Annotated in this window: 97 protein-coding genes (1 of these 97 running past the window's edge); 67 read left to right on the top strand and 30 right to left on the bottom strand. The window is 41.5% G+C overall.

The annotated features are described in order from the left end of the window. Positions 1-196, bottom strand: partial view of a hypothetical protein gene (locus M23134_RS16560; protein WP_002694174.1) — the start only. The gene continues 302 nt to the left of window position 1, outside the view; the window shows 196 of its 498 coding nt (coding positions 1-196); its start codon is at positions 194-196; its stop codon lies beyond the left edge, outside the window. A 421-nt stretch (positions 197-617) separates the two neighbouring features. On the opposite strand from M23134_RS16560, the gene M23134_RS16550 reads away from it, so the two are divergent. Then, positions 618-860 (top strand): hypothetical protein, encoded by a 243-nt coding sequence (locus M23134_RS16550; RefSeq protein WP_045113730.1) that lies wholly within the window; start codon positions 618-620, stop codon positions 858-860. A 42-nt stretch (positions 861-902) separates the two neighbouring features. Beyond that, positions 903-1,286 (top strand): hypothetical protein, encoded by a 384-nt coding sequence (locus M23134_RS16545; protein ID WP_002698139.1) that lies wholly within the window; start codon positions 903-905, stop codon positions 1,284-1,286. Between the two features lie 205 nt (positions 1,287-1,491). On the opposite strand, the gene M23134_RS16540 is transcribed toward M23134_RS16545, so the two are convergent. After that, the gene (locus tag M23134_RS16540; RefSeq protein WP_002698138.1) at positions 1,492-1,710 is read right to left on the bottom strand and encodes a hypothetical protein; all 219 of its coding nucleotides are present in this window, start codon (positions 1,708-1,710) and stop codon (positions 1,492-1,494) included. Between the two features lie 422 nt (positions 1,711-2,132). On the opposite strand from M23134_RS16540, the gene M23134_RS16535 reads away from it, so the two are divergent. Continuing rightward, positions 2,133-2,576 (top strand): hypothetical protein, encoded by a 444-nt coding sequence (locus tag M23134_RS16535; protein WP_002694169.1) that lies wholly within the window; start codon positions 2,133-2,135, stop codon positions 2,574-2,576. A 67-nt stretch (positions 2,577-2,643) separates the two neighbouring features. On the opposite strand, the gene M23134_RS16530 is transcribed toward M23134_RS16535, so the two are convergent. Next, a complete protein-coding gene (locus tag M23134_RS16530) occupies positions 2,644-2,892 on the bottom strand; it encodes a hypothetical protein (RefSeq protein ID WP_002694168.1) in 249 nt (82 codons plus the stop codon). Between the two features lie 174 nt (positions 2,893-3,066). Beyond that, complete coding sequence (locus M23134_RS16525) at positions 3,067-3,282, bottom strand: hypothetical protein (RefSeq protein ID WP_002698136.1); 216 nt, start codon at positions 3,280-3,282, stop codon at positions 3,067-3,069. Between the two features lie 437 nt (positions 3,283-3,719). Between M23134_RS16525 and M23134_RS16520 the strand changes: the two genes are divergently transcribed. Continuing rightward, the gene (locus M23134_RS16520; RefSeq protein WP_002698132.1) at positions 3,720-4,007 is read left to right on the top strand and encodes a hypothetical protein; all 288 of its coding nucleotides are present in this window, start codon (positions 3,720-3,722) and stop codon (positions 4,005-4,007) included. A 224-nt stretch (positions 4,008-4,231) separates the two neighbouring features. Here the strand turns inward: M23134_RS16520 and M23134_RS16515 are convergent, their stop codons facing one another. Next, the gene (locus M23134_RS16515; protein WP_002698131.1) at positions 4,232-4,486 is read right to left on the bottom strand and encodes a hypothetical protein; all 255 of its coding nucleotides are present in this window, start codon (positions 4,484-4,486) and stop codon (positions 4,232-4,234) included. Between the two features lie 438 nt (positions 4,487-4,924). Here M23134_RS16515 and M23134_RS16510 point away from each other — a divergent pair, with 438 nt between their 5' ends. The 3 genes from M23134_RS16510 to M23134_RS16500 are packed head-to-tail and all read left to right on the top strand — an operon-like array spanning position 4,925 to position 5,928. Continuing rightward, a complete protein-coding gene (locus M23134_RS16510; protein ID WP_002698129.1) occupies positions 4,925-5,233 on the top strand; it encodes a hypothetical protein in 309 nt (102 codons plus the stop codon). Positions 5,234-5,275: 42 nt separating this feature from the next. Next, positions 5,276-5,551: an NUDIX hydrolase gene (locus M23134_RS16505; protein ID WP_002698127.1), complete on the top strand. Its 276-nt coding sequence runs from the start codon at positions 5,276-5,278 to the stop codon at positions 5,549-5,551. Continuing rightward, positions 5,548-5,928, top strand: a complete 381-nt coding sequence (locus M23134_RS16500) for a hypothetical protein (protein WP_002698126.1) — start codon at positions 5,548-5,550, stop codon at positions 5,926-5,928. The genes M23134_RS16505 and M23134_RS16500 overlap by 4 nt, the downstream gene beginning before the upstream one ends. 53 nt (positions 5,929-5,981) lie before the next feature. On the opposite strand, the gene M23134_RS41800 is transcribed toward M23134_RS16500, so the two are convergent. Further along, positions 5,982-6,125, bottom strand: coding sequence for a hypothetical protein (locus M23134_RS41800; RefSeq protein ID WP_198144980.1), 144 nt, complete (start codon positions 6,123-6,125; stop codon positions 5,982-5,984). A gap of 466 nt (positions 6,126-6,591) precedes the next feature. Here M23134_RS41800 and M23134_RS16495 point away from each other — a divergent pair, with 466 nt between their 5' ends. From M23134_RS16495 to M23134_RS16480, 3 genes are all read left to right on the top strand, one after another. After that, positions 6,592-7,029, top strand: coding sequence for a hypothetical protein (locus M23134_RS16495; protein ID WP_002698119.1), 438 nt, complete (start codon positions 6,592-6,594; stop codon positions 7,027-7,029). 66 nt (positions 7,030-7,095) lie between these two features. Next, complete coding sequence (locus M23134_RS16490; RefSeq protein ID WP_002698118.1) at positions 7,096-7,509, top strand: hypothetical protein; 414 nt, start codon at positions 7,096-7,098, stop codon at positions 7,507-7,509. A gap of 408 nt (positions 7,510-7,917) precedes the next feature. Beyond that, positions 7,918-8,208, top strand: coding sequence for a hypothetical protein (locus M23134_RS16480; RefSeq protein WP_002698113.1), 291 nt, complete (start codon positions 7,918-7,920; stop codon positions 8,206-8,208). Between the two features lie 25 nt (positions 8,209-8,233). Here M23134_RS16480 and M23134_RS16475 read toward each other — a convergent pair whose 3' ends face one another. The 3 genes from M23134_RS16475 to M23134_RS16465 all read right to left on the bottom strand — a co-directional run bounded on the left by M23134_RS16475 (position 8,234) and on the right by M23134_RS16465 (position 14,691). Further along, entirely contained in the window at positions 8,234-8,938 is a 705-nt protein-coding gene (locus M23134_RS16475; protein WP_002698111.1) for a histidine kinase, read from the bottom strand. A gap of 193 nt (positions 8,939-9,131) precedes the next feature. After that, the gene (locus tag M23134_RS16470; protein ID WP_002698109.1) at positions 9,132-13,841 is read right to left on the bottom strand and encodes a PKD domain-containing protein; all 4,710 of its coding nucleotides are present in this window, start codon (positions 13,839-13,841) and stop codon (positions 9,132-9,134) included. Positions 13,842-14,139: 298 nt separating this feature from the next. After that, positions 14,140-14,691: a Pvc16 family protein gene (locus tag M23134_RS16465; protein WP_002698108.1), complete on the bottom strand. Its 552-nt coding sequence runs from the start codon at positions 14,689-14,691 to the stop codon at positions 14,140-14,142. Between the two features lie 435 nt (positions 14,692-15,126). Between M23134_RS16465 and M23134_RS16460 the strand changes: the two genes are divergently transcribed. The 13 genes from M23134_RS16460 (at position 15,127) to M23134_RS16405 (ending at position 33,135) form a co-directional block, all read left to right on the top strand. Further along, the gene (locus M23134_RS16460) at positions 15,127-16,476 is read left to right on the top strand and encodes a hypothetical protein (protein ID WP_045113728.1); all 1,350 of its coding nucleotides are present in this window, start codon (positions 15,127-15,129) and stop codon (positions 16,474-16,476) included. A gap of 12 nt (positions 16,477-16,488) precedes the next feature. Beyond that, positions 16,489-17,121 carry a hypothetical protein gene (locus tag M23134_RS16455; RefSeq protein WP_045113727.1) on the top strand — a complete coding sequence of 211 codons (633 nt, stop codon included), beginning with the start codon at positions 16,489-16,491 and terminating at the stop codon, positions 17,119-17,121. A 6-nt stretch (positions 17,122-17,127) separates the two neighbouring features. Beyond that, positions 17,128-18,381, top strand: coding sequence for a tetratricopeptide repeat protein (locus M23134_RS16450; RefSeq protein ID WP_002698105.1), 1,254 nt, complete (start codon positions 17,128-17,130; stop codon positions 18,379-18,381). Positions 18,382-18,403: 22 nt separating this feature from the next. Continuing rightward, on the top strand, positions 18,404-19,768 hold the full coding sequence (locus tag M23134_RS38320) for an ATP-binding protein (RefSeq protein WP_075164035.1): 1,365 nt from the start codon (positions 18,404-18,406) through the stop codon (positions 19,766-19,768). A 272-nt stretch (positions 19,769-20,040) separates the two neighbouring features. After that, a complete protein-coding gene (locus M23134_RS16440; protein ID WP_002698103.1) occupies positions 20,041-20,334 on the top strand; it encodes a GIY-YIG nuclease family protein in 294 nt (97 codons plus the stop codon). A gap of 151 nt (positions 20,335-20,485) precedes the next feature. Beyond that, a complete protein-coding gene (locus tag M23134_RS16435) occupies positions 20,486-22,339 on the top strand; it encodes a serine hydrolase domain-containing protein (RefSeq protein ID WP_002698101.1) in 1,854 nt (617 codons plus the stop codon). A 76-nt stretch (positions 22,340-22,415) separates the two neighbouring features. Continuing rightward, positions 22,416-22,907, top strand: a complete 492-nt coding sequence (locus M23134_RS16430; RefSeq protein WP_045113725.1) for a hypothetical protein — start codon at positions 22,416-22,418, stop codon at positions 22,905-22,907. Positions 22,908-23,402: 495 nt separating this feature from the next. Continuing rightward, a complete protein-coding gene (locus M23134_RS41190; protein WP_002698096.1) occupies positions 23,403-23,579 on the top strand; it encodes a hypothetical protein in 177 nt (58 codons plus the stop codon). A 65-nt stretch (positions 23,580-23,644) separates the two neighbouring features. Continuing rightward, positions 23,645-24,934 carry a lanthionine synthetase LanC family protein gene (locus M23134_RS16425; RefSeq protein ID WP_002698094.1) on the top strand — a complete coding sequence of 430 codons (1,290 nt, stop codon included), beginning with the start codon at positions 23,645-23,647 and terminating at the stop codon, positions 24,932-24,934. Between the two features lie 54 nt (positions 24,935-24,988). After that, the gene (locus M23134_RS16420) at positions 24,989-26,311 is read left to right on the top strand and encodes a serine hydrolase domain-containing protein (RefSeq protein ID WP_002698093.1); all 1,323 of its coding nucleotides are present in this window, start codon (positions 24,989-24,991) and stop codon (positions 26,309-26,311) included. A 13-nt stretch (positions 26,312-26,324) separates the two neighbouring features. Continuing rightward, positions 26,325-29,228, top strand: a complete 2,904-nt coding sequence (locus M23134_RS16415) for a triple tyrosine motif-containing protein (protein WP_082226587.1) — start codon at positions 26,325-26,327, stop codon at positions 29,226-29,228. A gap of 184 nt (positions 29,229-29,412) precedes the next feature. Beyond that, the gene (locus M23134_RS16410; RefSeq protein WP_002698089.1) at positions 29,413-29,790 is read left to right on the top strand and encodes a hypothetical protein; all 378 of its coding nucleotides are present in this window, start codon (positions 29,413-29,415) and stop codon (positions 29,788-29,790) included. An 81-nt stretch (positions 29,791-29,871) separates the two neighbouring features. Beyond that, complete coding sequence (locus M23134_RS16405) at positions 29,872-33,135, top strand: lantibiotic dehydratase (RefSeq protein ID WP_002698086.1); 3,264 nt, start codon at positions 29,872-29,874, stop codon at positions 33,133-33,135. 441 nt (positions 33,136-33,576) lie between these two features. Here the strand turns inward: M23134_RS16405 and dnaB are convergent, their stop codons facing one another. From dnaB to M23134_RS16390, 3 genes are all read right to left on the bottom strand, one after another. Then, positions 33,577-34,962, bottom strand: coding sequence for a replicative DNA helicase (dnaB, locus tag M23134_RS16400; RefSeq protein ID WP_053337317.1), 1,386 nt, complete (start codon positions 34,960-34,962; stop codon positions 33,577-33,579). Continuing rightward, entirely contained in the window at positions 34,949-36,238 is a 1,290-nt protein-coding gene (locus M23134_RS38315) for a hypothetical protein (RefSeq protein ID WP_002698081.1), read from the bottom strand. Before M23134_RS38315 ends, dnaB begins: the two co-directional genes overlap by 14 nt. A 267-nt stretch (positions 36,239-36,505) precedes the next feature. Then, the gene (locus M23134_RS16390) at positions 36,506-38,218 is read right to left on the bottom strand and encodes an IS1634 family transposase (protein WP_002698079.1); all 1,713 of its coding nucleotides are present in this window, start codon (positions 38,216-38,218) and stop codon (positions 36,506-36,508) included. Between the two features lie 2,740 nt (positions 38,219-40,958). Between M23134_RS16390 and M23134_RS41185 the strand changes: the two genes are divergently transcribed. The 17 genes from M23134_RS41185 to M23134_RS16285 all read left to right on the top strand — a co-directional run bounded on the left by M23134_RS41185 (position 40,959) and on the right by M23134_RS16285 (position 60,752). After that, positions 40,959-41,114 (top strand): hypothetical protein, encoded by a 156-nt coding sequence (locus tag M23134_RS41185; protein ID WP_002698072.1) that lies wholly within the window; start codon positions 40,959-40,961, stop codon positions 41,112-41,114. Between the two features lie 2,235 nt (positions 41,115-43,349). Next, a complete protein-coding gene (locus tag M23134_RS16365; protein WP_002698070.1) occupies positions 43,350-48,242 on the top strand; it encodes an NACHT domain-containing protein in 4,893 nt (1,630 codons plus the stop codon). Positions 48,243-48,272: 30 nt separating this feature from the next. Continuing rightward, entirely contained in the window at positions 48,273-49,592 is a 1,320-nt protein-coding gene (locus M23134_RS16360) for a leucine-rich repeat domain-containing protein (RefSeq protein ID WP_002698068.1), read from the top strand. Positions 49,593-49,945: 353 nt separating this feature from the next. Beyond that, entirely contained in the window at positions 49,946-50,503 is a 558-nt protein-coding gene (locus tag M23134_RS16355; RefSeq protein WP_002698066.1) for a hypothetical protein, read from the top strand. A 77-nt stretch (positions 50,504-50,580) separates the two neighbouring features. Further along, positions 50,581-51,252 (top strand): hypothetical protein, encoded by a 672-nt coding sequence (locus tag M23134_RS42115; protein ID WP_002698064.1) that lies wholly within the window; start codon positions 50,581-50,583, stop codon positions 51,250-51,252. 44 nt (positions 51,253-51,296) lie between these two features. Continuing rightward, on the top strand, positions 51,297-51,719 hold the full coding sequence (locus tag M23134_RS42110) for a hypothetical protein (RefSeq protein WP_232296810.1): 423 nt from the start codon (positions 51,297-51,299) through the stop codon (positions 51,717-51,719). Between the two features lie 6 nt (positions 51,720-51,725). Then, on the top strand, positions 51,726-52,433 hold the full coding sequence (locus tag M23134_RS39865; protein ID WP_002698059.1) for an antA/AntB antirepressor family protein: 708 nt from the start codon (positions 51,726-51,728) through the stop codon (positions 52,431-52,433). A gap of 157 nt (positions 52,434-52,590) precedes the next feature. Further along, complete coding sequence (locus tag M23134_RS39860) at positions 52,591-52,869, top strand: hypothetical protein (protein ID WP_075164037.1); 279 nt, start codon at positions 52,591-52,593, stop codon at positions 52,867-52,869. A gap of 10 nt (positions 52,870-52,879) precedes the next feature. Then, a complete protein-coding gene (locus M23134_RS16325) occupies positions 52,880-54,079 on the top strand; it encodes an ATP-dependent Clp protease proteolytic subunit (RefSeq protein WP_002698055.1) in 1,200 nt (399 codons plus the stop codon). Between the two features lie 309 nt (positions 54,080-54,388). Next, positions 54,389-55,276, top strand: a complete 888-nt coding sequence (locus tag M23134_RS16320; RefSeq protein WP_002698053.1) for a hypothetical protein — start codon at positions 54,389-54,391, stop codon at positions 55,274-55,276. 160 nt (positions 55,277-55,436) lie between these two features. Then, positions 55,437-55,889 (top strand): hypothetical protein, encoded by a 453-nt coding sequence (locus M23134_RS16315; protein ID WP_002698051.1) that lies wholly within the window; start codon positions 55,437-55,439, stop codon positions 55,887-55,889. A 220-nt stretch (positions 55,890-56,109) separates the two neighbouring features. Then, positions 56,110-57,324 (top strand): DUF2586 family protein, encoded by a 1,215-nt coding sequence (locus M23134_RS16310; protein ID WP_002698047.1) that lies wholly within the window; start codon positions 56,110-56,112, stop codon positions 57,322-57,324. A 75-nt stretch (positions 57,325-57,399) separates the two neighbouring features. Next, complete coding sequence (locus M23134_RS16305; RefSeq protein ID WP_002698045.1) at positions 57,400-57,828, top strand: hypothetical protein; 429 nt, start codon at positions 57,400-57,402, stop codon at positions 57,826-57,828. 122 nt (positions 57,829-57,950) lie between these two features. Beyond that, the gene (locus tag M23134_RS16300; RefSeq protein ID WP_002698043.1) at positions 57,951-58,571 is read left to right on the top strand and encodes a hypothetical protein; all 621 of its coding nucleotides are present in this window, start codon (positions 57,951-57,953) and stop codon (positions 58,569-58,571) included. Positions 58,572-58,603: 32 nt separating this feature from the next. Beyond that, entirely contained in the window at positions 58,604-58,789 is a 186-nt protein-coding gene (locus M23134_RS16295; RefSeq protein WP_002698042.1) for a hypothetical protein, read from the top strand. A 285-nt stretch (positions 58,790-59,074) separates the two neighbouring features. Continuing rightward, positions 59,075-59,671 carry a DUF6046 domain-containing protein gene (locus M23134_RS16290; RefSeq protein WP_002698040.1) on the top strand — a complete coding sequence of 199 codons (597 nt, stop codon included), beginning with the start codon at positions 59,075-59,077 and terminating at the stop codon, positions 59,669-59,671. A gap of 22 nt (positions 59,672-59,693) precedes the next feature. Further along, a complete protein-coding gene (locus tag M23134_RS16285) occupies positions 59,694-60,752 on the top strand; it encodes a DNA cytosine methyltransferase (protein ID WP_002698038.1) in 1,059 nt (352 codons plus the stop codon). 210 nt (positions 60,753-60,962) lie between these two features. Here M23134_RS16285 and M23134_RS16280 read toward each other — a convergent pair whose 3' ends face one another. From M23134_RS16280 to M23134_RS38310, 6 genes are all read right to left on the bottom strand, one after another. Next, on the bottom strand, positions 60,963-61,634 hold the full coding sequence (locus tag M23134_RS16280; RefSeq protein WP_002698036.1) for a hypothetical protein: 672 nt from the start codon (positions 61,632-61,634) through the stop codon (positions 60,963-60,965). An 82-nt stretch (positions 61,635-61,716) separates the two neighbouring features. Continuing rightward, on the bottom strand, positions 61,717-63,366 hold the full coding sequence (locus M23134_RS16275) for an IS1634 family transposase (RefSeq protein WP_002698035.1): 1,650 nt from the start codon (positions 63,364-63,366) through the stop codon (positions 61,717-61,719). Positions 63,367-64,402: 1,036 nt separating this feature from the next. After that, the gene (locus M23134_RS16270) at positions 64,403-64,879 is read right to left on the bottom strand and encodes a hypothetical protein (protein ID WP_002698031.1); all 477 of its coding nucleotides are present in this window, start codon (positions 64,877-64,879) and stop codon (positions 64,403-64,405) included. Positions 64,880-64,890: 11 nt separating this feature from the next. After that, positions 64,891-67,647, bottom strand: coding sequence for an SH3 domain-containing protein (locus M23134_RS16265; protein ID WP_002698029.1), 2,757 nt, complete (start codon positions 67,645-67,647; stop codon positions 64,891-64,893). Further along, positions 67,647-68,744, bottom strand: coding sequence for a hypothetical protein (locus tag M23134_RS16260; protein ID WP_002698027.1), 1,098 nt, complete (start codon positions 68,742-68,744; stop codon positions 67,647-67,649). The genes M23134_RS16265 and M23134_RS16260 overlap by 1 nt, the downstream gene beginning before the upstream one ends. A gap of 79 nt (positions 68,745-68,823) precedes the next feature. Next, positions 68,824-71,469, bottom strand: coding sequence for a phage tail tape measure protein (locus M23134_RS38310; protein ID WP_002698025.1), 2,646 nt, complete (start codon positions 71,467-71,469; stop codon positions 68,824-68,826). Between the two features lie 192 nt (positions 71,470-71,661). Between M23134_RS38310 and M23134_RS16250 the strand changes: the two genes are divergently transcribed. From M23134_RS16250 to M23134_RS16200, 11 genes are all read left to right on the top strand, one after another. Then, positions 71,662-72,429, top strand: a complete 768-nt coding sequence (locus M23134_RS16250) for an XRE family transcriptional regulator (protein ID WP_002698023.1) — start codon at positions 71,662-71,664, stop codon at positions 72,427-72,429. Next, positions 72,426-75,470: an HsdM family class I SAM-dependent methyltransferase gene (locus tag M23134_RS16245; protein ID WP_002698021.1), complete on the top strand. Its 3,045-nt coding sequence runs from the start codon at positions 72,426-72,428 to the stop codon at positions 75,468-75,470. The genes M23134_RS16250 and M23134_RS16245 overlap by 4 nt, the downstream gene beginning before the upstream one ends. A gap of 2 nt (positions 75,471-75,472) precedes the next feature. After that, entirely contained in the window at positions 75,473-76,222 is a 750-nt protein-coding gene (locus M23134_RS16240; RefSeq protein ID WP_002698020.1) for a hypothetical protein, read from the top strand. Positions 76,223-76,393: 171 nt separating this feature from the next. After that, a complete protein-coding gene (locus M23134_RS16235) occupies positions 76,394-77,383 on the top strand; it encodes a hypothetical protein (protein ID WP_002698019.1) in 990 nt (329 codons plus the stop codon). A 3-nt stretch (positions 77,384-77,386) separates the two neighbouring features. Continuing rightward, complete coding sequence (locus tag M23134_RS38305) at positions 77,387-78,085, top strand: hypothetical protein (RefSeq protein ID WP_002698018.1); 699 nt, start codon at positions 77,387-77,389, stop codon at positions 78,083-78,085. Next, complete coding sequence (locus M23134_RS16225) at positions 78,072-78,419, top strand: hypothetical protein (protein WP_002698017.1); 348 nt, start codon at positions 78,072-78,074, stop codon at positions 78,417-78,419. The genes M23134_RS38305 and M23134_RS16225 overlap by 14 nt, the downstream gene beginning before the upstream one ends. Positions 78,420-78,500: 81 nt before the next feature. Then, positions 78,501-78,746, top strand: coding sequence for a hypothetical protein (locus M23134_RS16220; RefSeq protein ID WP_002698016.1), 246 nt, complete (start codon positions 78,501-78,503; stop codon positions 78,744-78,746). Positions 78,747-78,758: 12 nt separating this feature from the next. Then, positions 78,759-79,574 carry a baseplate J/gp47 family protein gene (locus M23134_RS16215; protein ID WP_002698015.1) on the top strand — a complete coding sequence of 272 codons (816 nt, stop codon included), beginning with the start codon at positions 78,759-78,761 and terminating at the stop codon, positions 79,572-79,574. Positions 79,575-79,587: 13 nt separating this feature from the next. Then, positions 79,588-80,088 carry a hypothetical protein gene (locus tag M23134_RS16210; protein ID WP_002698014.1) on the top strand — a complete coding sequence of 167 codons (501 nt, stop codon included), beginning with the start codon at positions 79,588-79,590 and terminating at the stop codon, positions 80,086-80,088. Between the two features lie 12 nt (positions 80,089-80,100). Continuing rightward, positions 80,101-81,363 carry a hypothetical protein gene (locus M23134_RS16205; RefSeq protein WP_002698012.1) on the top strand — a complete coding sequence of 421 codons (1,263 nt, stop codon included), beginning with the start codon at positions 80,101-80,103 and terminating at the stop codon, positions 81,361-81,363. Between the two features lie 18 nt (positions 81,364-81,381). Then, positions 81,382-81,816, top strand: coding sequence for a hypothetical protein (locus M23134_RS16200; protein WP_002698010.1), 435 nt, complete (start codon positions 81,382-81,384; stop codon positions 81,814-81,816). A 50-nt stretch (positions 81,817-81,866) separates the two neighbouring features. On the opposite strand, the gene M23134_RS16195 is transcribed toward M23134_RS16200, so the two are convergent. Next, complete coding sequence (locus M23134_RS16195; protein WP_002698008.1) at positions 81,867-84,197, bottom strand: hypothetical protein; 2,331 nt, start codon at positions 84,195-84,197, stop codon at positions 81,867-81,869. A 175-nt stretch (positions 84,198-84,372) separates the two neighbouring features. Here M23134_RS16195 and M23134_RS16190 point away from each other — a divergent pair, with 175 nt between their 5' ends. From M23134_RS16190 to M23134_RS16140, 11 genes are all read left to right on the top strand, one after another. Then, positions 84,373-84,696: a helix-turn-helix domain-containing protein gene (locus M23134_RS16190; protein WP_002698006.1), complete on the top strand. Its 324-nt coding sequence runs from the start codon at positions 84,373-84,375 to the stop codon at positions 84,694-84,696. Between the two features lie 1,335 nt (positions 84,697-86,031). Next, entirely contained in the window at positions 86,032-86,325 is a 294-nt protein-coding gene (locus M23134_RS16180) for a hypothetical protein (protein ID WP_075164033.1), read from the top strand. A gap of 178 nt (positions 86,326-86,503) precedes the next feature. Beyond that, positions 86,504-86,794, top strand: coding sequence for a hypothetical protein (locus M23134_RS16175; RefSeq protein WP_002698002.1), 291 nt, complete (start codon positions 86,504-86,506; stop codon positions 86,792-86,794). Positions 86,795-86,983: 189 nt separating this feature from the next. Next, a complete protein-coding gene (locus tag M23134_RS16170) occupies positions 86,984-87,721 on the top strand; it encodes a DnaB-like helicase C-terminal domain-containing protein (protein WP_002698000.1) in 738 nt (245 codons plus the stop codon). Between the two features lie 160 nt (positions 87,722-87,881). Further along, complete coding sequence (locus M23134_RS38300; RefSeq protein ID WP_002697998.1) at positions 87,882-88,751, top strand: Rha family transcriptional regulator; 870 nt, start codon at positions 87,882-87,884, stop codon at positions 88,749-88,751. 342 nt (positions 88,752-89,093) lie between these two features. Then, a complete protein-coding gene (locus M23134_RS42750; protein ID WP_002697996.1) occupies positions 89,094-89,246 on the top strand; it encodes a hypothetical protein in 153 nt (50 codons plus the stop codon). 216 nt (positions 89,247-89,462) lie between these two features. Next, positions 89,463-89,612, top strand: a complete 150-nt coding sequence (locus tag M23134_RS42745; protein ID WP_002697995.1) for a hypothetical protein — start codon at positions 89,463-89,465, stop codon at positions 89,610-89,612. A 102-nt stretch (positions 89,613-89,714) separates the two neighbouring features. Continuing rightward, the gene (locus M23134_RS42740; RefSeq protein WP_002697993.1) at positions 89,715-89,852 is read left to right on the top strand and encodes a hypothetical protein; all 138 of its coding nucleotides are present in this window, start codon (positions 89,715-89,717) and stop codon (positions 89,850-89,852) included. 130 nt (positions 89,853-89,982) lie between these two features. Next, the gene (locus tag M23134_RS42100) at positions 89,983-90,501 is read left to right on the top strand and encodes a hypothetical protein (protein WP_045113716.1); all 519 of its coding nucleotides are present in this window, start codon (positions 89,983-89,985) and stop codon (positions 90,499-90,501) included. Positions 90,502-90,547: 46 nt separating this feature from the next. Further along, positions 90,548-90,865, top strand: a complete 318-nt coding sequence (locus tag M23134_RS16155; RefSeq protein ID WP_002697990.1) for a hypothetical protein — start codon at positions 90,548-90,550, stop codon at positions 90,863-90,865. A gap of 829 nt (positions 90,866-91,694) precedes the next feature. Next, on the top strand, positions 91,695-91,973 hold the full coding sequence (locus M23134_RS16140) for a helix-turn-helix domain-containing protein (RefSeq protein ID WP_002697989.1): 279 nt from the start codon (positions 91,695-91,697) through the stop codon (positions 91,971-91,973). Between the two features lie 58 nt (positions 91,974-92,031). On the opposite strand, the gene M23134_RS16135 is transcribed toward M23134_RS16140, so the two are convergent. From M23134_RS16135 to M23134_RS16115, 5 genes are all read right to left on the bottom strand, one after another. After that, a complete protein-coding gene (locus tag M23134_RS16135) occupies positions 92,032-93,294 on the bottom strand; it encodes a site-specific integrase (RefSeq protein WP_002697987.1) in 1,263 nt (420 codons plus the stop codon). Between the two features lie 625 nt (positions 93,295-93,919). Further along, positions 93,920-95,710: a tetratricopeptide repeat protein gene (locus M23134_RS16130; protein WP_157558512.1), complete on the bottom strand. Its 1,791-nt coding sequence runs from the start codon at positions 95,708-95,710 to the stop codon at positions 93,920-93,922. Further along, positions 95,631-96,212, bottom strand: coding sequence for a tetratricopeptide repeat protein (locus M23134_RS16125; RefSeq protein WP_045113713.1), 582 nt, complete (start codon positions 96,210-96,212; stop codon positions 95,631-95,633). The genes M23134_RS16130 and M23134_RS16125 overlap by 80 nt, the downstream gene beginning before the upstream one ends. 406 nt (positions 96,213-96,618) lie before the next feature. Further along, positions 96,619-99,306: a tetratricopeptide repeat protein gene (locus tag M23134_RS40535; protein WP_045113712.1), complete on the bottom strand. Its 2,688-nt coding sequence runs from the start codon at positions 99,304-99,306 to the stop codon at positions 96,619-96,621. 113 nt (positions 99,307-99,419) lie between these two features. Next, positions 99,420-100,136 carry a helix-turn-helix domain-containing protein gene (locus M23134_RS16115; protein ID WP_002697977.1) on the bottom strand — a complete coding sequence of 239 codons (717 nt, stop codon included), beginning with the start codon at positions 100,134-100,136 and terminating at the stop codon, positions 99,420-99,422. Between the two features lie 746 nt (positions 100,137-100,882). Between M23134_RS16115 and M23134_RS16110 the strand changes: the two genes are divergently transcribed. The 5 genes from M23134_RS16110 (at position 100,883) to M23134_RS16090 (ending at position 109,997) form a co-directional block, all read left to right on the top strand. After that, positions 100,883-101,125, top strand: coding sequence for a hypothetical protein (locus M23134_RS16110; protein ID WP_045113711.1), 243 nt, complete (start codon positions 100,883-100,885; stop codon positions 101,123-101,125). Positions 101,126-101,880: 755 nt separating this feature from the next. Beyond that, a complete protein-coding gene (locus M23134_RS16105) occupies positions 101,881-103,566 on the top strand; it encodes a hypothetical protein (protein WP_002697974.1) in 1,686 nt (561 codons plus the stop codon). A 132-nt stretch (positions 103,567-103,698) separates the two neighbouring features. Then, on the top strand, positions 103,699-107,619 hold the full coding sequence (locus M23134_RS16100; protein WP_002697971.1) for a hypothetical protein: 3,921 nt from the start codon (positions 103,699-103,701) through the stop codon (positions 107,617-107,619). A 218-nt stretch (positions 107,620-107,837) separates the two neighbouring features. Next, positions 107,838-108,386, top strand: a complete 549-nt coding sequence (locus M23134_RS16095; RefSeq protein WP_002697969.1) for a hypothetical protein — start codon at positions 107,838-107,840, stop codon at positions 108,384-108,386. A 174-nt stretch (positions 108,387-108,560) separates the two neighbouring features. Next, entirely contained in the window at positions 108,561-109,997 is a 1,437-nt protein-coding gene (locus M23134_RS16090; protein WP_002697967.1) for a phosphatidylinositol-specific phospholipase C domain-containing protein, read from the top strand. 127 nt (positions 109,998-110,124) lie between these two features. On the opposite strand, the gene M23134_RS16085 is transcribed toward M23134_RS16090, so the two are convergent. From M23134_RS16085 to M23134_RS16060, 6 genes are all read right to left on the bottom strand, one after another. Beyond that, entirely contained in the window at positions 110,125-110,793 is a 669-nt protein-coding gene (locus M23134_RS16085; protein WP_002697965.1) for a response regulator transcription factor, read from the bottom strand. Between the two features lie 30 nt (positions 110,794-110,823). Next, positions 110,824-111,723, bottom strand: a complete 900-nt coding sequence (locus M23134_RS16080; RefSeq protein WP_198145035.1) for a sensor histidine kinase — start codon at positions 111,721-111,723, stop codon at positions 110,824-110,826. Positions 111,724-112,803: 1,080 nt separating this feature from the next. After that, complete coding sequence (locus tag M23134_RS16075) at positions 112,804-113,019, bottom strand: hypothetical protein (RefSeq protein ID WP_002697962.1); 216 nt, start codon at positions 113,017-113,019, stop codon at positions 112,804-112,806. A gap of 296 nt (positions 113,020-113,315) precedes the next feature. Beyond that, entirely contained in the window at positions 113,316-113,741 is a 426-nt protein-coding gene (locus tag M23134_RS16070) for a GNAT family N-acetyltransferase (protein WP_002697959.1), read from the bottom strand. Between the two features lie 4 nt (positions 113,742-113,745). Continuing rightward, entirely contained in the window at positions 113,746-114,699 is a 954-nt protein-coding gene (locus tag M23134_RS16065) for a magnesium transporter CorA family protein (RefSeq protein WP_002697956.1), read from the bottom strand. A 163-nt stretch (positions 114,700-114,862) separates the two neighbouring features. Beyond that, positions 114,863-115,343 (bottom strand): hemerythrin domain-containing protein (locus M23134_RS16060; RefSeq protein ID WP_002697955.1); only part of this gene is annotated, 481 nt, incomplete at its 5' end.

Raw genomic sequence — 115,343 nt, 5'->3', positions numbered from 1 at the left:
CAATGGGCATTGATAACTGATCATTTAATTGAGCGAACAAATCCTCCTGAGCTTGTAGAATGTTTTCTCTGTTTTGATCCTGAATTTGTTCCCAACCAATGATTGGCAGGAAAATCCGTGAGATTTTCTGTCGTCCAATTATTTTATTGAACAAATCAAGTGAGATGCTTCGGTTTTGAATAGCTATCTGATCCATGTATTCTCGTTTTATTTAGTAGTTTGTTTAACTTTAATTATAAACCAAAGTACGACAAAGAAAGGGTCACTATCCAGTACTTAACCCCTTGATAAATAGGTGAATAAGATTATTTGCAAAAGCGTACTTTTTGCCCTGAAACCAAGCAAATCACCTCCAATATGTCCTCGTTTGCCCCAAAACACCTCTACTTTTTTTCTGATTTGATCAAATACAGCTATCTGGTAGCAGTTTTATTGCACTATCCCTATCATACTTGCCCCAAACCCGCCCACAAATGGCACTTTTCGAAGTACACAAAACACCTCAAAATATCGCTTTTCGCAGACAATATTACGCCATAATCACTTGTGCCACAGCGAGTTGCTAAGGGCACGCAATTAGTCGTACTTCGTGATATAAATTATTAGAAAACAAGAAAATGAAAACAAGAAAAAGATTTCGAATACCCGGAAGAACCGTTTTTGACCGGAACCTGGAACAGCACCAGGTAATACTTGACATGGGCAAAATTCATGAAGGGTTGCTGAAGGTGACCCACGAACAACTTGGCTCCACCTGGTTACCCATCAGTGTGGTTCGAAACATAGAACCACTCAGCACCAAAAACTACATCATCGAAGTAAACCGAGATTACTGGAAGGATATTTTTTGGATGGGTTAAACTACCGAAATATGATTTTAAAACAACAAACCAAGCCTAAAGATGAACTACGATAAAATACTAACCGAAGCTGATAAACTTAGCAGCAACGAACTACTCTGGCTAATTGCCGACCTTAACCACATGCAAAAAGTGAAGGAATACGATGAAGTACGTCCTCAGCTTCAGGGGCATACTAAAGGTGTGGTGTTATCTGAAAAAAACGAACTTGGTTTTATTCTGACTGACGAGCCGGAATACGATGAAGGAAAACTTCAGCTGATGGCAGAACCTTATGGAGATAAAATGATTTATGCCTTGTATACCCTGCACGATATCGAAATTAAACACCTGTTTACCTTAACGGATGGCAGCTTCGATTGGGAGAAAAAACTGGCTCCGAAAATCAGACTGTTTTTTGAAAAAGGGGCAGCAGCATTTGAATAATAAGGAAGGAACCAGGAGCCTCCCTCGATGAGTCGGCTTCCAGGTTCTGATTTTTCGGGGGAGCCTTGCTTTGGGCAGGAGCAAAAACGAAACCCTATATCAGGTTTCGTTGGCCGGTGTGATCGGTAAAGCAGGGGTAACACTTTTTGATTGCTTTCTGAATATATAAACGAGGCTGTATGACCAACCTCGTTTTACTGCCAGCCTACCCCTCTTTTTTAGCTGCTTCTTCTGCTTTTGCGATGCGATAGTTGAGCTGCCTCAACTCCTCAATCATCAGGGTTAAAAATTCCACTTGTTTTTCCTGTACCGCTACTTGCTCCATGGCTTTGGTGGCTTCAAGTGTTTTTTTTACCTGGGCTAGTTCAATGGCTAACTCATTTCTTCTTTCTATTATTACCCAGTATGCTTCGTTTGTAATCATGGCGGTTTTATTTAGTAATGCGTGGTTTAACTGTTTAATTATGAACCAAAGTACGACAAACAATCTCTTACTATCCAGTACTTAATACCTTGATAGCGAGCAAGATAAGATTAGTTGTAGAAGTGCACTTTTTGCCCCAAAACCAGCCAAATCACCCCCAATATGTCCTCGTTCACCCCAAAACACCCCTACTTTTTTTCTGATTTGATCAAATACAGCTACTGCGTAGGCTCACCATTGCACTACTCCAATCCAAATCGCCCCAAACCCGCCCAAAAACGGCACTTTTCCTGGCGTACAAAACGCCTCAAAATATCGCTTTTCGCAAAGAGTATTACCTCGCCATTAGTTGGGCAAAAGCGAGTTGATAAGAGCACTTAATTGATCGTGCTTAGCATTATAAATCAAATAAATAATTTTTTATGCAATTAAAACTAATCAATATACCCACAGAAAAACCCAGATTTCTACTTCTTAATTCTGGTGATTTTTTTACCGCGCCTAAAGGTGTACCTTATTCAGTAGCTCAAGTGCAAGGACTGTGTATACAAGCAGATGGCACGTTGTCTGTTAATTTTGATTGTTATTTCAAAAATGGATACAATCTGTTTCACGAAGGCAAACTATACATTCAGCAGCATCCTGTCAGCTTCACAACCAGCGTGTGTATTCTCTTTACTATAAAACGGGCGGATATTTCTTTCCTGAAGGTCATTTATCATGATACCGGGGATGAATCCTGGCAGCAGCCAATTGCTAAAAAAATACAAGAAGTACAAAGCACACTCAGTACCTATGACGACAATTGGTCAGGTGATTATCAGGCTTGTCTGGAGGCATTTTTTGAAGAAGAGTTGGGAGGATAAAAAGCGTTGATTTGTGATAGAGGCTGGAATGGATCACCAACCAGCCTCTTGATTTTGTCTGGGTTAGTTAATGCTGTGCAAAATATGGGTGAGGCATCAATTCCCGAATATCGTCGTCCTTTATAAACTCATAATACTCAAGAATTCTTCTTCGATCATGAGGTGAGCGAAGAATATGCGCAGTAAGTTCGCCTGGCAACTCTTTTTCCCGGTTGAGCCTGAGCGCATCTACATATAATAAAATCCCTGAATCGTTTAATTCATTATTATCATCAAAAAATACTGACGGTTTGAACATTACTTGATCTTCTTTCATTTGTCACATGATTTATCATTTACTGCCCGTTTTTGCGGGCACACCATAAATATACAGCATAATCAGGTATTTTTTATGCGCTACGTCAGGGTTTTATTTGTAATGCCAGACAAGCACCAAAACCCAGAGGCTATGTTGAATTACCTCTGGGTTTTACCTGGTGACGTCGTTTAACTACAAGCTACCTTTGATGCTTTCAGTAACGATTTTGGTGGCTAACTTTTCCATTTCATAAATCACCCGGTCAAGCATTGCCATTTCAGTTTCGTGGTAATCAGCCTCTAAAATTTTATGCTGGCTTACCGCTGATTTAAACTTTTGGTAATTGCTGGCTTTGTCAGCCTTGAGCGATTCAATCTTGTTTTGGATAATTTTACTTACGCTGTCCATATAAGGGTTGTTTTATTTAGTAGTTTGTTTAACTTTAATTATGAACCAAAGTACGACAAACAAACGCCCACTATCCAGTACTTAATCCCTTGATAATGAATTGAATAAGATTAGTTCGTAAAACGCACTTTTTGCCCCAAAACCAGCCAAAACACCCTTAATATGTCCTGATCTGCCCCAAAACACCCCTACTTTTTTTATGATTTGATCAAATACGGCCAATACGTAGCTTCTCTATTGCACTAATCCTATGAAAATCGCCCCAAACCCGCCCACAAACGGCACTTTACCAAGGGTACAAAACACCTCAAAATATCGCTTTCTGTAACTTGTATTACATCATAATTACCTGTGCCACAGTGAGTTGCTAAGAGCACACAATTAGTCGTTCTTTGTATCATAATAATTAAAACAACCCCCAAAAAAAATAACAACAGATGAAACCAACGAATTTAAACCCAACGATATTAAAAAGTTTTAAGGCAACCGAAAGTTTTTATAAACACCAATATCCCAACCATAAAATAAGCCAGGAAACATTTACAACGGCCTTCATAGAAGGGATGAAAGAGGCAGCTAAAATGACCCTTGAAAAACTCAATATAATTAAAGAAGAATATATCACGGGCGGCAAAAAACTGGAAAACCTGGCCTCAAAAGCCAACAAAAACAAGCTGGATAAAAGAAGCTTTACCAGAGGGTTTGTTTCTGGATTTACCGCATAACACCTGCCTCTTAAAGCATACAAACTGGATTCACTCAAAGCATCCCCTCCAAGGTTAAAACCCCACCCGTATCAACATAAAAAATTCCTCACTTTTAATTTTTCCGTTCCCGCATTGGTAACACTTAACCGATCACATTAGTGGTCAGTTATCATCTGTTCTTTCTTTGGCTGTTTAAAGCAATGCCCCACTGATTTCGGTTAATCGGTGGGGCGTTTTTTTACTTACTCTGCTTCACGCTTTGCTTCGGCAAGTTGCTCGGCTTGTTCCATTAAGAGATTGAGTTCTCCGTCGAGCCTGTCAATGATTTCGAGCTCTTTTTCATAAAAAGCCACATCTACCAATGACCGGGCATCTTTGGCATATTCCAGAGCTCTTTCAGCAAGTAGTCGCTCTTTGCAGAGTTCTTCACTGCGTATGGTAAGCAGGGTATACAATGCTAATGCTGCCTGGGTATTCATTTGATCTTTATTATTCATATTGTGATTGTATTTGGTAATAGTTCAACTGTGTTTGACTTTGAACCAAAGTACGACAAAGAAACGCCCACTACCCAGCACTTAATCCCTTGATAGTGAAGCAAATAAGATTAGTTACCAAAATCCACATTACGCCCTCCAAACCAGCTAAACCACCCCCAATATGTCCTCATTTGCTCTAAAGCACCTACACTCTTTTCATCATTTGTTATTATCTGCCCATAGCATCGCTACTCTATGGCACTATGGTAATCTAAACTGCCCCAAACCCGCCTAAAAATGGCACTTTTAGAAGTACACAAAACAACTGCAAATATCGCTTTTCGCAGATAGTATTACATCATAATTAACTGTGTCACAGTGAGTTGCTAAGGGCACACAATTAGTCGTGCTTTGTGTCATAACAATGAAAGCAGTAAACAAAAACATTCAATACAAATGAAAAATTTAGAAAATATCGCCCTTGAGAAATTTAAAATGTCCCAAAGGTATTTTGACAAAAAGCAACTACCACATCAACTCGATCAGGCAGACTTTATCTCCGGATTTAATGCCGGGGCAATCAAAGCAGCCCAAACAGACCAAGCCACTTTACAAAAAATGCTGGATGAGTTTATCCTCAACGCTCAGGAATTGGACGCCCTTGCTTTGAAAGAAGCAAGTAACAGTAAAACCCCAAACCTGGACAAGATAAGTTTTACCAGAGGCTTTATTATAGGCTTTACCGAACAAGGCATTATAGACTGACACAGCGCGTGTCAGTTCATCACTAAAAAAATACTGTAAAAAATGAGCAAGCAATCACCACCCGCCAACGTCTTTGACCAGGATTTAGTCACCCATCAGGTGGCAATGGATTTGTGTAAAATTCAGGAGGGCATTGTCAAAATAAGCCATGAAGCCCACGGCTATGCCTGGCTACCCGTGAGCGTTATCCGTAACCCCCGGTTTTTGGCAGGGGTTACCTCTGATAACCAAGGGGTTTATCGCATCGAAATCAACCAGGATTATTGGGAGGACATTTTTTGGATAGATCATTTGTTTTACTTAAACCGGAAAAAATGAAATATACGACCATCATAGCCGCCGCTGAAAAACTGACCGACGAGGAGTTAGGCTACCTCATTACCCGGTTGGATGATATGCTAAGTGCCCGCTACTACCACCAGGCAGACCAGGCACCGCAGCCGCAGGAATACCAAAAAGAAGTTGTCCAGGCATTGGATAGCTCGCCAGGGTTCATCTTGGAAGATTTTAGTGGATACACCCAGGGGCATTTGTACCTGATGTGCCTGCCCAACGGTGACCGTTTCAATTACGCCCTGTTTACCGTGACCGAAAGTGATATGGAGGATATTTTTATCCTCGTGGATGGCAAACAGGACTGGCAGGAACAACTTGCCCCAAAGATTGAACAGTTTTTTGGACAAGCGAGCACCTAAACCAAGATAAAAACGAGGCTTTACACATAAAGCCTCGTTCAATCATCTTAATACTAATAAAAATCCCGGTCGCTAACCCCAAAGTCTTTGTCTCCGTAGTTAGGTTCCCACCCCCAGGGGTCAAACCCTTCCTCTTCTTCTTCGGTGCTCCATTTTATGTCGGTTGGGGTTGCTTTTTTCAGTAGGTTGTTTGACATTTGCATTGGCTTTATCTTTTAAAGTTAAAAATAACGGGTTTGGGAGCTGGTACCTTCCAAACCCTTTTTTATTATACCTCTAAGTACCTCAATCTTTGGGGAACTATCCAGTACTTAATCGCTGAATCGCAAGCCAAATAAGCTTATCCGGCGAAACGTACATTTCACCCCCAAACCAGCCAACACCCCCCACAAACTGTCTTCATTTGCCTGAAATTCACCTACTTTTTTCAACGTTTCCCTGCATTCCACTATCCTGTACTTGCCCTATGGCACTATTGCCAGCATAATTGCCTGAAACCCGCAGAATAGTTGCACTTTTCCGGGCACAAAATACCACCCTAAAAATCGCTTCCAGCAAGCTTTATTACATCATAATCAACTGACCAACAGCGAGTTGATAAGCAGGAACGATTACTCGTACTTAGCACTATAATTAAATAATTAACCATTAAATAAAAATGCAATGGGAGCAACAAATTTTGAACGCTACGCCTTCGGGAAAACACTAGAAGAAGCTTACCGCAGGGCTTACGAAGAGGCCGAAGATTTTACCGGGATGATCGATGGAGAGAGCGGAGACCTCAACTCCAAACCAGGCTGCATAGAAGTAGCCATACCCGAAGGGGTGACCCCTGCCAGGTACCTGAGCTGGATTGAAAAAGCAGATCAGGCTTTTACGGGCTATGGCATTAGTCAAAAGCAAAAAGATAAGCTGCTGGGCTCCATTCCTGACAGGCATCAGGCAAGGGTGTTTACCTACGCTAATTATTACGCCGACACCAGTGCCAAAGCACTGGCCATCAAAATGACCGGAAGAAAGGCACAGGAGTTTCGCCGGGGGACAGTGTATGCAGGCAAACCAGGCAATGTGTATGTGTTTATTGGCTGCGCCAGATGTTAAGGAAAGACCAGCGAAGGCTGGTTTCCTTATTTATACCACAGATTTAAACCATCAATCAATGAATCAATGAAAATGACTTATTTTGAAAGACAAGGGTTTGGGGCAAGCATAGGGGAAGCGTTTTGGACTGCCCATCGAGAAGCCCAGGAACAAGCCGGGGCAAACAGTGATTTGCACACCAAAACAACCTTTGAGGAAATCAACACTCCCACCGGAGTAAACCCACTCAAATATGCCGAATGGATCAGGCAAGCCTGCTGTTCGCTGAAAACGGATGCCAGCGAGTGGGACAAAAAACGTTACCTGCTGTTTGTACCCAAGGCACGGCAGACCAAGGTGCTCAGCCTTGCCCAGGCAATGGTGGACGAAAGCAAAACTCTGGGTCTAAGGCTCAGGGGACCAGCCGCCAGTGCCTTCCGGATCAAAAACGGAATCAAAGGGAAACACGGCAAAGTGTTTTTGTTTATAGGGGTTGGCTAAGTCTTCTCTTGTACGCTTCTATTTCTCAAAAGGTGAACCTATCTTATCTGGTTCACCTTTGGGGGTTGGGGCAAATAAGAAAAGCTGCCTAAGTGCATATAATGCCTTCAAACCACCCTTTTTGCCCTCAATATGTCTCGGTTGCCCGAAATTTCCCCTTGATTGTATCATTTTTTGCCTTCCTGAGTTTAGGGAATGTTTCACCATTTCACTATTACCGGAAGAAATGCCCACTATCCGCCCAAAAATGGCACTTTTATTAGTACACCAAACGCCTCCAAATATCGCTTTTGGCAAGCTTTATTACCTCATAATATACTGAATAACAGTGAGTTGATAGTCGGACTAAATTAGTCGTCCTTAGACATATAATAATTCAAACAAGGACTTACTAAAACACTTAAAACAATGACTACAACAGAAATAAAGACCACCTGGACAGCCCGCAATATCTGGATCAAAAAATGGAACAAAGAAGCGGTGTTTATTGAAGACAGGCTGGATAAATACCGCTCGATGTGGGTACCCCGTACCGCCATCCAAAACCCTCAATTTAAAAGCAAGCGTGACTTTGGCAAAGACAGCATCCACTATATATACGATGTTGAAATAAACGAAGAGTGGTGGAAAGCCAACGTACGCTACCGGGGCTTTGAGTTTGACACCAACAACGGGCACAGAAAAAGCTGGTGGAGTTAATCACTCTGCCAGTTTTTTGACTTAACTAACAAATTACAGATGCTCCTTGCTCCAAAGGCAACCTTGCCTCCCCTAAAGGCTGCTCACGCAAATGGGGGCTCGCCGTGCCCGGCAACAAAAAACACAGCTTTAAGCCGCTACCTACTTTGTTGACGGGACATACCTTGCCCCCTACCGAAGCTGCCCATTGCTGGATGGCAGTGAGCCCTACTCCTGAAATAGCTCCCGTAATCCGGCGTTTGAACGAATGGTCGAAAATATCGGTATCACTGACCGGATATACACCATTATCTTCTATATAGAGCGCAACGGTTTGGCTATTATAAGCAGCCGCTTCAATACTAATAAAGCGCTCTTCGTCGGGGTGGGCATGCTTGCCCATATAGTGCACCAGGCTGAAGAACATTCTAAAAAAACTCATTTTATCTACCCTCACGTGCAGATTGGCCACATAGCTCGAAAAGCGAATGTCCTGGCGGCTAAAGTAGAGATGGTACATTTGGTAAGATGTATCAATAAGCACCTTAAGGCTGCACTTTTCTATGTGCAGGGCTTCAGTAGAGATATTATTGACATCATCAATGCTGCGAAGGGTGTCTTCGAGTTCACTGATTCTTTTGAGCAAATCGGTATTGGCCAGTTTGTAAGCTTTTTGCTTCATTGTCTGCACCAGCTGACTTGCTTCCTGCAAGCCTTCTGAGATTAATGATTGTTGGATCGTATCGATCATTGTTTGATTGTTTTATGGTTGTATTGTTTTACTGTTTTATGGTTCGCAAAGCGACATTGACTGTACTTTTAAAAAAAGAAGGGCAGATTTATAAAACCTGCCTTCTTGGTTTATCCCTGTTATCCATCCATCACTAACCAACATAAGTTCTATGAGGGTAAAAACAGGACACATTAACTACATTACACTGCTATTATTTTACTTTCTCAACCCTACACTCAAAACTGCTTCGCCCAGGGCTTGTGGCATCATATACTTTGATTACATACACCCCCGCCGAGAGTTCGTGCAGGTAGATTTGGTGCTGGTGGGTACGACTTGCCCAATGCCCCCTGGTTACTACCTGCCCTTGCAGGCTGATGACCTGCCAACGGATGTCGGGCGAAGGCACCAGGCCTTGGGGCAACACCAGGGTCACTGCTTCCCTCACTGGATTGGGGTAGGCAAGCAGTTTAGTAGCATGTGGTTTTGACTGTCCATTTAACCCCGTGACCGTATTTTCATCAGCATCACGCCCGGCATTCACAGGCACTTTTGCCGTCGCTACCTGATAGATGCTTCTGCTTTGATAATCTGCTACAAATACCAATACCTTGAGCCCGGCAAGAATAGATTGGTTGCCCATTTGCCAACTGAATTTAAGGCTTTGAACTTCATTTTTTTGCCAAGTACTCTTTCTAAATACTCCTGCCGCATCGGGCAACATCTTGCGCAGAACCTGAGCGTAGGTTTCGCCTGTGCTACTGGCTACCCGACTACTGTCTACAATGGCGGCGTGAAAAACCACCGAGCGTTCAAAGGCTGTTAAGGCAGTGATCTTTGCTGAGATTTCGAGCGATTTGTTTTGCCATTGCATAGGATCAATTGTAATAGCAAAAGCTGCTGGCAACAAGGTCTCTTTGAGTAGACTGTCTTTGAGTTGTGCTGTAGACAAGGAATCTTTCACCCTGCCGTTTACCACCATAGCGGGTACGTTACGCAAACCATAATGCAAAGCTCTGCCACTGGGGTCTTTGGAGTTTTCACTGTTGAACTCGTCTATCATGGGGAAGCTGGTGTGGTAATGAATACTCACGGTTTCGCTGCTACTCATTACCTGAGCTAATTCATTACTTTTTACCTGAGAATTTGCCACTCCCTGATTGGTAAAATATTCCAGGAGTGCCACCCGGTTGCGGTTGCGAAGCTCAAAATTGTCAAAAGTAATCCCTTGGTACGTGCTGCCCGGTGGGTTATCAGGATTGGAGCCAAAAGCAAACCTGAACCGGATGATGTTGGGATTGGCAGCAGCAGCAGGTAAATTAGAAATGGCTCTATCCAAGGCAATGCGTGCCGTGCGCCAACCTTTGAACTTGCCTGACCAACCCTGAGCATCGCCGTTGCTAGTCGTAAAACGATCACCTGGTTTGCCCAAAATGGGAGTGGTATTGTACCAGCCAATCCCTTGATCTACTGCTCCCAGGCGTTGCCAGGTCTTGCCATCGTTTAGAGTATAAAGCAACACCAACCCATCGGCACCTGCATCAGTATCGAGCTTGTAATCGAACGAAAGCACGGGACGGGTCAGCTCACTAATATCAAAGGCAGGGCTTGCTACATAAGACTGCTCGTGGTGGGCATAACCGTCTGGCATTTGCCAGGCATCATTTACAAGTTGCCAGCTGCTGCCTTCGGTAGTGCTCTCTTTGGCTATAGTACCGTGGGTAAGCCAGCCACCTGCGGTGTTTTCGAAACTACTATAGTAAGGAGTCGTTTCAGTGACTTTTATTAATGGAAAAATATCGATGCGGCGGTGCAGCGTATAAGCCGCCACTGAGGTGCGAATGGTCAGACTTACCTCATAGGTGCCAGGATATTGATACTGGTGCACGGGGTGTTTGGCGCTGGAAATTGCCCCATCGCCAAAATTCCAGGCATAGCTCTGGATAGAGTCACCCACGACTAACGACAAGTTGGTGAAGCGGGTAGGGCGGGGGTTCGTCTCCCCTTTACCGACAATATACTGCCCCGCAAAATCAAAATCTACTTTGAACGCCTGGCTGATTTGTTCGCTACAACCGGAGGCATTGGTGGCGTTTAGGCTATAATTCAGTAATGGAATGCTTCCTTGCTTGTCCGGGCTTACCGGATAAGACACGCTCGCGGTGGTGGCGATCAAATTACCAAAATTCCACGCCCAACTTGACACAAGAGTGCCAGCAACCGCAGTAAAACGGAGGGTATCCTCGTTCCAACGCCTTTCGGCTACTACCTGCACGCTCGCGGGTGGGTCAATTACTTCAAAATACACCGTTGTATCGCGGCTGGAGGTGTTGGCGCAGCCCGTGCTGCCTGTGCTGGCAAGTGCTAAAAACAACTCATATCTACCCGCCACGAAGTCAGCAGGGTTGAGTAGGTTGCCCCCCAAGGCTTTTTCTTCACCCGTGGCTGTATTTCTTGCAATAAAACCGGGCAAAAGCGGGGTGAGTACCCCGTTTTTGAATGCTGACAACATCACAGGTGAGTCGTTACTGCAATACTCAGCAGCAAGCCCGGTGAAACTAAGGGTAGGCAAGGGTTGGATAGTAATAGTATAGGCAACTGAGTGATTTACGCAACCATTGGCATTGGTATAAGTATAGCGAATGAGGTACTGCCCGGCGTTGAGGTTGAGCTCGCTCGTTTTGGCATCCGTTGGAATGGCGGCTTCGCCTGAACCAATAATAGGAAAAGCAGGCAACCAGCGATCAGTAAGCGCTCCACTTTGTGCCACCAAGCGAACAAAGGAAGCCGACGCTGGTTTATTGCCTGCCAAACGTTTAATTTCAAACTTGCCTGCGGTAAGGTAGTCAGCAGGAGGCGTAGTGTCGTTGCTAAATATGGGGGCGAGCACCACCGAGGTAGCATCTCCTGCGCAATAACTGCGCTCAGCGTTGAATCCTGCAATACTGAGCGTGGGTAATGCCTTGATGATAATGGCTACCTCAGCGCTTTTAGTGCAACCATTGAGGTTTTGGGTCACTTTAAGACTGCCGTTGGCGTTGCCCCACTTGATCGTTATCTGAGCTTGATTGCTTGCTCCAACAATTTGCCCGTTTGTTACCTGCCAACTGTAGGTGCCGCCGCTTGCGTTGCCAACCTGATCTAAAGTATAAGTCACCGTTTCACCAGCGCAGGGGGTCAAATCCCCTACAATGCCGGGGGCAGGCAGGGCAAAAACTTTCACCGCATAGTCGGTAATGGTAGTACAACCATTGCGGGTTTGGGCAAGGCGCAAGATTTTGTTGGTTCCCGTAGAGGTACCTCCTGACCAAACTACCGATGCCGTCGCCTGGCGGTGGATGCCTCCCACAAAAGTAGCCCCCCCTGCGGGTGCCGACCATTCAAATTCATCGGTGGTGGCAGCAATGCTGGAACTATAATTATAAATAGAGCTGCCATCGCCGCATACCTGGGCGCCTGTGCCTCCGGTAATGCTTTGGGCGGGAGGGGTCGTAATCTGAAAAGCCACCTTGATGGGCACGCTTGCCCCGGCCTGGGTGACCTCAAAACGGTAAGTCCCTGCCCCGTAGTGTTTATACAAGTCTTGACCGCTAAAGGTGTAGCGGTAGTTGTTGCCACTGATCAGCCGCAAGTTTAAAGGGATCAGGGTGTTTGTAGGGCTGTAAAGTTTTGCCCCCAACGCCGAACTTAGATTGGCAATGGTGACGGTTTGAGAAGCCGCTACATTGCTGCAATAACTCGTAGCAAGCCCCAATACCACCGCGTCGGCATCGTATACGCTGAAAGAGGTGCTCACCGTCACCGTACAATTGTTGATGGCATACTCATAATACACCTTGTAACCCGTGCCCGGAAAAAGTAGTCCTGGATAGAGTTTGTTACCAACTACACCATCGCCCCGGAGCGTGCCTATGCCTCCAGCGGGGCTGTTGGTCACGGTGATATTTACCGGAGAAAAATCGTTGTCAGGAAAGCTCGTGGCGGGTAAGCTTACCTTGGGGTTGGGTGGGGTGGCCACCCGAATGGTTTTGCTGCGTGCCGTAGTACTTATTTTGCAATCATTTACGCTTTTGACCTGTAGCAGTTTGTTTCCCAGGCTTGCCGAAGTTGCCATGTCCAGGGTAATCATATTGTCAGCGGTATAATACTGATCTGCCGATACCTGAATTGCCTGGGGATCGTTGCTGGCAAGAAAGCCAACTGGCAGCTTCCACAAATAGCCTGTGACATCGGGCACTGGAGCTGCCGTGTAGGTAAAGCCATTGCCCCCGGCACACACTACGCCAAAGCCCTCAATATTTGTTGGGGCAGGAAGCGCACTGCTTGTGGTGGCATTGATGCCTTGTACCGTAGCAAAAACGGCACTGGTAGTAAGCCCCGTAAAGTGGGCGTAACCACTCAGGGGTTTTAACTGGGCTACTGCTCCTGCGGTCTTACTTTTAGCCAATACTTCCAGCCCGCTCAGCACAATGCCCCCTACCTTGGTAGTACCCACAAAATCATAGTCTATGTAGAGTTTGCCTGATTTTAACTTTACAGTAGGAGCAAGAAAATCGCCAGGGGCTCCCGTCACCACTACCACAGGTGACTTACTGATGATAAAATCGGGATGATCAAATGCAAGTACCAAAGTGCCCTTCCCTACCATAAACGAACCAGGGCTTTGCTCGCTGATGATAATGGGCGATAGAGTGACTGCTTTGCCACTGTTGCAGGCAGTAGTAAGCGTAGCAGGAATAACTGCCACCGGGTCGGCAAATGTACTTTCTTCTACTACCGAGGCACTTTCTTCTATATAAGTAGTGGTGGCAGCCAGCGTGGTAATGGCAAAGCTGGTGCTCCGTCCCCGAAGTTGGGTTTGGGCATAGGAGGGCTGGGCAAGGCTCCAGAGGAGCACGCAAAATAGGGTGAATGTTTTCATCTTTTTTTAGTCAGTAGTTGGTAGTCAGGAGTCGGTAGATGACTTGAGCTACCCTGGGTTGGGTTTAGAGTTTGATTCTTTTATTGGTCTTTTAGTCCATAGTTGGTAGCCTATGGTAGCTCCCGACTACCGACTCTCAACTCTTGACTTACTAAAAAACAGCACCTTGCACTATGGGAAACAAATTTAATCGCTGTGTAAACAATTGAAATGCGGCAAGGCACTGCTTGAGAATTATAAACTTTTTGGAATTACGAATTGGCTTACACGGTGCTTATCGTAATTGCTTAATTCATAATTAATTAAACTGAGGAACACGATTTGCCATTTGCCTGGTCCCCAGACTTACACTGCGTACTTTATAAAGCACCGAAGGCGCGTGTTTGGCTCCGGTCATTGTCCAGATGTAGCTGTTTTCGCGCAGATTTTCGTTGGCAAGCTCAAACTGGAGGTACTCCACACTGGCAGGCAAGTTGGGATGGGTCAAAGGAGTAAAGGTGGGATATTGTTGAAAAAAACTCAATACCGCATCGAGGTACTCCATTCCCTTGAGGTAGTCTTGCTGGTCGCGTTGTTCTTCTTTTTCGTGCACCGATAACAGCAACATCAGGTTAAGGTGATAAGGTGCTCCGGAGTCGCTGGTACGGCTACGTTGCACGGTGCGTTCTTCCTGGATGTCGAGCAGGGTAATGACTACCTGATTGAGCGCCGGGTCGAGGGTAGACTTACCATCGCGGCTCACGAGTTTGTCTACCACCACGCTAAATGTGGTAAATGAGTTTTGCATAAACTGACTTGTCAGGTGCTCGGTCAATGCACTTTGTAATAGTCGTAGTATAGGAGTAATCATTTGATATATTAATTTAGATGGTTTTATTGTTTTAGAGTTCTATTGCTTTATGGTTGGACAAAGCCATTCATAATTCCGAAAGACTTGTAATTAATTGACGATGCAAGGTTAGGGAGAAAGGCAAGCGAAAGGCAAAGTTTGTACGTTAAAGTCCGTTAAACGGTTAAAAACGAATCCTATAATTATATTAATAATATAAAAAATACAATTTCATTTACAAGGAAACTAAAAAGCTGTCTGAGAGGCTCTAAATAGGGTTTTTAGAAAAGTGTTTGGGTGGTACAAGGAGTATTGATTGTACTTTAGTGCTAAAAAATAAAACTATTAAAATCGATTAACTCCGTTTAACGCATTTTAACGTGACTTCTTTGAATTTTAGAGCTACCTGGGTGTAGTATTGCCGTCGGAAATTTTTACAAACGAAAACTAACCCACATGCCTACACATGCCGAACCAGAGCACGACTTGCAGCCGCAACATGAGATGCCACAACTTACTCACGATCAAATGCCTTTGCGTATAGATGAAGCGCTCAAAGAAAAACGCGACCCCGAACAAGTAGCTGCCCGTAAAGCCGAAAGGGAGGAGATAGTGAAACAGTATAATGAACAACAAGCGCAAGCCAAGGCAAAAGCCCAAACAACAGAAACAGTGACTGAAATAAAAAAGCCCAACCTTAAGACCTTGATGAGTAAATACCAGGGAGTGGCGCTGGTACATCGGGTGTTCGCTCACTATAGGGTAGAAATGGGCAAAGCCAAAATGCCTGCCAGCGATAAACAAATACTTGCCCAAATTTGCCGCGATTTTCACCTGAAAGCGGTAGAAGGTGGCAACCGACTAACAGCAATGCCAGGAGCCTCGAAAGCTGCTTTAGCGTTTGGTTCTACCTTTAACAAATTACGCCGCAAACACGCCCGCAGATACCAACAACAAGTACTGGTAAAACAACAAGCGTACACTAAACAGATAAACGAAGAAGAAAAGCAAAGGCTTGTGGCCGATATGCAACGCCATAACCAAAAGGAAAGGAAAACTAAGAGTAACCCCATGGACAAGAAAAAGGTTGCTCCTGAAAATGAATATCAGAAAGAAAATAGTTTTTTGAAAAATTGGGGAGTATATATTACGGGCAATGGGCAGTTTAATGTAATAGCTGGTATGAAAGGCTCAGCAAAGGGTAGTTTTGACATGAAGGCATTTGCCAAATACGCGGGTATTGCTTTTGAAGGAGGCAAGTTGAAACTTACTTTGGGGGTGGTAAAAAAGTTTTACAAGGCATTGGACACGGTGCTCAAGTCAAAAAAACAACTGGACGCCCTCAAACTAGCTGACGGGGTAGCGCGAGGACTCAAACATTTGCAGTCTGCCGATGGCAAAAGCAAGCAACTAGGCGATAATATACGCTCCCTTACAGGTATTAAAAAAGGGCTGGATGAGATGGTTATGGATGTGGTGGGTAACTTGGCAGAGCAACTAAGCGGTCATAAAAAAGAGGCCGAAAAAAAGAGTATTACGACCAGTTTTAATCAATTATTGAATAAATATCAATTGCCCTCACTAGATCATGACTTATACGCTTCTATTAGTATTAAAAACCTTCAAACTAAAGAAATCAGGAGGCAACCTAAATTTAAACCTTCTAAAAAACATCCAGGGTATTATGTTAACATGGACAGTTTTGGGAAATACTATGATGATGCAGCTCCTTTGACTACCTTTTGGAAGGTTGGAGCAAATAAAGAAATGGAACATGTAGGGCAACTAAACCAGTATAAAAAATAAATATTTAACAAAATGAAGAAAGCTTATTTATTATATCTAATACCTGTATTCTGTGTAGCATGTAACACCCACAAAAAAGCAACGTGGAGACATTTCAAAAACCTCAAGTATGAACAAATTCACCAAGCTATGATTTATCCAATGATTTTAGCCAAGCAAAAAGCAGATCAAGACTTAATGAATTTAAAGATCAAGGTAAAAGAGCAAGGAAATACCAAGGCTGGGTTACATAAAATAATGTTGGCTGAGTATTTAAAAAAAGAGACAATGGATGTCACCGGAGAGATCACCAAACGAACTGTAAAATTTTTACCATATAGCACTGATGAGGGAATATATACAGTAAAACAATTTTTGAGCAGCAAGCATAATTATTACTCTGCTCAAGGCTTGGCTAAAGCATTGAATAATTATACAAAACAACTTAAGAAAAGACACCTCAAGTATTTAAAAGATACTATTCCTTGGGCAGAACGTTACCTCCAACTAATTCCTCCTATTCAGCATAAAAATGCACCGAGTTTTGGGGAGTTTTATTTCAAAAATGCCTCACGACATGAAGCGGTACTTATACTTTATGCTATAGAGTTTGCCGTCTTAAAAGAAGCCTCAGATATATTTGAACGAATATCAAAAGACAATTAGCATAAAATGAACAAAGCAGCAATTTTATATATGTCAATAATTTTCTTCTCAGTTTTTTTTAACACTCCAGCTATAGGGCAAAACTCTCGCTTTGAGAAAGGAGCTCAAACAGGAGATGCTAGTGATCAATATTATCTTGCCAAAGCTTACAAACGAGGAGATAAAGTAAAACAGAACTTGAAAAAAGCGCGGTACTGGTATAGGCAAAGTAGCAAACAAGGTTTTCATAAGTCAATGGTGGGATTGGGTTTGTGGCATTATGAGCAACACAAATACAAAAAAGCTTTGTATTGGTTTAGACAGGCTGCCTATAGTGATGACTTTAACGGACAGTATTACCTTGGGCTAATGTATTATCGTGGGTTAGGTGTAACACAACACAAAAAACAAGCTCAATACTGGTTTGATAAAAGCTTAAAAAACGGACAACTAAAATGGAAAGTCTGGTTAGCAAAAGGTGATACACTAAAAACTTTGCAATGGCATAAACAAAAGGCGAAAGAAGGAAAAACGCAAAGCCAGTTTTATTTAGCTACCCTTTATGAACAAGGGCAAGGTGTCACCCAAGATTTGAACAAGGCTTTTGACTTGTATATAAAAAGCCTTAAGTCGGTTAAATCTCCTGCTTATGCACTTTTGGACAGTTGGGAAGATATACCTAAAAATGTTTGGACAGTTTTTAGGCAAAAAGCTGTAAATGGGAACCCCGAAATGCAATATAAACTCGCTGAATTATACAGATGTGCTTATGCATATGAAAGGGCGCTGCCTTGGTTTGAAAAAAGTGCTTTACAAGGACATGCAGTGGCACAAACGACATTAGGAACAATGTATTCATTAGGGGAAGGTACTAGCAAAAGTTATGAAAAAGCATTTCAATGGTATAAAAAAGCAGAAGCTCGGAATCGTTTTGCCCAGTTCAACTTAGGTATGATGTATTATGAAGGTAATGGCATGCCAATAGATAAAAAACAAGCCCTGTACTATTTTAAAAAAAGTGCCAAACAAGGGGTGATTAATGCTCAGATGCTATTAGTGTATACTTATGCCGTAGATTTTAAAAACTATGACCAGGCTTTTATCTGGTGTAGTAAAGCAGCAAAACAAGGTAATTCAATGGCTCAATATCAACTAGCGTTGTATTACCGTGAAGGTAAAGGAACCGAAGTTAACCCTAAACTAGAAAAGCATTGGATGAAGAAAGCTGCTGATAATGGCTATATAAAGGCAAAAATTGAGGTAAATAAATACAAAGACTAAAGAACGTAAAATTAACCCAAACATGCACTTAATCGACATCAAAACATATCCCCCAGACCTACAATGGCTCATTAGCTACATGATGGAGCGTTGTCAACAAGCTGCCAAGCCTCAAGCGTTGCCCCAGTGCCCTATGTTGCTAGAGCCTGAAGATGAATGGCTATTGCCTTTTAGCCCCGACGAACGCCTTGTCATTGCTATAGCTTTAGCCAATGCCAGCGCCCCCGAAATATGGGATATATTGTTAGATACGGCTATAGAAACAGGGTTCGAGAAACCCGCCATCAGTAGCTTGGGCTTGAGGCAAATTCCCCACACTAAATACCTACAGGCTACTATAGGCACAGTGCTCTTTTTGTTGGGCGGGCAAACGGCTAGTGATCAATCTCCTGTTTGGCAATTGTTTTTGCCTCAGACCACCCTGCGTCGTTTGGGAGTGCTTGCCTTGCCCGCTACTCGTGCTGTTCCCGCTATAGACACCGTGCTACAGCTTAGCCCTCGTTACCAATGCCAACTACTGACCCAAGAAACCTGGCAGCCCCAATACGGGGCGGAGTTTCCGGCTACCTTACTCACCACCACCAGAACCTGGAACGACCTGGTGATGGACGAAAAAACGGGGATTTTGCTCAATCAAGCCCGCAAATGGGTGCGCCACTACGACGAAGTGCGCCAACAACCGGGTGTGGTAGGAGCTAAAGGCTATCGTTTGCTGATGGCGGGACCTTCGGGCACGGGTAAAACCCTGACCGCCGCCCTGCTGGGGCAAGCCGCAGGCAAACCCTTGTACCGCATAGATGTGTCGAGCATTGTAGACAAGTATGTAGGAGAAACCAGTAAGCGCCTGCGTCAGGTGTTTGACCTTGCTGAACAACACGACTGGATTTTGTTTTTTGACGAAGGCGACGCCCTCTTTGGCAAACGCAGCAGCGGTACAGGCAGCAGCAACGAACGCTACGCCAACCAGGAGGTGGCGTATTTGCTCTACAAACTCGAAGAGTACCAGGGGATGATTTTTTTGGCGACCAACCACAAAGGAGCGATTGATGCGGCTTTTGAACGAAGATTTGATTCGCTCGTGACTTTTAGCAAACCCGATGAAGGTACCCGCCGCCGTTTGTGGCAACACTTTTTTGGGCAGGCAAACACGCTGGAGCTTGACCCGCGCATTGGCGCAGGCAATTGGCGCGAACTTGCCGAAGCTGCTCCAGTGAGCGCCGCCTGGATTGAGAAGTTTTACCAGTATTGCGTGATGCAGACCACCGCCAAACGTGACCGCTACATCAGTGCCGAAGATATGCGCACCTACTTACATTGGTTCAGTGCCGAGCGGGGTTATTTTGATGGCAAGGCGCATCGTTTGTTTTTGCGGGAATTACAGGGGTAGCAACTTCAACTAAAGTCCTCCCGAACAAGTGAGGGAACTGGTATAAAATCAATGCCAGATTAGCTACGCTGAGCACCGATATACATCGGCATCTAAGGACTCGCAAGTTCGGTTCTTCACCTGTGTTCAGTATGACGAGTGTACAGGTCTTCCCGAACACGTGAGGGAACTGGTATAAAGTGAGTGTCAAGCACTGTTATTAGAGCCAATGCAAGGGGATCAACGCCAGATGCTTCACGTGCGTTCAGCATGACTAAAAAAAACATAAAAAAATGAACAGCAATTACTTTGTTTATATCACTACCAACCCCAAGCGAACCACCTTGTATATTGGGGTAACCAATGATCTTGTAAGGCGTTTGGAGGAACACGCTAGTCAGGCGGGGAACCCTAAAACTTTTACGGGAAGGTATTTTTGCTATCACCTAATCTATTGGGAACGTTTTGATACACCACAGGATGCCATAGATAGAGAAAAAGAACTGAAAGGTTGGAGGCGAGAGAAAAAAGAAGCCCTTATCGATGCGGAAAATCCACAATGGATATTTTTGAACGATGAGATTTAAAAAGCGAGGGTTTTGATAAAATAAGTCGTTCTCTACCAGATGTTTCACTGAGGCTCAACATGACACAGGGTAGCGGCCACTAGTCATGCCAAACAAGTGAGGCAGATAAAATATAAACTTTACCAAGCAATTTTTATAATAATTCAATACAATGATTAATAGACTATTTTTATGCAGCCTTGCCCTTATGTTGTGGGCGGGTACAACACGTGCTCAAACGAAGCAAAACTATAATTTGGATATGGAGCAACTCAACGCCCAAACCAAACAGCCTGAAGGGTGGGACATGACTTTTAGTTATGGAGGAGCCAAGGGTTATATTGTAAAACCAGATGCGCAAACCGTAAAAACGGGTAAATATGCTTTGACTATTTTACCTGATGCTAATGCTGCTAACAAAAGCTTTGGTGCTTGTGCCTATGTGATACCAGCCAAATACCAGGGCAAAACCATAGAACTACGAGGCTATATGAAGCTAAAAAACGTGGGCAAAGATGGTCATGCCGGGCTTTGGATGCGCATAGATGGTGAAGAAGGTGAACCTTCTTTGGCTTTTGATAATATGCGAAAACGAAAAATTAACGGTACCCACGACTGGCAAGAGTATAAGGTAAACTTGCCCCTCTCTAAGTATGCCCTTAAAATACATGTGGGTGGGTTGCTCACCAGCCAACAAGGGCAAATGTGGATAGACAACCTGAGGCTATACGTAGACGACAAACCTTTAGCAAAAGTAGCTACGCGGGCTTACCCTCCCAAAGAAAGAAAACCCAGTATTTATTTTGAAATGAACAAAGCCAATGTACTCAAAGAGTGGCAAAAGTTTGAAAAAGTGGTAGATACGATTAAACAAAAAGTACCCCATTTTGGCTTTTATGCGGCACTGGTGCACCAAGGTGAAATTATTCGGGAGGCAAGTAATGGGATGGCAGACCGCGAGAAAAAACTACCCATGTCTGCCAATGTGGTACACGCCTGGGGGAGCATTTCTAAGATGTTTACTTCCATTGCCATTTTACAATTGGTAGAAAAGGGTAAAATCAAGCTGACCGACCCCATTACCAAATATTTACCTGAGTTGGGCAAAGGAGTAGACAGTTTGGGCGGCATGCAAGCCATTAAAATACACCACTTGCTCAACCATAACAGCGGTTATGACCGCAAGCCAGTGTACAATGCCATTGCAGACAAGTTTCCTGAGTTTGAAAACCGAGTGGCAAATTCGAAAGAAATCAAGCCATTTTTGAAATATGCCTCGCAGAAGTTTAGACCAGGGAGCAAGTACCAATACAACAATGGGGCTTATTCGCTGTTGGGCATGGTCATAGAGCGAGCAACAGGTCAAAAATATACCGCCTACATCAAGCAACATATTTTGAAACCATTGGGTATGAGCACCGCTCACTATGACAAAACACCCAAAAAACTGCAAAACCTGTTTGGCACCTCATATCGTCATAAGAAAGGTGGAAAAGTATCTACGGGAAGACCAGATGAAAGTGCAGGGATCAGAGAAGCCAATGGAGGGCTGAAAGCCAAGGTAGCAGACATGCTTAAGTTTATGGACTTTTTGAAGTTTAGAAAAAGAACAAAGTATCTCAAACGCTACGAAAAAGTATTGCCAAGGACTGTTCTGGAAAAACATTATTTTGACCTCAACTTACAAGACAGTACTCAGTATACCCAAACTTATAAAACCACCCAATACGGTTTTTATTTTGTAAATGGCTTTTTCAATATATTGGCAAACGAGGGTACAAAAAACCAATTCGAAGTGATGGGGCATAGTGGGGGTGTTCATGGTTTTTTATCTAATTTTATTTTTAGAAAAGAAACCAAGGTTCCTTATGGCATTATACTGATGATAAATACCAGTGGACAAAAGGAAACACCCGAAAGAGTTACCTTCTCTGTACTGTATAATCAGCTCAGGTATTTACTCAGAAACATCAAAATAGACTCAGGTGAAGTCAGCTGGAGTAAAATAGCAAAGCGCTATAAATAACTTTAAATACTAGTCAAGGTTCTTTGACTTTGTTGTTAAAGAACCCGACTAGTTGAATAAAATAAATGCTTCTACTATGGAACAAGAAACTGTACTCAAATACAATATCTGGAAACAAATCATTTGGATGTTACTGGGTTTGTCTCTGGTACCCGGTGCACTTTGGCTGCTGAGTTTGTACACCGATAACCTGGATGGTTGGCAATATGATGCCTGGTGGATACTTGCCCTGGGGGTGGTATGCGCTATTTTTGCGGTTTGGCATTCGGGGCGCACAAGTCATCGGTTTGTGCTACGTTCTGAAGGCATCAGCATAGACTATGAGTTGTTTTACTGGCACCACATCAACGAGGCAAGGCTTACCCAACGAGGGCGGGAGTTGCCTACCCTTACCCTATACCTACCTGATGAAACGGTGCCCTACCTGGTGCAACTGAGCGAGGCACAATATGCGGTATTGCTCAAAGCACTAAAGGCAGCACTGGGCGATAAGCTTAAGGTGAGCCCAAGGGCACGCAAGGCGCAACGGGTAGAGGTAAATACCAATATTTATCATGACCCTGATTGAGGGGCAAAAGCACCTCCCGAACAAGTGCCAAATGCTTTACCTGCGTTCAGTGTGACTAGTACTCAAGTCTTCCCGAACACGTGAGGGAACTGGTGTGAAGCTAAAGCCAGATTAGCTACGTTGAGCACCGATAGACATCGGTATCTAAGGACTCGCAAGCTCGGTTCTTCACCTGCGTTCAGCATGACTAAGAAGCAAACATTCAAATAATACAAAAAAACCTCCGAAAGCAAAGCAGGTGATCCAAAAAAGAACTGTAGTTTCACTTGTTTGTTTTTATAAAAACACAAAACGCAATAGTAAAATATAAATATAATATATAATTATAAGCCTTTTAAAGTAGCCTTTAACGCTTTTTAACGTGTAGTATTTGGCTTTAGCTTGCATCGAGGCGTAATATTGCATCATCAATAACAAAGACAAGTGCTGCTCATCAGGCAGTATAGTTGTTACACATTCAACTACAATAAATCATATTTTTTAAATTTTAGTATTATGGATAATAAGAAAAACAAACTAACCATTAAGTCTAATTGGAATAAGAATTTGACTTTATCTGAGAATGAAATGAACGTTATCAGAGGTGGAGAATCAATAGCAACAAACTGTGCAGCTTGCGAAGGTTGCCAACCCAATGCAAAAGAAACAGACGTTCCTTCGCAAGCACAATAAGGCAAGTAAAGTCAAAGTGTAAAAGCTTTGACTTTTTTATTTATCATTATAATAAAAAAACATCAATGGTCTTAAAAGCGGTAAAAAAAATATATTCAGACATCAATTGGAATGATTTGTTAGATATTAATAAAGAAAGAGTAAACATTTACGGAGGAGTGCCTGGTTTAACTCTATTCTTTGAACTATTCTGCCGCTATGAGAACCACGCATTTAAAAAAAAAGAGATACTTGAACAAATGACTGAACAAGTATCATACAGTTTAAACAACCTAGACAAACTAGAGCAAAATGCGGCACTTTCTGGGTATGCAGGGGTTTTATGGTTATTGTTGGTGTTGAAAAAACAAGGCGTGTATGACGAACTGGATGAGTACATTGAACAACTGTCAAAAGTGATTGTTGAGTCTACCAAAAATGACCTCAAACACCATAATTATGACTTATTACATGGGCTCATAGGCAAATTACTGATACTAGGAAGAGCTCATAGGACTATGCCAAACCCCGAAACAAAGGCTGCCATTGAGCGGGCAGTCAACCAAGGTTTGGAGGCAGTATTAAACGCCTCTGTTATATTAACTGACCAACAAGAAGCCTACTGGCTGAGCCCAAAGCTACACGAAGATGTAGTATCAGTAGGGCTTGCCCACGGACAGGCAAGTTATATTTGGGCACTGTCTGCCATTTGCCAAGAAGGGAAAGCCTTTATTAGCCCAAATATTCGGTCTGCAATAAAACAAACTATCCATCAAGCCTGTAATTTTCTTACCCATCGCATGCTTGTTGAGGAAGGCAACCATATTCACGTCAATTTACAAAACTACTTTTCGGTACATCAAGCTGTAGAACCTTCTACCCGCCATACCTTGAGCTGGTGCAATGGGGGCTTAGGGGTATGTATTGCCTTGACCAAGGCAAGCGAGTTACTGGAAGACAATACCATTGAAAAACAAGCCATTACCATACTCTCTGCGCTAAGCAAAATCAGGAAAGAAGATTCTAATATTTGGCAGGAGGGCAAAAATATAGATTGTGGAATGTGCCATGGTACTCTGGGGGTATTTTTTATTTTTTATATCTTGCACCGAAAGTTTGGTAATATTGAATTCAAAGAAGCTTATGAGTATTGGCTAAACCAAGCGATGAACAATATTTGTTGGAATGAACCATTTTTAGGGATGAAAGTTTGCAGTGTTGATTATGTAAATGATACAAGAGTAATGTGTTGGGATTACATGAGTGGTTTGCTCAATGGAGCAGCTGGTTATGGCTTAATCCTTTTAAGTTACTATTTGCTGGAGCAACATCAATGTACTGAAGGTGACTTACCTTGGCTAAGCATATTTATCTAACAACATTGTTCAGAACCCACTACCTTACACAAAACCATTGAAACTAATTTAATTATGCAAAAAATATTAACTTATCAGCTATTTGTAGCGCTACTCTTAACCATTCACCTTCCTTTACAGCTAAGTGCACAAGATAAAACCATCAGCAAAAAAGATCTACTAAAGGAGTGGCATAAACTAGACAAATTCAAAGAGTTTGTAAAAGCCAAACAACCCGACTTTCCTTATCACGTGGCGCTGGTATACAAGGGGAAGGTAATCTCTGAAAAAACGAACAGCTATGCTAATATTGAGAAAAAACAGAAACTCAACAACAAAACTATCCATCGTTGGGGATCAGTGTCTAAACTTTTTATGACGGTGAGCATGCTCCAGCTGGTAGAAAAAAATAAAATAAGTCTGGAAGACCCCATCACCAAATGGTTGCCCGAAGTAGGCAAAGGAGTAGACAGCTTGGGCGGCATGCAAGCCGTTAAAATTTACCACCTGCTCAACCATACCGCAGGCATCAGCATCAGAAAAGGTTATTTAATGTCTCGTAAAGACATAAAAGAACGGATGAAAAAGCTGGGGAAACCTGATCGTTTTGCCACTATCAAAGAGTTTATTCCTTACCTAAAATATACTGAACAAAAAAGACGCCCTGGAGCAAAGTACAGCTACGACAATGGCGGCTACAGCTTACTTGGAATTATTCTGGAAAGGGTCACCAAGGTGGGATTTAGAGAATATGTACAGCAAAACATCTTTGCCCCACTTAAGATGAAGAATACGTCCTACTATAAAGTGCCTGAAAATAGAGTAAAACAAGTAGAAACCTTGTATGGATGGTTTCCTGATGAAAAAACTGGTAAGCTGAAGCTTTATAACAACAACAGGAATGTTTCCCAAGGTATGTTAGGTCCCAATGGGGGAATTAAATCTACCCCCGAAGACATGGTGAAGTTTATGCGTTTTTTTAGGTTTAGAGAGTATAAACCTAGGAAGTATAAATATGAACAAGTACTTAAACAAGCTACTTTAGATAAATATATTTATAATATAACGGTAAAACAACCCAATGAAAAACAGTTTTCTACAGGGTTGATTGATAAAAAAATTAGCCGTTATAGAATCTTGGGAGTCAGTAGAAGAGATAGTAAAACAAGTAACAATGTAAGTTACGGGCATAGTGGTAAGGTAAATTTTGCTCGCTCAAATTTTATGTTTAACAAAAAACATTCAGTTGGAATAATTATGATGACAACAATGGGAGGGCAAAAGAATAGTAACGCTAGAGTATTGGCAAGCAAGTTATTTGGTCTTACATTTCAGTTTGTTTCCGAAGGCAATTTTGGCAATCTACTGAATAAAATAAATTCCGATCAACAGAAATAATAAAAGACTAGCTATGAAATCCCAAAACATAGTATTTATGATGTTTGCTTCACTTATTTTAAACATAAACATTTCCTGGGGACAAGAAGTTAGTGATTTTTTTATCAACCACCACACCAATAAAAAACATAAGATTCTAGCAAAACACTGTTATGATATCATAGAATACAGAAATAGTAAAATAATTATTACTGCCAACTACTATGGAATAAATTACCTTATAGGAAAAAAATGGAGACACCACCCTCTGGATAATCTATCACGTTTGCCTGCCAAATTTGATAGGCTGGTGACCGATCAGAAAACAAATAACAAATACTATATAGGTGGAGGTAATCAATGTGGCTTGTTTTACATCCAAGGAGATTCTATAGCTTATAAAAGTATCATTAGCGCAACAGAAAATAAACAAAAGCTTGGTGGTGGGTTGGTTAAAATATATCAAACCAATGAAAAAGTATATTACCTGGGTAAATCATCTGGTGGGGTAATCTATGAAAAACTTAGCCAAACCAAAACTACTATAAGCCCTATTAGCAATCTCAATGCTAGAGTTACTTATTTTAAAGATCAAGGTCAAATCTACGCTAAAAAGCAAAGTGGGGAGGTTTATCTGCTTCGTGGTACTCGGTGGGTATTACAAAGCACCACCATTTTCAACCGCTTTAGGCTGAGGTATTACCAAAGACTCGATGACCAATTGGCAATAGGTATCAACGATAGCAATCAAGTCTACCTACAACAAGGCGAGCGAACACACTTCCAATTAATTGAACAATTGACTCAACTAATTCCTTCTACAGAAGACATATTCATAGCAAAACTTAAGGATAAAGTTGTTTATTTGGTTGTGGGCAGTAGTTTATTAACTTATCACCCCCTCACTAAAAAAGCAAGGGTTCTTAAAAACTTCAACCAATTGGTATTGCATGATTTTACTTTTGATGAACAAGGTAATGTTTGGTTAGGAACCAGCAACGGAGTGGTATATGTGGAACTACGGTCTGATTTGAAGGTGAAAGAAAATACCAATAAAATATATAAGAGTTACCAAAGAGCAGGGGTCAGGTTTGATATTATTCAAGGTAGCAAACAAGTCAACGTTTCTGAGGCGATAAACCGAAAACCAAGCAAAACCATTGCAGGCTTGGGTTATATACACAACGTTATGCTGCAAAATGAGCGTTACTTTGTTTGTACCCAAAAAGGCTTATATGCATTAGATAAAGAAACCTGGCAACCTACCCAAATATTGAAAGGCAATATTCAAAATATCTTTTTTCAAAAGGGTAATGATGATAAAGGTATGTTTTGGGTAATAGGGTCTTATGGGCTCAAGGTCTTCGACACAAAGTTCAAGCTTTTGGCGGAAAGAAAACTCAAAAGCAACAAGAGCATATTTGCTTCCATTCTATACAAACAAAACCTTTTCTATTCTACCAAAACCGAGTTTTTCAGGATCAAGCTTGAGATGGGCAAAGAACGAATACAAAACTTTAGAATTGATCAAATAAAATTTGACGATAAGGTACGATACGACTTTAGGCTAGAGATACATAATGATCAGCTGTACATTATCAATGCCAGGGGGTTATTTGTTTTTAACCATAAAACAGGCATTGCCGAAGGGTTTAGTAGAAATATCAAGGGGCTTAAAAAAAACAAGTATGGTAACTATGACCAAGCTTTTTCTAACTTTTTAAAAATCAACGAAAAAGAGTACCTTATCAGCCCCGTAATGCTTAGGGAAGGGCTAACAAAAAGTTTTCCTGTCATTTTGAACAAGGAGAATCCTCAAAGTTACGCTATGAATTCTTATGGGCTCAAAAGAATTGGGGATGCTTATATTACCTGGCTATATCAAAGAGGTGATGGTATTATTGAACTCATTGGTCAAGATAAGATTATAGAGTATGACCATAGTAAGAAGAAGGAATACAATCAACCATTCAAAGCCTTTGTAAGAGAGGTGTCTTTTAAGAAAAAAATACAAGATTCTACCCGCAACCAAAAATTTGAAGATGAATACATTTATCACGGCTTTACCAGGCAGCCCAAAACACTGGAACTCCCCTACCCCCACAACACCCTTACCTTTACCTACGCCAGCGATAGCTGGGCGGCTTATGAGCGTAATTTGTATAGCTACCAGCTCATTGGGCTTGACGACGATTGGTCGGATTGGAGCACCGAACAAAAGAAAGAATATACTCACCTGCGCGAGGGTACTTATACTTTTAAGGTGCGTTGTAAAAACATCTACGGCACCATTAGCTCGGTAGATAGTTATACCTTTACCATACTCCCGCCATGGCACCGTACTGCCTGGGCTTATGCTTTGTATGTACTCGCCGGGCTTACTTTGCTCATTGGGGGTAGTTATGGTTATAGCCGCTATCGTAGCCGTAAACTCTACCTGCGCAATCAACACCTGGAACTGGTAGTGGCAGAGCGTACCGAAGAAATAAAAGTACAAAAGGAAACCATAGAAATTGCCAACGAAGAACTTACCAAGGCAAACCAGCGCCTGCGTGAAGAAAGGGATGAAAAAGTAAAGATTTATATGCAAGAAGCCACCGAAGCTGCCAACAAACTGCAAAAGGTGCGTAATACGCTCAACGAAAAAGGCATAGAGGCAGTAAAGCGGATGATTGGCAACGAGATAGAAGGAGTAGATGAATTTGCCATTGTGCGGGAAAAGGTTCATCAGGAGTTTCCGGTCTTTGCCGAAACCATAGACCAGGCTTTTATTGATAAGAAAGTAACCAAATTGGTGTGGCAAGTGGGGCATTGCCTTAAATTGGGGATGTCGCCCATGGAAACAGGAGAGACACTATCTATTAGCAATCGTTCGGTGTCAGTGCATGGTACTAAGCTGCGTAAACTGGGGATATTGGAGCCGATTAAGAAAGCATAGTTTTTTAATTACGAATAGGCGCAAAGCGAGGCTTAAAACTATGGTATACCGACTCCAGACTAGGTTACAAACTGACCAGAGGGAGTTCTACCTTGGCTAATGACGAATTGGTTTTGCTCAACCATAGGACAATTCAACCATCATACAACGTAACTATCACTATAAAATAAAGAGGGAAAAAAATATGTCTTTAAACACCCCTTACACCCCCATTCAAGAATGGACGGATAGCATTGTCAGATTATATGAAATAAGAGAAGCACTGGAAAAAAATGAGGTAGAACAGGCTAAAACTTTGGTAGAGGCTGAAATAAACTCCAAAGGCAAGTTTGCTGCGGTACAACAAAGGGTACAAACGCTTTATCCTGAGTTTGTAACTACTATAGGCGAGATGCTTGACCAAGGGAAAGTAAGCAAACTAATGTGGCAAATTGGCTATTGCCTTCAACTAAATATGACTCCGTTGGAAACCTCCAAAATACTCCGAACTACTAATCGGTCGGTGTCGGTGATGGCTTGTAAGCTGCGCAAGTTGGGGGTGCTGGAGGCGGTGAAGAAGTAGCTTTAGGAATTACGAACAGACTCGAAACAACTATAGTCTACCAACTAAGGACTCTGGACTACTGACTAAAAAACTAAGCAAGTGAATACATTCGAACCAGGTGATTTTTATGTCTTGCGTACCCCATTGCTGGAGCGCAGCTATTTGGAGCTTCCGGTGGGAGTTGCCCAAGGCACAGGGCAGGTACGCCAACACCTACAAGCCGTCTATGCCTTGCCAGCCTTGCAACAAGCCTTGTACATTGCCTCCCCTGATTTGTTTGCTCAGTTAGATCGTTGGCACACTTTGGCAGCACTCCCTGCACCCAATAAAAAGCAGCGCAAAGATTTGCAAAACCTGGAGCAAAAGCTGTGGATGTTTTTGGCGAGGGCGGCTTATCGTTGTACCCCCTTTGGTACATTTGCTGCGGTTACCGTGGGCGAGTTTCGTTTGCAAAGACACAGCAGCCTGGCGCTGGATAAGCTTGGCAACATGCGTACCTCGTCGCGGTTGGACATGGTGTATTTGCTTAGGCTCAGAGCCGCCCTGGAAGCCGAACCAAAAATAAGGGAGCAGTTGCGTTACTTTCCTAACAACACCCTGTATCGCAATGGCGACGATATGCTGTGTTCTTTCTTTGATGAGCAAACCTTGCAACACGTTGCCTCGTCGAAGGAATACCATGAGGTAGCCTGGGAGCTGTTTACTGCCTGCGGGCAAGCGGGTGGTATGCGTATAGGCGAAATGATTGCCTACCTGATGACAGACCCCGAACTCACCGAAGCAGACTGCCGCGAGTTTGTCGAGTATTTGACCAGTCACCACTTGCTTATCTCTGAACTGTACCCCAGCTTGAATGGAGCCGAATACCTGGAGCAATTGCACACCAGCGTAGAGCAAGTACCTGCCGCCCACGAATACTTACCAATCATTGGGCACATTCGTAAGCAGTTGGCACTCATTGATGCCACGCCTGACCCTGCCCAAAGCCTGGGGTTGTATCAACAACTGGTAGACTACCTAAGCAGCCAGCCTTTTTATCAGACACAAGAGACAGGCACTACTGCCCACCCCAACGAAAAAACTGTGTCTAAAAAAGAACTTATCCAGGTAGATGCTTTTAGGGATGAAAACGGACTGGAACTGAGCAAAACTGTGCCCCGTCATCTGGTGCGACAAATAGAGACTTTGATAGACCACGTAGGCGAAACACCTCCTCCCAAAACAGACCTTACCTCCTTTGCCCAGGCTTTTTTTAAGCGTTACGAAAACGAAGCGGTGCCCTTGCTTACCGCCATGGATGAAGTAACGGGCTTGGGTTACCCTTATGGCAAACGGGTAGCAGCACTACCCACCTATTTGCAGGAGTTGGGGGTAGTGATTGGCGAAGGTGGGGCAATGCCACAAGCCGCTGATCCCAAGGCAGGGCAAACCTCGGCACTGGATGCGCTGCTGGAACAAAAATATGTAGAGGCTTTACAAATGGGCTTGGCTGAAATACATTTGAGCAAAGGCGAAGTACAAAGCCTGAAGGCAAGCCAGTTACCAACCAAAGAAAAACCAACGTCTTTACCTCCGGCGATGGTGGCGATGGGCAAATTGCTTTACCGGGCACCCGATGACCTGGAACACAACCCCAAACAAGGCACTCCCCGTAATTTTCGTTTTCAACTCTACCACGCCAGTGGTCCCGTGGTGGGCAACCTCTTAGGAAGGTTTTGTTATGGCAGCCCCTTGCTCCAGCAACAACTCAGTGCCACCATTGCTCAGGTAGAACCCGACAACGACCAGGTAGTTTATGCCGAAGTAGACCATTTGCCAGGGCAACGGGTGGGCAATGTGATCATCCGCCCCCGGTTGCGTGAGTACAGCATTGCCTTGGGTGGGGCAAACACGAATACGCCTCACCAAATACCCGTAGCCGATTTATGGTTGAGTACGCCTGACAGCAAACGTTTGGTATTGCACTCGCGTAAGCTAAACAAACAAGTAGTACCCCGGATGAGCAATGCCCATAACTACGCCCACAATGCCCACCCGCTCTATAAGTTTTTGTGCGATTTGCAATACCAACAAGAGTACCGCCAGTTGCCCCCGTTTTTTAGGGCGCAGCGCTGGCAGCAAAGGAGCTATTTGCCCCGTTTGGTTTACGATGACAGCTTGATTCTATCGCCAAGGCAATGGCGGGTGAGCTATAAGGTATTGGAAGCAGTACAGTTACAGAAAAAAGAAGATTTGCATGCCGTCAGTACCTGGACTCACAAAATAGAAAGGCTCAGACAACAATTGCGCTTGCCTCAAACGGTGCTTTTGGTAGAAGCAGACAATAAGCTCTACATTGATTTTGCCCACCCTTTGAGCATAGGAGTATTTTTGCAAAAGGTGTTTGACCGTAAAGAACTGGTATTAGAAGAAGTAATAGAACAAGACCTGCCCAGCCAGCCCTATAGCAATGAAATGATTTTTCCTATCATTAATACTACCCCACCAAGCCATAAGCAAGCCCCTGTGCTTGCTGCCCAAACCCTGCCTCAAAGTATACAAAAGAACTTTGCTTTTGGCAGCGAGTGGGTATACTTTAAAATTTACTTGGGTGCCTTGGGCAGTGATCGCCTGATCGCGGAAGACCTGCACCCGTTGAGCAAAGAGTTGAGAGATTCGGAGCACATTGACCAGTGGTTTTTTATTCGCTATACCGACCCGGACTACGGCACCCATTTGCGTTGGCGACTGCACATCAAACATTATCCCAAAGAATTTGGCGAGATAGTGCAAGCATTTTCGCAAAAGCTGCTAGAGTTAAAAAACCAGGGAAAGATTATCCACTATGTACCCGATACCTACCAACGTGAACTGAACCGTTATCTGCCTTATAATATGGCGCTAAGCGAAGAATGGTTTGCCCTAGACAGTGATTTTGTATGCCACGCCTTGGCTCTACTTGCCAATGACGAAGCCGCTAACGACACCCTCAAGTCTGCAATTGCCATAAAACGCATCAAAGCCCTGTTGCAGGCTTTTGACCTCCCTGAAGAAACCTGCCAACAAATCACCAGCCAAGGCAAAACAAACTTTAGCCGCGAATTTGGGTTGGATGTCCACCCCCAGGCACAACGCCTCAAAAAGGCGTTGGCAAAGCAAGCACTGCCCGAAGACTTCAACATGCAGCACCAGTGGGCATTTATCCAGCTTACTGACCAGGAAAAACCACTCGCCCAACAAATAAAAGCCAACCTGCAACAACACGGGGCAAGTGAGGCTCAACTCCGTTCGCTGCTTGGTAGCTACATCCACATGTTTAATAACCGCTTTTTTGCCAGTGGGCAAAGGCTGGAGGAGATGTGGGGGTATTGGAGGTTGGAATGATAAAATAAGCAGCTGATGCTTTGCTTCTGCCCTTTTCCTGTTGGTGTTGCAAGCTTGCCAAATTGTCCCTGAACCTTGCCAGGTTGTCAAGCTTACCTCGCCAGATTGTCCCTGAACCTTGCCAAATTAGCAAGCTTAGCTTGACAATTTGGCATCATAATGAGTCACTTATATAAGTCAACTAATGTGAATCTATAGTGTAGCTTAGATAGAGGATTTTTCTTTTTTATTTAAAGCATTTTTATTTAGTAGGTAGCTGCCTAACCCAGGACTTGCCTCTGTTTCGCCCACACAGGCGCAACACGCGCCAAAGAAAAACGGGTGGGGTAAGGATTATAGATCACAGGTTATACCCTATACACCGCCCGTATTTTGCGTAACTATTAAAACGGCAGATGTACGCCTGATGAAAACTTACAGAGCAAGCATCCATTCTCCTGTTTAGCCTGGCATTTTGGTCACAAAGTCGTTCTCCTGCCAGTTTTCAAAACGCATGCCTCCGTTGTCAAATTTGAGGGGAATCGTCTCTGGGTTACCATTGCGGTGCTTGGCAATGATGACCTCAGTATGTCCCTGAGTAGGCGCTCCGGAAGCATCTTCGGCAATGCCATAGTACTCATTACGGTAAAGAAAGAGAATCAAATCTGCGTCTTGTTCCAGGCTTCCACTTTCACGCAAGTCAGACATACGAGGGCGTTTGTCGGAACGTGACTCCAAAGCCCGGCTAAGCTGGGAAAGGGCAATCACGGGGATGTCCAGCTCTTTGGCAAGCTTTTTCAAACTAGCCGAAATGTAAGTTACCTCCTGTTCACGAGTACCAAACTTCATCCCACCAGTGGTAATTAGTTGCAGATAATCAATGAGTAGTAGTTTGATGTTATACATTTCCTTGAGACGGAAAGCCTTGGCTCTTAACTCCTGAATGCTAATCCCAGGAGTTTCATCAATGAATATCGGGTGACTGGCCAGTTGTCTTACCTGATCGTTCAAACGCTCCCAATCTGCCGCCTGTAAGCTTTGATTGGTCAAGTGCTGATAGCTGTAATTAGCCTCTGCACAAGCCAGCCGCAGGTACAACTTGACAGACTGCATCTCCAGGGAGAATATCCCAACTGCCTGTTGCACATCAACGGCAACGTTACGGGCAATGGTGCACATCAAACTGGTTTTACCCACCCCTGGGCGAGCAGCCAGTAGAATCAAGTCGCTTTTTTGCCAGCCAGAGGTGGCCATGTCCAAGCGGTGCAAACCACAGGGCAAGCCACTCATCCCGTGTGGGCTGTGTTGGTAGTTGTGCAACTCCTGCAACGTGTTCTCCTGCAAATCAGATAGTGAGTGGAAAGGCTTCCCACAGGTACCATTGACAGTTTTTTGGAGCTGATGCTGAGTATCACTCAACAAATCAAAAACATCGTGGGTGATGTCCTGCGCCGATTTTGAAAGTTGGTTGCCCAGCGCAATCATTTGCCGACGAATTTGCATCTCCTGTAAAATCCGGGCGTATTTGACCGTGTTGAGCGCCAACGACACCTCTCTGGATAAAAATATCAAATACTTGGCGCTTCCGATCATTTCCAGCTTGCTTGTGGCTCGCAACTGATGACTCAAAGTAATCAGATCGATGTTTTCGCCAGCGGCATACAATTCAAATATTGCCTCATAAATTACCTGATGCTCGGTTCGGTAAAATGATTCCACTTCTAAAATATCAATGACCTCTACCATCGTGACAGGCTCATTAATGAGGGTACCCAATAAGGTTTGTTCGGTAAATACATCATGGGGCATTTTCACCTCTTGTTTTTCCATTAAGCTATTTTGGGTCATTGGATGTGTTGTTTTTCTTGTTGGCTTCGTACTGCTGGGCGCGTTGTTTCAGTTTGTCCTCTTGTTCTTCTGATAGTGGTTCAAAAGCTGTTCGGGCTACTTGTGCTCCTGCTCCTTCTGAAGGGGTTTGGGAGGCTATTTTCTTCAGTTTAGTAGCATAGTCCCGGTTCAGCCCTTGGTCAAGAAAAGCATCAGCGGTTTGAAACTTGGGGATCGGAAAGGGGCTGGCTACGTGATATTTCAGGTAGTCCCGCAGTTGTTTTGTCATAAACGCTACCGAATAGCCATACTGCTCATATCTCTCAAAAAGCTTTTTATGAAGGCGTTCCCGCTCTTCCCGCAAGTCCAGATGGTCAAACTCCTTCAGGAGTTGGTCAATCAAGGGTTGCACTGTCTGCCCAAATTCGGCTCTTATTTCCTGCCGGGATGCCGAAGGTGGATCAAAGCCTGGACTGACACTTTCCGGTACTTCATTCAAGGCTTGAGTACCCGTATGATCCGCACCCCCTCCCGAAGAAGAAGAAGAAAGAGAAAAATGGTCGGGATGACTGTTTTCTTTTTGTTCTTTTTCTTTGGTTTCTTCTGTAGTATTATTCAGAGCGTTTTTTGTATTACCTGAAGGTTGCGACTCTTTAGAGCATTTTTGTGAACACTTTTTATTCGTTGGTAAAGCAGCCTGACCTGGGTCAGTGTCAAAGTCAGCCGCCAAATCCGCCAGTAAACAAGCTTCCTCCTCAGAGCAGACCACTTCTCCCTGAGCGGTGATTTTCATTGAACAGGTATGGTTTTCGTGCTCCGGGGCAAGTTGTTCCCGGCGAGCCGCAATTTGCTCAGAATGCATGGCTCTGAAGGTAATCAGCTCCTTGCTTTGTGGCAGGGCTTCCAGGCTTTGGTCGACCAACGCGTGATTGCGGAAATAGTAGGTTTTGTTGTTTTGCTTTCGGTCGATGTAGGCACAATAAAGCTTGCCTTGAAATTTGTCGCCTTCGGCCTGATTATAAGCTGTTTTAGAGGCATAGGTGATGCCAATGCGTTGCCAGGCACCTTTATACTCTTTAAAAGAAAAGTTTAAGGTTTCGACCCAGCTATCTCCTTTGCGGTATTCAGGATGACCGGAAGGCTGACTGAACTTATAAAACCCACGGGGTCGGCAGATAAAATAGTAGTCAAGTTGTTGCATCAGGATGGCAGCATTGATGCTTCCGGTTAAATCACGTAATTCTTTCACGTAAGGAATACACTGAGGAAAGAGTTTTAAGATTTTAGTCTTTTTCATAAGTAACAGCTGTTATCGCCTTTGTTTGAATAAAAAATGATTTCAGGCTGCTATCAAAGAATATTCTCAGAGACTTGCCACATTCTTTTGAGCAAATGGTAGATTTGAAGGATGCTATAGTAGTCTGGCGGGAAGTGATGAAATAAGGGGCGTAAAAAAAGTAATAAATGGTTGGTGAAATGGGCAGTCCAGAGGGGAAGGCTTATAGTAGCGGAAAGCTTCAAAATTGAATACCTTTCTATTTTGGGATATTCGCTGGTGTAATACTTACGTTTCGCCCAAATGGGAATCAGAAAATGAAACTTGTTCAAGTCCTAAATAGGCACTTGGGCTTATTTTTAAAAATTTCAGCAATTGCTGTTGTATTGGTTTTAATTCACTGATTTTAATGAATATTTGATTTTGTATAGGCATTATCACTAATGTGATATTCTTGAATGCCTCCAATATCATTTTGCTTGTTGGTTTAGCTGTTGCTCTGCCTGGATTACCCACATAGAGTCCTTTGATTTTCTGTTCTGTGTTTTCCAACTCTTGACGTACTTGATATTCAATAACACTTACAAATTTTAGTGCCAGTAGCAGTAATCGTATAAGAGCCTTTATTCGATGATCTTTTTTAAGATACACAGGCATCAATGATGTAATTTTATTAAGTAACTCATTGAATTTATGTTCGATACGGTATTCCTGACGATAACAGATTACAGCCTCTTTTGTTGATAAATAGGTCACAGGGGCATTTGTAGCATAAACACGCCAGCCTAATTTTAGCCGATGTGCTGCCAGTGCTTCTTCATTCACCTGAACTTCCAGAGAGAAGCTAAGTTCTTCTTTAACCCTCGCTGGGCGATCCCGGTACTTTTGTACTGGTCTCAAGCTAAGGTTTTCTTTTACTTCAACATCAATAAACTTTTGTAGCTTATATTTTTTTAAAAGTTGAGTAACGCTAACCTCTAGCTCAGCTTTGTTTTTCCATTTTTTCTTGCCCTGCTTAGGTTCTAAAAGGGTTTTCAGTTTTTGCTCTACTACTTCTTTGCGCTCATCCAACTTCTTATTAAGCTGATTGGAATAAGAGGGAGAGTATACTATAATCCTTCTCTCAGTCCACGTAATATCCAAATCTTCACAATAGATATCTTCCTGTTGCTCAAAAGCATGGGCTTTCAGAGGAGCTTTTTTATCATTTGTTTTGGCTTCACCAAAAACCGCTGTTAGTTTATCAGGTTTATTGCCCAAATAAGCAGATAGTTGCTCCTTGCTACATTGGGTTTCGCTGAGAGGGGTAAGGTAAAATTGCTCCTTGTTTTGGAGATATGCCCGATTTCCCGTGCTACTCAATTTTGCATCCCCTACAAACAACTGTTGCTTTTTAGGCATACTTTTTTCAAGTTTTTTTACTACATCCTGGTACAAATTGTCGTCTGCTTTATTACCTGACACAATCACAGAACTTAAGGGCATTGACAATGGATCAACAGTGGCAACCATTACCTTAAGTTGGGGCAAATCTGCCCGGTGTTGTTTCGAATAGCCCCGTTTAAAGTGCTCACCTTGATCACGAAAGCTCTGAACAATCAAGGCATCCAGGCGAACAACCTCTTTTGATGGCCTTAGATCATAAATATCCAACATCTCTTTATTATGATCAGCTTCAAACTTATCCCATTTAGATTCATCACTAAAACGCTCCATCAGGCTACCTAAACGATCATCTGTAAAATCCTTTTGAGTCAAATTTGCTGCGTTTAGGCTATGACGCAAAGTAAATAATCGTTCTCCTGCCCAAGATTCTACATGATTTAGTCTATGATCGCCAAGTGATAACACATAAGTTAAAAAAACAACGGCTAATTTGCCGCCATCAAGACCTGTCCAGTTTCCATGATCTGGAAAATAACGGTTCAGGTGCTGACTCAGGTTACTCTCTTCTAATTTTGCAACCAATAAGGGAATATCATCTACTCGTTCTGTGATCATACAGCGAGTTTAAGTATTTTCTTTTTTCCAACCTAGAAATCAGCGAAACGTAAGTAATAAGGGAAAATAAAGCTTTTCTTTGCTGAGTATTTGCTAGGGCAACTAACTGGGTAACCCGGACTTACCCCTGTTTCACTCATAGAGCCGCAACACGCGCCAAAGAAAAGCGAGTGGAGGGGAAGTAGTTTGTTTTATAGATCGCAAGCCATACCCTGCTCAAAACGCTTATTTTAGATTCTTGCTTTTTGAATGTAAATACGACAAGCAAACAAACAACAATCACCTACACGCGGGTGGTAGTGGTGTAACTTCTACTGCTGATGCTCATAAACGTGGAGGTTGCAAGTTGTTGGCCTGGCATTTCCCAACACTCCATTCAAGCCTTGAATGCTTGCCTAATCGGAACATTTCCTTAAAAAACAAAAAAGAGAAAGAGAAAAATAGCCAGGCTGTCCGTTTTCTTTTTGTTCTTTTTCTTTTGTAGTAGTCTTTTGGGTATTCTTATGTATTGTCTAAAGGGAACAACTCTTTTATGCATTCTTGTGGACGCTTTTTATCTGGTGGTAAAGTACAGTTTGGGTCAGTGCTAAAGGGGAGCAGGTTCCCTAAAGGCAAGTGCCTGATCAGTCGGTAAAAAACAGGTATAGTCTTCATCGCCCTATGGAGAGTAAGTTGTTCAGCAGGCAGGCCTGGCTTGCTTTGCCTGGGGAGCAGGAGGGATAAAGTAAGCTGAGTGCTATAGCTGTATTTCTCTCCTTGCTTGCTGGTATGGCAAGCTTGCCAATTTGTCCTGAACCTCGCCAAATTGTCATCGAACCTTGCCAAATTAGCATGCTTAGCTTGACAATTTGGATAAATCACCTAATGTAATCTATAGTCAGATAGACCTTTTTTCTTTTTTTAGAGTGTTTTTCTTTTAATAGGCAGCTACCCAAGCCAGGACTCACCTCTGTTTCGCTCATAGAGCCGCAACACGCGCCAAAGAAAAACAAGTGTAGGGAAGTAATCTGTTTTATAGATCGCAAGACATACCCTGCTAAAAACGCTTATTTTATATTCTTGCTTTTTGAATGTAAATACAACATACAATGCCTGATGACCCTTGTGCAACTTCTACTGCTCATAAACGTGGAGATCGCAAGTTGTTGACCTGGCATTTCCCGAAACCTTATTCAAGCTTTGAGTACTTGCCTGATCAGAATATTTCCTTAAAAAAGAAAAAAAGAGAAAGAGAAAAATGGTCAGACTGTCTGTTTTCTTTTTGTTCTTTTTCTTTTGTAGTAGTCTTTTGGGTATTCTTATGTATTGTCTAAAGGGAACGACTCTTTTATGCATTCTTGTGAACGCTTTTTATCCGCTGGTAAAATATAGTTTGGGCAAGTACCAAAGGCAGCAGATTCCGTAGGCATGTGCCAAGTTAGCCAGTAAACAAGCTTCTTTCTTCCTGAGCAGCGATTTGCATTGAACAGGTATGGTATTCATTCTCCGGGGCAGGTTGTTTTGCTCAGAATGCATGTCTCGGAAGGTAGCCCAGCTCCTTCATTGCTCTTTGGGGGTTTGGATAAAAATAAGCCAAGCACTGTACTTCTCTTCTTGCTGGTGTTGTAAGCTTGCCAATTTGTCAAGGTTCAGGGACGAATTGGCGACATTAATGCTACATCATTTCAATACATCACCTAATGCAATCTAGTAGTCAGATAGACCTTTTTTCTTTTTTTAGAGTGTTTTTCTTTTAGTAGGTAGCTACCCAAGCCAGGACTTACCCCTGTTTCGCCCATAGAGCCGCAACACGCACCAAAGAAAAACGAGTGTAGAATAGGTAGGCTTTTCTATAGATCGCAAGCCATACCTTGCTAAAAACGCTTATTTTACATTCTTGCTTTTTGAATGTTAAATACGACAAGCAAACAAACAACGATCACCCATACGCGGGTAGTGGTAGTAGTGGTTCAACATCTAATGCTCATAAACGTGGAGGTCGCAAGTTGTTGACCTGGCATTTTCCAACACTCCATTCAAGCCTTGAACACTTACCTAATCGGAATATTTCCTTAAAAAACAAAAAAAAGAGAAAGAGAAAAATGGCCAGGCTGTCTGTTTTCTTTTTGTTCTTTTTCTTTTGTAGTAGTCTTTTGGGTATTCTTATGTATTGTCTAAAGGGAACGACTCTTTTATGCATTCTTGTGGACGCTTTTTATCTGCTGGTAAAGTAGAGTTTGGGGCAGTGCTAAAGGGTAGCAGATTCCGTAAGGGCAGGTGGTCAAATTAGTCGGTAAAAAACAGGTATAGTCTTCGCCCTATGGGGAGCAAGTTGTTCAGCAGGCAGACCTGGCTTGCTTTGCCTCGGGAGCAGGAGGGATAAAATAAGCTGAGTGTTGTAGCTGTACTTCTCTTATTGCTTGCTGGTATGGCAAGCTTGCCAATTTGTCCTGAACCTCGCCAAATTGTCATCGAACCTTGCCAAATTAGCATGCTTAGCTTGACAAATTGGCGACATAATACTACATCACTTAATAATATCAACTAATGTAATCTATTAATAGCAGGTAGGAGTTTTTTAAGTGTTCTTCTTTAAATGGGTAGCTACCCAAGCCAGGACTTACCTCTGTTTCGTCCATAGAGCCGCAACACGCGCCAAAGAAAAACGAGTGTAGGAAGTATAGACTGTTTTATAGATCGCAAGCCAGACCCTACGCAAAACGCTTATTTATTGCTCTTTGAATATTAAATACAACATACAATGCCTGATGACCCTTGTGCAACTTCTACTGCTCATAAACGTGGAGATCGCAAGTTGTTGACCTGGCATTTCCCGAAACCTTATTCAAGCTTTGAGTACTTGCCTGATCAGAATATTTCCTTAAAAAAGAAAAAAAGAGAAAGAGAAAAATGGTAAAGATGACTGCTTTCTTTTTGTTCTTTTTCTTTTGTAGTAGTCTTTTGGGTATTCTTATGTATTGTCTAAAGGGAACGACTCTTTTATGCATTCTTGTGGACGCTTTTTATCCGCTGGTAAAATATAGTTTGGGCAAGTACCAAAGGCAGCAGATTCCGTAGGCATGTGCCAAGTTAGCCAGTAAACAAGCTTCTTCCTGAGTAGCGATTTGCATTGAACAGGTATGGTATTTATTCTCCGGGGCAGGTTGTTTTGCTCAGAATGCATGTCTCGGAAGGTAGCCCAACTCCTTCATTGCTCTTTGGGGGTTTGGATAAAAATAAGCCAAGCACTATACTTTTTTTCTTGCTGGTGTTGTAAGCTTGCCAATTTGTCAAGGTTCAGGGACGAATTGGCGACATTAATGCTACATCATTTCAATAAATCACCTAATGCAATCTATAGTCAGATAGACCTTTTTTCTTTTTTTAGAGTGTTTTTCTTTTAGTAGGTGGCTACCCAAGCCAGGACTCATTCCTGTTTCGCCCATAGAGCCGCAACACGCGTCAAAGAAAAACGAGTAGAGTAAAGGTAGCATGTTTTATAGATCGCAAGCCATACCTGCTAAAAACGCTTATTTTACATTTTTGCTTTTTGAATGTTAAATACGACAAGCAAACAAACAACGATCACCCATACGCGGATGGTGGTAGTAGAGATTCAACATCTGATGCTCATAAACGTGGAGATCGCAACTTACTTGGCCTGGCATTTTCCAACACTCTATTCAAGCCTTGAGTACTTGCCTAATCGGAATATTTCCTTAAAAAGTAAAAAAAAGAGAAAGAGAAAAATGGTAAAGATGACTGCTTTCTTTTTCTTTTTTTCTTTTGTAGTAGTCTTTTGGGTATTCTTATGTATTGTCTAAAGGGAACGACTCTTTTATGCATTCTTGTGGACGCTTTTTATCTGGTAGTAAAGTACAGTTTGGGTCAGTGCTAAAGGGGAGCAGGTTCCCTAAAGGCAAGTGCCTAATCAGTCGGTAAAAAACAGGTATAGTCTTCGCCCTATAGGGGGCAAGTTGTTCAGCAGGCAGACCTGGCTTGCTTTGCCTGGGGAGCAGGAGGGATAAAATAAGCTGAGTGCTATAGCTGTATTTCTCTCCTTGCTGGTATGGCAAGCATGCCAAATTGTCATCGAACCTTGCCAAATGAGCATGCTTAGCTTGACAATTTGGCATCATAATGAGTCACTTATATAAGTCAACTAATGCAATCTATAGCAGATAGGAGTTTTTTAAAAAATGTCTGTCTTTAATGGGTAGCTACCCAAGCCAGGACTTACCCCTGTTACGCCCATAGAGCCGCAACACGCGTCAAAGAAAAACGAGTGTAGAAAGGGTAGCATGTTTTATAGATCGCAAGCCATACCCTGCTAAAAACACTTATTTTATATTCTGGCTTTTTGAATGTTAAATACGACAAGCAAACAAACAACGATCACCCATGCGCGGGTGGTGGTAGTAGTGGTTCAACATCTAATGCTCATAAACGTGGAGGTCGCAACTTGCTTGACTTGGCATTTCCCAACACTCCATTCAAGCCTTGAGTACTTGCCTAATCGGAATATTTCCTTAAAAAGAAAAAAAAAGAGAAAGAGAAAAATAGCCAGGCTGTCCGTTTTCTTTTTTTTCTTTTTCTTTTGTTGTAGTCTTTTGGGTATTCTTATGTATTGTCTAAAGGGAACGACTCTTTTATGTATTCTTGTGAACGCTTTTTATCTGCTGGTAAAGTAGAGTTTGGGGCAGTGCTAAAGGGTAGCAGATTCTGTAAGGGTAAGTGCCTAATCAGTCGGTAAATACGTTTTCTTCCTGAGCGGTGATTTGCATTAAGCTAGGTACAATCTTCGTTGTAATCGGTAATTAAAAAACACTTTTAGGGGTAGTATGATCATTTATTTTATGCTTTCTATCAATAGCTATGCAAGGTTGTTTAAGTATAAAAAATGAAAGAATTATATCGTCCTCCAGGAATATTTGAACGACTTTACCTCGAATTGAAAAACAACTATGCTCAACGAGCTTTTATTTGCAAAAAAATGTAGGAGTACTGATAAATAGGTAATTTTTGAAAGAGTGATAGTTACCCTGTTAGATTCAGAGTATGAATCAACAATGAAAACTCCAGGCAAAGTTTGAAAAAAAGCGAGTAATCACGATATTGAAAACTGGTACATACTTTAATTAGCTTCATAGAAATGAAAACAGTTTCTTCACAATCTTACTTGCATACCCCGCCTGCTTCAGTCATAGCCCCGCCTGTAAAAACTGCTATTGATGAGCTACCCATTGAACAACTTTCCTGGGAAGATTTTGAAAAATTGTGCTTGAGAATAGTACAAATTGAGTACTCACTGGATGACTGTGAAATTTTTGGCACTAAAGGGCAAAGGCAGGAAGGCATAGATATTTATGCCCTAAAAGACAATTCCAGATATGCCACTTATCAGAGTAAGCGATACCAACAAATCAAAGATAGTGATTTGGACAAGATTGTTGATAAATTCAAAAAAGGCAAATTGTATAGCAAAAGTGATGAATTTGTACTCTGTACCACTGCGTCAATGAATACTACCCAACTACAGGATAAGTTCAATGCTCTGAAAAGTGACTTAAACAAAAGTAACATACAATTTATAAAGTGGGACAAGGTACAATTATGCCGAATTCTCAAAGACCACCCTCAAATTGTGTATGATTTTTTTGGTGAGGCATGGGTCACACAGTTTAATGGCGCGATTCATTTAGAACACATAATTACCACAGGCAAGAAACTGGATGCAGCTCAGGTAGCAAAATTTAGAAAAGAACTATACAAATTATACAAAACTGTTTTCCAGCAACATGACCCAGGTCTTCCTGCTCAGCAAATCAAAAAACTAGATGCCTTATTAGAAGAAAGGTTTATTATACCTGATGTAAACATTGAAAAAACCAGAACCAGTTTTGTGGTTGGTTCTAATAAAACAGAAAGAAATTATAGTTTAATACAACAATCAGGGCGCATTGAAAGATATGAAGTAGATAATGAATCGTCTCTTCACCAGAAAGATGTAGGTGGCTTGACTTATCAAAACATCACAACTCGTACCAGCATAGATGCTGTACTGCCAAATTACCAAAAAAGCATCATTTTGGGCGATCCTGGTTCTGGTAAAAGTACCTTGCTTCGTTTCTTGGTCTTAGATATTTTGTCTAATACTCCCCAATTACTTGAAATAGCCCAACAATGGGGAAGAATGCTGCCCGTTTGGTTACCCTTTGCTTATATTACCAAGCATATCACCAGTAGCGAAAACTTAAGCTTACCCACCCTTGTGAAAATGTGGCTTAAAAGCTTAGGTAAAGAAAGTTTATTTAATATCGTAAACCGAGCACTGGAAGATAATCGCCTTTTATTGGTAATTGATGGAGTAGATGAATGGAGTAACACTTCAGCAGCTAGTCAATCCATTGCCAAAATTGAAATCCAAGCCAGCCTAACCAATGCCCATGTCTTATACTCCAGCCGTCCATATGGGTACAAGTTACTTAAAGATTCTTTTCGCTCAGTAAAAGAAATATTGCTGGCTCCTTTTTCAGAACAACAACAGTACGCCTTTAGCCTGTATTGGTATACCAAGTGGACAGAATCGCTAGGCGAAAAAGATGTAAGCCTAGCCAATAAAAACGCGGAGCAATTTATTAAGGAACTCAAGAAATCTAGTGACTTCAAGGCATTAGCTGAAAACCCTTTGTTGCTCAGCATACTGATTACTCAGAAATTTAAAGATGCTGTGTTACCCAGAAACAAATACAAAGCCTTGGCTAACATTACCGAATATTTGATTAGTACACACCCTGTCAAGAGAAAAGAACCAGCAGACATTATTATACACAACAAGTGGGACTTTGAATTGAATGATATTTTTCTGGAGCTGGCCATTCACATCCAAAAAAACAGTTTCGAAGGAGTCATTCTAAAGGAAGATGCTCAACGGGTAATTAGGGAGTTTTTGGTAGGCTATATGAACTATGAAGTTCCTAAAGCCAAAAAAATCAGCAAAGAATTGATTGATATTGGAGCCAATGAAATTGGAATTATCATTGAAAAGTCTACCGAGGAAATTGCATTTATGCACCGCCAGTTCCAAGAATTTTTGGCAGCTAAAAGTTTGCGTGAATCTGAAACGGAAGAAGCCATGCAGGTTTTAAAAGAATTTGCCCATAAACCTGCTTGGCACCAAGTACTTAATAGCTTTTTTGGACTGATTCCCTACAAAAAAGGTTGCGAGTTTAATAGATTTTGGGATTGTGTAAAAGCTCCTGAAAATACCAACGTTGCAACCTCTCTCTATGCTAAGTTTGTTCGCTACGAGCTTGCCCTCAATCTAAATAATGCCCCGGCGAAATTAGCAATGGATAACTTTACGCAAATCAAGCAAGAGTTTGAATATGAAACGAATGAAAGCATAAAAGGAATTTTATGGAATATTATACTGGAAACTGTTCATCACCATAAAATTAAAGATGAGGTGTTGACATATTTGTTCAATTACTTTCCTAATTATTACCGTTATGATGATTACAGAATTAGTGATTTAAGAGGCTTTAGTTTGGAAGAGTTAACCATTAGGCAAAAAGATTTTTTGCTAAAATCATTAATCAATGGCAATGAATACCAGAAACTTGCTGCATCATATACTATTCAAAAGTTTATCAAAGATGAGTGGTTATATGCTCAAATTACGAACTTGTTGGATACTTGTTTTAATCCTGAAATTCTCGCTTACGCCTTACATACAATTATTACAGATGGAGTAGAAGAAAATATACAAAAATTATATGTACAAAAGTTTGCAAGTAGCAGACACCCCATTGTTTACCTATTTTGGATGAAATTAAAAGTATTCCTGAAAATACAATCACCAGAAGAATTACTAAATCTTGTAGACAAATATAGTGGGAGTGATACTCTTGATAACATATTTTTATTTGTATTGATGGACGGTTGGGGCAACGATAAAGAATTATTAGAAATCTGTTTAACATCTGTTGATGCTAGTGTTGATTACACAGACAAAGTATTAGGCAAAGAAGCTGCCTGGAAAATTCTTTTTCATTGTTACAATAACTCACCAAAAGTAGTAGATCGAATAGTCACAGAACTTCAAAAAGAAGATGTTAGAAAGACTTTTTATGGTCATGAAACAAATTGGGCTCCACAATTAATGCATTACTTTCAAGGAAATGTCAAGTTAATACCTAGCATTGATGCTTATCTGGATGAAAAGAAGGATTACTATGTATTCCCTAAAATCTACCTATGTTTAATATCAAAAAATGTTAAAGCAAAAAAGTTTTTGATGAAGAATATTGAAGAGCACGGTCATAGCGACTGGTATGTGAATGCTCTTTTGATGGGGTGGAAGGATGATGAGGAAGTTATGCATTTTTTGAAGAATTATTTTTTAACCCTTAATAGTAGTAATGCTGACGCGGCTGGTTTTATAAGTCAAGTGTACAGTGATGCACCAAAAGAAGGCATAAATATTTTAGAAACCATTATTTTTGATCGCAATATATCTAAAAGAGCAAAAGCAGTTAAACCTTTCATTGAATTGGATAAAGAATATTTTCAAGAATATATACTCGATAGGTTTGTACTGGAAGAATTAACCCTTCTGCCAAAGGATTTGTTTGCGATACAAGATTATAATGATGTAATACACATTCTTACTAAGAATTTTACAAAAAATAAAAATGTCAAGGAGTTTATCTTTTCAAAGCTAACTAATGAGGCCTATAGGCAAAGTCTACTTATCGAATTCTTTGATCATCAACTACCTGATTCAGATAAACGATTCTCTGATTCTTTACCACTAAAAGCAAATCTAAGACTGCAACTAATTGAGAAAATATCAGAAAGTACTCCCGTAGAAAAAAAGGTACTGGAACAATTAAGTCTTTATGCAAAAGAGGGAGATTATAATTTAAGAACTACTATTGCTATTAATTATTTCAAGGCATTGAAATACCTTGATGAAGGCAAAGTTTTGACAATTTGTAAGGATAGCATTTTTCATAGAGGCAGCTTGAATAGTGAAGGACAAAGACGGATAGCTTTTTGTGGTTATTTGATCTCCCAGAAATTAGACATTTACTTCCAATTACAAGAAAAAGGCACAAATTTTAAAACAACTCCTAAATTATTTGGGGGTCTTGATATTGATAATCAATCACTGATCATCACTTCACTATTGATTGAGAATTTTGATTATGTCATGAATGTTATAAATAATGATATAACAAAGCTATTAGACGACAACCCATTAGATAATGACGTTGAGGATTTTTGGAAGCAGTTGGCAATAAACTCAGGCAAATTATCTCCTTCTTATCCTTACATCATAGATTACATCAATGATAATCAAGAAACTATCACTGATATAGAAATAATCGATTTTCTCAACAGAACTGCACCTAAAAGCAAAGTTTTACGAAAAATAGCATTGAGATTGATAGATTCACATCATCGGGACAAAAGGGTTTATGCAGCCAACGTGTTGGGCAAAAACTTCATCAATGATCCAATTGTTAAAGAGAAAATGCATCAAGTAGATTTGGGATATAAGCTAAATAAAGGAAAATTGGTAGCACTCTGTATAGGCTGGCCTGAGGCTGATATTCTGAAGGAGACTTATGAAAAAATTAAACCCAAACAAAGGCATAATGATGATGATGTAGAATTTCATATTAAGTTTCTATTTAGCCAGGCAGATAGAGTGGTAGGTTTTTTTGATAGAGTTTTAGAAAACTACAGTGAGGCTAAATATCATTATAAATATTTTGCAGAACCAATGAAAAGGAGAATACAAGAAGATACTCAACTCCAACAGGTTATCAAAAAAAAATTACTTAAGACAACTTCCGCTTCAGCAAAAGTATCCTACCTGGCGTTGCTTAATTATGCTAATTATCATGATGAAGAAATTAATAACTGGAAAGAAGAACAAATGAAAAGCCAAGAAAACCAAGCAGCTTATGGATACAATATTGTGACTAATGAGTTAATACCTTTTTCAGATTTGTTGTATGATATTTCATTCTAATGTGTTGTTTGGCAGGTAACTTTTTTTCTTATGAACAAAGATAATATCAAGCAAAGGTTTCTACAACAGATGAGTTCTGGTGATAGAGCCATAATTGAGGAAGCGTTGAATTTGGTTAAAAAGGCTCCTTTTCTAAAAAAATATTTAAATGGCTACTCGATTTTATATCAATGGAATTTCGAGAAAAAAATAAATGTTTTGAATTCTCAGCACATTAAAGAGTTATACACAACTGATACGCTTGGTTTAAGTAGCAAAGGGGTAGAATATTTGCCACCTGAGGTTGGGCAGTTGCAACAAATGAAGTACATTGGTTTAGATGGTAATAACCTTACAACATTACCAACAGAATTTAAGCTACTGCAAAATGTAATTAACCTACATTTGGATCATAATCCTTTTTCAACGTTTCCAGATGAAATCTTCTCTCTAGCGAGTTTACAGGACTTAGCTCTAGGCGACACAGGACTTAGTTCCTTGCCTTCTGGTATTGGGAGGTTAAGAAGGCTACAAAAGCTGGATTTGAGAAACAATCAGCTGGCTTATTTGCCAACAAAAATCACTCACTTAAAAAATCTTAGACACCTAAATTTATCAGGCAATCAGTTCACTACCTTGCCAAAGGAGGTAAATAGCTTGAAAGAGCTGGTATATTTGAATATCTCTGACAATCCAATCACAACTTTATCATTAAATCCATCATCTTTACAGAATTTACGAAGCTTGTCTTTGGGTAATAATAACTTAACTGAGCTACCTCCTGAAATTTTTGAATTGAAGAACCTGGAAGTTTTATGGTTAAGCAAAAATCAAATAAAAAACCTGCCCCCTGAAATCAAAAAACTTAAACATTTAGAAGAACTTTACTTGTACAGTAATCAGTTATCGGCATTACCTCCCGAAATAGGTGAGCTGAAAGAATTATTTATGTTAGGGCTAGATAAGAATCAATTAAGCGATTTACCTCCCGAAATAGGCCAGCTAAAAAATCTACAGGGTTTATATGTCCCCAAAAATAAATTAGCCCTGTTACCTAACGAAATAGTGAATTTGAAAGATTTAAGAGAGTTAAGATTATCTGACAATCAACTGACTTATTTGCCAGAAGAGAAATGGAAAACAAAGCATTTAAAAGTATTATACTTAGACTCTAATCAACTCAAAACATTGCCCATTGGGATTTGTTCATTAAAAAACCTGGAAACTCTAAATTTAAGCTTCAATGAGCTTGAGGAACTCCCCTCTGAGGTTAGCAACCTTAAAAGCTTGAGGTGGTTAGATTTAGAAGGTAATCTATCCATAGCTGAAAAGAAGATTGGAGGGTTGAGTAGATGTATCATTTCCTACTAAAAGTTCAGCAATAATGAACATCAAAAATCCTCGCAACATTAACCAAAAGTTTATCAAACAGGAGTTTTGAAAAAATGACCTTTTTTTTCATGTGTCATAAACACAAACTAATCGATTTTTTCGCAATACTAAATGTAATGCACTGAAAGTGCCTGGTTTTGCACTCAATAACTACTGAGGTGAATAAAAGGTTGTCAATTACCCCACTCTTTCTCCTCGTTTCCCTACGATTACCCATCACTATTGTTTATACTTGCATTACACAATTACAAATAAAAAAGCCCCGCCAAAGTGCCTTTTAGTTTGGAGACCGAAAGCACTCAAACGGGGTAACTATATTAAATCATATTTATATGCAAAACTCAACAATTTCCACAAGAAACCCAAACCAGATGTTGGGTTTGTGGGTAGAGGATGTCACTTATCCGGCATTGGGTGTAGGGCAGGTACAAAGTTATGATGCCCACCGCCATTCGTGTATAGTAGAGCGTTGGCAAAATCCTGTCATCAATCACCTGAGTTTTAACGGGATACTCTACCCTTACCACCGTTTGCAACACGCCAGGTACCATTATGTGGGGCGGCATGGCAACACGCTTTATTATGTGCACCACGGTACCGTCTGGCGCATGGACTTTGAGCCCACTCCGGGTATTTGGTCAGTGGCAGATTTTGCCGGGGCGGGTACTTCTTTTTATGAGCGAAGGGCTTATACAGAAGCCATGCACCTGGAAGGCGGGGGCGACGAACTCACCCACGACGAAGCTGAAATGCTGATTAGTTACTGGCAATACAGCGGCGAACTGGAGGGCTTGATTCCTTACCTGATTCCTTGTGAACACCATGAACGCAGCAGTCTAGGGCAGTACCTGAGTGAGCTCAGGCAAACGTATGCCATGGTGGTGGCATAGGATGCTGTTACCCCTCCCCAACGAATCATTGTTGGGGAGTTTTTTTAACCACAACTCCTTACTTATCTAAAACTTCCATGAAAACAAGCGAACAAACAACTTCAAAGAACTTCACCACAGTAAAAGAACTGAACCCCGCCCGCCTCCCGGCGTTTGAAGGCTTCTTTTACCCTGCCAGCATCTGGCTGGACAAACACCTCAACCCAGTGGCAAAAAACCTGCTTGTGGAAATTTCTTTATTGGAACAATTGCCCCTTGGTTGCATTGCCTCCAACGAGCACTTTACTACCACGCTCAACATTGGCAAGCGGTCAGTAGAGCGCTACATTGCCGAGTTGATCAAAGATGAATACTTGCTACTGCAAAGTTTTGATGGACACCACCGAAAACTGAGAGTAAACTTTGACCGACTGGAACCTCGCCAAATTGGCGACCCACGCCAGGCTGGCGAGGTGCACCGCCAAAATGGCGAGGTTCAACGACAATCTGGCGACCTTACCTCGCCAAAATGGCGACATAATGAGTCATTGAATGAAATCAATACTAATCTATCAACTATAGAAGATCAAGGAGATAGAGATTCAGATGTAAAGCTTTTAAAAGAAAAAACGGAATCATCCAAGGAAGAAAAGCCATCAAAAACAAGTGCTCAGTCGGTCAAAAAAAACAAGCCTAAAACGGCGGCACCTAAAGAAATAAAGTTGCCCTTCGCTTCGGATACTTTAAGCAGGCATGGAGCGATTGGCTGAGGTACCGCACGGAGATCAGAAAGCCCTACAAATCGGTGCTCAGTGTGCAACGCATTTTGGACAAGTTGGCGGGGTTTGAAGAAGCTTTTGCCCTGGAACTTATCGGGAAGTCGATTGCCAATGGCTGGCAGGGTTTGGTCTTTGCCAAAACGGGCGAACAGTATCAGGAGTGGCTGGCTGCCAAACGTAAAAAAACGCAGGGCACAGGCACCCGCGCCCAACCTCAGCCCGATTTGATGAATGTTACCCGCCAGACCACCAGTATCTGCCACCAGTTGTCAGCACTTGAAGCGCAACAGGCCAACTTCAAAGATTACCCGGCACATACCCTGGCGATGCTTCATGGGCAACTGCAAAGCTTGTGGCGCAAAGCCCGGCAACTACAAATGTTTGGCAGCGAGATTTATAGAATCACTGCGCTGGGCAACGAAGTAAAACAACTGATCAATCAACACAAATCAAACTAAAAACTAATGAAAGACTTAATGAACGAGATCACGCTTTACTTACAAAGCGACCAGGTATTTCCGGTAGACTTTGAGGCATTTTGGCAATGGTGTGGGTATTCTACCAAACAAAAAGCCGAACAAATGTTGCAGAAAAACTTCACTCAGGGGATAGATTTCAACTTTAACCGCGAAGTTAAAGTTCAAAAGGAAGGTAAAAGGCAAGTAACCCGCAAGATCAAAACCTATCAATTGACGATTGACTGCGCCAAGTCTTTTGCCATGCTTGCCCAAACCGAAAAGGGGCGCGAAGTTAGGTTGTATTTTTTGGAATGCGAAAAACGATTGAAGGCGCTTACCAAAGGCAAGAACAAACTTCAAATCCTCAAAGAAAGCGTGGAAACCCTGATTGACCACGAGGAACGGATCAGCGATTTGGAACAAGAAAGGGAAGAAGCCAAGGTCTACCTTGCGGCCATCAATAAAGCTCCTTCGCAAACCCTTTTTGTAGATACCCGCCGTGCCTTTGACCACCTCATCAAGTCTTATGCGATCGCCAAAGGAATACCACCCCAGGAGGTGTACGCTACTTTTTATCGTCAATTCTCTATAAGGTATCAGGTGCAACTGTACCACCTTGCCCAAAAAGCCGATAAAACACCCATCGCCTGGATAGAAAGCCGGGGCTATATCACCCAGGCGTATGACTTGGCGAGGGAGTTATTTGTGGAGTAAAGAAGGGGCTTTTGCCCCTTTTTTAGCGAATGAAATTTACCTACAACCTTGCCATCTACCAACCTGCCCCAAAAAACTACACTCCCATAAAACCCCTCTTTTTACTCTGTCCATTCCTTGCTTAATAGCTGCCCAAACCAAACAAGCAAAAAAACTGATGGCTTTAAGATACACAGGCGATTGCCACGTGGCAGGCAGTCGCGCCGAAATACTGGACTTGAAAAATGGGACCAACACCACAGGCAGCAATCCTGATGTGCGCACACTCGCACCGGGGCTGCTTACCACGGTGACCGATGCCACGGGTGGGGCAGTGCAACTCGCTGCGGTGAGCACTTCACAGTTTGCCGCGCTTGCTGCCCAGGAAGATGGGGATGCCCCCTGGAAACCGATTACATACAACATTGACACCGATACGGCCACGGCACTGAGCTAAACGAAACTGCATGGAAGAATACAAATATTTTGACATTCGGAACGCCGCAGGAGAGGTTGCCCATATTTTGCTCTACGACAAAATCGGCATTGATGACGAAGGCAAGGGTATCTCCGGGCAACGGTTTGCAAAAGAACTGTACTCGCTTGCCCGAAGGTACCGCCGCCTCAATGTACGCATCAACTCGCCCGGTGGTAAAATCACCGATGGCTTGTCTATTTGTGCCGCCATTCTCAACATCAACCAAACCACCCCTGGGGTGCGCATTGATACTTATGTAGACGGGCTTGCCCTCAGCATTGCGGGGCTGATTGCAGTGTGTGGCAAAAAAGTAGGCATGTGCAATTTTGCCAAATTGATGCTCCACAACCCTTTTATTGGGGGCAAAAACAGCACTGACCCCAACGAGGCAGGGCAACACGAAACCTTGATGCAGGTCAAAGAAATGTTGCTGACCCTGCTTGCTACCCGCACCGGACAAAAGGTGGATACGCTATCAGCCATGATGAATCAAACGACCTGGCTGAGTGCAGCTGAGGCAAAACGACAAGGCTTTGTGGATGAAGTATTTGAACATCCCAGAAAGAAAAGCATGGCTACATCGGTGGCTGCCGCCGAAAACGATGTGGCAAGCCTCTTTGATATTTTCAATCAATACCCCATAAAATTTTTACCTGAACCTACAAATACAAATCACCCTATGAGTTTAACATCTGAACAGGCAGAGCAACTTCGTAATGAGGTGCTGGGCTATAAAGGCGACCTGACCGCTGTCCTCAATGCCTGTGGGCTACCCACCGATGCCGGACGCGACGGTATTCTTGGCCATGTCGAAGGGCTTCGCAACGAGATCAAACGCCTTAAATCGCTTGACCTCAAAATTGAAAGCTACAAAACCAATGTCGAAAACCTGGAAAACGAAAAGAAAAGGTTACACGACGAGGTAGCCGAAATGAAAAAACACGAAGCCATTGCCTTGGTAGAGAATGCCATCAAAGAAGGTAAAATTGCTCCGGTAAAAAAGGAAAAATGGCTTAACCACGCCTATGACAACTATGACATGGTGCGCGATACGCTTGCCGATATGCCTACCCACCCCAACCTGGTGAACAAAATCAAGGCTATGGGTACCAGCAACGAAGCCGGGGCAAATGCTGGTTTTGAGGAGTTAAGCTTTAGCGAACTGTCCAACAAGTTTCCGGAAAACTGATGCTGATCAAAAACGAAAACCCGGTGCTTTACAAAGAGCTGTTCCGCAAGGAATACGGTACTGAGCCAGTGCTCTAAGTTATACTTAAACAAAAATGGTTTTGAGGATGGACTTTGACTAATTGTCTGAATACCAACATTAATCAACCGAAGCTACAGCTTTGCTGTGCTGAGCTCAGCTTCAGCTAATCCTATAAATCCTAAAATCACTTTAATCCTAGTATAGTTTTTTAGTCAGTAGTCGGGAGTCAGGAGCTTTATCAGACTTCCGATTATTTCAAAACACTTACACTAAATATTAAAAAAAATCATGGCAGGAGTTCATAAGGAAATCTGGACAGGGGAAGTAATTCGCAAGTTCAGAAAGGATACTTCATTTATGAATCGCATTCCAGATCGCAGCGATCTGGTCAATAACAAAGTGATTCACCTCACCGAATTGGGGGCTGACCCCAAGGTGCTCATCAATAACAGTACTTACCCCATTGCCACGGTAAACGATGTAGACTCGGATGTGGCTATTAGCCTGGACAAGTTTGACACCGAAAACACCTCGGTGTCGGACGATACCCTGTACGCCATTTCGATTGATAAAATGGGCGAAACCACCACCAAACACACCGAATCAATGCGCGAGGCAACGGGCGACAAAGCCATTCACGCTTTTGCCCCGGCAAGTAATACCGCGCGCACTCCGGTGATTGTTACCAGTGGCGAAGCCGTAAGCGAAGATGGGATTACCCGTAACCGTATGGTGCCTGGTGATGTGGCTCATCTCAAGCGACGCTGGGATGATAACAATGTACCCAAGCAAGGCAGGGAATTGATTCTTTCGCCTGCCCACATCCAGGATTTGATTACTACCCACGAAAGCTTTCGTGACCAATACGCAAATATTAGAGAAGGGCAACCCCTGCGTTTGTATGGCTTTATGATCGGCGAATACACCTCTTTGCCTTATTATGCCGCCACTGGCATCAAGAAAGCTTTTGGCAGCTTATACAACCCTGGCACCGACCGCATTGCCAGCGTGGGTTTTGTAAATTCTGAGATGTTTAAGGCACGCGACCGCGAAGTAAAAATGTACTGGCAGCGCTCTGAAAACAACCCTCGTTTGCGCCAACACGAAGTAGGCTTCCGCATGTACTATGTGGCGTTGCCCAAAGCTAACCGGGCAGTTGGAGCGATCGTGGGGTAAAAATCAATTGTTGTTGTCTACGGCTCATTGTTCCATTTTAAATGGTTTTATGGCTCTATGGTTTTATGGTTGGGCGAAGCCATTCTACTGCGCCTTGCGAACTATTTAACAATCTAACAATCCCAACAATTATTTTTTTAACAATCATAACAATTTAAACATGACACAAATCACTCAATACAACAAAGAAGAGCTTCGGGAAATATTACCCGAAGCCTTTCAGCGCTACCGTGACCAGCCTACCTTGCTGGTGCTCTCAGACACCAATATTTTTGCCGATGACCCTGGCGGACGAAGCCTGGCGGTCAAGCACTCGCATAAGTTCCACACCCGCATTTTTCGGTTTCAAAACCCCGAATATGCCGAAGGTCGCCAGGAACAAGCCTTTGGAGTGATAGAAGATGTAGAGGAAGAAGAAGCCACCCCTGGGGCAAAAAAAACTTCGGCGAAAGCCACTGCTAAAAAAGTAGCGGAAGATAATTTAGAAGATAAAGATGATATTTCGGCAAACCTCACAGAGCAGGTAAAAACAGAGGAAAAGGCAGCGGAGGCTAAAAAAGCGGCAACTACGGTACGCAAAAGTGGTACGGCTGGAGTGAAAGCGAAAAAGTAGAATTAGTCCAAAGTTGGGAGCCCTTATGAGGTGCCAGGGATTGGGTTTTTACACCTTGCTTTACAAGCAACTAACCAAGTGTATAAGACGTTGATTTTTAAGTATTTACAAGATCAGTGGATGAAAGACAGGAGTTTGGTCACTTTTGCAAATCTAATAATACTACATTACTAACTATGGTCTCCCGACTCCCGACTACTAACTACCAACTAAAAAAACTATGAACAACTTACCTGATGTTTCGATCAATTACCTGGATGGGCAACTCGGCGGGGCAGGCTTTAGTAACGACGGGGTAGCAGCCATGCTGCTTTCGGGCGTTGCCGTGCCCCTTTCCGGGGATGCAGGTTTTGATTTGGGGGCAGTCATTGGTCCCTTTTTCGGAATCAAAGATGTGCAGAAAAAAGGCATTACTGCCGAATATGACACCAGCAATTCGCTGAAAGTATACGCCCATTGTGTAGACTTTTACCGTCAGGCGGGTGAAGGAGCTGAACTGTATTTGATGCTTGCCCCCAAAACAGTAACGATGGCAGAAATGCTGGATACCGCTGGTAACTACGCCCCTGATTTGCTCAACCAACAACAAGGCAACATCAAACTATTGGGAGTGGGCAGGGTACCCGATGCGGCGTATAGCGCCAGCCCCAGCGAAGAGTTAGACCCTGATGTCCTGGCGGCTTTAGCAAATGCCCAACTACTTATCAACGCTCAACAGGTATTGCACCAACCTGTGCAGGTAATCCTGGAAGGGCGCGACTTTCAAGGCAATGCTTCGGCGGTGAGCAATTTACGCACTCAAACCGCCAACCGGGTATCGGTGTGTTTGGGCTGGCACGACGATACTTACGAAGGTAGTTGGTTGGGCTTGGTACTGGGCAAAGTAGCCGGGGTGCCTGTGCAACGCAATATAGGACGGGTAAAAGACGGCGACTTAGGCATTCAAAAGGCGTATATCGTCACGGCTACCACCCCCCACAAAACAGTAGAAGAGTATGGGCAGGGCAACCTGAACCTGCTGCACCAACGCGGCTACATTGTCCCCCGTGCTTTTGCCAACCGTGCCGGGTATTACCTCAACGGTGATCCGGTGGCCATTGCACTCACCACCGACTACAATAGCATTAGCCGAGGCAGGGTGGCAGATAAGGTGGCACGCATTGCCTACAACGTGTATGTGCAGGAACTCCTGGACGATTTTCAGTTGGAGCAAGGCAAATTGCCTGTGGCAAAGGTAAAGGCATTTGAACAAGACATTAAAAAAGCCCTGGACTTGCAAATGACCAACAACGGGGAAGTGTCTTCGGTCACGCCGCTGATTGACCCTGACCAGGATGTGATTGCCACTGCCGAGCTCAAGGTGAAAATTGACATTGAACCCGTGGGCATGGCGCAAAAAATCACCATTGACCTGGGGTTTGTGAATCCAAGTTAAAAAAGTATGGTTAGATGGTTGGGCAAAGCCATGCAATACAACACCACTACAATGAACAATTTAAAGATTTAAAAAATGGCGAATAACTCTTCACAACTTCCCTTTGAAATAGGCTGGGAAGATGTAACGATCACCCTGTTTGGACGAATTGTAGATGGCTTTCGCGGCTTTAAATACAAGGTATCAAAAAGCAAGGCAAACATCCACGGACGAGGCAAAGACCCGATTGCCCGTGCCAAGGGAAAGAAAGAATACGAGGGCAGTATCAAGCTGTTGTTTCGGGAAGTGATTGCCTTAGAAAAAGCCGCCATCCAGAACGGTGGAGCTGACCTGACCGACCTCGACCCTTTTGATATTACCTTGGTATACGCTGAGAACGGGCTGGTAGTCACTCATATTCTGAATAATGTAGAAGTAACTGAGTATGAACTTACCATGGAGCAAGGTGATGACTTTATGGAGATAGAGTTGCCTATTAGTATTGGGAAGATTAGCAGGCAGTAGCAGTGTTCAATTGTTGCGCTTCGCTTATTGTTAAATGGTTTTATGGTTGGGCGAAGCCACTCTGAGTCGCTTTGCGAACAATTGAACAATACCAGCAATTTTTAACAATCTTTTTTTAAAACATGACACAAATAAAAGAAAATACTGCTCCCGAATTTTTTACTCACGGAGAACAAAAGTACCGAAGCACTCCACCTTCCAAAGAAGAAGAAGCTCAGTGGAAGGCAACTTTTGGGGAGGTACTGGCTGCTGATGACGGCGAAGGACACAGACTTTGGTTGCGTCGTCCCGACTTACCCATTATGCGGGTGGCAATTGCCCAGTTTAAAAAAGGCAAAACCACCATTGATTTTGAAGATTTACTCTTTAAGAGCTGTTGGCTGGCGGGCAATGAAGCCTGGCTTGTGAACGAAGATTTGTATGAAGCTGCCCTGAATGAGTTTGAGCCCTGGGTAGAAATACCCGATGCCGAAACCCGTTTCCTGGCAGACGAAAACCTCTACGAACTTAAGGTCAAAGGCTTTGTGGGTAAGGTGGCAAAGCCTAGCCGCAGGCAACGCAAACAAGCCGAAAAACGCAACACCGCCAACAAACCTTTTGGCACTGAAATGCACTTGCTGGAAATGATTTGGCAGGAAGGCGACCTGAACGAGCTCCGCCAGGACGACTTTGCCTATATGGGCATACTTGCTGCAATTCAGGAACTTAAAACCCGGAAAATAGTTGAGCTGGTAAAAAAGTAGCCGAGTACCGCATCAAAGGCGAAAAAGTGGACATGGAGCAATGGGAAGCCATCCACGAGGGCTTTTTGCGGTACTATTTTTCATTGAGCAGCACCGAGATAGATTCGCTTTCAGACGACGAGTTTGCCCGTCAGATTGCCCTGTTGGAATACATTAGAGACGAAGAACGCAAACAAACCGCCGTGAATGTGAGTCAGTCGGGAGTCTATAGTCAGTAGAAGAGAGTTTTCAGTTACAGCCTCAAGTCCTTAGCCATTAGCTTCTCCGTGCGGCGGAGTGGAGCAAAGCTCTCATTAGCTTTAGCCCGTCGCAGATAGCTCACGCGTCTGTTTGTTCAAATGCTCAATCCTTAAGGAACCGAACGTAGTGCGATGGCTCACTGCTATATTCTGAGACCTTAAGTAACAGAAATTAATGAGTATGAAACACTTACTCTCATTATCGCAAATTTAATAATAGTATAATAAAAAACTCCCGACTACGGACTCCTAACTACCGACTAAATGACCTACGACTTAAACCAATTGTACCAAAGAGCCTTCGGGCGTTTTATCGTGTACCCAGGATTAACTAAGCCAGGCAAGCTGGTAGAAAGCTATACCCCTGCGGCGCTTTTGGGTAAGGGCAAAAAACAAAGCTTGTTGAGCACCCCTATTATGATGCCGCTGAAACTGGATGATTATGCTTTTCCTTTGGAGCCGCTCATTGAGGTAAGTACCTCTAAATCTATTGTGATCAACCAAATGGTGAACGCCGAAACCAATGTACTGGAGGATATGGGGCTGGACAATTTTAAACTCACCATTCGGGGCTTTTTGGTCAGCGAACAAGCGGGCAGCGCTCCGCTGGATGAGCTACGCAAGCTGATGAAACTCATCAGGAAACGCAGCAGCCTCAAGGTAAACAATGAACTACTTGGTGCCTTTGGCATTCGGGAGCTTGCCATCTTGTCGGCGCGCTTTGGCGACCCCGAAGGAGGCATTGAGTTTAAGCCCTATACGCTGGAATGTATTTCAGACGAAGCGGTGGAGTTGAGGCTCAATCAAGATAAAGCGGACGCGTTTACTGATACCAGCCCGCTTCCCGAAAATTCAAGGTAAACCATACAAACAACTTTTATTTATGAGACACGCTAGTCTCTTTAGTGGTTTAGGCGGCTTCGATTTAGCCGCCCAAAGAATGGGCTGGGTCAATGTTTTCACCGTCGAAAACAACCCCTTTTGCCAAGCCATTCTCCGCCATTACTGGCCAGACACTATTCACTATGAAGACATCAGACAAACCAACTTCCACCCCTACTATGGCAAAGTCGACATCATTACAGGGGGATTCCCCTGCCAGCCATTCAGTAACGCAGGAAAACGCAGAGGAATCAACGATGAGCGTTATCTCTGGCCAGAAATGCTCCGCGCTATACAAGAGATCAGACCCACTTGGGTGCTGGGTGAAAACGTTGCTGGAATCGCCACGATGGTACTCCAGCCGCGTGTGGCTCACCTGGAAAGCGGGGCCAATGCTGAGGGCGAAACAATACACCGAACAATGGAAGCCGAAGCCGTTATCCACCGAATATGTGAAGACTTCGAAGCACTCGGCTATAGCGTCCAACCGATGGTTATTCCGGCTTGTGCCATCGAAGCGCCCCACCGAAGAGACCGGGTCTGGTTTTTGGCCTACACCCACCGTAGTGCAGCGCGATCATCCCGAACGGGTGGCACGCCTCAAGGAAATGGGAGCCAAAACCATGACGAGCCGAATGGCAGGCGAGCTACGCCCCAACAGTATACTAGACTATGCCATGTTTCATTCGCTGCTGCCCACCCCCACTACCCAGGAACCAGGCAGCCTCTGTACCCTTACCCCCAACGGCAGACGGCAGAGCAAAGATGGCAAGAACAGCTACAGTTTGAACCTGGGCAGAATGGCAGCAATGAAACTGTTGCCTGTTGCCAACCTAAATGGCGATATACCTATCCTGCCCCAAGGCAAGACTACAGGTTCCGCCCCGATTGGCAAACTCAATCCCCGGTTTGTGGCGGAGATAATGGGTTTCCCGCCAATGTGGACGGAATTACCCTTCCTCGCCTCCGAAACGAATCGATCAAAGGCTACGGAAACGCGGTAGTGGTGCCACTGGTGGTGGAGATTTTTCGGGGGATTGAGGGGGTGAATGCTTTGTAGTGGGAACCTATCTAATATGGTTAATCGCTTATAAAACCTTCCTACAATTTTGTTTATGAGTTACTGAGGTATAAATATTAACTTTTGTTTTGGGCAACCTAAAAAACAAAAAGAGGTAATGAGCTCACTAAATTACTGGTAAACTCAAATGCATAAAAACAACGAAGCCAGACATTTGTCAATATCTGGCTTGAACGAATATTTGTAACTTTATACATCTCGTAAGTACTGCCTTTCTATTACTTCTTCAGGTTGATCTTCATCATCCATTCTATTTTCTAGCTCATATTTGTTTACTCTAGCGTATTTTGTATTGTCATATACAGGCTCAATGCCAGTAAGTTGTTCAATCTTTTCTAATGCATTTTTTAACCTTGGAGCATTTAGTTGGTATATTTCTGGTTGAGGCTTTGCCAGCAAGTTATAGGGTAGCCATATATCTGCATCAGTGATAATTCTTATCCCCTCGTAACTAAATTGTATAGTAAAAATACCCTTGGAGGTTTTATGCTCGCTTTCTTGGAAAACTTCTGAGCTCCCAATCAGGTATAGGTCTTTTATAGGTAGCAGATGATTTATGTTAGAGTGCTGCAACAATAGTTTTTTAATATCTATTATTTCAGGGGTAATTACTTTTATATTTTCTTCCGTTGTATCATGTTTCGTGGGTTGATTAAAATAGCTGATTTCTATGTCTGTTAGTGTGAATAGGTGCAATTCATGCAATGTATTCAGTATAATATCAAGTATACTTAACCTCTTGCTCTTTTCATTATCAGAAGCAGGATTGAAGTTTTTTATAACCCCCATGCCCGCTTCAAAAAAATCATAAAACCATTCGGCTACTCCATATTGTCCTTGTGTAATTCTTTTGATAATCATATGTATGGATAAATAATACCCGACTTTCCGCACCTGTGTAGCTAAAACCGAGTAATTTATTAAACCACTGTTTATGAGGCGTTTATTCAAGGAGGTAGTATTTCCTAACTTCTTGCCCCAGTAACCTAATGACCTTTGTATGCATCTCATTCATATTAAGAATGAGCATAGGTTGTTCTTGATTAACCCACAAGCAGTGAATGCCTCTAAAAAACTCGAAAATCCATTTCATTGTGGGTTTTTGAGTTTCTTTTTTAGTTTGATCCAGGACAAACTCCTTTTCCTGCTGCAGGTTTTTTCTTAGTTCTCTCTCCAAAGCTGCATACACCATCAGCGATAATGCCATAATCATGAGTATAGCTTCAAGTCTCTCTGACTTTTTTACAAAGAAGCTATCAGCAAGGAAAGCTTTATCTTTCAAAAACCTAAAACCTTTCTCGACATTAGATTGTCCTTTGTAAGCCAGTAACTTATGTCCGTTCCCCCACCTTTGTGCTGTATCATTGGAAGCAATCACAAACTTGCCCTGTTTTTGTCTTAGTTGTTCATAGTGTGTGAGTTTGGTTAGTGGACACCCTGTAATACGATACCCTATGGTCTGTTTTTGAGCTCCTTTGGGAGGTTTACCTGGTTTTTTAAACCCCTTGACTTGTTGAAAATTCAGGTCTTCTATTGACAAGTACTGGCACTTTTTTGAAAATTGTTCCCAGGCTTTTTCTGCATCCTGTTTACAGCTAAAAACCTTTTTGCAAAGCTTGATAAAGTCTTGGTGCTCTTCACTGCTTTTTTTTAGGTAACGTTTTTTCAAACTATGAACATCCCGCTTATAACCTGCCTCAGAAAAGACAACCATCCATTCTTGTCTTACACCTCCATAGCTGTTGCATACTTTCTGGTAGCGGTAGTTTTTCAATTTTTCTTCTGTGAAGAATTGCATATGCTCTGGCTGTACCTGTAGGAGTAATTCTTGAACAGCAGTAAGCTTGGAAGGAACACGGGTGATCCAATAATGCCGACCTGAGATTTTACCGATGGTTTCCTCAGTGTATAAGGCACTATCTGCCACCCAACATATAGGCTGACCATTATTCTGCAAACGTTCTACATAATCATCAATGGTTTGACGAAAGCTTGTTTGGTCACTTGTATTGCCATGCAAACCTTCCATAAGCAAAGGTATGCCTGATGAGTTTTCTACTACCAAGTTAAGCATTACCTGATTTAGGTCAGGGCGGTGATCCCGGCTGTAACCTTGGGTGATGTGCAGGCAAGAAACCTCTGCTTTGTTAAGTTCACTATTATATTGACCTTCCAACCCAAAACTGGTCGCATCCAAGTGGCGAAACTCTGAATCTACTTCTTCTGACAAACCCAGTATTTCATAACTCTGTGCAGCCAAATGGCTGAATAACTCACTTACACCAAAGGCATACAAATCATCCAAGCAACGACCAAGACGATCATCATTGAACATTTCTGCGCTTAGATTTTCTCCTAATAAGTGAGCAACAGGCTTATCAGAAAAAAAATGAGGACTCAGGTATAAGCGACGCTCGGCAAAACCTAAACCATTTAAAATCAAGGCTTTGACGCAAGTACCTGTGCTTACTTGATGAAGCCCATTGGTGTTAGGTAAAAGCTCATCTATCTTGGAGCTCAAGTTTAAACGATCACACATGCCACTTACCAACCCTAAGTGGTCAAGGTTTTTACTTATGGGAAATGATTGCATACCAAAAAGTAAAACTTTTGGTCGGCATAAAAAAATAATGCTTTTGCAATCAAGTGATTACACTAATTATTTGTTTTCCCGAACATATGTGCGGAAAGTCGGATAATACCATTATTTCTCTAAAAAACTAATGAGTACTCTTCACTTAACACTTCTCCGTCAGGTGCCTCTAAATGATAGTCAATGGTGTAAAAAATACCCTTTTCTTTAAATTTAGATGTAATTAGGTCAAGTAAGCTATCAAGTTCTTGCTTAGTTTTGGTGTAACTTGCTGTCATTAAAAACTGAGTGACTTCGTTTGGTTGAATGTCTTTAGCTTCGCTTGGTTCAAAACATACACCTATATCTGTTCCTTCATAATCTATTACATTCTCGTTCTCAATAAGCTTTAGATCATTGATGTTGAGTGTTGCTTTTATAATGCTAATTAATTGTTGAATGCTTGCATTAAGTATTCCTCCTGTAATTATTGTAATCGGTAACCAAGAGGTAACAACTTTCGGTAATTAAGAGGTAACAACTATTCACATAAAAAAATACGCATAAGAGCCTAATTAACAGGTTTTTACATTCAAAAACCTGATTGTATTACCCCTAAAAAGTGTTACCTCTTAATTACGAAAAAGTGTTACTTTTTAATTACCGATCACATTATAAATCAGGAGTGTACGAAGTCTTATTAATCACTGATATACAGGTAGTTAATTACGTGTCAAGTACATGGATGTAGGGGTGAATCCTTGTGGTAGACCTTTCAAATAGCAAACATAAATGCATAAAATACCTTTTAAAGGAATAAATGCCCTTATTTGCACTCGTTTTAACTTGTAAAGTGTTTATTATCAAATAATTACAAAACTCTGTACACTTCTAATTATAAATTCGTTCATTGTTTATAGACAGAGCCGAATCCACAGATTCTTTTGATTAACTGATTTTAAGCCTGTAGCAGAACTACCACTTTTCCTCTTTTCAGAAAAACGGCATTACTGAAATGAGTATGCTATGGGTTTTCATTGAGGGTTAAATGTCTCAATTAATCAAATAAAAAATCATAATCCAGGTTTTCCTCGTATTCATCAACATCTGTCGATATTTCTACACCTAGCTTGTTTAGTATAAGTTTAACATTCTCTTGTAGCTCTCGCCAATCCAAATGATTAGTTTTAATTTTTGTATCCCATTCCAAAGTAAATATTTGTTTTACCTGTTGATGGAGGTTGTTCAAGTTTTGTATAAGGTCATCCAGCGCAGGGTATTTGATTTTAACAAATGCTATGGCATTGGAGGACAGGTAGCTTAAATGTTCTTCCAAATGGCTAAAGTAATCAACTTTATATGCTTTATTTTCGCCACTGTAATCATTGATCAGAATTAATAGGTTATGTATCAAGTGGTGATACATTAAATCAGCTATTAAGCTTTTAGTTTCTTCTTCTGATTTTTGATCATCTACATAAAAAATTAGGTTTTCAATATCTGTTGTTCCTGGTACCTTAAATACTTTTTTCATAAAAAATTAAATTATTGTCCTTTTATAAATGTATCACCAACTCCACCAGCTTTGAAGTTATCTGCGGGACTTGCCCTAAATAAAACCTTTTTGGGACCAATCTTATCTTTATATAACTTCCAATATTGTGTAGGAAAACCATCTAGAGAATGTTCCATCCCTGCTTTATTCCATACAAGAATAAATCTTTTTTTACCAACCTGTTTTATAAAAGAACCTTCTTTTCTCATAGGTTCCCAGCCTAGCTTTACTAGGTCATCAACAATATCGTCTAGTTTTTTAGTGGATAAGAATTTTCCAAGTGCTGGTATATCATCTAATTTATTGAGTAGCTGTACTCCCATCTTTGAAACTTGATGACTTTTTAATATTTTGAAGATGGCAGCTTCGTCCAAGCCTTTATTTTGCTGAATTTTATTGAATAACTCTTCTGCTGTTTTAAGTTTATCTGCATCACCTAGTTGCTTGGCTAAGTCATCCGATAGTTTGCGTACAAACTCCTCAAAACTTTTGACTCCTTCTAGTATATGGTAGTAGGCAGTTTTGCTAAAAGCACTCAGGTACTCCCAATCAAAGAAGGGGTTTGAATACATTCTTTGTGATAGTTTTAGCAAGTCCTGAGTAGCTTTCTTACGCAGAGAACTAATATCTGCCTTTGATAATTTAGTAATTTCATCACTACGGTTTTTAGCCGCTTTTTTAACCTTATCAAGTACATCATCCACTTTGGTTTTGGTAGCCGTGGCAATTACCTTCTTCAGGCTCTGAAACTTATTGATAATCGGCACCAACTTCTCAATCCTGGCGAGGTTTTTCACTATACCACCACCTGCGCTTACAATGGCAAGGGCTATTTCAAATACAATTTGCCCTAATACCTGCCCTCTAAAAAACCAGCGGTCATAAGGGTTAGGGGCATTCCATTTTTTTTCAAAGTCACCCAGTATTTTCCCAAACAGCTTTTGTACGTCATCCCAGGACATACTAAAGAGCTGCTTAAACATCGCATACAGTTCGCCCGTAAAGAGTTGATAAATGAGCTTTACCAAACCTGTAACGGTATCATACGCTCCTTTGAGTAGCCCATAGTTAAAACCTATCAAGAAGCCCGTAGAACCTTTACCAAATTCAATGGCAAGGTTGTGTATATCGCTGCGTTGGCTTAGTTTACCTGCTTTTTTCAAGTCATTGATATACTCAGTAGAAGGCAGCCTTACCGTATGGTCTTTCTTTATTCGGATGGTTTGGTATAAGTCACGGGCGGGTTTCATTGATGGGTCTAACAAATCACGCCACCAACTACCTCCTTCTCCAGTGTAATATACCCCAGGGTTGTCTTTGTTGAGGTTGGCAAAAGCTTCGGCAATGGTGCGTAAATCGTCGCCTACTTTGAGGTCATAAGTCGCTCCATATTCTTGTATGAGCAGCTTCTCCAGGGTTTCGCCCTTTTTTACCTCGTGCTTACGTTTGGTAAAAATGGCTTGGGGGTCGGGTATGTTTTGTTTGAGGTAACGCGCCTCTATCCATCCCGTTTGAGTTTTGCCGCTATCATCTACAATTTGTATCAATGCCCAACCTTCGTGTTCTTCATTACCATAGCCTATAATGGTTACTTTGGTGCCTTGGGGGTATACTTTGCTCGCAATGCCTTGCTTGAGTTGGTAGTCGTTGTCTTGAGTGTCAGGGGTACTATGAAGCCTGATGCCTTCTTTGGCGGTTACCAAGGCATCAAGCAATGCCACCGAACCTATATATTCGTTGTTGGGGTCAGCTTTGGGTTGCTGGCTCGGAAACACATACTCTATTACCCGTGTGCCCGCAGGGTTTTGAATGACAAAGTTAATCTTCTGTCGGTGTTCATCATCGGTGTATTGTGTCTTATTGAAATAGCTCACGTAGCGTGGGTCGCCTTCCTTGATTTTTTGTTGAATATGGGCATACACATCGCTCGTAGACAAAGGGTGAGTACCTGCACTAAATACGGGTTGTTCTCCGCTAAAATCAGCCGATACTCCAGTATAAATCAAGTACTCAAATTCGGTGTAATGGGTACGTTTGGGGTGAGGTATTTCAAAGGTGATGGGTTCGCCCCCACTGGTAGTTGTGCGCAAAGGAAAGTTTTCCGTAAAACGTGGGTCTTCGGCTTCTTTGCGTCTTTTGATCAAAATAAATATTTCTTTGGCATCAATGGGTTCGTCGCCTTTGTCTCCCTTGGTAAAGCGCGGTTTTTTGCCGCTAAAATCAGCCGTGATGCCCGTCTCCGTATCATAATACACCTTTGCTGTTTTCTCATTTTCCTTGCCTTCCTTACCTCCCTGGGGCATTTCTGGTACTCGGTGCCCACCTTCGGCAGCTTGTTCGGTGGGTGGTTGTTCTAAGGTAATCGTCCCTTTTTCGGGGTCATAGATATACTTTTGTTGATTGACCATTGCCGGAGCAAACACAAAGCTGTTCTTTGCCTGAACCTTGGGGGGCAGTTCAGGGCGAATGCTTTCGTAGTAGCGTTTCAAAGCCTCCTGAGCTATATCAAACTCGCCCAAGATGTACAAAGTATCTAAGTGAATGAAATGACTCAACTCCTGGAGACTTTCATCGTCAGTTACCAGTTGTCCCAATTGATCAATTTGGGGTAAGTGACTGGTGTCATAACGCTGTTTTTTGAGCTCCAGCTCTTCGGCAATGGTTCTTACTCTAAATCCACTGTTTTGCTCCTGCTCCTGTTGATAGAGCAAATAGTCATCATAACTGTCATCTTCGTATTCTGCCATTAGTAAACGAGTTTAGAGTTGTCAGGTAAGGAGAATGCATTAGGCGATAATAAAGCAGGGATTTGCTCAGGGTGAAAAGCCAAAATGCCACTAAAAAACGGTTCGCCTGGCAAAGGATTGACCACGCCAATCAAGCCCTCTTTTACCAAGGTGCTGCGCTCTAGTAAATATTCCATCAAATGCCCCCGCAAAAAGGTATTTCTACCCGCCATCAAAAACAGATAGGTTTCTCCCGTGGGAATAAAGCCTTTGAAACCTCGCCCCGATGCTCCACCCAAATCAGGGTGCAATCGGGCGCGCTCTATCAAAGGCAATAAATAGTCGGGGCGTATTTGGTTGGCAATTGTGAGGGCAAGCAATGCCCTATCTTCTACGCCTAACTGGTGCTGTTCGATAAATTGGGCATAAGGCGACGCTTGGGTATCAAGGGTGGGTGGTGACACTTGTCGTAAGTCTTGTTCGGTGTAAAACTTGAGCCAAAAAGCTGCTTTGTCTTTGAGTTGCAGGTTTTCCCTCACCTTCTTTTTTTGCTCCTCTGTCCAGTGTTCGGTGCCCGTTTTATATTCTTTCCAACTAAAGCCGGGGTGATAGTTAGCGGGGGCATCAATATAGTCTATAGGCAGCCAAGCATCTTTTATCTTGTCCGAAAGGCTTGATACAGCTTCATAATCGCTTTTGACTGTATCGGTAAAGGTGCAATAGTGCTTTACAAACCTAAACCAGCCGTCTTTTACTTCTTTGATCTCTATTCCAGAGCGGGAGTGATTGCCTTTGGTAATAAACAGCGGGTGTGGGTCGTCGTCAGGGTGGTAGAGGGTGCCAGGTTCGCTATAGACATAAGCGCCCTGAATAGTTTCTACCTGGTCGTCAGCTGTATAACCCCTCCTACGATGCACAGTATGTTCAAAGTCGGAGCGCACAAGGTGAAACTCCAAAGGCTCGTATTTAGCCCCCTTTCTGCCTGATTGGTGTATGCGAAGGTATTCGCTTACCCTGTCTTTGTAGCTTTCATTGCAATACAAAAACTCCCAACGGTAGTTAAAAAGCTCTGCAAGCCAATTCAGCTCTTTGAAAATCTGGTGGATATTGTTGGACATAAGTGTAGGATGAGTTTAGATGGTTGCTCTCTTTTTTGGGTAAGATAGCGGTTTTCGAGGGAATTTTCAAGAACATCAATCAACCCTCCTGCACCATCATTGCCCCATTGATCTTGCGGACAATCTCCTGTACAATAAAATCAGCCGATTGTTGCACCTCCTGACCTTTGGAGTCTAAACTGTTCACGTTTTCAATATTGGCAATACCATTAATTGCCCCCACATTAATATTGATATTGACCTGCTTGCTGCCTCCGCCCGTGATTTTGTTCATCCCACTCGCACTGGTGGTGGCAATTTCGTTACTGCCACCAGTAGGGTTTACCTTGGGGTGGCCAGGCTTTTTAGCGGGTGCAATCAAAGTATTGAAAGCCGCACCAGTCATCGTATCCACTGTTTTTTTCTTGCGGTCTTCATTGAACCTGTCTATTTCATCCTGTAGTTTTTGAACACGTTTTTTACGCTCTTTTTCTTCCTTTTCCTGTTGTTCTTCGGCAATAGTTTTAGGCTTTGGCTTTTTATCTTGCTGGATTTTATCCTTTTGTTTCTGACTCACGCTGTCTGCCTCTTTCGACATCACCCCAATCAGGCGCAGCCCTTGTTTGATCTTGTTGAACACCCAGCTAAACTTGTCAATCAACCAGTTGAACAAATCGCCTATGCCACCAAATACTTTGCCCACAGTGGTACCCAAACCTTCAAAGGCAACCCCTACCACTTTGAGCAAAATGCCCCCAATCCACAAAAAGAGCTTGCCCAAAGGAGTGAGCAGGCGTAAAATCACCCGAAGCACCGGGCGCAAACCATTGATCACTGCCGTGACGCCCCTCATGACACTATCCAGCAAGCCCCCCACATCCACGTTTGCCCGAAACGAGTCGGCAAGCTGGTAGACAAAAGGCAGTACCATATTTACCACCCCGGTGATTGCCTTCCAGATGTGCCCAAAGTTGTCCATAATCGTATTTGCCACATTGAGCACCACCTCAATCAAGGGTGATAGTGCCCCAATCAGGTTGCCCGCAATGTTCCATACATCCTGGCTGACCATCAGCAGGTTGGTGCGTAGCCCACCCAGGAGTTGCTGAAGACGATCTTTCATGGGGGCAAAGGTAGTGGCAAGGCGGTTGATCAAACCTGAGATATTAGTAAGCATGGTCGCAATAAAAGGCGAGACAAAGCTGACTGCCTGGGCAATGCCCTGTACCACTTCTTTTACGCCAAGCGAAGCATTGCCAAAGTCGCCCAGACTACCTTGTGCCCCCAACAAATCGCGTTTGAACTGCCCAAAGGCTTTACGTAAAGGTGCAAAAGCATCGCTGAGGGTTTTGTAATACGTTCCGAAGTTTTCGCCCAGGTTGCTCAGCACCCCTGTCATTGATTGAGTCATCCGGCGCAGGAAAGGGTCAAAGCGGTCGCCGATTTCAATCATCAACCCACTAAAAGCTGACTTTGCCTTGGTGACATCCCCCGCCAGGTTATCTTCCATGGTTTTGGCCATTTTTTTGGCAGTACCTTCAGAAGTTGCCAGAATCAGATTGTACGCCTTGAGTGCCTCCGCTCCTTTGAGTACAGTCTCTCCTCCATTTTTGAGGGCAGCCTGCAAACGTTTTTCCCCAATGAGTCGCTTCATCAGCGCTACCTGGGTGGCATTGGTGGCATCAATTTGTATTTTTTTTCGGGTGTCAAGTAAAGTTGAAAAGTTTTTAAGCGCGTTGGCGCCAAAAAGAGTAGATAAAGTCGCTTGCTTTTGCCTGTCAGTCATATTGGCGGTGACCCGTTCAAGCTCCTGGGTCATGCTGGCCAGCCCAATAAATTTACCTTTGGAGTCAAACATTTCAATGCCCAGTCCTTTCATTAATGTGCGCATTTGGCGGGTGGGTTTGGCAAGTCTGCTCAACCCTGAGGCAAGGGTAGTGGTTGCCATAGAACCTGTAAGCGTGCCATCTCCCAAAATGCCAATGGCCGCAGCTGACTCTTCCAGAGTAATACCCAGCGGTTTAGCAGTAGACATCAGGTAAGTAAAACTTTCGGTCAGCCCCTCAATATCGGTGGCTGAAGAACTGGCCGTTTTCGCCAAAATATCCGCTACATAAGTAGCTTTGCCTGCCTCAAAACCAAAACCATTGACAATGCCTGAAGTAGTTTTGGCGGCTTTACCAAGACTTACCCCCGAAGCCGCCGCCAGGTCAAGCACTCCACCCAAGGCACTCGCCGAATCTTTGGCAGTAAAACCAGCCCTGGTCAGTTCCTCTAAACCTTCACCCGCTTCTTTGGCGCTAAACTTAGTGCTTTTACCCATTTCCATGGCTTTTTTGCGCATTATTTGCATATCAGCCCCGGCAGCTCCAGTCACTGCCTGCACCCGGCTCATTTGGGCATTAAAGCCCATACTTTCTTTGACTGCCACCCCAAAAGCAAGGGTAGCTGCCACGCCTATAGCAAGCAGGGCTTTTTTGAGTCCTTTAAAGGCAGCAATCACCCCTGAAGCAACTACCTGACGAAGCTTGCCCATTTTACGGGTGACCCTTGAGGCGGCATTGCCTACAGCAGCGACAGCCTGACTTGCCGCCGGGAAGCGTTGCTGAAGCTTGCCCGCTGCCTTACTTGCCTGAGCTCCGAGCTGTTCTACCTTAGACCTGGTATTGCCAGCCAGCTTGTTTAGCTTTTCCACTTTGGAACTTGCCAGGTCCCGCATTTTGAGGGCAAACTCGTAGATTTTCATGGCGACGAAGCTGCACAAAAATCAAAAGGGAGTAAAATTGTTTTTTTTGGGATTGGAGATTTTTAGTGTTTGATATAGCTTAATGCCTTCTTTGGAAAAAGTCAAGATTGACTCTCATCTGGTTAAGAAGCTTTTTATCGACGTTTTTTCAAACAAAAAATTGACTTTATCGACGTTTTTCCAGACATTTGTTTGAAAAAACGTCGATTGATTGCTCATAATTTAAAATATCTTCGCTCAGAGGTGAAAAAAACTACCCAATCCAGAGTGGCTAAGCACTTAGGTATTTCTCGATCTGCGTGGGTAGATTATGAACTTGGTAAAGCTCTACCAAAAGCTAATGTACTCATTAAAATTGCTGAATATTTTGGGGTGAGCATTGATGATTTACTCAAGGTTAATCTTAAGAAAAAAACAATACCTTCCGTTAATAACATTCGTCTAATCCCTGTTGAAACAACTGGTAAAGTCACACAAAATATTGATTTCATACCTGTAAAAGCAAAAGCTGGTTATTCACAAGGATATGGTGAAGAATCATACATCAAAGAGTTATTCCGTTTTACATTACCTAAGTTGCCTGATGGAAATTATAGAGCATTTGAAATAGAAGGTGATTCTATGCCCCCTTTACAAGATGGGTTTATTGTTATTGGAAAATATATCGAAAACTTTCATAACATAAAAAACAATCATAGATATATTGTATTATTGAAAGAGGAAGGGGTTGTTTTCAAAAAAGTAATTAATGAGGTATCAAAAAATCAACAATTGTTATTAGTATCTGATAATACAAACTATTTACCTTACTCAGTAAATATTGATGAAGTATTAGAAATTTGGGAAATGGCAGCTTTTATTGGGTTTCCTGGTTCTGATGCTTCTACTCAAGATTTGATTTTAGATAAGTTAGAGCTAATCAACCAACAATTAAACAGTTTATCAAATAAAACAACATGAATAATGACATTTCCATTATCGAACATTTAGGCTTTACACCTGGCGTGCAAGACGTACAAGTAGATACTCTTTCTATGTCTGCTCTGAAACGTCATTATGTAAATCAGGTAAAAGATTTTGGAATTGATAAAGTGTATTTTTCAGGAGAGTTTCCTTCAGTATACTTTAAAGAAGTAACTGATTTTGGTAAGCAAACTCAACAGGAAATATTGGAGGTTCAGAGAAAAATTTGGAATCAAGGCAAAGTTCCGTTTTTGTATGTAGAAAGCCCTACTGAAATCAGGGTTTTTAATTGCTACGCAAAACCTTTGCATGACTTTCAAGACAAAAAACCTGACATCACAAAAGATTTATTAGTTTATCAAACGACCCTTAATGATTTAACTGAGTTAGAGCAGGTTTTTGGCAAAGTAGCCATAGAGTCAGGACGTTTTTGGAAAGAAGAGAAGTATGCAAAGCAGGTTAAAACAGAGACTCGTATTGAAAAGGCTTTAGTTGAAAACCTGAAAAAAACCCGCAAGGCTCTGTCTAAAGATTTGCCAGTAGAGGTTATACATGATTTACTGCTACGTTCATTATTTATTTTATATCTGGAAGATAGAAAAGCCACCGATGCAGCTTTTTATCAAAAATATACTGGCGCACAAAATTCACAAACTTATTTTGATGTTTTAAATGACGTAAAAGGAACTTATAAATTATATGCAAAATTAGAGGATGCTTTTAATGGAAATTTAAGCCCAATCACAGCAGAAGAAACAAAAATAGTAACCATACAGCACTTACAAGAAATAAGAAAATGCTTTTGGTCAGAAAGAAGAGAAGATGGACAGCTAAAGTTATTTGATTGGAGAATATTTTCTTTTGATGTAATTCCTGTATTGCTATTAAGTAATATTTATGAAGACTTTCTGGAAAAGGAAGAAGGCGAAGCCAGCAAAACAAAAAAAGGAGCATTTTATACCCCACCTGCCTTGGCAGAGTTTATTCTAAACGAGGTATTACCTTATCCAACTAAAGACGATACCAACTATCAGGTAAAAACCCTTGATCCTACTTGTGGCTCAGGTATTTTTCTGGTAGAAACCTTGAACCGATTATTGGATAGGTGGCAAGTAGCACACCCAAACCAAAGCCTTTCTTTTGAAGTTATCTGCCAAATCGTACAAGACAATATCTTTGGGATTGAGATAGAAAAAGAAGCCATTAAGGTAGCTGCCTTTAGCCTGTATTTGGCTATGTTAGACAGGTTGGAACCCAAAACACTTTGGCAAACTGCCCGTTTTCCTTACTTAATTTATGACCCTGATAATGATGCTGACAAACAAGGTGCTAACCTATTTAGAATGAGTAGCTTGTCAACAGGGGCTTTTGAAAATATCGATTTTGATTTGGTAGTGGGTAACCCTCCTTTTAGTAGAGGTGGTTTGTCTAACGAAATTAAAACTTACTTAAAAAAGTATGACTTTGCTAGTGAGATGGTCTTGGCATTTTTACATCGCGCAACTACTCTTTGTCCTCATGGTAAGATTGCATTGGTCTGTGCAGCTAAACCAATATTATTTAACCATCTGAAGCCCTATCAAAACTTCAGACAGTTTCTTTTTCAGGAAACTTATGTAGAAAAAGTATACAACTTCTCCGTTTTAAGAAATGTATCAAAAAAACAAGGGGGTAGAAACTTATTTGCTTCTGCTACAAGCCCAGTGAGTGTAGTGTTTTATAGTAAAAATAAGCCCGTAAAAATGCCTGAAAAGTTAATGTATTGTGCCCCTAAGACTGCTATTAAAAATCGCATGATTGATGGGATAGCCATTGATTCTACAGATATTAAATATTTACCCCGTGAAGAATGCCAAAAACCAAATACTAATATTTGGAAAGTGGCTATGTGGGGAAGCGAACAAGATTTTGATCTAATACAAAGGCTTCAATCAAAACAAAATTTGGAGGATTTTTTTGTAAAAAATGGATGGAATGATCGAGGAGATGGGTTAAAAACATCAAACCCAAAAAATATTCCTAATCAATTAATAAAAAACGATTTACATTTACCTGCAAAGCAAATAAGAAGGTATTTTACACCTAAAACTTTTGCTGTAAATATTGAAGATGTAAAGTTTCATCGACTTGGAAAAATATCCGCTTATCAAGCTCCTCACATAGTTATAAAAAAAGGTCTAACTAACAAAGAGTATTGTGTTTCCTATGTTGATTATAATAGTTCTTTTAAATCCACTATCTACGGAATACACCATAAGGACTCTGGCAAACTAAAAATACTAACTGCATACCTGAACTCATCTTTTGCAAAATATTTTATGTTTTTAACCACTGCAAGTTGGGGAATAGAACGTGAGGAAGTAAAACCTGATGAGGCATTTCAATTACCTGACTTATGTTTTTCATTACCTAAAAATACCTCAAAAGCAATTTTAAAAGCTTTTGACCAAATCGTTGAAGTTAAAAAAGCCAATGTGATCAATGAAGAACCCCAAATAAATGCTTTGGAGAAGGAAATAGATGAATTGTTTTGGAAGGTTTTGAATTTTTCAGAAACAGAGCAAATATTCATCAACGATTTACTAGACTATAGTTTAGATGCCTTTATGGAAAAAGAAAAGTCTAAGGCATTCAAACCTGTTAGTAATGAAGAGCAAAAAGCGTATGCAGAGTATGTATGCAAAACCATGAACAGTTTTTTAATTTCCCCTGAAAGTGAAGGTATTAGTGTATGGGTAACATTGGTAAATACACAAGAAAGCAAAAATCCCTTAAATGTTGTCGTAGTTAATTTTGGAAACGAAAAACCTGCCGGGCATGTTGAAGAGCTACCTATGGGCAAAATAACCAATATTTTAAAAACAATAGAACAATATTCTTACGAGGAATATGCAGAAAGCATGTATTATCGTAAATTTATAAGATACTATACAGAAGACAAAGCATACATTATCAAGCCTAACGAAAAGAGGTTTTGGTCACGATCAATGGCTATCAATGATGCAAACGAAATAATTGGAGATAACCTGACAGATTAAGCATGGGCAATCAGCTAAAAATAAACTTAAAAAAAGCAATACAGACAAGCTTTCACACCTTATGTCATCAACTACTGATAGAAGGTTACAGTGCCATGCTTAAGGAAAGAGATGAGGCGGAATTTAATCATAAAAGACATAAGGAACTACAAAACCTTTTAGGGGATAATACATGTGTACCGCCCTTAGATTTTGATTTTAAAGAATGGGGAGAAGAAGATATAAGTGAAACATTATTAGAAAAGATGCAAATACAACCAATGGCTTCCTTACACAAAATTTCGGTGCAGCGTGAATATTACCTTAGTAGAAAAGAGGCAACCAGTAAAAAAACATCAGCTAAAGAAGCAAGACGAATTGATTTCCATTTTTCTAATTGGACAGAAGAAAACGAGAAAAAGTACTTCGCAGAAGCTAAAAATGTTTCTTGTAATGATTGGGCTAAAAAGTCAGGAGCAAAGATTCAAGCTTCTAATACTGTTGCCCGTTATATAGCCACAGGAATTAAAGCTTTAGTTGATGAGAAATATGAGAAAATTCAAGGTTGTATGCTGGCTTATGTAGTTAATGGACTTCCTTCTGATGCCGTAGAAAAACTCAATAAGAAACTTCAAAAAGACAGTTTACCCCCTAAATATGGTCTAATTGAAAACAAACATACTATTCAAAATTATGAAGAATGCTATAGCTCAAATAACCCCAATGCGCCTATTAATAAAACCATTAAACATATTTTTTTGAAGTTTAGTTGATCGTTTATTACTGACAAAGCCACCTTTACTCAAACAAATACACCCCATTTTCTTTGAATAAAAAATAGTTCAAATCTATCAAATCCCACACAGGCTCAAACACAGTCAAGCCTTTACTTATCCCCAAAAAAACTCCTCCCTAAAATCCTTGAGCATTGTTAAGTTGCTCCCATGCTCACATTCAATACCCAAGTCATATTTACCCCTGCCACTGGTGGCACGCAGTACCTGTTAGACAGTTTTACCTCGCTGGAAATCACCAGTTCGTGGAAAAACCTGGGTGATATGGCTGTGCTGAAGTTGGGTAGGTTAAGGGGTCAGTTCAACAAACAGCTCAAAGAAGGAGATGGAATAGAAATCAAACTGGGCTACGACGGCGAACTGCATACCGAATTCAAAGGTTACATTGCCCAGCTGCTCCCCAACCAACCCTTCGAGATGCATTGTGTGGATGAGGTCTACCATTTGCAGCGCTCCAACCTCAACAAAACCTGGAAGCACGCCACTTTGAAGGAAGTAATTGAAGAAGCAATCAAGGGCTTTGAGGTGGAGTTTGTGAACCCCAAAGAGGTGCCCGAAGTAGCCCTTGCCCCCTTTCGGGTGGCCAATGCCAGCGCCGCCAAAGTGTTGCAAAAGCTCAAAGACAACTACGGGCTGGCGATGTATTTCCGGGGCAAGCAGTTGTACGTGGGCTTGCCTTATTCAGAGGATGTAGCGGCTACTACTGGGGTAGATGAAGCACCTGTGGTGTATGACTTACAGCGAAACGTGCTTGCCACCGAGTTGGAATACCGCCGCAAGGAGGACATCAAGATTAAGCTCAAGGCGACTTCATACCTCAAAAACAATCAAAAACTGGAAGTGTACGCGGGTAGTGAAGAAGGCGAGCTGAGAACCTGGATTTCGCCTGAGCCCATTGCGGACAAGGACACTTTGCAAAAAATTGCGGACGAAAAAGTCAAGCTGTACCGCTACGAGGGCTACAAGGGGGGAATCAAAACCCTGGGCATTCCACACGTGGTGCATTCGGCACGCTGCCAAATCCTGGATGCTGACTACCCCGAACGTGAGGGATTGTATTTTGTAGATGAAGTAAAAACCACGGTCAGCAAAACCGGGGGCTTCAAGCGAGCCGTCAAAATTGGACGGAGGGCTCAGTAAACGATGGACGAACAGATCAACGCTTTTATTGCTTCTATCAGGCGAATTATGGAGGCTTTACCCACTGACAGCAAAAATATTCGGGGTACGGTGACAGAGGTAGACGAAGCCGCCCGCACGTGTGAAGTGCAGCCTTTGGGCGGCGAAGCCCCCCTGCCCGATGTACGTCTGGTAGCAAGTATTGATAGTGAGGCAATAGGCGGGGTAGTGTTTATTCCCAAAATAGGCAGTGCGGTGATTGTGTCGATGCTCGAAGCTTCGGAAAGTGAGGCTTATGTGACCAGTTTTGGGGAAGTAGAAAAGCTAATCATCCGGTTTAGCGAAGACAGCTTTGCCGAGTTGAGCGAAGCAGGTTTGAGCTACAAAAACGATGAGTTGGAAGTAAACCTGAGCCAGGATGCCCACCAATTGAAAGTGGGTGATTTGAGCGTGCAACTGACCGCCGATCAGCTTTCACTCAACGGAGACAGTGCAGGTGGGCTGATCAAAATCAAAGAGCTCAAAACCGAGTGGAATAAGAACAAGGCCATTCTGGATGGCTTGGTTCAAGTACTTTCGGGACCACCCATTCCAGAACCTGGCAATGGCAGCCCTTCGGCATTGCAGGCCTCCCTCAAGGGAGCTGTGGCGGGCAAACAGACCGGGGTATTAAAAGATTCGATCATCAACAAAAAAGTAACGCACGGTGATGGCGACAACTGACCCTAACAACTGGCGCAAGGTGATAGATGTGCTGCTCTCGGAAGTGGATGGAGACCTCGCTTTTGAAAACGGTGACTTTGCTCTGGGCGATGCCACCGTACAGCATCAGGCACATCACCTGGTGGCAAACAAAGGGGATTTGCGTGCTACCCCCCAGGCAGGTGTTGGGCTACACATATTTCTGGGCGACGAAAACCGGGATTTGAGTGAGATGCGCGCCGAGATTGAGCTCCAACTGGAGCTCGATGGGCAAACCATAGAATCGGTGCGCATTGACCTGACCCAGGGAGAAGGGCACGAGCTGGTGCAGATTGAGGCGGGGTGGAGTAATTAAATGGTTGAATGGTTTCGCTTCGCTAATGGTTAAATGGTTAAATGGTTAGCGCAAAGCGATGATTGATACACCGATATAGATATGATACAAGTTTATACTACTTACGAGGGGCAAAATATCATAGACCTTGCCCTGCAACTCTATGGAAACCCCCAGGCATTTTTTGTGCTTTTGGACGACAACCCCACGCTTTCGCTGGATGAGGAGATTGCAGCAGGTACCAAGGTTAGGTATGACCCTGATAAAGTAGACATTCGTGACTATCCCTTGGTCAAATACTTTCAAAATAAGTTGCCCCAGGCGGTAATTGTAAAAACAGGAAATTAAGATAGCAAACGCATGGCAAGAACCCTTACTCAAATACGCAACGAACTGCTGGCGGCCAAGGCTGCCGAACCCAAGCTCGATGCCCTGGATTCTCCCTCTAATTTTGCGATCTGGCGACTCTGGCTCTATGTGGTGGCCATGGCAGCCTGGACGCTGGAGCAACTCTTTGACCGACACAAGGCAGCAGTGGAAGCCCGGCTCGCACAAAGCATATTTGGCTCGGCAGAATGGTTTGTGCTACAGGCAACGAAATTTCAGTACGGAGACAACCTGATCAGGGATCAAAATGGAGCACTGGGTTATGCCCAGGTATCTCTCGAAAAACAAATCATCAGCCAAGCCGCCATTTCGGTGGCCAGCGGCAATGACAACGTTGCCACGCTCAAGGTAGCCAAAACAGTGGACGGACAGCCGGGGCAACTTTCGGCAGGCGAACTTGCCGCGCTTCGTGGGTATGTTGACCGACTTCAACCGCCTGGGGCGTACCTTTTAGTCAACAGTTTGCCCGGCGATACGATTAAAATTAGCCTGGAAGTATACTATAACCCTTTGCTGGAACCTGCCTCGCTCAAAACCGCCATTGAAACCGCCATCAAGCAGCACTTAGCCAGCTTACCCTTTGACGGGAAAATACTGAAATCTAAAATTGTAGATGCAGTTCAGGCAGTGGCAGGAGTAGAAGATGTAGTCATTACATTATTTGAAGCCAAGGCAAGTGGAGAAACTTACACTCCAGTAAACCGGGTGTACATCCCCAAATCGGGCTATGTAAAACTGGATAGTGAACACCCACTCAAAGATCACCTCACTTTAAAAACTCCTTTATAAAATAAGTAAAAGCATGACCATTGACTGGAACAAATTTGTACGTTGGCTAGTGCCTTCGTACCTCAAAAAGGAGCAAGCACGGCATTTGGCTTGGCTGCAAGTAATGCTTACCCCCATCAAAACCTTGCACGCAAAGTTTGTGGCTTTTAGGGTGGCCACCCAGCTGGAAATCGCCATCAGCAACCAAACGATGGTGCTCGAAGAAGAGCTCAACCGAAGATTAGGGTTGAGCAAGGAGGTCATCATCATCAACCAAACGTATCAGAAAAACCGCCGCTATATCTATTACCTCAGCGAAGCCTCCAGTTTGCAATATTATCGTTACTCTTTGAGCAAAATTGTCGAAAAAAACATCATTCCAAAGTTTAGCTATGCGCTGGGCGAATTTCAGGGAGAGTACGATTTTGTAGTACAGATTCCAGCACTGAGTGAGGATCAACAACTTCAGATTCGTGCCTTTATCGATAAATACAAATTACCCGATAAGGTTTATGCAATTATCACCAAAGAATAAGCAGCACACACTATGGCAAAAATATTAGACCTCGTTACAGGCGGACACCCTGACTCGCTGGACGATTTGCTCCATTTGCAGGAAGCCCAGCGAGAAGGGCAGGCAGCCATGTTTGCTACATTAGGGCTTGACTTGAGTAAGTCCTATATTTTGAAAGGCTGCAAAATCAGCGAAGATGACGCAGGGTTGGCTACCACCACCGCAGGCATGATCCTCCACAATGATGAAGTATTCGAAGTGCAAGAGCAAAGCATCCCAGATGCAGAAAATTACGGCTGGGCAATTGAAGAAACTTATCGCCCAGGCAACCCAGTGATTTATGCCAACGGCAATGCACACGCTCCCCACAAGATTAGAAGACTTAAGTTGGTAAACCCTTCTTTGGATCAAGCCGAAGTGCTTCATCAAGAGTTGTGGCATACCAGGGTTGCCTTGGGCACTGAAGAAGGCATTGTGGCAGGTTTCGACCTGAAAAAGCCGTTTGGCGACAGCCTCATATTCAATGCAGAGCGTACTGGCAATCAGGACAACCAAACCGAAATTATCTGTCAAGGCAAAAAGTGGCGCATCTTAGGGGATATTACCATCACATTCCCTCCGCCTTTTGGTGGTAATTATGAAGGAGATGTATTCCAGTTTTATTGCCAACCTAATGCTCGGCAAGATGCCTTGGAATTTTTAGTGACCCAAGGGCAAATACCTGCCAATGCTGTGCTTTTAGGCAAGGCAATCCTGTACGATATTGATGAGCAGATAGGAGCTAATGTAGAGCAATTGTATGCAGGGCATGAGGATTACGATCTGAGAATAGATATTGAGGTACGTAAAACCAGTGACAGATTAATCAAGTACATTCCAGTTCATGAATATTTTGATCAAACCGATAATGAGGTTTGGGTAAGAATTGCCCTACCCATTAAAAGGGCAATTGATGCCAAACTACAACAGTCGCTCTATGCAGAAGTAGAACTAAGGGAAAACCGTTATCCCTTTAGAGTAAGTCTCTTTGGCTACCTTCCGCTCAATTCCTTACCTTTTTACTCGAAAATCCTGGAAGGCTTTTCACAAAATTATTTTGCACCACAGTCTACTAAAAGAATTAGAACGACCATTTGCCGCTCACCCGACCGCTTAAATACTTTTCAGTCAATAAGTAATGTAATGGCAGATTTGTCGCCCACAGAACTAAATTTAATAAATGCACCAAGTGTTAGTAATGATGAAAACAGTAACATCATGCACTTTCTCAGCATTTTTACCACTTATTTTGTTTGATCAAAACCACATTCATTTATGAACTCAAAACAACAACAAACCCCACTCCCTACCTTGTATTGTACTGTAGGGCTGCCCTTTTCAGGCAAAGAAGCATGGGCGGCTTGCCAGGGGCTACCTGTGGTATCTCTTGCCGCAAATGAAACAGTAGTTGGTGGCAAAGCCACTAATAAAACCAAAGCAACCACTGAGCCACTGGCTTTTACCCGCCAACTTATTGAGTGCCTCTTTGCCGCAGGCAATCAAGTAGTCATTTTACTGGCCGAAAACCTCAGCGAAAAAGAACAGGAGTATTGGCAAAACCCCGACGCCTGGCAAACCGTGTTTCGGGAGTTTCAGATCAGCGAAAAAGAGGCACTTCGCAAGGCTACCCTGGCCGGGGCGGGCAAACCGGAATTGAATAGAATCAAAGAACTGGCAAAACACGCAGAGACTTTAAAAGTAAACACTTGAACACCCAAACCCCTGGGGTAGACAGACGGTCTACCTACAGGGGTTACTTATCACATATTTTCCAGACTTTTCAATTGGGCTACAATGGTGCTTCTGAGCGTGGTATCACTGATGTTTTTCACCACATACCTGTCTTGTCTAAAATCATAGACCTGGTATTGCTTTTCCAGAATATCTCCATACTTCACCCCTTTCATCAAGTCAGGTATTACTGCTTCGTACCAATGTAGTTTTCGGTAAGGTTCGTCGGCACGGTTGCGCCCTTCATAATAGCGGTCAAAACAAATAGGAGAAATATAATAGCCATTGCGACCTGTTTTTTTACTGCTTTGTTTGACACCACTTTTGTTCATACCACCACCCATTAAACTGTCATGACTGTCTTTTGATTTGACATCGCTTTTGTTCATACCACCCATTAAACTGTCATGACAGTCTTTTGATTTGACATCGCTTTTGTTCATACCACCACCCATTAAACTGTCATGACAGTCTTTTGACTTGACACCACTTTTGTTCATACCACCATCCACTAAACTGTCATGACAGTCTTTTGATTTGACACCGCTTTTGTTCATACCACCATCCACTAAACTGTCATGACAGTCTTTTGATTTGACACCGCTTTTGTTCATACCATCCATTAAACTGTCATGACTGTCTTTTGATTTGACACCACTTTTGTTCATAGGTGTTGTATGATTGTTCATACCATCCATTAAACTGTCATGACTGTCTTTTGACTTGACATCGCTTTTGTTCATACCACCACCCATTAAACTGTCATGACAGTCTTTTGACTTGACACCACTTTTGTTCATACCACCACCCATTAAACTGTCATGACAGTCTTTTGACTTGACACCACTTTTGTTCATACCACCATCCACTAAACTGTCATGACAGTCTTTTGATTTGACACCGCTTTTGTTCATACCATCCATTAAACTGTCATGACTGTCTTTTGATTTGACACCACTTTTGTTCATAGGTGTTGTATGATTGTTCATACCATCCATTAAACTGTCATGACTGTCTTTTGACTTGACATCGCTTTTGTTCATACCACCACCCATTAAACTGTCATGACAGTCTTTTGACTTGACACCACTTTTGTTCATACCACCACCATCATTATTCATTAAACTGTCATGACAGTCTTTTGACTTGACACCACTTTTGTTCATACCACCCATTAAACTGTCATGACTGCCTTTTGATTTGACACCACTTTTGTTCATACCACCACCATCATTATTCATTAAACTGTCATGCAACTCGTGCCTGTTTACCGGGTCAGGCTTACCTCTGGGGCGCAAACTGATTTCCTTTCTTTGATCACGCCCTTCTGACTCTGTGGTTGAATCAGAGACATTGATTAACTGACTAAACCCGGTTTGTAAACCCTGAGTCACTGCCGTTATGATTTCCTGGTGAGGCAATACTCCTTCTTTAGCTTCTTCGGGCAGGGGCAAAATAGCGTGTTGCCTGCCTTCGGCTTCTACCCGTTTCATAAAAGCATTGTGAAAGTAATAGGCGTATATCAGGAACAGTTCCATCATCAGCACCACCGAAAAACCAATCCCCATTCCTAAGTGGCGGTAATAATGGTTGATTTGGCTACGTTGCCCGTAACGGGTCTCAAGCCGGGCAATTTGCTGCGATTGTTGTTGCTCAAGTTTTGCTTTTTCTGCTTTGCCCGCCCGCAGGTTTTCCTGCTCAGCTTTGGTCAGCCCCCAGCGCCTTACCTTGGGGTCTACCGACAGGCTTTCGAGCCCGGCAATGGTCTTTGCCAGCTGTTGCAAACGTGTCTGGTGATCGGTTTTTACCCGTTGAATGGCTTGAACTTTATCCGCCATAATATTTTTGTTTTCATTCGTTTGGGCATCGCCAATGAGTGCCCCACCCAAAGCACTGACCAGCAGCGAAGCAAACACCAATAAACCAAGGTAGAGCCATTGCATCAAAGGTACTGCTCTGCCGTTTGCCTGCCGATAAAACACATCAGTGGCTTTTTCTTTCTTGCCCCATTCGAGTGCGCCAAAAATCACCAGCAAACACGCCAGAGTGAGTAAGAGCAAAAAGATAGAGATGGGACCCAGTGAGTGCAGCTTTAAATGCCGGGTGGCCAGCAGGGTAGCGGTTACCAAAGCAAGTACGACCGATACCGGGTGATAAAATGCCCTGAATCCTTTGCTGAGTTTAAACCAGACCAACCGCCTTTCGAGGTAAGACTTGCCCTCCATATAATGTTGCGCCTTTTCATAGTAGTCTTTCCATTTGGCCGCTTCGTGTTGTTCATCATAAGGGTTTTGGGTGGTAAGCCGGGTAGCAGAACGTGCCTGTTTGATCTTTTGTAATAGTTGTTGAGAATTGTTCATAGTAAAAAAGTGTTGGTTGTTAGTGAGTGTATTACATCATATTTCAATATTAAACAAACATAAAAACATCAATATTAGATGTTTTTCATTCAAATGTAATCTATTCATAATCACTTACAAATAAAAGGCATCAAAACTTGATGTGTATCAAAGAAAAAGCAGGTATTTTAGCCCAATGGAAAAACAAGACTTACTAAAAATCATTAAGCATTTGCGTACCAGTGAGGGGCTTACCCACCAACAAATGGCGACTAAACTGGGTTGGGGCAAACAAACTTATGAAAGAATTGAAAATGGACGTACCCAAAATGTAGGGCTGGACGACATTGCCCAGATTGCGCAGGTATTTGGGCTGACGGTGGTAGAGTTGATGAACCGGGCAACCCCGGAAGGAACTGCCACTGCTTTGCTCAAAGAAGCCGTTCATTTATTCAGGGAAGCCCAAACCAAAGTGGATGCCGCTGAACAAATACTGAAGAAGCTACCAAAAAATAAATGAGTAATGCCAATAAAAAAAACCTTCGCCTGAAACAAGCAAAGGTTTTTGCATAAATAAATAATCAAACGACTCTTAGTAGTTGTAATTCACAAACGGATACAACAAATTGTTAAAATTGTATTTATCAAATAATAACACTCTTTTGAAGTATATATATAGCACTCCCATTTATTCAAGCGAATTATTATATTCGCTAAAATGATAATTTAAATTTTCATACCAAAACAGGGACTTTAGCCTAAAAAACACCTGCTACAGCGCAAAAAACTGAACGGTTGTTTTTTTGGCTCTGGTACAGAAACATCAGTTTCTGGTACAGGCAGACCAAGCCATTCCAGACCACAGGTAAATCAGTAACGTATGCAAACAGCCATACTTTAGTCCTGAATAAACACCTGTGGTAAGGTGGCTGCTTGCTTTAAAACCAGGCATAAAAGCGCCATACAGCCTCAAATCAAGCAGTTTGATATACGGTTAAGAAATAACTCTGGGTTTCTTTTAAGCCTGTCCTGCCAGCGGTATTCTGCTGACAGGCAAGCCGTGTGATGTTATATAAACAAGAAAAATAGGTGGAGCCTTTGCTCTAATGATATGTCGTAAGCAAAATCAAACACTGCCAGTAAGCAGGCAACGTTTGATCTCCCGAACGAAAGAACCCTTATGTTGAGTACAATCTTACCAAACTTTCATCAACATTCAAAATTCTTTCAAAAAAATATTCGCTATCACATAAGCAAGTATAAATACTTGTTTTTTACGCAAAAAAGAGAAGTTTTTTAACAAAAACCTTGTTTGTATTATTTCTTGTTCATACTATTGCATCCTCATTAAGCAGAAGGCTTAGTGAAATACCTGACAATGATGAACTGAGTTTAGTTGAATGTGAGGGTCAAACAGTACCATGGATAGCGCTTATCTAATGCAAGTTTGACCCTTGTAATATTTCCAGGCAAAGACATGCACGTAGTATGCCTTTGCCTTTTTCTCTAGACAGACAGGTAAACAACATTGCCGGAAAAGCGACTTATTAAATAGAAATATAAACCAAAACAACAGATGATCAAATGAAGCAAATCACACTAACACTGTATATCAGTTAAAAATGATTCCCTCAGCGGCTTGTTCAAAAGAGGCAGGCGGCATTTTCAATCCCTTCATTCACTCTGGAGTCAGTCTGGTAAATGACTACCCAGGGCAAGTAAGCTCATGAATACTTTTTGGTATACCTCACTGTAAGGTTGTTTGCCCAGGGCATACCACTTTGCAGCATTACTGTAACTATGCAAAAGAGGGCGCTCTCTCAATATTTAAAGATCAAACATCAAAGTAAAAAAAATGAAAAAGAGGAAAAGAAGAATAACCCTGCACGTAAGAAAAAAAGTAACTGTATTGCAGAAATTGAATGAAAGTGACATTCAAAACTTTACCGTTACCGATCTGAAACACCTCAATGGGAGCCTGTTTTATTACGACTTCCAGCCCAGGTACCCCTTAGCCAAAGCACTACCCGTTTGTGAGGTCATTTTTGAAGGCAAAACAGTCTTCTTGTTTGAGTTTCCAGTGAGTTTCGAGGCAAAAATAGAATCCAAAATAGCCTATCATTTTCAAAAAAAACGTGGGGAGGAGTAGGTAGAAACACCCTTATCCTTCTCTGAAAACCAGCCCTGACTTATAAAAATACACTGCTAACAAAAAACTATAAGAAAAATGATACATCATTTGTCGCATACCTTGTGGGCAAACCTACCACTGCTATGGCTGATTTTACAGGCAATACTGAGTACTCAACCTAAAAACATCAGCCATCATGAGTAGAGAAAGCATCACTGAACAACACAAGCGCGAAGCAAAGCTCCTTGCCCAACAGCGGCAAAAAGGCCTGCAAAACAAAGTGAAGGTACAGGTAGACCACAACACCTGGATTTACCTACCCAAAAAACTTGCCCGAAGCAAACGAAAGCTTAAAGCTTACCTGGCTGCACGGGAAGCACGCATTCGTGAAAACAAAAACCATGAAGAACAAATCAGGGCAGGGCGTATTGCCAGAAATAAGGCAGTGGCCAAGGCCAGGAGGTTGAAAAAGAAAAATAAAAAGTAGTTCAAACACAGATTTAATCAATACTTAAAATATGTGCCAAATGAATCATCAGACACCAACACCTGTCAACTATAAAAAACACATGAGGTTCGATATGACAGCCCTCGTTGAAAACAACATCAGTATCAAATCCTGCCAACAAATAGCAAAAATAGGTTTTTTCAAACATTTTAAATCAAGATAACTCTTATGATGACAGCCGATTTATTTCACCTTACCGAACCCCTTACTCATATTGCTTCTTACCCTAAAGCAGGCAAAACCAGCCTGGCGGTAAGTTTGGCTCTCGATGCGCTTATACACCACGATATGGGCGTACTCTTTTGTTCGGCAAGCAAAGAAAGAAACATCAGGCATCGCATGGTATCAGCCATGAGTGATATTGACCTGATAGAAATAGAGTACATCAAAGAATGCCCCGAAGATGAGAAGTACAAAAAATACAATGATACATTAACGGCAACCTTTAATTTTAATTTCATTGCCTGTGACATCAGAGGGATTGTGTTTGAGGAATTCAGACGCAAATGCCTTTATCACGCCTATTACAATCAGGTTGAACTCATTGTTGTAGACGATTTACATCAGGTAGTGGGTGGAGACACTCAAAGTAATATTCAGGAATTAAAAAAGCTTGCCAGTGTGTTGGGCATCCCTTGCATCGTATTTACACCATTGCCCCAGGCAGAAGATGACAGTATACAAAAGGTAACTAAAATCAATGCCTTGCTGAACACTTATGCAGATGTAACCATGTGGCTGGATCGCCCGGAGTATGAAATAGCGGCTCAACTGGAAGTAATTAAGCAGCCCACAGGCAAGTTCTCTGGCATCCCCCTGAGTTTTACTCCGCGAACGGCTCATTTTACGGATGTGGAAATGATTGGCTTACATTTTATTTTGACAGAATTGGAAAAGGCAGGGTAGCATTTCCTTGACATTGATGATCTGTAAAACCCTGGCATCTTAAATATTATGGGTGGACAGGGAATAATTTAGTTTTCAAAAACAACAAGGGGCTGATGAGGAACTGGGAAAGGTATTATTTTCTAAAAAAACGTTTTCGCCCCACTCAAAACTTATTTTAATGGCAAAATCAATAAACAAAGACAACTCAACACAAGCCTCGCTGGAAGGCTTATTACCTATTGAAGTAAAAAATGAAATACCTGTAGTAGATAGCAGGTTGGTGGCAGAAGCACTGGGAGTCAAACATAAAGCTTTGATGGCAACTATTCAGCGTTATCAGGCTAAAATAGAAGAGTTTGGCTCGCTGCCGTTTGAAACCGAAGTGAAAAAACGTGATGTAGGGGCAACTACCCTAAGATTCTGCTACCTTAATGAAAATCAGGCGATTTTTATTGGAACCCTTTCCAGAAATACGAAAAAGGTTGTTGCCTTTAAATCCAGACTGGTTCAATCATTTGCTTATGTTAGAAAAACAATTCAAGAACAGCCATTCAATCAGAGGATTTTGGTACAAGCAGTAAAAAACCTCCATGAACTGGCAAAGTCCACCAAAGAGACCAGAGGACAAATAAAACTTTTGAACTCCTACCACAAATTTTTGGCACACGAAATAAGTAGCATCAGGGATGCGCAAGATTCCTTGGCAGACGAAATGGTCAATATCAAGGCAGCTCAAACAACTTTACAGATAGAAAACTTCAACCCTCTTTTTACCAAAGTCAGAAAAGAGCTGGGACAAATGATGCAAAATTATTCGATCTGGTATGAGGTGACCACTCAGGAACTCTACCAGATTCTTTACAAGGAATTTACCGTAGCATCCGGACAAAATATATATCAGCAAGCAAAAATGGCGAATAAAACGCCCATCGAGTGGCTTGAATCCACAGGCTGGATTTTAGAGGCTTATGGCCTGGCTATAAAGCATTTTGGAATACCAGAGGAAAATCAAGATTATCAGGGTGACTTAGGAAATCCTGACAGATAAGAGAGTAGAAGGCATCATAACAGTAGTTGTCTTTCAAACTGGAAGAAAAACAACTACTGTTATTTTAACCAGTGAGTGATGTTGAGATTCAAAAATGGTAAATCAATCGGGTTTTAATGATAAAACCAAGGAATACAAATTATTTAAGGCAGCAGTCTTTGGTGGTAGCTTTGCTTCCGATAGAGGCATTGGGTGAGACTCTGATGGAAACTATCAGGTGTTATTAGGCTAAAATAGAAGAGCCTGGCTCGCTGCCTCTTGAAACGGTAGTGAGAAAACATGATATAGGTAGCTACCCTTGATCAGGCTAAAATAGAAGAGTTTGGCTCGCTGCCTTTTGAAATGGAGATGAGAAAATGTGGTGTAGGGGCTACTACTCTTGAAAACCATCAGGCTGAAATAGAAGAGTTTGGCTCGCTGCCTTTTGAAATGGAGATGAGAAAACGTGGTGTAGGGGCTACTACCCTAAAATTCTGCTACCTTAATGAAAATTAGGCGATTTTTATTGGTACCCTTTCCAGGAATACGAAAAAGGTTGTTGCCTTTAAATCCAGGCTGGTTCAATCATTCGACTATGTTCGCAAAACAGTTCAGGAACAGCCATTCAATCAGAAGCTTTGGGCACAGGCAGTAAAAAAACTCCATGAACTGGCAAAGTCCACCAAAGAGACCAGAGGACAAATAAAACTTTTGAACTCCTACCACAAATTTTTGGCACACGAAATAAGTAGCATCAGGGATGCACAAGATTCCTTGACAGACGAAATAACCCATATCAAGGCAGCTCAAGCAAGTTTACAGATAGAAAACTTCAACCCACTTTTTACCAAAGTCAGAAAAGAACTGGGGCAAATGATGTAAAATTATTCGATCTGGCCTGAGGTAACCACTCAGGGACTCTACCAGATTCTTTACAAGGAATTTACCGTGTCATCCGGACAATATATATATCAGCAAGCAAAAATGGCAAATAAAACGCCCATCGAATGGCTCGAATCCACAGGCTGGATTTTAGAGGCTTATGACCTGGCAATAAAGCATTTTGGAATACCAGAGGAAAATCAAGATTATCAGGGTGACTTAGGAAACCCCGACAGATAAGAGAGTAGAAGGCATCATAACAGTAGTTCAATCTTTCAAATTGGAAGAAAGACAACTACTGTTATTTTAACGAGTGAGTGATGTTGAGATTCAAAAATGGTAAATCAATCAGATTTTAATGATAAAACCAATGAACACAAATGATTTAAGGCAGCAACCTCCTGTGGCAGGTTTGCTTCTGGTAGAGGCATTGGGTGAGGCTCTAATGGAAACTATTAGGTGTTATCAGGCTAAAATAGAAGAGTTTGGCTCGCTGCCTTTTGAAATGGAGATGAGAAAACGTGGTGTAGGGGCTACTACTCTTGAAAACCATCAGGCTAAAATAGAAGAGTTTGGCTCGCTGCCTTTTGAAATGGAGATGAGAAAACGTGGTGTAGGGGCTACTACTCTTGAAAACCATCAGGCTAAAATAGAAGAGTTTGGCTCGCTGCCTTTTGAAATGGAGATGAGAAAACGTGGTGTAGAGGCTACTACTCTTGAAAACCATCAGGCTAAAATAGAAGAATCTGGCTCGCTGCCTTTTGAAATGGAGATGAGAAAATGTGGTGTAGGGGCTACTACTCTTGAAAACCATCAGGCTGAAATAGAAGAATCTGGCTCGCTGCCTTTTGAAATGGAGATAAGAAAATGTAGGGGCTACTACTCTTGAAAACCATCAGGCTGAAATAGAAGAATCTGGCTCGCTGCCTTTTGAAATGGAGATAAGAAAATGTGGTGTAGGGGCTACTACTCTTGAAAACCATCAGGCTAAAATAGAAGAATCTGGCTCGTTTCGGTTTGAAACCGGAGTGAGAAAACGTGATGCAGAGGCAGCTACCTTAACGAAAACCGGGCGATTTCTGTTGCCGCCCTTTCCAGAAAAAGGTTGTTGGTTGTTGCCTTTAAAAAACGACAATACAAAGAATGTTTTAAAGGAAATCTCACATAACTCGCTGACTATCAATTTTCCCGCCAAGTTGCGGAAAATAAAAAGACAGGAAGAAGCAGCCCCTTTGATACTATTTGTGTGTTAGTCGAGTGTGTTAAGTCACTTGTCTTGTTAGCTCAAACCGATAAGGGGCGGGAAGTCAGAAAATACTTTATTGAGTGTGAAGAAAGGTGCCATGCCCGAATATCCTCGGCACAAATGCTTTTGAGGTAGGTAGACTTCGGAAACCGTCAGAATGAGTAGAAAGCCTGAATCAAAGCTATCGAGGACGATAAGCAAAGAGCAGAAGCTGAATTGAATGCACTGGAAAAAGAAGGAACCTTGACACTTTTTGGGGATTCTCGAAAAGCCTTGGGGCAACTAGTGAAAAACTATGCGACCCATAAGCAGGTACCAGTGCAGAAGATATATACAAGCAATTCTCTAAGGAAATAAAACATAAAATCAGGAAAGTTTGCTATAGCATCACCCAAAACATACAATTCCCTAAAACCTAAAATGTAAAGGTGTTTGCTTTTTCACTTCTTTACACTATAAACAACTAAATAAAAATGGAGACAGCAAATCTAATGATACAAAGCTTTGGGGATTCAAAAAATGTTTTTACCGAACAGGGCTGGATCAATGCCACAGCTACCCAGATGCCTGTTGAGGACATATATCAACTACTTTATAAAAGGTTTACATATATAAACAAAATCCATCTCAAAACGCCAGGCAAGCGAATACAACTCCCATTGACTGGATTGAATTACAGAAGCGTATGATCTGGCAAAACAAATTTTTTGGCTACCTGCTCATGCAGGCTAAAAAACAGGTAGGTCTGAAAGGCATACTCAGCCCTGTTGTTCACTTTCTTGGGGCTATGCTGGTTCAAATATAAATAAGTATTCAAATTTTTAAAAGGTAAGATAATGGCAGCAAATATTCCAACAACGGAAGACATTCAACACTTAATGAAGGCTTTTGAAGAAACCATCTATGGTAAAATAGAGGCGTTATTTAAAGCTGAAAACAGTGGGTTAGATATATACACAAACAAAAGGATCAAAGAAGAAATGGGAGGGGATATCAGTGATGATACCCTTGCCCGAATGAGGGAAAGAGGAGAGCTTCCAGCGAAAAAAGTGAGCGGGAAGTGGTATTACAAAGGAGCAGATGTACGCAGAGTTTTTACTGAATCTAACTCCTAAACACTCTACTTTAAACCCCTCGTGTTTGTCCATATACAACGAGGGGTAAATAAACGCCTTAATCAGTAAACAAACCTTCGAATTTATCTATTTCCCGTTCGAGAGTATCATCAGTAATACTTGCATAAATTTGAGTAATAGTTTCATCAGAATGCCCGGTCATTTCTTTTAGTTTTGAACGATCAGTTCCCGCATTATACACCAAAGTAGCAAAAGTTTTACGTCCGACATGACTTGTCAAGTGCTTCTCGATACTGGCAAGTTCTGCCATCGATTGCAAGTATACATTATAGTTTTTGTTAGAGATTACTGGAATAAGCTTGTCCTTGCCAGCACAAACAGGGTCATCTCGATATTTATCCAAAATAACTTGCGCTTGCGGAAGCAAAGGAACTTTGGCAACAGTAGAAGACTTTACTCGTTCTTTAATAATCCAAGTACGCTCATTACGTTTAAATAGGTGCTCTTTTTTTAAAGAATCAATGTCTACAAATGCAAGCCCGGTAAAACACTGAAAAACAAAACAATCTCTAATACGATCCATATTAAGCTTATCAGACAAATCCAACTCCATAAGCTTTTTTAGTTCTTCTAATGTTAGTACCTCTCGTTTAGTTTTTTCATCCTTAGGGATTTTGAACTCTGCAATCAAAGGGTTTTTATCCATCTCGCCGAGTTGTACTGCCATATTAATTGCCTTCCGAAAATGCCTTACTTCCCTAATGGCAGTTTCGTGTTTTTTGGGATACCTGATACTACCATCAAACCTGACAGTGGTTTTAGTAGTACACCAATCTACATATCGAATATCAAAACCTTTATAATTATTCTTTAGTAAATCGCTCAAGTGGATATCTTCTTTACCAAACTCATCTTTAAGGAAGAGTTTAAGGTTGTCGATTGTTACTTGTATTCTTCTTATCGTATTAGGTCGCAAGCCACTACGTTGTTTAGACTTCTCAAGAGCTTCTAAAAAGGTAAGTCCTTTTTCTTCTTGCCCCTTGGCAATAGCCTTCAGCTTTTTAAGAACGATCTCTTCATTAGAACTTACAAGGTCATTATAACCACGAAGAATTCTTGTTCTGGTTTGATTAAGTAAACGGTTCTTTTCTTTAATAAATTCACTAGTACCTTTAATAAACATTTGATCGCCGTTTTTTTCCAGTTTGACCACTGGGGGCAGCCACCTATCCATAGGTATTTTAACCTCAGTTTGAAAATCGATCCTTTTTCCTTGGTGAGCAATTCGACAGAAAACTGGTGTTTCACCTTTTTTGTTTGTCTTATCTTTTCTTAATAAAAAACTTATCGTAAATGCCATAATTTTAGTAAGTTTGATGCTTCAACAATGAGTTACCATTCTAGTCATATAAAGTAAAATAAACCATTAGGCAGGTGCTATACTATATAATGACTACTTTAGGTTACCAAAATCATAAAATACTAATTGGTACCTTAAAAGGTGTACTTGATGTTGCGTAAAAATGCATGTAATTGCGGAAACATCAAAATTAAAAACACTGAAAATCAGTTAGTAATAACGTATTGCGGTATAAATACTCAAAGGGTAAATGTTTCAAAAGGACGCGGGTTCAATTCCCGCCAAGGGACGTAAGTTTCTTGTAGTTCAGTAATTTACAGTCGCTTTTGCCTGTTGCCCTTTTATTTCTATGTCAGGCTATATTCTTCCTTCTACACTTGTCTCCAAAACAAACCCTAGAAGTACTGCTTTCCTGATTTTTTATTTTGAAAAACAACATATAAAAAAGTGGTTAATAAAACCTTCAAAACCAATAATAATAACTATATGGACGTTTTTAAAAAACTCATTTATTCATCGCTTAAGTACTGAATCATAAGTAAACACACCTAACTGCTATATATAATTGACTTATTATGAGTAGCTAATTGCCCCGATATGCATCAGTATCCCAAAACTTGCTGCGTTAGCCAAACTGCATTAAGAAGCTACAAAGATTTTTGTCTGTCTCTAAGTTCAGTTTTTTACGAAGTCGGTAACGAGCCATAGTAGTACTACGATAAGATATTCCTAAAATATTGGATATGTCTTGAGTACTTAAGTTGAGGCGTACTAATGCGCTTAAACGGAGGAGGTTGGGAGACAAATCTGCAAATTGTTCATTGAGCTCTTTGTAAAAACGAGGGTGAGTTTCCTCGAAGTAATATTGAAAATTTTTCCAGTCTTTTTCTATCCCTAAACCACGGTCAATAATTTTTTGTATTTTAATAAGCTCTTTTTGCTCATTAGATTCTTTTGTTTTTTTCAGTTCCTTCAGGCTTATTTTGATCTCCTGCAAAAAATTATTCTTTTGTAGAATGTGTAAAGTATGTGACATCAACGACTGATTTTTCAACTCTAATTCTTTTGTCAGGTGTGCTTCTTGCATTTGTTTTTTCTCTAAGTCTGCTTGATGAAGCGCCTTTTGTTGTGTTTGAATAAGTTGGTTTTTACGTAGCCTCAACTGGTATTGCCGGGCAATTACTCCACCAATAATCATTAATACAAAAATGCCGACTAACAATAAGTAATTCAAAAAAGTCTGCCTTTCTTTCTCGATTTCCAGCATTGCTTTTTCACGCTGGTTAACCACCCTAATAGAGTCTTTTTGCAATTGAAAACGATACTGCTCTTCCAACTGAGCTATTTTTCGGGTGTTCTTCCGGTTAAACAAGCTATCAGTTGTTGCTTTGAAGAGGAGATGGTTTTCATAAGCTTTTTGGTAATCGCCCAATTTAGCATAAGTAGCTGATAAAATACTGTAGCCACTCGTTTCAATATCGCCTTTTTTTTTGGCAAGCTCAAGGCCTTTCTCTAATACATGTTGGGCTTTTTGGTACTCGCCACAGTCGTAATAAGTTTGACCCAAAGCGATTTGGCTGGAAGACAAATGGCGATAATTTTTTAGTGAAGTAAAAATAGCCTTGGCTTGGTGCAGATACTCTTGTGATTGATTGCATTGCTTTTTTTTCCGATAAAAAATACCTAAATCCTTGTAAACCAACCCAAGAGATTTTTGATCTCCTATTTGCTGAGCTACCTCAAAAGCTTGTTTGAAATACTGTTGAGCACTATCCGATTTACTCTCTAAATCATAGGTGGCAGCAATGTCCCGATAGGCTTCTACCAGCTCCAGTTTTTGCTCCAACTGGGTGAAAATACGTAAAGCCTTGAAGTAGTATTGCCTGGCTAACCCAAAGTTATTTTGCTCTTGGTATATCACACCTATGTTGTTATAACTTGAAGCTGCCCGGTACTGATTATTCAACTTTTTTGAATGCTTCAAGGCTTTCAGATGGTAGCCTATTGCCTCAGGATAACGTCCTAAGCGTGTCTCTAATAAGCCTAAATTCGTATAACTCACCGCAATACTGAAGGCATCATCGAGGCTTTTCCGAATTTGTAGTGACTCATTGAAATAGTAGGCCGCCTGCAAGTAATTGCTTTGATTGAGGTAAATCAAGCCCATATTGTTGAGTACGTGGCTTGCCCGAAGCAACTGATCAGATTGGCGAAAAGTACGCAACGCACTTTGGTAATGGGCTAAGGCTTTTTTGTATGCTCCTTTACGAGAGTAAATCAAGGCCAGGTTATTATAATTAATACCCACCTCATTCATATATCGAGTGCTGTAATATCTAAAGATGTTGGTAACAATGCAAAGCTTGCTTAATATTCCCCAGGTTTTTATAATTATTCCCCATATTATTGTAAGCATTGGCTACCAAGGTTTTGTCATCGGATTGCTTAGCAAAAGAAAGAGATTTCTTGAAACATTCCAGCGATTTTCGGGACTTCCGCTGGTAGGCGAGATTTATCCCCAAACCTTTCCAGGCAAGATGCAAAGAATGGTAGTCTTTTGCCGCCTGAGCCAGGGGAATCATTTTGTTGTACACCTGCTCGGCCTGGAGAAAATGACCCAGTCGGGTGTAGTTGTACCCTTGATAATAATAAGCCTGACAAATTCCCTGAACATAGTTGTCACGCTTGGCCCAACGCAAGGCCTCAGCCGTAAAGCTGGCTACTTTGAGAGAGTCGGTACGCTGATATTGTGCAGCTAGTAGGTTGTAGGTATCGGCGCGTTGTTGATGGTTGATACTGGTAGTAAGTATTTTTTGAAGAGAATCTACAATGACAGGGGTTTGCGCTTGAACTTGACTAAATGCCCCACAACATAATAGTTTAGTAAACAAGAGAGTGATAAGTGCTCGTGTGTTCATTGGTCTAGCTTGATTGCTTTAATTAATAATGTGACTCAATGATACAAAATACAACTATTTCAATTATTTTCAGATTTTATCATAATATTCCAAATTGTAAAAGTGCTTCATAACAGGAGCTTTCTTTATATTTCTCAAATATGATAGCCTCAAAAAAACAATTTCTTACTTTGTCTAATTATCAAGCATTTAACAAAAATTCTATCTACTTATTTTTCTTATTTTTGGGCAAAAGCCCAACGAAATTAACCTTTACTTTGCCTGCTTAAAAGCTCGATTATCAGACAATAACACACTTAAAAAGTTAGCCTTTACAATGAATGCTGGACATACATGGGGTAAATAAAATATCTACACTTATTTTCACAATCATAGCAACCTCAACTGCAGGTTGGCATTCCTTGGTTTATAGTTTAACCCCTACCCATAAAATATCATCACGCTGTTCAGCTTGATTCATAAAATCATATAAGGCATTTGTTAATTTATTCTTTTGGCGATTAAGCGAAAAACTTTGGTTATGTTTTAGAAAGTCGAGCAAACGTGATGTACCAAATTTATTAGGGGTGCCATCATTTTGATCAACCAAACCGTCTGACCCCATATATAAAGTGCTACCCGTAGGAAGAGATAATGTGTGATTGTTAAATGTTTTTTTTTGCTTGCGAAAACCTCCTATAGACTGACGTACACTTGGAACACGAATTACATCCTCGTTTTTGGGAAGTGTATACAACAGGTCGTGCCTTGCGCCAGCAAATGTTACTTTGGAACACGCTTGTTGGTGCTCAATGGCTAATATTGCTACATCCAAACCAGTATCTATCCTAGAACTTTCACCCTCCGTTCGTTCTTGAAGGAAAGCAACCTGCATTTTACTAAGAATAACCGCAGGATCGATGATTTTCTCTACCTTTACTATTTGGTCTAACACTTTGTGGCAAATCATTGTAGTAAATGCACCAGGCACCCCATGTCCAGTACAATCGCCCACTACCAATATTTGAATATTACTGATCTTAGAAGCCCAGTAAAAATCACCTGATACTACGTCTTTTGGCAAATAGAGAATAAAGCAGTCATTAAAACATTGCTGGAGGTATTCTTTACTGGGTAAAAAAGCTTTTTGGATACGACGAGCTGCTCGAAAACTTTGTTCAATGCGTTCCTTATGCAAAGCCAATGTATTATTCTTTTCTTCTAACATATCTCGTTGCACAGAAATTTCTTCTTTAGAGGCTTCAAGGGTCTCATTCTTAACTTCCAATTCGGCCTTTTTTATCTGGAGTTGTTCATTCAGCTTTTGTTTTAGTTGACGACTACGGTATACATAAATAGTAAAGCCCAACAATACTAGAGCAATCCCCAATACCAACCACAAGGTGCGTTGCTGAAGACGGTTTTGCAAGGTTTGTTGAATAATTTGGGTCTGGAGTTGTTTTTTTTCCTGAACCTGAATTTGTCTTAGTGAATCTTTTTGCTGCTTATATTTAAATCGCTCTTCCAACTGAGCTATTTTTCGGGTGTTCTTCCGGTTAAACAAGCTATCAGTTGTTGCTTTGAAGAGGAGATGGTTTTCATAAGCTTTTTGGTAATCGCCCAGTTTAGCATAAGTAGCTGATAAAATACTGTAGCCATTCGCTTTAATATCGCCTTTTTTTTTGGCAAGCTCAAGGCCTTTCTCTAATACATGTTGGGCTTTTTGGTACTCGCCACAGTCGTAATAAGTTTGACCCAAAGCGATTTGGCTGGAAGACAAATGGCGATAATTTTTTAGTGAAGTAAAAATAGCCTTGGCTTGGTGCAGATACTCTTGTGATTGATTGCATTGCTTTTTTTTCCGATAAAAAATACCTAAATCCTTGTAAACCAACCCAAGAGATTTTTGATCTCCTATTTGCTGAGCTACCTCAAAAGCTTGTTTGAAATACTGTTGAGCACTATCCGATTTACTCTCTAAATCATAGGTGGCAGCAATGTCCCGATAGGCTTCTACCAGCTCCAGTTTTTGCTCCAACTGGGTGAAAATACGTAAAGCCTTGAAGTAGTATTGCCTGGCTAACCCAAAGTTATTTTGCTCTTGGTATATCACACCTATGTTGTTATAACTTGAAGCTGCCCGGTACTGATTATTCAACTTTTTTGAATGCTTCAAGGCTTTCAGATGGTAGCCTATTGCCTCAGGATAACGTCCTAAGCGTGTCTCTAATAAGCCTAAATTCGTATAACTCACCGCAATACTGAAGGCATCATCGAGGCTTTTCCGAATTTGTAGTGACTCATTGAAATAGTAGGCCGCCTGCAAGTAATTGCTTTGATTGAGGTAAATCAAGCCCATATTGTTGAGTACGTGGCTTGCCCGAAGCAACTGATCAGATTGGCGAAAAGTACGCAACGCACTTTGGTAATGGGCTAAGGCTTTTTTGTATGCTCCTTTACGAGAGTAAATCAAGGCCAGGTTATTATAATTAATACCCACCTCATTCATATTATCGAGTGCCTTGTTAATATCTAAAGATTGTTGGTAACAATGCAAAGCTTGCTTAATATTCCCCAGGTTTTTATAATTATTCCCCATATTATTGTAAGCATTGGCTACCAAGGTTTTGTCATCGGATTGCTTAGCAAAAGAAAGAGATTTCTTGAAACATTCCAGCGATTTTCGGGACTTCCGCTGGTAGGCGAGATTTATCCCCAAACCTTTCCAGGCAAGATGCAAAGAATGGTAGTCTTTTGCCGCCTGAGCCAGGGGAATCATTTTGTTGTACACCTGCTCGGCCTGGAGAAAATGACCCAGTCGGGTGTAGTTGTACCCTTGATAGTAATAAGCCTGACAAATGCCCCGAACATAGTTGTCACGCTTGGCCCAACGCAAGGCCTCAGCCGTAAAGCTGGCTACTTTGAGAGAGTCGGTACGATGATATTGTGCAGCTAGTAGGTTGTAGGTATCGGCGCGTTGTTGATGATTGATGCTTGTAGTAAGCATTTTTTGAAGAGAATCTACAATGGCAGGGGTTTGCGCCTGAGCTTGACTAAATGCTCCATAATATAATAGTTTAGTCAACAAGAATGTGATAAGTGTTCGTGTGTTCATTGGTCTGTTTTTTTGATTAATAATATTAAAGAAGCCTCAATAGCATACAAAAAACCACCTCCAAACAGTTTACAGTTTGATTTATCAGGGAAAGCTTATTTTTTGCCCCTGCTTTAGCAAAGATACTTGCTAGGACATTTACCAAAACGCTGTTTGAATAGTTTAGAAAAAGTACTGGCATACTCAAACCCTTGCCCTAAAGCTACCTGGAAAACGGACTCTACCTCTCCACTTTCCAATGCTCGTTTAGCCAATTGTAATTGTACTTCCCGGAGAAATTTGCGTGGCGAGACTCCCAAGGCTGAACGAATTCTTCGGCTCAGTTGCCTTGTGCTTAAACAAGCCAGGGTTGCCAACGTTTCTACCGATAGAGATTCATGACATATATGGTCAGCTATTACCTCTTCTAAATGTTGAATCCACTTACAGTCTCGCCCTTTTACTGGTACAGTTACTATAGCCTGGCAAACAAGGGGTTGCCTTTGCTTTAAATAAAGATTTAAAGCTTGTAAAAAGTTGCCTATTGCTCCTAAGAAAAAAGGGTTGCCATCTTGCAATGACAAGACTTTGGTTAGCCTTGACTTATATTTGTAAAGTACAACAATGAGTTGCCCATTTTTCTCCATCTCAGTCCCTATGATCTTAACCGTTTCCAAATCAATATTGGTAAAGCTTGCTGTTCTGGTAAACTCCCTGAATCGCATATTTTGAGAGGATATTTCGTCAAGTGTAAAGTAGTTGAATCTTTGAGATTTGTTGCCCTCCCTAAGAGGTACATCCAAGTCTATTATTTGTGTGTGTAGAGTAATGACTAAAAAGTGTTCTGACATAATAGTGTTTTTTCGCCTACAAGCAAGTGTAAAATACCGACTAAATATTCATTAGTAAGTTATATTTATGTTGATTTGGTGCTTGTCAACCCAAATTCAATGTAGTAGTGTATAATCAAGTGATTGAGTGATTTACTTGTCCTACAGGAGAGTCTCTAGGCAAAGCCCTCAATAACAGCTTTCAGGCTCAAAGTAAACCCTTGATGCTATTATTGCTTTTTTGGTCATAGTTAAAATGCTACTCTAAATACAAGCTTGGATCATCACTTCTACGAGCCAGGCTCGGAAGATTCAAAACTGTTCTTTCACAAAATAGCTCAGCTAGTGGCGTGTGTTTTCTCAACGCCGCAACTTAGGTCAAGCACTGCAATGGCTCATTTGATGGGCTAATTTTGAACAGAGTTGCTTGTTCAAAATCCTCAGCAAATTAGTTTTTATTATTCATTAATGTTATCCCTGAATACAGGGGTTTTAACAGTATCAAGGTTTACCACGATCTAGCTTATGCTTTGCTCAGAAAGCATTCCTGAATACAATTACACCTTTATTTGCTCACCTTAAAATGTCCTTTTTGGACAAATGATTGTCTTATTTGAAAAAATGAGAGAAATGAATTCAAGGTAAATTTGCAGTGTTCGTTTGTGTAACCTTTTTCATTGATATTTTCATAGTGGATGGTAGTTATTACTCAATCAATTTTTATTTAAGCACTATCAAAGTATGATGAACTTTCAAAGCTTTGAGTTATGAGTCAGAGAAAAATTCAATTTATTTTTAGTCTTTTGTTTTTAGTAAGTTACATTGGTTTACTAGGAATTATTTTGGTGGTAGAGATAAGTGATCATGTTAACATGAAAAAAGGAGCTAACTCTATGATGGGTGAGATAAAAGTATTGTTAGGTGTGCTTACTGGAGGGGTAGGGCAAATTCTAAACTTTTGGTTTCAAGCATCTCAAGACACCAGCCAACAAAACCCAAAAAACACCTAAGAATTTAAGTGCCTTACTTTGAAATAACGTTTCAGAGTTTGTGTAAACTCGTTTTTTGAGTACTGATTACCAGAACTTTAAACGAAAAAGGTACATAAAATGAAACGTTATCTACTTTGAACAGCCCCCCTCTTTTTTATCAAGGAGTTTAGCTTATAAGACCAAAGTACAAATGGTTCTGTGCCTCCTCTTACCTTTAATTATCTCCAAATGTTTGCTACATTGCTTGAGTCACCAAATGCAGTTCCTTTGATTTGCCCTGACGGGTAATGCCTCAAATGTCTTCATATAAAAACCGCCCAATATGAACAATAGCCTGCACTAACGCTTATTTTTACATTGCCTATTCCCTTTACCTTTCTTATTCCATTACCCTTTGATCAATATCAAACCAACACCTCTAGATAAAGCCCTGTAACACCTCAGTTTGCCCCAGGCAGGGCTTATTGTTTTTTATCCCATAAAACCCTGACCTTACAAAAAACCCGGTTTTCAGGGATTTTATTACAGGTTACTTATGAGCAACTTTGAGATGTGGACAATTTGATATGAATGCTCTGTCAAGGCTATAATTCTGAGGACCTTTACTAAATACTTTTGCCCTATTTCATTGCAAAAATTCACTTCACTAAAGTTCCAATCAATGAATATTCAGAAGCCAAAACCTTGACAAAGCTCACAGAAAGATTCATACAAAAGGCGGCACCTGAAAAGCCTCAAAAATAGAGTAGGGATTTATATTAAACTTAATAGGCATGCAAAGCACATTAGAAGAAAAGCTCAGCAAAATAATCAGAGGCAACGGTAATGATTTGCTTGAATACGATATGTCACTGTCAGTATCACAAGACGCCATTAACCATCAACTGGAATGGATTGCCTACCAGAATGAATTCCGCAGTTATGAGTGGCATGTAAAACTGAATAAAAATGACAACCCCAACCTTGATGTAAAAGGAATGGGGGCTCCTTACATTCGGTTTGTAGAAAGCTTAGATGCGCAAAAGGTACAGATTGTCATGCACTTACCTATCTTGAATGGCACATTTACTTACTTTAACTTGAGTAAGTCGCAAGAACAAGGCTCTTTTGTTTATGACAACATATCGCTCAAGGGATACGAGATTTTGCTTACCACAAACCTTAGGAGAATACCAGACAAAGAGGTGGATGCTGACAAGCTAAAAATAAATACCATTGATAGCCCACTGCAGAAGTTCAGAGAAGAAAACCTCAGCATTGAACACCTATTTGTAGACCTAACAAATGCTAAACTTGCCACCGCTCTTCAGATAGATTACCAAAAAAATATACCCCCAGCACTCAAAAAACTACTGGACGAGCAATACGAAGTAGAAAAGCAGTTCAAGCAAATGTTAGAAAAATATGTCTCTTTACTAGCCGAAAGTGAAAATCCTTATGTGTTGGGGCATATTGTAACTGAAGTGACAGAAGACGTGGTATCGGCTACCAGCGATCAAACCACTTTTCCACCCACAGATTGCAACTTTACCATTACAAAAAACCACGTGGCTCCTCAGCTTTCGTCTTTGAACTATTTGATGGTCACTGGTGCCAAAAAACTGCCTGTATCGAAAACAGCTGGTGTATCTATTAACCCAATCATCAAAACCAATCCTAAAAATAAACAAACACCTCAATGCACATTTTTGCTTTCCGAGGAGCTCACATTTTCATCAGTTGCCAAAGGCATTGCCAAATATTTTAACCTGACCAACGAGCAACTCACCCCAAAATTAGAAGCGCAAGGAAAAGTGTCTTACACATTTCGCTACGATATGCCCGTGTATAAAACCGACAAACATGGAACCTTAAAGCTAGACAATGCTGGGAATAAAATCTGGGATAAAAATCAGTCTGGCACCATGTACATTAGCCTAACTCCCAAGATAGGTCGAAGCAACTTAAAGGTGAATACAGCTTCCCCTGATACACCTGATAAAAAAGAGCTCAAAGATGTCTCAGGAGCTGCTTTTACCATTGATTATACATTTATCACCGATGACATCACCTTAAAATACGGGGCTATAGTAGATAGAAGGCTACAGGTTAAAACTACTTGGACGACCGAGCTGGGGTTTGCCCTTGTAAATGGTGCCACTGGTAAAATTGCCTTTTCAGAACCTGTTACTAGCAACCCCTCCCACGAAAAAATAAATGAAAGGACATATCCAGGAGCCATTGCTGGTAAAATCTTCTCTTGGATTATCCCTCCTTTGGGCATAGGACTCACCATTGGAGAAGAAGTAAACAGAAGCATGCAAAGCAATCTTGAGAGCAGGTTGGGGCAGGGTGTAGCCTCTTTTAACTTTGGCTGGAATTCCCGCATTATTCTCCCTGGAATCAAAATAATAGAATATGCTGCCCTAAGATTTACAGCAGAAGGTCACCTCGCACTGGATGCTATCTATACCCAATAAAGTTAAATACCCAAAAAGCGACGATTATGGTGGCTGATTGGACATTGCAAGTAAACGAAGATAAGCTTGGTTGCTTATGTTTTGATGAGCGTTTACGAAAAACATTTTCACAAAAAAAAAAATATTACAACAATGGAAAACACATTATTAACTGATGATGTATCGACTGATACAAAGAAAAGTGTACACAATGTGCATGTACAATCTAAATTTATGGAGCATCATATTGCCGGCAGTAAAACAGATGGCGGTCATAGTTTAGAAATAATAAAAGACAGAGATGGCAATCGGTATTTATTTGCCATTGGTAACAATCAATCCTTTTATGCATTTATAGAAGACGCCAGCACCCATGCTGGCTGGGTGCTGGTTGACTTGATGAAAGGAATCACCAGTTATGAGATCAAGGCGTTTGCGGCAATCAAAGATAGCTTTGGTCGCCCAACTGTTGTGTTAGGAGCCTCATTTAAAAATGACCCTACTAAGCGCTCTGTTGTATTGTCTACTTCCGATTTCTCGGCTGATGATAACCCAGATAGATGGTTGGTTCACGATGCTTATCATTTTACCAATATCACCCATATTGTAGCAGGACATGACGACCAGGACAACTTGAATGTAGTAGTGGCTACCGAGTCGTTGCCCACCCAAAACCAAGGAAAAGACTTTATTGCCCAAATCCAGCTTTGGATGGTAAATATGGAAACTTATAATAAAACCTGGGGATGGAAGGCACTGACTGTACCCATGGACATTGAAAAAGTTTTAAACCTCCAGTTGGGCAAAATAGATGATTTTTTGGGATATGGCGCGTACATTTTTTACCAAACTATGGGGCAAAACAATGGGGTATTTATAGATATTCCCTCCTGTAGATTTCATGCGTCTATTGTAGGAAGCGATCAAGCCAGTAGTATTTTTGCTTTTAAAAATGAAGACGAAACCACGGATTTGATCATGGCTGCCAACAATCTTTTTATGTTGTCGGCAAATCATCAAACTGGGAAAAGAAGTCGTAAAAATTTCGAAGAAAATAAGGTAATTATTAGCCCTGACTTACAAACATTGTCTGGCAACATCAAACAAATAGCGGTTGGAAAAAACCCGGACAACAAGCAAAGAGTCTGGCTACTTGATACTCATAGTAACCTGTATTTCTCTGATTATACTGACGAAAACAAATGGACTACCTTACAATTATTTGAGGAAGGCATAGGACACTTTACAGTTTATCAGGATAAGATTCAAAACACAAGCGAAATTTTCTATATCACCAATGACGATGAGTTGTATCATAAGTGGATGGATAAGGTGACTACCTTGTGGTGCACACAAATGATAGAGATTACCGATTTGAAAAGTGTGATTAGTACCCATGCTTATGGCACCAATGTAGTATTTACCGATGAGCTTGGCTTGCCAGTAAACGGACAAACCTGTGAAATTACCAGTTCTACTTTGACTAAAGTCACAATCAATGGAGAGCATCTGTTCTTAGACCACAAGCCTACCACTATACAAAGCAATGCCCTTGGTCAAATCAGTATTACCATTAGAGCCAATGATTCGTTGCTGGCTCCTACCTTGTACCTTACCGGAGATTTTACGCAACAAAAAATGGTGATTGATCCTGGGTCGGATGTAAAAAACAAGCTCGTAAACCTTGCCAATGAAGCCAAGGATTTTCAAGAGTTTAAAAAACTTGTGGCATCTTTTACCAAAGAGGTAGACGATAACGATCTAAAAGCCCTTTACCAAATGATTAAGCAGGGGGGGGTAATAGAACAAAAAATAGCTGAGAAAAAACAGGGGCAACAAAAAAGAGATGTTATAGAAACCACCAATCTTTACACACCTGATACAAGTGGGGTTTATTATGCAGACCCTGTGTACAATGCTACTACAATTGCCGACCTTGGGCTTGAAGGGCACGCCTGGGGAGCCAGTATAAATAAAAATGGACAGTTGACTTACCTTGATACTGATAATAGTACGGTACAGCTTGCCATTCAAGAAACCAGTGGCAAAAGAAGCATTGATCTAGGGGGGGAGCTACGTAAAGCAGGACATTTCATAGGGGACGTCATTGAGTTTTTAGGCAGAAAAATAAGAGAAGCTGGCTTTTTTGTAATCCACATAGTGAGAGAGGGGGTAGAATTTGTGGTGGGGCATCATGTTTACTTCTTTGATACCCTGGAACACTACTGGAAGGTGGTCACAGGATTTGTTGCCAAATTTTGGGAGGCATTCAAAGAATTTGTTGCCTTTGCTTTCAATCTGGAAAATTACAAGAATGCTGCTGCCACCATTAAACACCAAATGAACGCATTGTTTGATGGAGCCTCTGACTTTGTAAAAGAAGTTACTCAAAATGTAGATGATAAACTGGATGCACTCAAAGCTAAAGTAGACCATTTTTTTGGGCTTACTTCAGAGGACTTGGACGCGGGAAAAGCGCTCAAAAATCCAAAATTTCATGGCGTTGATGTATTAGGCACGCTGGGATACCTGTTGTCTAACCCTGCAACTAACATTATACCACACCTGGGCAAAGTGATTCTCCAGGAAGGAGAAAGCCTCATAGAGCACCTCCTGCAAAATGTGATGTCTAATAAACTTACCGCTGACGATTGGGAAAAGCTGGGAGAGAATATCAAAAACAGGTTTGAAAAAGATTTTGGCAATTTATCAAACAATGACTTCAGATCTATGCCGCTGAACCATTTGATAAACGACCGGGGAATGTTAATGCACGAGATAGGGGAATTGATGAAAACAGTTCAACAAACCCATACAATATCTCCAAAAGCCATTTTAGACCTGGTGAAGAAAGTCATTGGCACCGAAGTGGATCAATTGGTAGTAGCCATCAAAATATTGGTAGATGAGCTGAGTGCCTACCTGGTTGGTATGATTGAGGGTTTCAAAGATGACCTCAACACCCCTATTACCATTCCGGTTATTTCGGCTTATTTTGGGTTCAAGCTTCCCTCTTTATTAGACATAGTGGTCTATCCTATGGCAGTGCCCGTGGCACTGATGTTGGAGTTGACCGTAGGGAAAGATGAAGCGGAAGAAATATTAAAAGCTGGGGCTAAAAGTGCTTTTTTTTCTGAGTTTGATAAGGTATTGCTGTTAGCAGGTGACGCAAAAAATAAAACACAACAAAACCTAAGCAAAAGAAGTGTAGAGGCAAATGGAGATACCAAAAAAGAAGAAATAAAGGGCTCTCTTAAGAACTATCTTTTAGTGGGGTCTATTATTGGTGATTTTTGTCTGCCTATAAGGTCAATACTTGAATTTGTTGTAGACATTGCCCCAAAAGAAAAAATGCGTCCAAGCTCAGATAAACTCCCTGTTGTCGGACACCTCAAGCCAAGCACTGCTATTGACTTTTTGATAGCTATGCTCAGTCTTGTAGAGTCAGCCTGTAGTTTTCCAATGTGGGAAGGAAAGTTTCCCAAGGTAGAGGAGAATATGTCAGAGAAAGAAAAAGACAAGGTTAAACGCGAGAGAATTACTGTTATTAGTGAACTTGCACTATGGTCGGCATTAGTAATAGAAACCGGAGCGAAAATAGGCAAAATAGGATGGCACAAATCTAACGTACTTTACAAAAAGTATCACGCAGGTAATACAAAACGCATAGAAAAAGCAGAAAAAATAGAAAAATATGTGAGTTTAGCACTTACTATTGCTGATATAGTCACAAACTCAGCCCAAGTTGTCCTCACAGTTTGGAAATCTGTTGAAGAAACCAGGGATATTAATAAAGATTCTGTGGAGGATAAATCTACAGAGAGGGTAGAAATAGGACTTTCAGCATTTGTAAATGTAGAACAAGGGGTCTCTGGCATCTATCATGGTATAATGGAAATTGCTGATTACCTAGGGATAAGCGCAGAAAAAGATAGTTTAGTTAATATCATAGCTGCTAGCATTGTTCTCGGAACAAATTTCCTCACCACTGCACTGGAAGCTGCAAGAATAAGCATCTCAGAAAAATCCGATATCGGAATAAAAAATAAAATAGGCGGTGGCAATAAAATGTAACGCTTGCTGCACTAAGCGCTTGAAAAGTAGTGCAATGTATACAAGTATACACGCCCTATTTTCAGGATAAACCATGGCTTGTCGGCTCCTTATGCGCCAAGTAAATAGGGGCTGGCAAGTTTATTTTTCAGGTATTGTACTCAAACAGGCTCACAAATACCATCATTTTTACCCGCTTTTCTTTTTCCAATAATCAAAAAACAGCCTCATCATAAGTTATGAAATACCATGCCAATGATTTTTATATTCGTGTAGCCCCAAATAGTGGGTATACCCTCAAAAGTGGCAGTTACACCATTCACAGTTTTTCGGTAAGCTACGGACAAGACCCTCATGGCGAAAACCATGCAGGCCTTACCAAGTCTTTTGGTAGTGATGGAAAGCTTTCTTTTCGGGTAGGGCGCCACGGCTCTAGCGAGGTAGCCCATTGGTTTGCAAGCAAAGTAACTGCCTCAAATACTACTTTTAACCACACCCCAGGCAAGCTCAACTTTGCTTTTGTAGGTGCCCTTACACTTACCTTGGCAGGGGGGCGTTTTGGCAAACAAGCCAACACTTTTACTTTTGAGAACATTGCCATGGCCCAAGGGCATTCGGGAAGCTCAAATAACTGGTGGTTTGGCGGAATATATTGCGAATATATCAGAGCCAACATGGTTAACTGCAATAGCTTAGGTGAATGGAGAGAGAAACTTCCTTGCCACTTTTCAAGGGGAGGCAATGCAGCAAATGTAGTAGATGTTACCCCAGCTAACTTTTTTATTTAAGTAGCAGCAAAACTTACTCCTGGCTCAGGCTAGGTAATGCTTTTTCGAATAGCACAAATCTTTAATTGCCCGCTTGTAAAACCACCACAAGTGAAGGGTACCTATTGTATTTAAACACTTTTACCAGCTTTTCTTTTTTCCAATATTTTTTTAAAAAAAACATCGCCATAAGTTATGAAATACCATGATAATATCGTTTACATTCCAATCGCCCAAAATAGTGGATATACCCTCAAAAGCGGTAGCTATACTGTCAAAAGTTTTTCGGTAAGCCACGGACAAGACCCCAACGGCGAAACCTACGCAGGTCTTACCAAGTCTTTTGGCAGTGATGGAAGGCTTTCTTTTCGGGTAGGGCGCCATGGCTCCAGCGAGGTAGCCCATTGGTTTGCAAGCAATGTACCTGCTTCGCATACTACTTTTAACCACACCCCAGACAAGTTAAACTTTGCCTTGATAGGTACCCTTAAGCTCACCATGACAGGAGGAGTATTTGGTCAACAAGAAAACACTTTTACTTTTGAGAACATTGCCATTGCCCAAGGGCATTCGGGAAGCTCGAATAACTGGTGGTTTGGAGGCTCAGGTTGCCAATATACTGGAGCCAATACCGTTAGTTGTATCGGTTTTTGCGACCAAAGCTTGAAGCTTTCTTGCCATTTCTCAAGAGGAGGCAATCGCGAAAATGTAGTAAGTACTGCTCCAGATGGCATATCTTCTTGGCTAGGCAACTTGAACGACTCGCTACACCTCGATCAAATTACGATGCCAGGTAGCCACGATGCGGGCATGTCGTCGTTGCACCATTGCAACCCTGCTCTTTTGGCCGATACATACACCCGTACCCAAAGCCTCTCGGTAGGGGGACAAATGGCCTGTGGTGCAAGGTACTTTGATATAAGGGTAGATTACGACCACCATAACTTGGTCACTTACCACCGCAACGGTAGCTTTGGTTGCAATGGTCAAAGCCTTAAGGATGTCTTAGACGAAACCGTGTCCTTTTTAAATGCCCACAGAACCGAAACAGTGATTCTTAAATTTTCTCACATCCGTAACCACGGTGATGACCATAAGTCGGCAGAAACCAAAGCCAAAATTGATGGGTTTCTTAACAATTATAACCAAGCTATTTATACCAACCATCGTATCAATGTAAACTTAGCTAAAGTATCTTTAGGAGAAGTCAGGGGCAAAATGATTTTAGTCTTTGACTATCCTGAATACATCAACCCTGCTACTGGGCGCTTCCGTTATCAAGACAGTGACAAGGTGCTGCCCAACCTTGCCGTGTTCGACAAATACTCAAACTCTGCCACATACAATGACATGAAAGTAGATCAGTTGAAAAAATGGAGCCAGCACGCAGGACCTGGTCAAGGAATATTCTTTTTATTATCTTGGACTTTGACTTCTAACCACCCCCCAAGTACCGGTAGCATTAAATCTTTGGCCAAGCAAGCCAATGCTGGTTTGCCCGAAGTACTCAAGGAACAGATAGTACGCCAAGGATGGCAACGCCCCAACATTGTCTATGTTGACTTTGTAAATCGTATAACCAACCAAGCCATCGTATCTCTTAATTTCAATGGAAACCTACCATTAAAATGAAATAATCAGTCACCACACTTGAGGCACCTATAGCTCTTGTTCAAAATCATTTCCCTGCTTGATTATCAATACCAATTGGTAACATTGCAGGGTTATTTACAATTACACCACTGCATTTTTAGAAAGGTCAAGCCACCGAAAACTGCCTCATTTGCAATGCCCTGACTACCAACCCCACTACATTTTTTACTCCAAATTTGTTGAATAGTTTTTTACGATGGGTTTCTACTGTATGAATACTTACAAATAGCCTGTCAGCAATTTCCTGAGTAGTGTATTCTTTCAATATTAACTCTAAGACCTCTTGTTCACGGGGGGTAATATTTACTTGCCCGTCTATTTTAGGTTTGGCCACAAAATTTCTTTTTCTTTTAAGACCATCCAACATAATTTGCGTGACAAAACTATCAAAATAGTACTCTTGCTCCCAAGTAGCCCGAATGGCATGGCATATTTCTTTACCTGAAACTATTTTACGTAAATAACCATTTACCCCTAATTTTAAAAGGTACAAAATATAATCTACCTGGTCGTATGTTGTCACTGTGATGATTTTTATACTAGGATACTGTTTTTTTATAAGTTGAGTGCACTCCAAGCCATCCATCACGGGCATTCTAATATCCATTAAAATAATATCTGGAAGTTTTGGGGTGCTGGCTAATTGGTCGAGCAGGTCTTGTCCCTGCTCAGCTTCCAAAATAACTTTCAAGTCTTGATTTTGCTCAATTACGAAAATCAATCCTTCTCTAAATAAACGGTGGTCGTCAACAATGCCAATTTTAATAGGATTCATAAGAAGTTGTTTTTTTATTTAGAATAACATTTAAATTTCTAATTGTAGTGATGCTTGAAAACCCAACCCAACTGCAGACTGAAACTCAACTTGTGCGTTCATCAACTTGGCTCTACCGATAATATTTTGCAAGCCCATGCCTGATTGTCTGGTTATTTTTTGAGTTTCTAGATCAACCCCTACTCCATCATCTTGATAGTTTAACTTCAGATGTCCTGACTTATATGCAAGAACAACCTGAATATTGTTGGCTTTTGAATGCCTAATTGTGTTATTGATCAACTCATGAATAATACGGTATAATCCCAATTCTTTTTCAATGTTTAAACGCTCGAAATCATCGTAGTGGAATTGAATTTTTAACTGGTGAGTATCGCGAATATTGTCAAATAGTTCATTAAGCGCGCTTAGTAGTCCAAACCTTTCCAGATGTTGAGGAGTTAAGTTATACGCAATAATTTTTAGGTTTTGATTTGCTACATCTATCAGGTAGTTTATCTTACTAGCTACGCTATGAAGCCCTGATTTATCCATTAAATGATCGGTATACAACTTGATCGTAGATAATACGATCCCCAATTCATCATGCAGATTTTGAGCAATACGCTTTCTTTCGCTTTCTTGTGCCTGACTAATAGCCAAACGTAATTGTTGCTGTTGCCCCCCTCTAAGCTCTTTTATGCGAAGCTGTAGTTGGCACAGTTTCTTTTGATACAAAAAAATAGTAATTACAATTAGGGTGCTACTAATTCCTATGCTTAGCAGCCACACAAAGTCTACCTCTTGAAATGGCCAGGCAAAGTAAAGGCAAATCATCATGACACTTTGTGTGGGCTGCGCCATACTTGTTTTAGCATGGTTGCCTATTTGTTTTTGTTGTAGCACTAAGCCTTGTTGAAGTTGCAGTCTTAGGTTAGAGAACTTGAACATATCTTTTTTAAGGGTTGATTTTGTATAAAATTTAGGATAGAAATAGGCAAAAAATAGCTTTTCGCTTTGGAGATGGTTTTTCATTTTGATTAGTAAAAACAGAAAAGTATAGTATTTTCAAGAGAAACTAGAGTACTAGCATCTGTTTGTTGTACAAGCAAAAAAACCGTAGGGCTTTAGCCCAGTCTCAACGTAGTTAATCTTTGCATAGTAAATCATAGATGGCTTAATTTCAGGATATATTCACTACTTCACTTTCGTGACTGTGGTTAGCCTGCCAACTTTTCTCCCTCTAAGGATGCTGAGCGGCTTACTAAAGCTGGGCTAACCTCCAATGCTACTCACTCTCTTACCCTGACCCGATACAGTGTAAAAGAAACATTTACTATGGAATAAACATCCAAACAACTAAAAAACCAGTTATCACATATTATAGCATTCATAATGTTTTGAAATATTATATAAAACCAAAATAGTCTAAAACATAATTGACTATAACCAAATCTATATTTATAAGGCTAATCAAGCAAAAAAACCTGTATATTAAATGTCAACAAGTTGTTTTTGTGCAAATACATTAAGCCTACAATAAAACAGTAAACACCTTATTTTCAACAATTTATTATTAACATTCAATCTACATCAACTAATTTTGCTATTATTGTTCAATGGGCAAAGCGAGGTGCATAGTTTTTAGCTTAACCTTAAGGAAAGGAGGTAACTGACAGAAAAACTTGTGGCTATTTTTCATATTTCCCAATCAACTAGGCATTTGCCCTTCTGACTGAGCGTATTTTTTTACAACCTATACCCAACTAAAATGGAACATGTAGAAAATACAAACGTGAAAAATATTTTGAGTAATTTGAGAAAACTACAGATTAGATGTTAGGTTCTATGGAGCGTTTAGTAGGGGCTTCTGTACTCAGGTATTACAAACACTGGAGCACCTGAACAATACAATTCTGACTTCGTAGCTTGGTTTTATCACGCAACTCTTTGCTTGTTGCTCTTTTAATAGTCAAAAAGATAATGGTTTTGTAAAAATAGCTCCATTCAAACTACCATCAGGGCTATGTGCTACTTTGATGTAGCCTTGGCTTCAAATAAAGCTTTTGGGATATTTTGATTAAACTTGATGTCCTCAGCTATATCTTCTACCCACTTTTCGTCCAACACCTCCCCTTTCCAGGTTGCCTTGGTATACTTTCTATAGGCAGGAATCATCACACCATCAATGCTTTTATAAGTAACCCGCATAATGAGTGGTTGCTTTACCACATTATAGTCTACCACAGTAAAAAGCTTCTTCTTGTCGGTTTATCTAACAATCTTCCAAATTCGATAGAAGTAGAGTTGTTTTCTATGCCATAGTGCTCCTACTTTGGAGGCATAAAAAAGTGAGTATGTAGCAGGAGATAAAACCCATGTTTCGCCCAAATCACCAATGCTTATTTGAGGGGTTGACATATATAAAACAGGTGCTCTTGCCGAAAACTTGTCTTGACTACTCGCTACCAGCGGCAACACCAATAGTAGTATGATGTGTAAGTGAAGTATTTTGGTGGGTAAAGGTGTTTGAATAAAGGAACCTACCCAAGGCTTTTAGAGAAATAATACCTTTGGTGCCCTTTCGGGAAATTATCAATGGTGCCTACCAGATTGTAACCTTGCTTGAGATAAAAATCTTTTGCCTGAAAATCGAAAGTATCGAGCATTGCCAGGGTAGCTCCTTTAGCTTGAGCCATTTGTTCTATATGGGCCATTAGTTGACCACCAATGCCTTGGTGACGGTAATCTTCTGACACCCAAAGCACTTTTATCTCTAGTCCGTTCCAATAGCCAACTCCACCCAAAACACCTCCCAATGTGTTGCCGTTGTTGTCTGTAGCGACAAATTCCAGTGGAGTCCACAAATCAGCCAGGGCAGGTACTTGCTGCAAATTGTAAGCATTCACCCCCTCTAACACATGTTGGATTTGTTCGAGGGTGCAGGGGGTAATATGGATTGGGCTCATTTGGTTAAAACCATTTTTTACTTTTAAAATACAACAAGGGCATCACAAAGCTAAGCACAATGCCCAGCAATGCCAGCGGATAACCATAACTCACCTTGAGTTCGGGCATGTTGGTAAAATTCATCCCATAAATGCCTGCAATAAGGGTGGGCAACGAAATACAAACCGTGATGATAGTCAGTATTTTAAATATGTTGTTTTGCTCCAGTTCTATCTTAGAGTTTACATTGATTTTGAGGTCATTGATTCGCTCAAAATTATTGGCAACGTGCTCGGCTATTACGTTCAGGTCTTTGATTTCGATGGAGAGTTTAGATACAATTTTGTCATTTTCAGAAAATCGTTTCCTTAGCAAAAGAATAATGCGTTGAAAGTTAGAGACTGCTTCACGAATAAGGAAGTTGTTGAAGTTATTTTTGGTGAGCGCATCTAAGTCTTGTTCAGTAAACTGCTTGGGTTGCAAGGTATCATAAAAGGTGTTTTTGATTTTATCTGAAATAGACTCTACTACATCGGCAAAGTAGTCGGTAATCACGCCTACCTGAAAAACAAACAACTCTTCGTGCGAATTGAATTGAAGTCGGTCAAAATCGTAGCGGTATTTGGTGAGCAGGTTGATAGCTTCTTCCATGCTTGCCGACATAAAAGTAAAAAAAATATTGTCTTTGATAATAATGTGCATGTTTTGCTCTTCCATGAGACTTTCGGCAGCATAAGAGGGCACTGTAAAAGTGATAGACAGTTGGTTGTGTAAATCCATATAATGCGAGCTGATCTCTATGTCTTCTTTTTTATTAAAGACTCCTAAATGCAATCCATATTTTTGAGCCAAACTTTGTAATTCTTCTTGGGTAAAGTCAATCAATCTGATATTAAAAATTTCGGCAGAAGATGCCTCAATATCGTCTACTGATGCTACCTTTTTTGCCCTAATGTCTTTGTAAAATACTTCTATCATAGGTATTGCTTAATTGCAAGGGATAAAGTTAAAAGTTAGCAAGGGCTTTTCAAAGGTGGTTAATATTTAAAAACTTGGTTTCATGGATAACTAACAGGAGCAAGCCCTGAAGTATGGCTCCCCCCTGTTCTATAAAGTCAAAGAAAATCAATCATACACTTCTTTACTCTTGCTCTAGACGAATAGCCTTAGGAAACAAGATGTTGTTTTCCAGATGTATGTGTTGGTGCAGGTCTTGTTCAAAATCTTGTAACTTGGCATACAAAGCTTTGAAGGTGTTACAGGCATTTGCTGGTGGTGTATACTTGTTACTTAGCAAAGCCATTTTTTTAAAAGTATCACCCGCATTTTCGTGTTCATACTCCATTACTCTAATAGGATTGTCTACAGTAACAAAGGGAGGCGGTGGGGCTTTGCTGCTGTTTTTTTGTGTTTGTAATAGTTTTTTTACAAACGGGAACAGTATACGCTCTTCTTTGTCCATGTGTTGGATAAGTTCTTTAGACACTGCCTTCAATAATTGGTTGATTTCTATTACTTCGGGGTGTTCATTGCCATGTACCTCAGCCACCTTGGCGGCATATTCCAAGAGTATCGGAATATTATCTGTAACATAGGTATGGTGTACGTTTTCGATGTGGTCT

It is taken from the genome of Microscilla marina ATCC 23134, assembly GCF_000169175.1.
Lineage (GTDB): Bacteria > Bacteroidota > Bacteroidia > Cytophagales > Microscillaceae > Microscilla > Microscilla marina.
This window is presented reverse-complemented; position numbering and strand designations above follow the sequence as displayed.

Excerpts from the sequence above, each read along its gene's own strand:
- M23134_RS16410 (WP_002698089.1), top strand. The coding sequence starts at position 29,413 with ATGTCTTTAAACACCCCTTACACCCCCATTCAAGAATGGACGGATAGC.
- M23134_RS16355 (WP_002698066.1), top strand. The coding sequence starts at position 49,946 with ATGCAAAACTCAACAATTTCCACAAGAAACCCAAACCAGATGTTGGGT.
- M23134_RS40535 (WP_045113712.1), bottom strand. The coding sequence starts at position 99,306 with ATGAACACACGAACACTTATCACATTCTTGTTGACTAAACTATTATAT.
- M23134_RS16365 (WP_002698070.1), top strand. The coding sequence starts at position 43,350 with ATGAAAACAGTTTCTTCACAATCTTACTTGCATACCCCGCCTGCTTCA.
- M23134_RS16210 (WP_002698014.1), top strand. The coding sequence starts at position 79,588 with ATGACCATTGACTGGAACAAATTTGTACGTTGGCTAGTGCCTTCGTAC.
- M23134_RS16325 (WP_002698055.1), top strand. The coding sequence starts at position 52,880 with ATGGAAGAATACAAATATTTTGACATTCGGAACGCCGCAGGAGAGGTT.
- M23134_RS38320 (WP_075164035.1), top strand. The coding sequence starts at position 18,404 with ATGCACTTAATCGACATCAAAACATATCCCCCAGACCTACAATGGCTC.
- M23134_RS42115 (WP_002698064.1), top strand. The coding sequence starts at position 50,581 with ATGAAAACAAGCGAACAAACAACTTCAAAGAACTTCACCACAGTAAAA.
- M23134_RS16290 (WP_002698040.1), top strand. The coding sequence starts at position 59,075 with ATGACCTACGACTTAAACCAATTGTACCAAAGAGCCTTCGGGCGTTTT.
- M23134_RS16190 (WP_002698006.1), top strand. The coding sequence starts at position 84,373 with ATGGAAAAACAAGACTTACTAAAAATCATTAAGCATTTGCGTACCAGT.
- M23134_RS38305 (WP_002698018.1), top strand. The coding sequence starts at position 77,387 with ATGGACGAACAGATCAACGCTTTTATTGCTTCTATCAGGCGAATTATG.
- M23134_RS41800 (WP_198144980.1), bottom strand. The coding sequence starts at position 6,125 with ATGTCAAACAACCTACTGAAAAAAGCAACCCCAACCGACATAAAATGG.
- M23134_RS16415 (WP_082226587.1), top strand. The coding sequence starts at position 26,325 with ATGAAATCCCAAAACATAGTATTTATGATGTTTGCTTCACTTATTTTA.
- M23134_RS16245 (WP_002698021.1), top strand. The coding sequence starts at position 72,426 with ATGAATAATGACATTTCCATTATCGAACATTTAGGCTTTACACCTGGC.
- M23134_RS16225 (WP_002698017.1), top strand. The coding sequence starts at position 78,072 with ATGGCGACAACTGACCCTAACAACTGGCGCAAGGTGATAGATGTGCTG.
- M23134_RS16315 (WP_002698051.1), top strand. The coding sequence starts at position 55,437 with ATGACACAAATCACTCAATACAACAAAGAAGAGCTTCGGGAAATATTA.
- M23134_RS16155 (WP_002697990.1), top strand. The coding sequence starts at position 90,548 with ATGGAGATAAGAAAATGTGGTGTAGGGGCTACTACTCTTGAAAACCAT.
- M23134_RS16525 (WP_002698136.1), bottom strand. The coding sequence starts at position 3,282 with ATGGACAGCGTAAGTAAAATTATCCAAAACAAGATTGAATCGCTCAAG.
- M23134_RS16265 (WP_002698029.1), bottom strand. The coding sequence starts at position 67,647 with ATGGCAGAATACGAAGATGACAGTTATGATGACTATTTGCTCTATCAA.
- M23134_RS16420 (WP_002698093.1), top strand. The coding sequence starts at position 24,989 with ATGCAAAAAATATTAACTTATCAGCTATTTGTAGCGCTACTCTTAACC.
- M23134_RS16430 (WP_045113725.1), top strand. The coding sequence starts at position 22,416 with ATGGAACAAGAAACTGTACTCAAATACAATATCTGGAAACAAATCATT.
- M23134_RS42100 (WP_045113716.1), top strand. The coding sequence starts at position 89,983 with ATGAACACAAATGATTTAAGGCAGCAACCTCCTGTGGCAGGTTTGCTT.
- M23134_RS16085 (WP_002697965.1), bottom strand. The coding sequence starts at position 110,793 with ATGAATCCTATTAAAATTGGCATTGTTGACGACCACCGTTTATTTAGA.
- M23134_RS16480 (WP_002698113.1), top strand. The coding sequence starts at position 7,918 with ATGACTACAACAGAAATAAAGACCACCTGGACAGCCCGCAATATCTGG.
- M23134_RS16535 (WP_002694169.1), top strand. The coding sequence starts at position 2,133 with ATGCAATTAAAACTAATCAATATACCCACAGAAAAACCCAGATTTCTA.
- M23134_RS16310 (WP_002698047.1), top strand. The coding sequence starts at position 56,110 with ATGAACAACTTACCTGATGTTTCGATCAATTACCTGGATGGGCAACTC.
- M23134_RS38315 (WP_002698081.1), bottom strand. The coding sequence starts at position 36,238 with ATGAAAAAGACTAAAATCTTAAAACTCTTTCCTCAGTGTATTCCTTAC.
- M23134_RS16510 (WP_002698129.1), top strand. The coding sequence starts at position 4,925 with ATGAAAAATTTAGAAAATATCGCCCTTGAGAAATTTAAAATGTCCCAA.
- M23134_RS16295 (WP_002698042.1), top strand. The coding sequence starts at position 58,604 with ATGGAGCAATGGGAAGCCATCCACGAGGGCTTTTTGCGGTACTATTTT.
- M23134_RS16490 (WP_002698118.1), top strand. The coding sequence starts at position 7,096 with ATGAAAATGACTTATTTTGAAAGACAAGGGTTTGGGGCAAGCATAGGG.
- M23134_RS16270 (WP_002698031.1), bottom strand. The coding sequence starts at position 64,879 with ATGAAAAAAGTATTTAAGGTACCAGGAACAACAGATATTGAAAACCTA.
- M23134_RS16220 (WP_002698016.1), top strand. The coding sequence starts at position 78,501 with ATGATACAAGTTTATACTACTTACGAGGGGCAAAATATCATAGACCTT.
- dnaB (WP_053337317.1), bottom strand. The coding sequence starts at position 34,962 with ATGACCCAAAATAGCTTAATGGAAAAACAAGAGGTGAAAATGCCCCAT.
- M23134_RS16520 (WP_002698132.1), top strand. The coding sequence starts at position 3,720 with ATGAAACCAACGAATTTAAACCCAACGATATTAAAAAGTTTTAAGGCA.
- M23134_RS16170 (WP_002698000.1), top strand. The coding sequence starts at position 86,984 with ATGATGACAGCCGATTTATTTCACCTTACCGAACCCCTTACTCATATT.
- M23134_RS16435 (WP_002698101.1), top strand. The coding sequence starts at position 20,486 with ATGATTAATAGACTATTTTTATGCAGCCTTGCCCTTATGTTGTGGGCG.
- M23134_RS16455 (WP_045113727.1), top strand. The coding sequence starts at position 16,489 with ATGAAGAAAGCTTATTTATTATATCTAATACCTGTATTCTGTGTAGCA.
- M23134_RS16135 (WP_002697987.1), bottom strand. The coding sequence starts at position 93,294 with ATGGCATTTACGATAAGTTTTTTATTAAGAAAAGATAAGACAAACAAA.
- M23134_RS16460 (WP_045113728.1), top strand. The coding sequence starts at position 15,127 with ATGCCTACACATGCCGAACCAGAGCACGACTTGCAGCCGCAACATGAG.
- M23134_RS16530 (WP_002694168.1), bottom strand. The coding sequence starts at position 2,892 with ATGAAAGAAGATCAAGTAATGTTCAAACCGTCAGTATTTTTTGATGAT.
- M23134_RS39865 (WP_002698059.1), top strand. The coding sequence starts at position 51,726 with ATGAAAGACTTAATGAACGAGATCACGCTTTACTTACAAAGCGACCAG.
- M23134_RS16095 (WP_002697969.1), top strand. The coding sequence starts at position 107,838 with ATGAAATACCATGCCAATGATTTTTATATTCGTGTAGCCCCAAATAGT.
- M23134_RS16115 (WP_002697977.1), bottom strand. The coding sequence starts at position 100,136 with ATGTCAGAACACTTTTTAGTCATTACTCTACACACACAAATAATAGAC.
- M23134_RS16515 (WP_002698131.1), bottom strand. The coding sequence starts at position 4,486 with ATGAATAATAAAGATCAAATGAATACCCAGGCAGCATTAGCATTGTAT.
- M23134_RS16545 (WP_002698139.1), top strand. The coding sequence starts at position 903 with ATGAACTACGATAAAATACTAACCGAAGCTGATAAACTTAGCAGCAAC.
- M23134_RS39860 (WP_075164037.1), top strand. The coding sequence starts at position 52,591 with ATGGCTTTAAGATACACAGGCGATTGCCACGTGGCAGGCAGTCGCGCC.
- M23134_RS16200 (WP_002698010.1), top strand. The coding sequence starts at position 81,382 with ATGAACTCAAAACAACAACAAACCCCACTCCCTACCTTGTATTGTACT.
- M23134_RS16505 (WP_002698127.1), top strand. The coding sequence starts at position 5,276 with ATGAGCAAGCAATCACCACCCGCCAACGTCTTTGACCAGGATTTAGTC.
- M23134_RS16125 (WP_045113713.1), bottom strand. The coding sequence starts at position 96,212 with ATGAACACACGAGCACTTATCACTCTCTTGTTTACTAAACTATTATGT.
- M23134_RS16260 (WP_002698027.1), bottom strand. The coding sequence starts at position 68,744 with ATGTCCAACAATATCCACCAGATTTTCAAAGAGCTGAATTGGCTTGCA.
- M23134_RS16500 (WP_002698126.1), top strand. The coding sequence starts at position 5,548 with ATGAAATATACGACCATCATAGCCGCCGCTGAAAAACTGACCGACGAG.
- M23134_RS42750 (WP_002697996.1), top strand. The coding sequence starts at position 89,094 with ATGGAGATGAGAAAATGTGGTGTAGGGGCTACTACTCTTGAAAACCAT.
- M23134_RS16175 (WP_002698002.1), top strand. The coding sequence starts at position 86,504 with ATGAGTAGAGAAAGCATCACTGAACAACACAAGCGCGAAGCAAAGCTC.
- M23134_RS16275 (WP_002698035.1), bottom strand. The coding sequence starts at position 63,366 with ATGCAATCATTTCCCATAAGTAAAAACCTTGACCACTTAGGGTTGGTA.
- M23134_RS16450 (WP_002698105.1), top strand. The coding sequence starts at position 17,128 with ATGAACAAAGCAGCAATTTTATATATGTCAATAATTTTCTTCTCAGTT.
- M23134_RS38310 (WP_002698025.1), bottom strand. The coding sequence starts at position 71,469 with ATGAAAATCTACGAGTTTGCCCTCAAAATGCGGGACCTGGCAAGTTCC.
- M23134_RS16425 (WP_002698094.1), top strand. The coding sequence starts at position 23,645 with ATGGTCTTAAAAGCGGTAAAAAAAATATATTCAGACATCAATTGGAAT.
- M23134_RS16280 (WP_002698036.1), bottom strand. The coding sequence starts at position 61,634 with ATGATTATCAAAAGAATTACACAAGGACAATATGGAGTAGCCGAATGG.
- M23134_RS16285 (WP_002698038.1), top strand. The coding sequence starts at position 59,694 with ATGAGACACGCTAGTCTCTTTAGTGGTTTAGGCGGCTTCGATTTAGCC.
- M23134_RS41190 (WP_002698096.1), top strand. The coding sequence starts at position 23,403 with ATGGATAATAAGAAAAACAAACTAACCATTAAGTCTAATTGGAATAAG.
- M23134_RS16360 (WP_002698068.1), top strand. The coding sequence starts at position 48,273 with ATGAACAAAGATAATATCAAGCAAAGGTTTCTACAACAGATGAGTTCT.
- M23134_RS16305 (WP_002698045.1), top strand. The coding sequence starts at position 57,400 with ATGGCGAATAACTCTTCACAACTTCCCTTTGAAATAGGCTGGGAAGAT.
- M23134_RS38300 (WP_002697998.1), top strand. The coding sequence starts at position 87,882 with ATGGCAAAATCAATAAACAAAGACAACTCAACACAAGCCTCGCTGGAA.
- M23134_RS16105 (WP_002697974.1), top strand. The coding sequence starts at position 101,881 with ATGCAAAGCACATTAGAAGAAAAGCTCAGCAAAATAATCAGAGGCAAC.
- M23134_RS16540 (WP_002698138.1), bottom strand. The coding sequence starts at position 1,710 with ATGATTACAAACGAAGCATACTGGGTAATAATAGAAAGAAGAAATGAG.
- M23134_RS16100 (WP_002697971.1), top strand. The coding sequence starts at position 103,699 with ATGGAAAACACATTATTAACTGATGATGTATCGACTGATACAAAGAAA.
- M23134_RS42740 (WP_002697993.1), top strand. The coding sequence starts at position 89,715 with ATGGCAAATAAAACGCCCATCGAATGGCTCGAATCCACAGGCTGGATT.
- M23134_RS16440 (WP_002698103.1), top strand. The coding sequence starts at position 20,041 with ATGAACAGCAATTACTTTGTTTATATCACTACCAACCCCAAGCGAACC.
- M23134_RS16300 (WP_002698043.1), top strand. The coding sequence starts at position 57,951 with ATGACACAAATAAAAGAAAATACTGCTCCCGAATTTTTTACTCACGGA.
- M23134_RS16130 (WP_157558512.1), bottom strand. The coding sequence starts at position 95,710 with ATGCTTACAATAATATGGGGAATAATTATAAAAACCTGGGGAATATTA.
- M23134_RS16470 (WP_002698109.1), bottom strand. The coding sequence starts at position 13,841 with ATGAAAACATTCACCCTATTTTGCGTGCTCCTCTGGAGCCTTGCCCAG.
- M23134_RS16235 (WP_002698019.1), top strand. The coding sequence starts at position 76,394 with ATGCTCACATTCAATACCCAAGTCATATTTACCCCTGCCACTGGTGGC.
- M23134_RS16195 (WP_002698008.1), bottom strand. The coding sequence starts at position 84,197 with ATGAACAATTCTCAACAACTATTACAAAAGATCAAACAGGCACGTTCT.
- M23134_RS16090 (WP_002697967.1), top strand. The coding sequence starts at position 108,561 with ATGAAATACCATGATAATATCGTTTACATTCCAATCGCCCAAAATAGT.
- M23134_RS16080 (WP_198145035.1), bottom strand. The coding sequence starts at position 111,723 with ATGTTCAAGTTCTCTAACCTAAGACTGCAACTTCAACAAGGCTTAGTG.
- M23134_RS16180 (WP_075164033.1), top strand. The coding sequence starts at position 86,032 with ATGAAAAAGAGGAAAAGAAGAATAACCCTGCACGTAAGAAAAAAAGTA.
- M23134_RS16215 (WP_002698015.1), top strand. The coding sequence starts at position 78,759 with ATGGCAAGAACCCTTACTCAAATACGCAACGAACTGCTGGCGGCCAAG.
- M23134_RS16240 (WP_002698020.1), top strand. The coding sequence starts at position 75,473 with ATGGGCAATCAGCTAAAAATAAACTTAAAAAAAGCAATACAGACAAGC.
- M23134_RS16205 (WP_002698012.1), top strand. The coding sequence starts at position 80,101 with ATGGCAAAAATATTAGACCTCGTTACAGGCGGACACCCTGACTCGCTG.
- M23134_RS16065 (WP_002697956.1), bottom strand. The coding sequence starts at position 114,699 with ATGATAGAAGTATTTTACAAAGACATTAGGGCAAAAAAGGTAGCATCA.
- M23134_RS16475 (WP_002698111.1), bottom strand. The coding sequence starts at position 8,938 with ATGATCGATACGATCCAACAATCATTAATCTCAGAAGGCTTGCAGGAA.
- M23134_RS41185 (WP_002698072.1), top strand. The coding sequence starts at position 40,959 with ATGCCTGATGACCCTTGTGCAACTTCTACTGCTCATAAACGTGGAGAT.
- M23134_RS16390 (WP_002698079.1), bottom strand. The coding sequence starts at position 38,218 with ATGATCACAGAACGAGTAGATGATATTCCCTTATTGGTTGCAAAATTA.
- M23134_RS16550 (WP_045113730.1), top strand. The coding sequence starts at position 618 with ATGAAAACAAGAAAAAGATTTCGAATACCCGGAAGAACCGTTTTTGAC.
- M23134_RS16320 (WP_002698053.1), top strand. The coding sequence starts at position 54,389 with ATGGCAGGAGTTCATAAGGAAATCTGGACAGGGGAAGTAATTCGCAAG.
- M23134_RS16070 (WP_002697959.1), bottom strand. The coding sequence starts at position 113,741 with ATGAGCCCAATCCATATTACCCCCTGCACCCTCGAACAAATCCAACAT.
- M23134_RS16140 (WP_002697989.1), top strand. The coding sequence starts at position 91,695 with ATGGCAGCAAATATTCCAACAACGGAAGACATTCAACACTTAATGAAG.
- M23134_RS16495 (WP_002698119.1), top strand. The coding sequence starts at position 6,592 with ATGGGAGCAACAAATTTTGAACGCTACGCCTTCGGGAAAACACTAGAA.
- M23134_RS16110 (WP_045113711.1), top strand. The coding sequence starts at position 100,883 with ATGAGTCAGAGAAAAATTCAATTTATTTTTAGTCTTTTGTTTTTAGTA.
- M23134_RS16465 (WP_002698108.1), bottom strand. The coding sequence starts at position 14,691 with ATGATTACTCCTATACTACGACTATTACAAAGTGCATTGACCGAGCAC.